This window comes from Sphingopyxis sp. A083 (assembly GCF_001468495.1).
Taxonomy (GTDB): Bacteria; Pseudomonadota; Alphaproteobacteria; order Sphingomonadales; family Sphingomonadaceae; genus Sphingopyxis; species Sphingopyxis terrae.
Genome location: NZ_LNSK01000004.1, coordinates 1 through 109,699, shown reverse-complemented (window position 1 = coordinate 109,699; position 109,699 = coordinate 1). Strand labels below are relative to the sequence as shown.

At 66.3% G+C, this 109,699-nt stretch carries 114 protein-coding genes and 1 pseudogene (1 of these 115 cut by a window edge); 53 read left to right on the top strand and 62 right to left on the bottom strand.

The annotated features are described in order from the left end of the window. The 10 genes from flgF to ATE59_RS09550 all read left to right on the top strand — a co-directional run. Positions 1 to 33, top strand: partial view of a flagellar basal-body rod protein FlgF gene (flgF, locus tag ATE59_RS09595; protein WP_058812241.1) — the 3' portion only. Its footprint begins 711 nt before the window's first position; the window shows 33 of its 744 coding nt (coding positions 712–744); its start codon lies beyond the left edge, outside the window; it ends in the stop codon at positions 31 to 33. A 12-nt stretch (positions 34 to 45) separates the two neighbouring features. Next, a complete protein-coding gene (gene flgG / locus ATE59_RS09590; RefSeq protein WP_003041483.1) occupies positions 46 to 834 on the top strand; it encodes a flagellar basal-body rod protein FlgG in 789 nt (262 codons plus the stop codon). Further along, a complete protein-coding gene (locus tag ATE59_RS09585; protein ID WP_058812240.1) occupies positions 815 to 1,498 on the top strand; it encodes a flagellar basal body L-ring protein FlgH in 684 nt (227 codons plus the stop codon). Before flgG ends, ATE59_RS09585 begins: the two co-directional genes overlap by 20 nt. A gap of 23 nt (positions 1,499 to 1,521) precedes the next feature. After that, positions 1,522 to 2,634 carry a flagellar basal body P-ring protein FlgI gene (locus ATE59_RS09580; protein WP_003041478.1) on the top strand — a complete coding sequence of 371 codons (1,113 nt, stop codon included), beginning with the start codon at positions 1,522 to 1,524 and terminating at the stop codon, positions 2,632 to 2,634. Next, positions 2,631 to 2,933, top strand: a complete 303-nt coding sequence (locus ATE59_RS09575) for a rod-binding protein (RefSeq protein WP_003041475.1) — start codon at positions 2,631 to 2,633, stop codon at positions 2,931 to 2,933. Before ATE59_RS09580 ends, ATE59_RS09575 begins: the two co-directional genes overlap by 4 nt. Further along, positions 2,930 to 4,258, top strand: a complete 1,329-nt coding sequence (gene flgK, locus ATE59_RS09570) for a flagellar hook-associated protein FlgK (RefSeq protein ID WP_058812239.1) — start codon at positions 2,930 to 2,932, stop codon at positions 4,256 to 4,258. The genes ATE59_RS09575 and flgK overlap by 4 nt, the downstream gene beginning before the upstream one ends. A gap of 39 nt (positions 4,259 to 4,297) precedes the next feature. After that, complete coding sequence (locus tag ATE59_RS09565) at positions 4,298 to 5,128, top strand: flagellin N-terminal helical domain-containing protein (RefSeq protein WP_058812238.1); 831 nt, start codon at positions 4,298 to 4,300, stop codon at positions 5,126 to 5,128. 93 nt (positions 5,129 to 5,221) lie between these two features. After that, on the top strand, positions 5,222 to 6,085 hold the full coding sequence (gene motA, locus ATE59_RS09560) for a flagellar motor stator protein MotA (protein ID WP_003041465.1): 864 nt from the start codon (positions 5,222 to 5,224) through the stop codon (positions 6,083 to 6,085). After that, a complete protein-coding gene (locus ATE59_RS09555; RefSeq protein WP_003041462.1) occupies positions 6,085 to 6,945 on the top strand; it encodes a flagellar motor protein MotB in 861 nt (286 codons plus the stop codon). Before motA ends, ATE59_RS09555 begins: the two co-directional genes overlap by 1 nt. 179 nt (positions 6,946 to 7,124) lie before the next feature. Beyond that, positions 7,125 to 8,195 carry a sigma-54 interaction domain-containing protein gene (locus tag ATE59_RS09550; protein WP_120694154.1) on the top strand — a complete coding sequence of 357 codons (1,071 nt, stop codon included), beginning with the start codon at positions 7,125 to 7,127 and terminating at the stop codon, positions 8,193 to 8,195. A 152-nt stretch (positions 8,196 to 8,347) separates the two neighbouring features. Here ATE59_RS09550 and ATE59_RS09545 read toward each other — a convergent pair whose 3' ends face one another. From ATE59_RS09545 to fliE, 17 genes are read right to left on the bottom strand one after another with little or no spacing between them, the layout of a single operon-like run. After that, positions 8,348 to 8,737 carry a flagellar export chaperone FliS gene (locus tag ATE59_RS09545; protein ID WP_058812237.1) on the bottom strand — a complete coding sequence of 130 codons (390 nt, stop codon included), beginning with the start codon at positions 8,735 to 8,737 and terminating at the stop codon, positions 8,348 to 8,350. 11 nt (positions 8,738 to 8,748) lie between these two features. Further along, positions 8,749 to 10,131, bottom strand: coding sequence for a flagellar filament capping protein FliD (gene fliD / locus ATE59_RS09540; protein ID WP_058812236.1), 1,383 nt, complete (start codon positions 10,129 to 10,131; stop codon positions 8,749 to 8,751). Positions 10,132 to 10,187: 56 nt separating this feature from the next. Further along, the gene (flhB, locus tag ATE59_RS09535; protein ID WP_058812235.1) at positions 10,188 to 11,327 is read right to left on the bottom strand and encodes a flagellar type III secretion system protein FlhB; all 1,140 of its coding nucleotides are present in this window, start codon (positions 11,325 to 11,327) and stop codon (positions 10,188 to 10,190) included. A 2-nt stretch (positions 11,328 to 11,329) separates the two neighbouring features. Beyond that, positions 11,330 to 12,109, bottom strand: coding sequence for a flagellar biosynthetic protein FliR (gene fliR, locus ATE59_RS09530; protein ID WP_003041447.1), 780 nt, complete (start codon positions 12,107 to 12,109; stop codon positions 11,330 to 11,332). Between the two features lie 7 nt (positions 12,110 to 12,116). Then, a complete protein-coding gene (locus tag ATE59_RS09525) occupies positions 12,117 to 12,386 on the bottom strand; it encodes a flagellar biosynthetic protein FliQ (RefSeq protein ID WP_058812234.1) in 270 nt (89 codons plus the stop codon). A gap of 4 nt (positions 12,387 to 12,390) precedes the next feature. Continuing rightward, entirely contained in the window at positions 12,391 to 13,176 is a 786-nt protein-coding gene (fliP, locus tag ATE59_RS09520) for a flagellar type III secretion system pore protein FliP (RefSeq protein WP_058812233.1), read from the bottom strand. After that, the gene (locus ATE59_RS09515) at positions 13,166 to 13,444 is read right to left on the bottom strand and encodes a flagellar biosynthetic protein FliO (protein ID WP_003041439.1); all 279 of its coding nucleotides are present in this window, start codon (positions 13,442 to 13,444) and stop codon (positions 13,166 to 13,168) included. The genes fliP and ATE59_RS09515 overlap by 11 nt, the downstream gene beginning before the upstream one ends. Beyond that, positions 13,444 to 13,782 carry a flagellar motor switch protein FliN gene (gene fliN / locus ATE59_RS09510; RefSeq protein ID WP_003041437.1) on the bottom strand — a complete coding sequence of 113 codons (339 nt, stop codon included), beginning with the start codon at positions 13,780 to 13,782 and terminating at the stop codon, positions 13,444 to 13,446. The genes ATE59_RS09515 and fliN overlap by 1 nt, the downstream gene beginning before the upstream one ends. Continuing rightward, complete coding sequence (locus ATE59_RS09505; protein WP_003041435.1) at positions 13,775 to 14,704, bottom strand: flagellar motor switch protein FliM; 930 nt, start codon at positions 14,702 to 14,704, stop codon at positions 13,775 to 13,777. Before ATE59_RS09505 ends, fliN begins: the two co-directional genes overlap by 8 nt. After that, on the bottom strand, positions 14,701 to 15,318 hold the full coding sequence (locus ATE59_RS09500) for a flagellar basal body-associated FliL family protein (RefSeq protein WP_003041433.1): 618 nt from the start codon (positions 15,316 to 15,318) through the stop codon (positions 14,701 to 14,703). Before ATE59_RS09500 ends, ATE59_RS09505 begins: the two co-directional genes overlap by 4 nt. A 20-nt stretch (positions 15,319 to 15,338) precedes the next feature. Next, complete coding sequence (locus ATE59_RS09495; protein WP_058812232.1) at positions 15,339 to 16,745, bottom strand: flagellar hook-length control protein FliK; 1,407 nt, start codon at positions 16,743 to 16,745, stop codon at positions 15,339 to 15,341. Beyond that, positions 16,742 to 17,185, bottom strand: a complete 444-nt coding sequence (locus tag ATE59_RS09490) for a hypothetical protein (protein ID WP_058812231.1) — start codon at positions 17,183 to 17,185, stop codon at positions 16,742 to 16,744. Before ATE59_RS09490 ends, ATE59_RS09495 begins: the two co-directional genes overlap by 4 nt. Continuing rightward, positions 17,182 to 18,513 carry a FliI/YscN family ATPase gene (locus tag ATE59_RS09485; protein WP_058812230.1) on the bottom strand — a complete coding sequence of 444 codons (1,332 nt, stop codon included), beginning with the start codon at positions 18,511 to 18,513 and terminating at the stop codon, positions 17,182 to 17,184. The genes ATE59_RS09490 and ATE59_RS09485 overlap by 4 nt, the downstream gene beginning before the upstream one ends. Further along, positions 18,510 to 19,106 (bottom strand): FliH/SctL family protein, encoded by a 597-nt coding sequence (locus tag ATE59_RS09480; RefSeq protein WP_058812229.1) that lies wholly within the window; start codon positions 19,104 to 19,106, stop codon positions 18,510 to 18,512. The genes ATE59_RS09485 and ATE59_RS09480 overlap by 4 nt, the downstream gene beginning before the upstream one ends. Next, positions 19,099 to 20,145, bottom strand: a complete 1,047-nt coding sequence (locus ATE59_RS09475) for a flagellar motor switch protein FliG (RefSeq protein ID WP_058812228.1) — start codon at positions 20,143 to 20,145, stop codon at positions 19,099 to 19,101. Before ATE59_RS09475 ends, ATE59_RS09480 begins: the two co-directional genes overlap by 8 nt. Continuing rightward, on the bottom strand, positions 20,138 to 21,790 hold the full coding sequence (fliF, locus tag ATE59_RS09470) for a flagellar basal-body MS-ring/collar protein FliF (RefSeq protein ID WP_058812227.1): 1,653 nt from the start codon (positions 21,788 to 21,790) through the stop codon (positions 20,138 to 20,140). The genes ATE59_RS09475 and fliF overlap by 8 nt, the downstream gene beginning before the upstream one ends. Positions 21,791 to 21,793: 3 nt before the next feature. Then, positions 21,794 to 22,135 (bottom strand): flagellar hook-basal body complex protein FliE, encoded by a 342-nt coding sequence (gene fliE / locus ATE59_RS09465; RefSeq protein ID WP_003041419.1) that lies wholly within the window; start codon positions 22,133 to 22,135, stop codon positions 21,794 to 21,796. Positions 22,136 to 22,381: 246 nt separating this feature from the next. Here fliE and ATE59_RS09460 point away from each other — a divergent pair, with 246 nt between their 5' ends. Beyond that, positions 22,382 to 23,200, top strand: coding sequence for a flagellin N-terminal helical domain-containing protein (locus ATE59_RS09460; RefSeq protein WP_058812375.1), 819 nt, complete (start codon positions 22,382 to 22,384; stop codon positions 23,198 to 23,200). Between the two features lie 120 nt (positions 23,201 to 23,320). On the opposite strand, the gene ATE59_RS09455 is transcribed toward ATE59_RS09460, so the two are convergent. The 7 genes from ATE59_RS09455 to ATE59_RS09425 form a co-directional block, all read right to left on the bottom strand. Beyond that, positions 23,321 to 26,602, bottom strand: a complete 3,282-nt coding sequence (locus tag ATE59_RS09455; protein ID WP_058812226.1) for an error-prone DNA polymerase — start codon at positions 26,600 to 26,602, stop codon at positions 23,321 to 23,323. Beyond that, entirely contained in the window at positions 26,599 to 28,143 is a 1,545-nt protein-coding gene (locus ATE59_RS09450) for a Y-family DNA polymerase (RefSeq protein WP_058812225.1), read from the bottom strand. Before ATE59_RS09450 ends, ATE59_RS09455 begins: the two co-directional genes overlap by 4 nt. Continuing rightward, entirely contained in the window at positions 28,052 to 28,837 is a 786-nt protein-coding gene (locus ATE59_RS09445) for an ImuA family protein (RefSeq protein WP_058812224.1), read from the bottom strand. The genes ATE59_RS09450 and ATE59_RS09445 overlap by 92 nt, the downstream gene beginning before the upstream one ends. Positions 28,838 to 28,916: 79 nt before the next feature. Beyond that, positions 28,917 to 30,326: an efflux transporter outer membrane subunit gene (locus ATE59_RS09440; protein WP_058812223.1), complete on the bottom strand. Its 1,410-nt coding sequence runs from the start codon at positions 30,324 to 30,326 to the stop codon at positions 28,917 to 28,919. After that, positions 30,323 to 33,517, bottom strand: a complete 3,195-nt coding sequence (locus ATE59_RS09435; RefSeq protein ID WP_058812222.1) for an efflux RND transporter permease subunit — start codon at positions 33,515 to 33,517, stop codon at positions 30,323 to 30,325. The genes ATE59_RS09440 and ATE59_RS09435 overlap by 4 nt, the downstream gene beginning before the upstream one ends. Positions 33,518 to 33,523: 6 nt before the next feature. Then, positions 33,524 to 34,714, bottom strand: a complete 1,191-nt coding sequence (locus ATE59_RS09430; protein WP_058812221.1) for an efflux RND transporter periplasmic adaptor subunit — start codon at positions 34,712 to 34,714, stop codon at positions 33,524 to 33,526. A gap of 104 nt (positions 34,715 to 34,818) precedes the next feature. After that, positions 34,819 to 35,721, bottom strand: coding sequence for a LysR family transcriptional regulator (locus ATE59_RS09425; protein ID WP_058812374.1), 903 nt, complete (start codon positions 35,719 to 35,721; stop codon positions 34,819 to 34,821). A 101-nt stretch (positions 35,722 to 35,822) separates the two neighbouring features. Between ATE59_RS09425 and ATE59_RS09420 the strand changes: the two genes are divergently transcribed. The 9 genes from ATE59_RS09420 (at position 35,823) to mmsB (ending at position 43,332) form a co-directional block, all read left to right on the top strand. After that, positions 35,823 to 37,319, top strand: coding sequence for a CoA-acylating methylmalonate-semialdehyde dehydrogenase (locus tag ATE59_RS09420; protein WP_058812220.1), 1,497 nt, complete (start codon positions 35,823 to 35,825; stop codon positions 37,317 to 37,319). 87 nt (positions 37,320 to 37,406) lie between these two features. After that, positions 37,407 to 37,973, top strand: a complete 567-nt coding sequence (locus tag ATE59_RS09415) for a hypothetical protein (RefSeq protein ID WP_231737232.1) — start codon at positions 37,407 to 37,409, stop codon at positions 37,971 to 37,973. A 21-nt stretch (positions 37,974 to 37,994) separates the two neighbouring features. After that, positions 37,995 to 38,306: an I78 family peptidase inhibitor gene (locus ATE59_RS09410; RefSeq protein WP_082657374.1), complete on the top strand. Its 312-nt coding sequence runs from the start codon at positions 37,995 to 37,997 to the stop codon at positions 38,304 to 38,306. Continuing rightward, complete coding sequence (locus ATE59_RS09405; protein WP_003041387.1) at positions 38,299 to 38,703, top strand: RidA family protein; 405 nt, start codon at positions 38,299 to 38,301, stop codon at positions 38,701 to 38,703. The genes ATE59_RS09410 and ATE59_RS09405 overlap by 8 nt, the downstream gene beginning before the upstream one ends. 42 nt (positions 38,704 to 38,745) lie before the next feature. Then, entirely contained in the window at positions 38,746 to 39,054 is a 309-nt protein-coding gene (locus ATE59_RS09400; RefSeq protein WP_058812219.1) for a GIY-YIG nuclease family protein, read from the top strand. Between the two features lie 47 nt (positions 39,055 to 39,101). Continuing rightward, on the top strand, positions 39,102 to 40,247 hold the full coding sequence (locus tag ATE59_RS09395; protein ID WP_058812218.1) for an acyl-CoA dehydrogenase family protein: 1,146 nt from the start codon (positions 39,102 to 39,104) through the stop codon (positions 40,245 to 40,247). Between the two features lie 130 nt (positions 40,248 to 40,377). Further along, positions 40,378 to 41,424 (top strand): enoyl-CoA hydratase/isomerase family protein, encoded by a 1,047-nt coding sequence (locus tag ATE59_RS09390; RefSeq protein WP_058812217.1) that lies wholly within the window; start codon positions 40,378 to 40,380, stop codon positions 41,422 to 41,424. Positions 41,425 to 41,521: 97 nt separating this feature from the next. Beyond that, positions 41,522 to 42,304 (top strand): enoyl-CoA hydratase-related protein, encoded by a 783-nt coding sequence (locus tag ATE59_RS09385; RefSeq protein ID WP_058812216.1) that lies wholly within the window; start codon positions 41,522 to 41,524, stop codon positions 42,302 to 42,304. A gap of 152 nt (positions 42,305 to 42,456) precedes the next feature. Next, positions 42,457 to 43,332, top strand: a complete 876-nt coding sequence (gene mmsB / locus ATE59_RS09380; RefSeq protein ID WP_058812215.1) for a 3-hydroxyisobutyrate dehydrogenase — start codon at positions 42,457 to 42,459, stop codon at positions 43,330 to 43,332. A gap of 251 nt (positions 43,333 to 43,583) precedes the next feature. Here mmsB and ATE59_RS09375 read toward each other — a convergent pair whose 3' ends face one another. The 11 genes from ATE59_RS09375 to ATE59_RS09325 all read right to left on the bottom strand — a co-directional run bounded on the left by ATE59_RS09375 (position 43,584) and on the right by ATE59_RS09325 (position 56,343). Continuing rightward, positions 43,584 to 43,820, bottom strand: coding sequence for a hypothetical protein (locus ATE59_RS09375; RefSeq protein ID WP_058812214.1), 237 nt, complete (start codon positions 43,818 to 43,820; stop codon positions 43,584 to 43,586). A gap of 141 nt (positions 43,821 to 43,961) precedes the next feature. Next, complete coding sequence (locus ATE59_RS09370) at positions 43,962 to 45,995, bottom strand: 3-hydroxyacyl-CoA dehydrogenase NAD-binding domain-containing protein (RefSeq protein WP_058812213.1); 2,034 nt, start codon at positions 45,993 to 45,995, stop codon at positions 43,962 to 43,964. 155 nt (positions 45,996 to 46,150) lie between these two features. Continuing rightward, on the bottom strand, positions 46,151 to 47,353 hold the full coding sequence (locus ATE59_RS09365; RefSeq protein ID WP_058812212.1) for a serine hydrolase domain-containing protein: 1,203 nt from the start codon (positions 47,351 to 47,353) through the stop codon (positions 46,151 to 46,153). Positions 47,354 to 47,365: 12 nt separating this feature from the next. Then, on the bottom strand, positions 47,366 to 48,169 hold the full coding sequence (locus ATE59_RS09360) for an SDR family NAD(P)-dependent oxidoreductase (RefSeq protein WP_058812211.1): 804 nt from the start codon (positions 48,167 to 48,169) through the stop codon (positions 47,366 to 47,368). Continuing rightward, on the bottom strand, positions 48,169 to 48,945 hold the full coding sequence (locus ATE59_RS09355) for an SDR family NAD(P)-dependent oxidoreductase (protein ID WP_058812210.1): 777 nt from the start codon (positions 48,943 to 48,945) through the stop codon (positions 48,169 to 48,171). Before ATE59_RS09355 ends, ATE59_RS09360 begins: the two co-directional genes overlap by 1 nt. Continuing rightward, positions 48,942 to 50,015, bottom strand: coding sequence for a phosphotransferase family protein (locus tag ATE59_RS09350; protein ID WP_058812209.1), 1,074 nt, complete (start codon positions 50,013 to 50,015; stop codon positions 48,942 to 48,944). Before ATE59_RS09350 ends, ATE59_RS09355 begins: the two co-directional genes overlap by 4 nt. Continuing rightward, positions 50,012 to 51,103, bottom strand: coding sequence for a Zn-dependent alcohol dehydrogenase (locus tag ATE59_RS09345; RefSeq protein ID WP_058812208.1), 1,092 nt, complete (start codon positions 51,101 to 51,103; stop codon positions 50,012 to 50,014). Before ATE59_RS09345 ends, ATE59_RS09350 begins: the two co-directional genes overlap by 4 nt. Before the next feature lie 92 nt (positions 51,104 to 51,195). Beyond that, positions 51,196 to 52,488, bottom strand: coding sequence for an acyl-CoA dehydrogenase family protein (locus ATE59_RS09340; RefSeq protein WP_058812207.1), 1,293 nt, complete (start codon positions 52,486 to 52,488; stop codon positions 51,196 to 51,198). A gap of 113 nt (positions 52,489 to 52,601) precedes the next feature. Further along, positions 52,602 to 54,053, bottom strand: coding sequence for an MFS transporter (locus ATE59_RS09335; RefSeq protein WP_058812206.1), 1,452 nt, complete (start codon positions 54,051 to 54,053; stop codon positions 52,602 to 52,604). Further along, on the bottom strand, positions 54,050 to 55,489 hold the full coding sequence (locus tag ATE59_RS09330; RefSeq protein WP_058812205.1) for an MFS transporter: 1,440 nt from the start codon (positions 55,487 to 55,489) through the stop codon (positions 54,050 to 54,052). The genes ATE59_RS09335 and ATE59_RS09330 overlap by 4 nt, the downstream gene beginning before the upstream one ends. Beyond that, entirely contained in the window at positions 55,486 to 56,343 is an 858-nt protein-coding gene (locus ATE59_RS09325) for an SDR family NAD(P)-dependent oxidoreductase (RefSeq protein ID WP_058812204.1), read from the bottom strand. Before ATE59_RS09325 ends, ATE59_RS09330 begins: the two co-directional genes overlap by 4 nt. A 172-nt stretch (positions 56,344 to 56,515) precedes the next feature. Between ATE59_RS09325 and ATE59_RS09320 the strand changes: the two genes are divergently transcribed. The 4 genes from ATE59_RS09320 (at position 56,516) to ATE59_RS09305 (ending at position 60,550) form a co-directional block, all read left to right on the top strand. After that, positions 56,516 to 57,697 (top strand): acyl-CoA dehydrogenase family protein, encoded by a 1,182-nt coding sequence (locus tag ATE59_RS09320; RefSeq protein ID WP_003041330.1) that lies wholly within the window; start codon positions 56,516 to 56,518, stop codon positions 57,695 to 57,697. Between the two features lie 140 nt (positions 57,698 to 57,837). Further along, positions 57,838 to 58,956 (top strand): acyl-CoA dehydrogenase family protein, encoded by a 1,119-nt coding sequence (locus tag ATE59_RS09315; RefSeq protein ID WP_003041327.1) that lies wholly within the window; start codon positions 57,838 to 57,840, stop codon positions 58,954 to 58,956. Between the two features lie 135 nt (positions 58,957 to 59,091). Beyond that, positions 59,092 to 59,895 carry an SDR family oxidoreductase gene (locus tag ATE59_RS09310; RefSeq protein ID WP_058812203.1) on the top strand — a complete coding sequence of 268 codons (804 nt, stop codon included), beginning with the start codon at positions 59,092 to 59,094 and terminating at the stop codon, positions 59,893 to 59,895. Between the two features lie 139 nt (positions 59,896 to 60,034). Further along, complete coding sequence (locus tag ATE59_RS09305) at positions 60,035 to 60,550, top strand: hypothetical protein (protein ID WP_058812202.1); 516 nt, start codon at positions 60,035 to 60,037, stop codon at positions 60,548 to 60,550. Positions 60,551 to 60,616: 66 nt separating this feature from the next. On the opposite strand, the gene ppc is transcribed toward ATE59_RS09305, so the two are convergent. The 3 genes from ppc to ATE59_RS09290 form a co-directional block, all read right to left on the bottom strand. Further along, positions 60,617 to 63,286, bottom strand: coding sequence for a phosphoenolpyruvate carboxylase (ppc, locus tag ATE59_RS09300; RefSeq protein ID WP_058812201.1), 2,670 nt, complete (start codon positions 63,284 to 63,286; stop codon positions 60,617 to 60,619). Between the two features lie 83 nt (positions 63,287 to 63,369). Then, complete coding sequence (locus tag ATE59_RS09295) at positions 63,370 to 63,792, bottom strand: YbaY family lipoprotein (RefSeq protein ID WP_082657372.1); 423 nt, start codon at positions 63,790 to 63,792, stop codon at positions 63,370 to 63,372. 64 nt (positions 63,793 to 63,856) lie between these two features. Next, entirely contained in the window at positions 63,857 to 64,423 is a 567-nt protein-coding gene (locus ATE59_RS09290; protein ID WP_003041310.1) for an HNH endonuclease, read from the bottom strand. Positions 64,424 to 64,593: 170 nt separating this feature from the next. Between ATE59_RS09290 and gluQRS the strand changes: the two genes are divergently transcribed. From gluQRS to ATE59_RS09250, 8 genes are all read left to right on the top strand, one after another. Beyond that, positions 64,594 to 65,454 (top strand): tRNA glutamyl-Q(34) synthetase GluQRS, encoded by an 861-nt coding sequence (gene gluQRS / locus ATE59_RS09285; protein ID WP_058812200.1) that lies wholly within the window; start codon positions 64,594 to 64,596, stop codon positions 65,452 to 65,454. A 9-nt stretch (positions 65,455 to 65,463) separates the two neighbouring features. Then, the gene (locus ATE59_RS09280) at positions 65,464 to 65,688 is read left to right on the top strand and encodes an HIG1 domain-containing protein (protein ID WP_003041307.1); all 225 of its coding nucleotides are present in this window, start codon (positions 65,464 to 65,466) and stop codon (positions 65,686 to 65,688) included. A gap of 31 nt (positions 65,689 to 65,719) precedes the next feature. Beyond that, positions 65,720 to 66,301, top strand: coding sequence for a cob(I)yrinic acid a,c-diamide adenosyltransferase (locus ATE59_RS09275; protein ID WP_058812199.1), 582 nt, complete (start codon positions 65,720 to 65,722; stop codon positions 66,299 to 66,301). A 106-nt stretch (positions 66,302 to 66,407) separates the two neighbouring features. Beyond that, entirely contained in the window at positions 66,408 to 67,730 is a 1,323-nt protein-coding gene (egtB, locus tag ATE59_RS09270; protein WP_058812198.1) for an ergothioneine biosynthesis protein EgtB, read from the top strand. A 2-nt stretch (positions 67,731 to 67,732) separates the two neighbouring features. Beyond that, complete coding sequence (gene egtD, locus ATE59_RS09265; protein ID WP_058812197.1) at positions 67,733 to 68,719, top strand: L-histidine N(alpha)-methyltransferase; 987 nt, start codon at positions 67,733 to 67,735, stop codon at positions 68,717 to 68,719. An 82-nt stretch (positions 68,720 to 68,801) separates the two neighbouring features. Next, positions 68,802 to 69,668, top strand: coding sequence for a 3-hydroxyacyl-CoA dehydrogenase NAD-binding domain-containing protein (locus ATE59_RS09260; protein ID WP_058812196.1), 867 nt, complete (start codon positions 68,802 to 68,804; stop codon positions 69,666 to 69,668). An 80-nt stretch (positions 69,669 to 69,748) separates the two neighbouring features. Beyond that, the gene (locus ATE59_RS09255; protein ID WP_058812195.1) at positions 69,749 to 70,240 is read left to right on the top strand and encodes a hypothetical protein; all 492 of its coding nucleotides are present in this window, start codon (positions 69,749 to 69,751) and stop codon (positions 70,238 to 70,240) included. A gap of 39 nt (positions 70,241 to 70,279) precedes the next feature. Beyond that, positions 70,280 to 71,422 (top strand): epoxide hydrolase family protein, encoded by a 1,143-nt coding sequence (locus ATE59_RS09250; RefSeq protein ID WP_058812194.1) that lies wholly within the window; start codon positions 70,280 to 70,282, stop codon positions 71,420 to 71,422. Positions 71,423 to 71,441: 19 nt separating this feature from the next. Here the strand turns inward: ATE59_RS09250 and ATE59_RS09245 are convergent, their stop codons facing one another. The 3 genes from ATE59_RS09245 to ATE59_RS09235 form a co-directional block, all read right to left on the bottom strand. After that, positions 71,442 to 71,762, bottom strand: a complete 321-nt coding sequence (locus ATE59_RS09245; protein WP_197409155.1) for an MliC family protein — start codon at positions 71,760 to 71,762, stop codon at positions 71,442 to 71,444. A gap of 11 nt (positions 71,763 to 71,773) precedes the next feature. After that, on the bottom strand, positions 71,774 to 72,385 hold the full coding sequence (locus ATE59_RS09240) for a beta/gamma crystallin-related protein (RefSeq protein WP_058812192.1): 612 nt from the start codon (positions 72,383 to 72,385) through the stop codon (positions 71,774 to 71,776). A gap of 130 nt (positions 72,386 to 72,515) precedes the next feature. Continuing rightward, a complete protein-coding gene (locus tag ATE59_RS09235; RefSeq protein ID WP_058812191.1) occupies positions 72,516 to 73,862 on the bottom strand; it encodes a NupC/NupG family nucleoside CNT transporter in 1,347 nt (448 codons plus the stop codon). Positions 73,863 to 74,019: 157 nt separating this feature from the next. Here ATE59_RS09235 and ATE59_RS09230 point away from each other — a divergent pair, with 157 nt between their 5' ends. From ATE59_RS09230 to ATE59_RS09200, 7 genes are read left to right on the top strand one after another with little or no spacing between them, the layout of a single operon-like run. Continuing rightward, positions 74,020 to 75,984: an alpha/beta hydrolase family protein gene (locus tag ATE59_RS09230; protein WP_082657371.1), complete on the top strand. Its 1,965-nt coding sequence runs from the start codon at positions 74,020 to 74,022 to the stop codon at positions 75,982 to 75,984. Positions 75,985 to 76,027: 43 nt separating this feature from the next. Then, positions 76,028 to 76,705 (top strand): queuosine precursor transporter, encoded by a 678-nt coding sequence (locus ATE59_RS09225; protein WP_003041276.1) that lies wholly within the window; start codon positions 76,028 to 76,030, stop codon positions 76,703 to 76,705. Next, complete coding sequence (gene argB / locus ATE59_RS09220) at positions 76,702 to 77,610, top strand: acetylglutamate kinase (protein WP_174531827.1); 909 nt, start codon at positions 76,702 to 76,704, stop codon at positions 77,608 to 77,610. The genes ATE59_RS09225 and argB overlap by 4 nt, the downstream gene beginning before the upstream one ends. Before the next feature lie 45 nt (positions 77,611 to 77,655). Further along, positions 77,656 to 77,955, top strand: coding sequence for a YggT family protein (locus ATE59_RS09215; protein WP_003041270.1), 300 nt, complete (start codon positions 77,656 to 77,658; stop codon positions 77,953 to 77,955). Next, on the top strand, positions 77,955 to 78,860 hold the full coding sequence (gene folD, locus ATE59_RS09210; protein WP_058812189.1) for a bifunctional methylenetetrahydrofolate dehydrogenase/methenyltetrahydrofolate cyclohydrolase FolD: 906 nt from the start codon (positions 77,955 to 77,957) through the stop codon (positions 78,858 to 78,860). The genes ATE59_RS09215 and folD overlap by 1 nt, the downstream gene beginning before the upstream one ends. Next, positions 78,860 to 79,534: a hypothetical protein gene (locus tag ATE59_RS09205; RefSeq protein WP_058812188.1), complete on the top strand. Its 675-nt coding sequence runs from the start codon at positions 78,860 to 78,862 to the stop codon at positions 79,532 to 79,534. Before folD ends, ATE59_RS09205 begins: the two co-directional genes overlap by 1 nt. After that, a complete protein-coding gene (locus tag ATE59_RS09200; protein ID WP_003041264.1) occupies positions 79,531 to 80,160 on the top strand; it encodes a MarC family protein in 630 nt (209 codons plus the stop codon). Before ATE59_RS09205 ends, ATE59_RS09200 begins: the two co-directional genes overlap by 4 nt. A gap of 58 nt (positions 80,161 to 80,218) precedes the next feature. Here the strand turns inward: ATE59_RS09200 and ATE59_RS09195 are convergent, their stop codons facing one another. Next, positions 80,219 to 80,908, bottom strand: a complete 690-nt coding sequence (locus ATE59_RS09195; RefSeq protein ID WP_058812187.1) for an OmpA family protein — start codon at positions 80,906 to 80,908, stop codon at positions 80,219 to 80,221. Positions 80,909 to 81,120: 212 nt separating this feature from the next. Between ATE59_RS09195 and ATE59_RS09190 the strand changes: the two genes are divergently transcribed. After that, on the top strand, positions 81,121 to 82,446 hold the full coding sequence (locus tag ATE59_RS09190) for a hemolysin family protein (RefSeq protein ID WP_058812186.1): 1,326 nt from the start codon (positions 81,121 to 81,123) through the stop codon (positions 82,444 to 82,446). Positions 82,447 to 82,494: 48 nt separating this feature from the next. On the opposite strand, the gene ATE59_RS17805 is transcribed toward ATE59_RS09190, so the two are convergent. From ATE59_RS17805 to ATE59_RS09175, 4 genes are all read right to left on the bottom strand, one after another. Then, entirely contained in the window at positions 82,495 to 82,644 is a 150-nt protein-coding gene (locus tag ATE59_RS17805) for a hypothetical protein (protein ID WP_156000971.1), read from the bottom strand. 103 nt (positions 82,645 to 82,747) lie between these two features. Then, positions 82,748 to 83,326, bottom strand: a complete 579-nt coding sequence (locus ATE59_RS09185; RefSeq protein WP_058812185.1) for an LptA/OstA family protein — start codon at positions 83,324 to 83,326, stop codon at positions 82,748 to 82,750. Continuing rightward, positions 83,323 to 83,961, bottom strand: coding sequence for a hypothetical protein (locus ATE59_RS09180; protein WP_003041252.1), 639 nt, complete (start codon positions 83,959 to 83,961; stop codon positions 83,323 to 83,325). The genes ATE59_RS09185 and ATE59_RS09180 overlap by 4 nt, the downstream gene beginning before the upstream one ends. A 15-nt stretch (positions 83,962 to 83,976) precedes the next feature. Continuing rightward, positions 83,977 to 84,594, bottom strand: coding sequence for a ribonuclease D (locus tag ATE59_RS09175; RefSeq protein ID WP_058812184.1), 618 nt, complete (start codon positions 84,592 to 84,594; stop codon positions 83,977 to 83,979). Between the two features lie 260 nt (positions 84,595 to 84,854). Here ATE59_RS09175 and ATE59_RS18330 point away from each other — a divergent pair, with 260 nt between their 5' ends. Then, entirely contained in the window at positions 84,855 to 85,661 is an 807-nt protein-coding gene (locus ATE59_RS18330; RefSeq protein WP_058812183.1) for a cold-shock protein, read from the top strand. Between the two features lie 75 nt (positions 85,662 to 85,736). On the opposite strand, the gene ATE59_RS09165 is transcribed toward ATE59_RS18330, so the two are convergent. The 3 genes from ATE59_RS09165 to ATE59_RS09155 form a co-directional block, all read right to left on the bottom strand. Continuing rightward, positions 85,737 to 86,189 carry a Dps family protein gene (locus tag ATE59_RS09165; protein ID WP_058812182.1) on the bottom strand — a complete coding sequence of 151 codons (453 nt, stop codon included), beginning with the start codon at positions 86,187 to 86,189 and terminating at the stop codon, positions 85,737 to 85,739. Between the two features lie 123 nt (positions 86,190 to 86,312). Beyond that, the gene (locus tag ATE59_RS09160; protein ID WP_058812181.1) at positions 86,313 to 86,876 is read right to left on the bottom strand and encodes a hypothetical protein; all 564 of its coding nucleotides are present in this window, start codon (positions 86,874 to 86,876) and stop codon (positions 86,313 to 86,315) included. 108 nt (positions 86,877 to 86,984) lie between these two features. Continuing rightward, the gene (locus ATE59_RS09155; RefSeq protein ID WP_058812370.1) at positions 86,985 to 87,380 is read right to left on the bottom strand and encodes a YkvA family protein; all 396 of its coding nucleotides are present in this window, start codon (positions 87,378 to 87,380) and stop codon (positions 86,985 to 86,987) included. Between the two features lie 24 nt (positions 87,381 to 87,404). Between ATE59_RS09155 and ATE59_RS09150 the strand changes: the two genes are divergently transcribed. Then, the gene (locus ATE59_RS09150; RefSeq protein WP_058812180.1) at positions 87,405 to 88,394 is read left to right on the top strand and encodes a dipeptide epimerase; all 990 of its coding nucleotides are present in this window, start codon (positions 87,405 to 87,407) and stop codon (positions 88,392 to 88,394) included. Between the two features lie 47 nt (positions 88,395 to 88,441). After that, the gene (locus ATE59_RS09145) at positions 88,442 to 88,924 is read left to right on the top strand and encodes a MarR family winged helix-turn-helix transcriptional regulator (protein WP_058812179.1); all 483 of its coding nucleotides are present in this window, start codon (positions 88,442 to 88,444) and stop codon (positions 88,922 to 88,924) included. On the opposite strand, the gene ATE59_RS09140 is transcribed toward ATE59_RS09145, so the two are convergent. Continuing rightward, positions 88,921 to 89,385, bottom strand: a complete 465-nt coding sequence (locus ATE59_RS09140; protein WP_003041229.1) for a pyridoxamine 5'-phosphate oxidase family protein — start codon at positions 89,383 to 89,385, stop codon at positions 88,921 to 88,923. The genes ATE59_RS09145 and ATE59_RS09140 overlap by 4 nt on opposite strands. Before the next feature lie 65 nt (positions 89,386 to 89,450). Further along, positions 89,451 to 89,846, bottom strand: a complete 396-nt coding sequence (locus ATE59_RS09135) for a VOC family protein (protein ID WP_058812369.1) — start codon at positions 89,844 to 89,846, stop codon at positions 89,451 to 89,453. A gap of 88 nt (positions 89,847 to 89,934) precedes the next feature. Between ATE59_RS09135 and soxR the strand changes: the two genes are divergently transcribed. After that, positions 89,935 to 90,405, top strand: a complete 471-nt coding sequence (gene soxR, locus ATE59_RS09130) for a redox-sensitive transcriptional activator SoxR (RefSeq protein ID WP_058812178.1) — start codon at positions 89,935 to 89,937, stop codon at positions 90,403 to 90,405. A 60-nt stretch (positions 90,406 to 90,465) separates the two neighbouring features. On the opposite strand, the gene ATE59_RS09125 is transcribed toward soxR, so the two are convergent. After that, positions 90,466 to 90,771: a hypothetical protein gene (locus ATE59_RS09125; protein WP_058812177.1), complete on the bottom strand. Its 306-nt coding sequence runs from the start codon at positions 90,769 to 90,771 to the stop codon at positions 90,466 to 90,468. 173 nt (positions 90,772 to 90,944) lie between these two features. Here ATE59_RS09125 and ATE59_RS09120 point away from each other — a divergent pair, with 173 nt between their 5' ends. Continuing rightward, positions 90,945 to 92,228: a methyl-accepting chemotaxis protein gene (locus ATE59_RS09120; RefSeq protein ID WP_058812176.1), complete on the top strand. Its 1,284-nt coding sequence runs from the start codon at positions 90,945 to 90,947 to the stop codon at positions 92,226 to 92,228. Positions 92,229 to 92,337: 109 nt separating this feature from the next. Beyond that, entirely contained in the window at positions 92,338 to 93,063 is a 726-nt protein-coding gene (aqpZ, locus tag ATE59_RS09115; RefSeq protein ID WP_058812175.1) for an aquaporin Z, read from the top strand. A 48-nt stretch (positions 93,064 to 93,111) separates the two neighbouring features. Here the strand turns inward: aqpZ and galU are convergent, their stop codons facing one another. The 6 genes from galU to ATE59_RS09085 all read right to left on the bottom strand — a co-directional run bounded on the left by galU (position 93,112) and on the right by ATE59_RS09085 (position 98,006). Beyond that, positions 93,112 to 93,975, bottom strand: a complete 864-nt coding sequence (galU, locus tag ATE59_RS09110) for a UTP--glucose-1-phosphate uridylyltransferase GalU (RefSeq protein WP_003041212.1) — start codon at positions 93,973 to 93,975, stop codon at positions 93,112 to 93,114. Between the two features lie 55 nt (positions 93,976 to 94,030). Beyond that, positions 94,031 to 94,540, bottom strand: a complete 510-nt coding sequence (locus tag ATE59_RS09105; protein ID WP_058812174.1) for an OmpA family protein — start codon at positions 94,538 to 94,540, stop codon at positions 94,031 to 94,033. 20 nt (positions 94,541 to 94,560) lie between these two features. After that, positions 94,561 to 95,769: a diguanylate cyclase domain-containing protein gene (locus tag ATE59_RS09100; protein ID WP_003041205.1), complete on the bottom strand. Its 1,209-nt coding sequence runs from the start codon at positions 95,767 to 95,769 to the stop codon at positions 94,561 to 94,563. Continuing rightward, positions 95,766 to 96,308: a YfiR family protein gene (locus tag ATE59_RS09095; protein WP_231737231.1), complete on the bottom strand. Its 543-nt coding sequence runs from the start codon at positions 96,306 to 96,308 to the stop codon at positions 95,766 to 95,768. Before ATE59_RS09095 ends, ATE59_RS09100 begins: the two co-directional genes overlap by 4 nt. 140 nt (positions 96,309 to 96,448) lie before the next feature. Next, complete coding sequence (msrA, locus tag ATE59_RS09090) at positions 96,449 to 96,982, bottom strand: peptide-methionine (S)-S-oxide reductase MsrA (protein WP_058812172.1); 534 nt, start codon at positions 96,980 to 96,982, stop codon at positions 96,449 to 96,451. Between the two features lie 52 nt (positions 96,983 to 97,034). Further along, positions 97,035 to 98,006: a M48 family metallopeptidase gene (locus ATE59_RS09085; protein WP_058812171.1), complete on the bottom strand. Its 972-nt coding sequence runs from the start codon at positions 98,004 to 98,006 to the stop codon at positions 97,035 to 97,037. A gap of 98 nt (positions 98,007 to 98,104) precedes the next feature. Between ATE59_RS09085 and ATE59_RS09080 the strand changes: the two genes are divergently transcribed. The 6 genes from ATE59_RS09080 (at position 98,105) to ATE59_RS09055 (ending at position 105,470) form a co-directional block, all read left to right on the top strand. After that, positions 98,105 to 99,148, top strand: a complete 1,044-nt coding sequence (locus ATE59_RS09080; RefSeq protein WP_058812170.1) for a COX15/CtaA family protein — start codon at positions 98,105 to 98,107, stop codon at positions 99,146 to 99,148. Continuing rightward, positions 99,145 to 99,924 (top strand): hypothetical protein, encoded by a 780-nt coding sequence (locus ATE59_RS09075; RefSeq protein ID WP_058812169.1) that lies wholly within the window; start codon positions 99,145 to 99,147, stop codon positions 99,922 to 99,924. Before ATE59_RS09080 ends, ATE59_RS09075 begins: the two co-directional genes overlap by 4 nt. A 178-nt stretch (positions 99,925 to 100,102) precedes the next feature. Beyond that, positions 100,103 to 100,582 carry a 50S ribosomal protein L13 gene (rplM, locus tag ATE59_RS09070; RefSeq protein WP_003041188.1) on the top strand — a complete coding sequence of 160 codons (480 nt, stop codon included), beginning with the start codon at positions 100,103 to 100,105 and terminating at the stop codon, positions 100,580 to 100,582. Continuing rightward, positions 100,582 to 101,079, top strand: a complete 498-nt coding sequence (gene rpsI, locus ATE59_RS09065) for a 30S ribosomal protein S9 (protein WP_058812168.1) — start codon at positions 100,582 to 100,584, stop codon at positions 101,077 to 101,079. The genes rplM and rpsI overlap by 1 nt, the downstream gene beginning before the upstream one ends. Before the next feature lie 207 nt (positions 101,080 to 101,286). Beyond that, the gene (locus tag ATE59_RS09060) at positions 101,287 to 104,772 is read left to right on the top strand and encodes an autotransporter family protein (protein ID WP_231737230.1); all 3,486 of its coding nucleotides are present in this window, start codon (positions 101,287 to 101,289) and stop codon (positions 104,770 to 104,772) included. A gap of 137 nt (positions 104,773 to 104,909) precedes the next feature. Then, positions 104,910 to 105,470: a type 1 glutamine amidotransferase domain-containing protein gene (locus ATE59_RS09055; protein WP_058812167.1), complete on the top strand. Its 561-nt coding sequence runs from the start codon at positions 104,910 to 104,912 to the stop codon at positions 105,468 to 105,470. On the opposite strand, the gene ATE59_RS09050 is transcribed toward ATE59_RS09055, so the two are convergent. From ATE59_RS09050 to ATE59_RS09035, 4 genes are all read right to left on the bottom strand, one after another. Next, the gene (locus ATE59_RS09050; RefSeq protein ID WP_058812166.1) at positions 105,467 to 106,510 is read right to left on the bottom strand and encodes a phosphotransferase family protein; all 1,044 of its coding nucleotides are present in this window, start codon (positions 106,508 to 106,510) and stop codon (positions 105,467 to 105,469) included. The two genes, ATE59_RS09055 and ATE59_RS09050, sit on opposite strands and share 4 nt — an antisense overlap. Next, complete coding sequence (locus tag ATE59_RS09045) at positions 106,507 to 107,598, bottom strand: hypothetical protein (RefSeq protein WP_231737229.1); 1,092 nt, start codon at positions 107,596 to 107,598, stop codon at positions 106,507 to 106,509. The genes ATE59_RS09050 and ATE59_RS09045 overlap by 4 nt, the downstream gene beginning before the upstream one ends. A 62-nt stretch (positions 107,599 to 107,660) precedes the next feature. Next, the gene (locus ATE59_RS09040; protein ID WP_058812165.1) at positions 107,661 to 108,506 is read right to left on the bottom strand and encodes a metallophosphoesterase family protein; all 846 of its coding nucleotides are present in this window, start codon (positions 108,504 to 108,506) and stop codon (positions 107,661 to 107,663) included. Continuing rightward, the gene (locus tag ATE59_RS09035; RefSeq protein ID WP_058812164.1) at positions 108,506 to 109,336 is read right to left on the bottom strand and encodes a diacylglycerol/lipid kinase family protein; all 831 of its coding nucleotides are present in this window, start codon (positions 109,334 to 109,336) and stop codon (positions 108,506 to 108,508) included. Before ATE59_RS09035 ends, ATE59_RS09040 begins: the two co-directional genes overlap by 1 nt. 136 nt (positions 109,337 to 109,472) lie before the next feature. On the opposite strand from ATE59_RS09035, the pseudogene ATE59_RS09030 reads away from it, so the two are divergent. Then, a pseudogene (locus ATE59_RS09030) lies at positions 109,473 to 109,699 on the top strand (alpha/beta hydrolase); the annotation flags it as partial.

Sequence of the window (109,699 nt, the reverse complement as noted above, 5' to 3'; positions counted from 1 at the left end):
GCGACCGCGAACCTGATGCAGCTCCCCCGTTAAGGAGAATAGACAATGAGCTTCGGTGCCTTGCACGTCGCGCGGACCGGTCTGGATGCCCAAGGCTTCCGGATGCAGGTGATCGCGAACAACCTCGCCAACGTGAACACCACGGGCTTCAAGCGCGACCGCGCCAATTTCGAAACGCTGGGCTATCAGATGATGACCCAGCCGGGTGCGCCCTCGTCGTCGGAAAACCGCTACGCGACCGGCCTCAACCTCGGCACCGGCGTCGAACTGGGTGGCACCGCGCGCATCGATACGCAGGGTTCGCTCAACGCCACGGGCAATGCGCTCGACATGGCGATCGAAGGCGCCGGCTTCTTTCAGGTGCTGCTGCCCGACGGCCGCACCGGATATACCCGCGCCGGCAATTTCACCATGTCGGCCGACGGCACGATCGTCACGCCCGACGGCAAGCCGCTGCAGCCGAATATCCAGGTTCCCGAAGGCGCGACCGGCGTGTCGGTAGGCGCCGACGGCACCGTTTCGGCGACCGTTCCCGGCCAGGCCGAGGCGACCGAGCTCGGCCGCATCGAAATCGCACGCTTCGTCAATCCGTCGGGTCTGCAGGCGATCGGCGACAATATGCTCGTCGAAACCGCCGCTTCGGGCGCACCGCAGGTCGGCGCCGCAGGCGAGGAAGGCCGCGGCATCCTGCGGTCGGGCATGCTCGAAGGATCGAACGTCAATGTCGTCGAGGAACTGGTCGACATGATCGAGACGCAGCGCGCCTACGAAGTCAATTCGAAGATGATCCAGGCCACCGACGAGATGATGAAAAATGCCACGCAAACGCTCTAAGGCCCTGCTCCTCGCATCGGCGCTGCTGCTGCCCTTCGGCATGCTGGCACCGGGCGCCGCGCTGGCGAAGGACAAGGTTGCACCCGACGCCTTTGCCGTCGCGATGCCGGTCGATCCCGCGCCGCCGCCGACGCCTAACGGTGCCATCTTCCAGGGCGGCTATACCCCGCTCACCTCGGGCGGCCGCGCCGGCCGGGTTGGCGACATCGTCACGATCCAGCTCGTCGAACGAACTGCGGCGACCAAGAGCAACAGCGCGACGACGCAGCGCGGCGGCAGCATCGGCCTGACCCCGCCATCGACCGGTCCGCTGTCCCTCTTTTCGCCCAGCGACATCGGCGCGGGCGGCGACCAGCAGTTCAAGGGCAAGGGCGATGCCGCCCAGTCCAACGCGCTGTCGGGCGAGATCAGCGTCACCGTCGCCGAGGTCTATCCCAACGGGATGATGCTGGTGCGCGGCGAAAAGCTGCTGACGCTCAACCGCGGCGACGAGCGCGTCCAGATCTCGGGCCTCGTGCGGCCGATCGACATCGGCCCCGACAACCGAGTCCTGTCGACCCGCGTCGCCAACGCGACGATCCGCTACGTCGGCAAGGGCGAGATCGCCCGCGCCAGCAAGCAGGGCTGGCTGCAGCGTTTCTTCTCGATCATCAGCCCCTTCTGAACGCCTTTTCAAAGGATAGTGCCGTGACCAAGCGTCCCACCCTTCTCGCCCTCTTCCTCCTGCTGATCGCGGGCTTCGGCTTCGCGGCGCCGGCGTCGGCCGAGCGGATCAAGGACATGGGCCAGTTCCAGGGCCTGCGCGCCAACCAGCTTACCGGCTATGGCATCGTTGTGGGCCTCGCCGGAACGGGCGACGACAGCCTCGATTATTCGACGCTGGGAATGAAGGGCGCGATGTCGCGCTTTGGCATGACGCTTCCTGCCGGGGTTAACCCGGCGCTTAAAAATGCGGCTGCGGTGATGGTCACCGCCGAACTTCCGCCCTTTTCCAAGCCTGGCCAGCGGCTCGACATCACCGTGTCGGCGATCGGCAAGGCCAAGAGTCTGCGCGGCGGCACGCTGGTGCTCGCGCCGCTCTATGGCGCGGACGGACAGATTTACGCGATGGCGCAGGGTAACCTCGTCATCGGCGGTCTGGGGGTCGACGCCGCCGACGGTTCCAAGCTGACGGTCAATGTGCCGTCGAGCGGACGGATCGCCGGCGGCGCGACAGTCGAGCGCGCGGTCGATACGGGATTTGCCTATGGCGACCAGCTGACCTTCAACCTCCACCAGTTCGATGCGACTAACGCCCAGCGCGTAACCGATGCGATCAACCGTGCGGTCGGGCCGGGTGCGGCGACGATGCTCGACGGTGCGAGCATCTCGATTCGCGCCGGCGGCAGCGGCGACGATCGCATGCGCCTGATGTCCCGAATCGAGAATCTCGAGGTTATCCGCGCCGAACCACCCGCCAAAGTCATTGTTAATGCGCGCACCGGAACGGTCGTTATCAACGGCGCGGTCCGGGTCGGCACCGCGGCGGTGACGCAGGGCAAGCTCTCCGTCTCGGTCAAGGAATCGCCCACGGTGGTGCAGCCCGCACCGTTCAGCCGCGGGGAAACGACGGTCGAACAGTCGAGCGAGATCGGCGTCGACCAGGAATATCGTCCGGTGATGATGGTGAAGCCCACCGCATCGCTTTCCGAGCTCGTCGATGCGATCAATCGCATGGGCGTTCCTCCCGGCGACCTTGTCGCCATCCTCGAGGCGCTGAGCCAGGCCGGCGCGCTCACTGCGGAACTGGTGATCATATGACGACACCTCTTTCTTCGATCGGCGCCCCCGCCGCCAGCGCCGCCCCCGCCGGGGCCGGCAGCGGCGACGGCGGACTGCGCAAGGCGGCCGAATCCTTCGAGGCGGTCATCCTGCGTCAGCTCCTCTCGTCGATGCGGCAGGCCAAGCTGGGCGACGACATCTTCGGATCGAGCGCGACCGACAATTTCCGCGAAATGGCCGACGCCAAGACCGCGGACAGCATCGCCTCGATGCGCCAGTTCGGTATCGCCGACATGGTCGAGGCGCAGTTCCGCGCCCGGGTCGGAGGCGCGCAGTGAGCGACCTTCTCAACATCGGCGCCAGCGGCCTGCGCGCCTATTCGCGCGCGCTGTCGACGATCGGCGACAATATCGCCAACGCGCAGACGCCCGGCTATGCGCGGCGTACGCTCGAACTGGTCGAGAATCAGGCGGCGAGCAACATGCCGCTCTATCGCAGCTCGATCAAACCGGGCGGCGTGGCGATCCAGGGCGTGACGCGTTCGGTCGACCAGTGGCTCATTCAGGATTCGCGCATTTCGTCGGGCGACGCCGAGCGCTCGGCGACCAAACTCGACTGGATGAACAAGGTCGAGGCGGCGCTGAGCGACGATTCGAACGGGATTGCGACCGGGCTGGGCAAGCTGTTCAACACCGCCGACCTGCTCACCGCCGATCCGTCGAACCCGACGCTGCGGGCGCAATTCCTGCAGTCGGTCGACGATGTCGCGTCGGGCTTCCGCACCGCGGCGGGCCAGCTTTCGAGCATGGCCGACGGGATTTCGAGCGCCGCGGCGGGCGAAGTCGATAGCTTCAACACCAATTTGAACGCCCTCGAACAGATCAACATCGGGCTGCGCAAGGCGCGCCCGGGATCGACAAACGAGGCATCGCTGCTCGACGAGCGCGACCGTTTGCTCGACGAGCTTTCGACGCAGGCCGGCGTCACCGCGAGCTTCGACAGCCATGGCGCGGTGACGCTGACCGCAACGGCGACCGGCGATACGCTGGTCGGCGGCGGCGTCGTGACACCGATTTCGGTCAGCGCTGCGGCCGACGGCCGGCTGTCCTACAGTATCGGCGGATCGCCGTTCACGACCGCGACGGGCTCGCTCGCCGGACTGGCCGAGGCGGCCAATCATGTCGCTGACCAGCGCGCGGGGCTCGACACCATGTCGGCGCAGTTCGCGAACCAGGTCAATGCCGCACACCAGGCGGGCGTCGATGCCAATGGCAATCCGGGCCAGCCGCTGTTCGCTGGCGTCGGCAGCGCTGCGACACTGGCCGCGGCGCCGTTGACGACCGCACAGGTCGCGGCGGCCGATGCGACGAGCAGCAACGGCAATATGCTTGCGATCGGCGGGATGCGCGGGTCGAATGACCCCGAAAGCGCCTGGGCGGCGCATATGGCGACGCAGGCGCAGGCGACCGCATCGGCGCGCGCGCAGGACGCCGCCGCGACGACCCGCCGCGACGCCGCCTCGGCGGCACGCAGCGCGGTCAGCGAAATCGATCTCGACCGCGAGGCGGCCGATCTGCTGCGTTTCCAGCAAGCCTATTCGGCGGCGGCGCGCACGATCCAGGTCGCGCGCGACACGATGCAGGCACTGCTGAACGCGGTGTAGGCGAAGGATTTGGGGCCATGAGCCACAAGGGGCAGAACGATGATTAACGCCACCGGCAACCGTATGACGCGCGAGATCGCGCGCCAGTCAAAGCTCGCCGAACAGATCGAAAAGCTGCAGATCCAGGTCTCGACCGGCAAACGGCTCCAGCGCATGTCCGACGATGTCGTGGCGTCGAAGCGGATCGCGACGATCGGCAAGACCCAGGCGGCGATGGACACCTGGGCGACCAACATCAACACCGGCAAGGCGCTCGCCGCGCAGGCCGACGGTGTTCTGCAATCGACGAGCGATCTGCTCACCCGCGCTCGGGAACTCACGCTCAATGCGGCGAGCGACACCGCGAGTCCGGCCGATCGCGCGACGATCGCCGCGGAATTGAGCGCGATTGCCGACCAGATCGACGGGCTGGCCGCGACGCGCGATGCGAACGGCGAACCGCTTTTCGCAACCGGCAATGCGCGCGCAATGCGGTTCGATTCGGACACGGTATTCGCCCCGGTGCCATCTGCGGCCGATGCCCTGGCCGTCAGCGGGACGAGCTTGTCGACTTTCGTCCGCGATGCCGCGGCCGCGGTGGCGGCAGGCGACAAGACGGCGATGGGCGGGTCGATGACCGCTCTCGACACCGCAATCAACCACACCGCTGACCAGAACGCCGCCATAGGCCTCGCTGCCGGCCGTCTCGAGCGGATCGGTGACAGCCTTGCCGCGCGCGGCGTGACGCTGGCCGACGAACGCTCGTCGGTCGAGGATACCGATCTTTCGGTTGCGATCGCGCAGCTCAACGCTGCCGATCTGACGCTCGGCGCCGCGCAGGCGGCCTTTGCCAAGATCAACCGGCAGAGTTTGTTCGATCTTTTGAGCTGAGCGGCCTCAAGTTTCCGGCGCCGCTGCCGTTAAGCATAAAAGACGTCCCTGTTTAGGCGGACCCCGGGCGGGTCCGGATGGAGTTGAGCGCGCATGTTTCCCGTAATCGGCATCGTCGTACTGATCCTGCTGGTGTTCGGGGGTTTTGCGCTGACGGGCGGCAATCTTGGCCCCGTCATGCACGCGCTGCCGCACGAAATGCTCATCATCGGCGGCGCCGCGGTCGGATCGCTGATCATCGGCAATTCGGGCGCCGACCTGAAGGCGCTCGCCGGCGGGCTCGGCAAGGTGTTCAAGGGGCCGCAGTACAAGAAGCAGGATTATCTCGACGTCATCCTGCTCGTGTCCTCGCTGATGAAGATGATGCGCACCGAAGGACCGGTCGCGGTCGAACCGCATATCGAAGACCCCAAAAGCTCGCCCATCTTCCAGCAATATCCCAGGCTGCTCAAGGACAGCACGCTCGTCCACCTGATCTGCGATACGTTGCGCCTGGTCGTTGTGTCGTCGGGAACGCTCGATCCGCACGCGGTCGAGGACGTGATGGACAATGCGGTGAAGAACCACCACCATCACGCGATGAAGCCGGCCGACGGCTTGCAGAATCTCGCCGACGCGCTGCCCGCGCTCGGCATCGTCGCGGCGGTGCTTGGCGTGGTGAAGACGATGGGCTCGATCGACAAGCCGCCGGAAATTCTGGGCGGCATGATCGGCTCGGCGCTTGTCGGCACCTTCCTCGGCGTTTTGCTCGCCTATGGGCTCGTCGGCCCGTTCGCGACGCGCGCGAAAAGCGTGATCGAAAGCGACGGCGCCATCTATCACACGGTGAAGCAGCTCATCATCGCATCGCTCCACGGCCACCCGCAGCCGCTCGTCATCGAAGCGGCGCGTTCGGGGGTCGAACATTCGAACCAGCCGAGCTTCGCCGAGGTCTTTGACGGAATGCGGGGCCGCTGATGGCCGCGCGTCCCAACACGCCGCCGCGGCCGATCATCGTCAAAAAGGTGATCGAGGGGGGCCATGGCGGCCATCATGGCGGTGCGTGGAAGGTCGCCTATGCCGACTTCGTGACCGCGATGATGGCCTTCTTCCTGCTCATGTGGCTGCTGGGCGCCACCACCGAAAAGCAGCGCAAGGCGCTTGCCGACTATTTCGCGCCGACGATCGTCCAGACCAAGCAGGAAAGCGCCGGGTCCAACGGCATGTTCGGCGGCGATTCGATCGTTTCGGCCGACAATTATCCGCATCGCGCCGGGCAGACGGGGACGCGGTCGATCACGATCCCGCGCGATGTCGTGGGCGGCCCCAAAGAGGCGTCGGGCCGCGAACAGGAAACCAAGAAGTTCCAGCAGGTCGCGAAATCGCTCGCCGAGCGCGTCCAGCGCAAGGGCGATCTGCGCCGCCTTGCGCGCAACCTGCGCTTTACCCAGACCGTCGACGGCATGCGCATCGACGTGGTCGATGATGCCGATTTCTCGATGTTCACCATGGGAACGAGCCAGCTCACCCCCGAAGGCGTGCGGCTGTTCCAGGAAGTGGCCGAGGCGATCGGGGGCGTTCCGAACCAGCTGATGATCCGCGGTCACACCGATGCGGCACCCTGGTCGGCAGGCGCGGGCACCAACAACTGGCGGCTGTCGGTCGACCGGGCGGAGGTGGTGCGCAACTATCTCCAGTTCCGCGGGATCGATTCAAACCGCTTCTCGCGTATCGAAGGGGTCGCCGATCGCGAACCCTATGTCCCGTCGAATCGCTTCGACCCGCGCAACCGGCGCATCTCGATCACGCTCGGCTGGGGCAGCGCGGCCAAATATTAGTGCCAGATTGGCAGTAAGATAAACCCTTAACCGCGCAATTGAGCCGCCATTGCTGCCAAATTGGCAATAACCCTTTGTTTTCAATGGGTTGTAATAGCTTGGATAATCTTTCGTTTACCATTTTCCTCAATCTCTCGGCTCATCGGAAAGGCGCCATGGGGGGCGCCATGGAGACGAAAATGACTGAGGTGGGGCAGAACAAGGGCAACAACGCAGCGCTCGAAGCGCTGATCATCGGCAACAGCCCGGCGGTCAGCCAGCTGCGCGAGATGATCCGCCGGGTGGCGCGATCGAACGCCTCGGTCATGCTGTGCGGTCCATCGGGATCGGGCAAGGAACTGGTTGCCCGGGCCATCCACGACGAAGGCGTCCGCGCCGGCAAGGCTTTCGCCGCGATCAACTGCGGCGCCATCCCCAGCGAACTTATCGAATCCGAACTCTTCGGCCACGAAAAGGGCTCGTTCACCGGCGCCACGGCGCGCCGTATCGGCCATTTCGAAGTCGCCAGCGGCGGCACGCTCTTCCTCGACGAAATCGGCGACATGCGCTTCGACATGCAGGTCAAGCTGCTCCGCGTGCTCGAGGAACGCACCATCGTTCGCGTCGGCAGCAGCGAGGTCCGCCCGGTCGATGTTCGCGTCATTTCGGCCACGCACCAGGATCTGGGCGCGGCGATCGCCGAGGGCAAATTCCGCGAAGATCTTTTCTTCCGCCTGGGCGTCGTCGTCCTGCAGGTGCCGAGCCTGGCGAGCCGCGTCGAGGATATTCCCGCGCTGATCCGCCATTTCCAGCGCAAGATGCCGGCCGACGCCAAGTGCCGCTATGACGACGCTGCGATCGCGATGCTGATGCAGCATCGCTGGCCGGGCAATGTCCGCGAACTGCGTAACTTCGTCGAGCGCGCCAGCGTCCTGTTCGGCGGCGAAACGCTCGGCTGCGACGATGTCGCGATGCTTTTGAACCCCACCGCAGCGCTGGCACCGCGGCCAATCCTCCCCACGGGTACGGTCGCGGTACCAGCCGGCGGGCTGGACATCCCGGCGGCCGCAGGCGCGCAGGCGAAAAAGCCCGCGCCGGGTCAGCCGATCGACCTCAAGCGCGAGATCGAGACAATCGAACTCGAACAGATCCACGTCGCGCTCGACCTTGCCGACGGCATCATTTCGGAGGCTGCCCGCCTCCTGTCGCTCAAGCGCACGACGCTGATCGAAAAGATGCGCAAATATGGAGTTCAGCAGCAGGCCGCCTGAAAACTACCCCACCAGTTTCGGCGCCGCTGAATTCGGCACCGGTCGCACCCCACCCCCGTCGTCGCTTGTCCCCACTTATAGCGACGGCGCGGGCCGCGGCCGGTGCCGAACCCTTTTTTCCCGATCGATAATGAAGAGACGACGCGGGCGCGTCAGCGAAGCTGGCGCCAAGCCTCGGCGATCGTACGGATGCCGTCGAGCACCTCGGCAAAGCCGTCTTCGTGATTGGCGGCGATCGCCTCATCGAGCTTGCGGCGCATGCTGCGATAGACGCGCGACAGCGCCGCGGCGACATCGCCGCCCGCGCTATGATCGAGATTGGCGTCGAGTCCGATCAGGATCGCGCGCGCGCGGTGCGCGGGGTCGGTGGCGGAGACGCGCTGTCCCTGCCGCGCCATTGACCCGAGCACGCCGACCGCCGTCTCCAGCTCGTCATAGAGCATGGCGACGAGCTCGACCGGGTCGGCGCCCTCGGCGCGGCTTTCCTGCTGCAGCCGGCGGTAGGTGCCGGTGGCGCGGACGATCGAGGCGGTGGCAGGCACGGCGAAAACCCTTAGTTATTGCTGTTCTGGTTGTTCCACATCTGGATCTGCTGTTCCAGATAGGCCTGGGTCGCCTTGAAGGCTGCCAGCTTGGCGTCGAGCGTGCTGTATTTTTTCTCCAGCCGCGCGCGATAGGCATCTTCGCGCTCGTTGACCTTGTCGAGCTGGTCGGCAAGATCCTTGCTCTTGGCATCGAGCGTCCTGGTGACGCGATCGATCACGCCGCCTGTCCCCACGGCCTTGTCGCGCAGAGCGTCAAGCACACCGGCGATGCCCGGATCGCTGACGTCGGTATGCGCGCCGTCGCGCGGAGGATTGAACAATGCTTCGACCGCGCCGGCGTCGGTCGTCAGGGCAGTTTCCAGCCGGGTTTGATCGACGGCAAGCAGGCCGTCCTTGTTCGTGTAGATGCCGATGTCGGCGAGCGTCGTATAGGTGCCGCTGCTGGTCAGTGTTTGCGACATCATGCCGCGCAGCTGGCCCTCGAGCTCGCGCAGGCCGCGCGTATCACCCGACATCGCGGCGGCGTCGGTGATGCTCTTCTTGAGCTGGTTATAGACGTCGACGAAATCCTTCACCGTCTGCCGGATCATGTCGAGCGGGCGACTTGCCCCCACATCCACCTCCTGGCCTGGCGATGCCTTTTTAAGCGTAAGTGACATGCCGGGAATCACGTCGTCGACGATATTGGAACTGCGGCTATAGGCCACGCCGTCGATTGTGAATTGGGCATCGGTCGCCGATTGGCCGAGCGTCATGCCGCCGCCTGCACCATAGCCGAACGCCGCGAGCGCCGGATCGGCGCCCGCGTCGGCAGTCAGCGTGAAGCTGTTCGCCGCCCCCGTCGCGCCCTTGAGCACGATCCGGCTGCCGCCAGTGTCGGACACGATCGAGGCCAATACGCCGCTGCCGCTGGCGTTGATGGCCTTCGCCAGCCCTTCGAGGCTGTTGTTCGTGCTGTCGATTGTAATCACATGGTCGGTGCCGCCGACGCTGAGCGTCATCGTGCCCGTCCCGATCGCCGCCGTCTTGTCGGCGACCACCGCCGAATAGGCGGTCTGCGCCCGGGCAAGCTGGTCGACGACCACCGTTGCCGAGAAGCTGTCGGCATTGATACCGGCGCGCGTCGTTGCCGAAATCACGCTTTCGTCCGAAACCGTCGGCGTACTACGCAAGGTGCCGTCGGACACCATCTGCGCCAGCGAATCGGCAAAGCCTTCAAGGTTCGATCGCGCCTGGGAAACGGCGCTGATCCGCGCCTGATTCTGCTGCGCCAGCGTCGAGAGCCGCGTAACCTTGGGCTCGCGCGAGGCAGCCGCAAGATCATCGACAAGCTTGGGAATGTCGATCCCCGACCCGGCGCCGAGCGAACTGGCAATGGAAGTGAGAGCCATGGCAAATATCCTTCGCTCTTCTTAACGGCCGCGCGCGCGCGACATTAAGCGCGAAATCAGCCCTGCCGGCGCCCGTCGGGATCGAATTGGTGCGACACCGGAATCTCGACATCGGGCTGGCTGCGTCCCTCGGCGACCGCGCGTTCGAGCTGGAACACGAAGGCGAGGATCGTGGCGACGGCGACGAACAATTCTTCGGGAATCGTCCGCCCGGCGCGCACGGTGAAATAGATCGCACGGGCGAGTTGCGGATATTCCAGAATCGGAATGTCGGCGCCGCGGGCAAGCTCGCGGATCGCCAGCGCGACATCGCCGCGCCCGCGGGCGACGACCACCGGCGCTGCATCGACGCCGGGACGATAGCGCAGCGCGACCGAGAAATGCGTCGGGTTGGTGAGCACGACCGTCGCGTCGGTCACCGCCTTGCGCGCCGATCCGCTCAATATTTCATGCGCCCGCTGGCGCTGCGCCTGCTTGAGCTCGGGGGCGCCGTCCGACTGGCGCATCTCCTCTTTGACTTCCTGCTTGGTCATCATCAGCCGCCGGTTGCGCTGATACCATTGGGCGGGAACGTCGATCAGCGCGATCACCACCAGCCCGCCCGCCATCGCGAGCATCGAATGGCCGATGGCGCTGCCTGCGAGCCCGATCGCGGCATTGAGATCGGTCGACGCCATGGTCATGATCGCGGGCAGATTGACCGCGATCAGCCAATAGCCGATCGTTCCGAGCAGCAGCACCTTGGCGATCGACTTGACCAGTTCGATCAGCCCCTGCGGCCCGAAGATGCGCTTGAGGCCATTCAGCGGATTGATGCGGTTGCCCTTGAAATTGAGCGCCTTGCCGCGCCAGCCGAGCGAACCGAGCATCGCGGGCGCCGCGATCGCAGCGACGAAGGCGAGCGCGAACAGGCTGCCGAGCGGCAGCAGAATTTCGACTCCGTTGCGCATCACCGCTTCGCCCGGCGCAAAATGCGCGACGTCGTCGGCGCTGAGCGTCAGGCCGCGTTTCATGAGGTCGCCCGCCGACTGGACGAGCCAGCCGCCCGCGGCAAAAAGCCAGCCCGCACCCGCGAGCATCATCAGCGCGGTCGCGAGTTCGCGCGACATCAGCACATCGCCCTCGCGCGCGGCGTCGGCGCGCTTTTTCGGGGTTGGTTGTTCGGTTTTATGGTCCTTGTCCGACTGTTCGGCCATCGTCAGCCCCCCGCGAGCAGGCGCGCCATGTCGAGCGCATCGGAAAGGAAGCGGGCGATCGCCTCGGCCATCGCGGGGGTCGCGATGCCGAGCAGGATGACCCCGGCAAGCAGCGTCGCCGGCAGGCCGACCGCGAACAGGTTCATCGCCGGGGCCGAGCGCCCGATGACGCCCATCACCATCTGGACCATGATCAGCACGAAGCCGACGGGCAGGGCGATGGTCAGCCCCGCCGCGAACATCAGGCTGCCGAAGCGCAAGATGCCTTCGATCGCGCCATAGGAGGGAAAGGCGTTGCCCGGCGGCAGCGCGTTATAGCTTTGCACGATGATCTCGATGAGCAGCAGATGGCCGTTCGCCGCCAGGAACAGCGCGGTTGCGAGCATCGAGAGGAACTGACCGACCGCCGAGCTCATCTGCCCGCTCATCGGATCGACCATTGCCGCAAAGCCGAGACCCATGGCGTTGCTGATCGCCTCGCCCGCGAGCAGCGCGGCGGCGAGCCCCATCTGGAGCACGAAGCCGATCGCGAGCCCAATCACGACCTCGCCCGCGACGAGGAGCAGGCCGGTGAAGGACACGAGCCCTTCGGGCGGCAGATGGAGCCCCGATGCCGCGACCGCCGGAACGCCGACGGCGAGCGCGATGACGAGGCGGAGCTGCACCGGCACATTCGTCGCCCCAAATACCGGCGCGGCCAGAAAGGCAGCGCCGGGGCGGATCATCCCCAGCATCCAGAGCTGGAGCATCGCCTCGATATTCGGGATATCGGCCGGGTTCATCGCGGCCCTATCGGACCAGATTGGGTATCTGGGCGAACAGGTCGCGGGTGAAATCGGTAAGCAGGACCAGGATACTGCTGCCGAAGATCGCCAGACAGATGGCGGTGATGATGAGCTTTGGTACGAAGCTGAGCGTCTGTTCGTTGATCGAGGTCGCCGCCTGGACCATGCCGAGCAGCACGCCGATGACGAGCACCGGAATCAGGATCGGCGCCGAGGCGAGCGCGAGAATCCACAGCGCCTGCTGTGCGACACCGATGAAATAATCGGCCTCCATCGCCCTATGTCCCGAACGACGAGGCGAGCGACCCCATCGTCAAGGCCCAGCCGTCGACGAGGACGAAGAGCAGCAGTTTGAACGGCATCGATATGACTGTCGGCGACAGCATCATCATGCCGAGCGACATCAGCGCCGATGCGACGATCAGGTCGATGACGAGGAAGGGCAGAAAGATCAGGAAGCCGATCTGGAAGGCGGTCTTGAGTTCGCTGGTGACGAAGGCGGGCAGCAGGATCGAAAAGGGGACGTCCTTCGGGCTCGCATATTCGGGCGCCTTGGCGATCTTGGCGAACATCATCAGGTCGGTCTTGCGCGTCTGCTTCATCATGAAGCCGTGGAGCGCATCGCCCGACCGCACGACCGCCTCGCCGATGTCGATCTGTTCCTGACCATAAGGGGTGATCGCGACGCGGTTCACCTCGCTGAGCACAGGCTGCATCACGAACAGCGACAGGAAGAGGCTGAGCCCGACAAGAACCTGGTTGGGCGGCGTCTGTTGCAGGCCGAGTGCGTGGCGCAGGATCGACAGCACAATGATGATGCGCGTGAAGCTGGTCATCATCAGGAGCAGCGACGGCAGCACCGTCAGCAAGCTCATCAGCAGCAGGATCTGCAGTGACAGGCTGAGCGGGCGGCCGTCGCCGCCGATTTCGCCGACCGCGCGGGTCAGTCCGTCCGCCGCCTGCGCATGCGCCGCGGGCGCCGCGGCGACGAACAGCGCGATGCCGCCGGCAATCGCCGCGCGGCGCAGCCAGCGGCCGCGCGCCGGGGCGGCGTCAGTCGACATGAAAATCGCCCTGGCTGTTGTCGGCAAGGCGCGTGATGCCGTTGCGCGACACCGCGATCAAAATCTGTTGCCCGGCAAATTCGACGACCGCGAGCTTCGACCCCGGACCGAGGGGGAGCACGCCGACAAGGTCGACCGGCCGATCCTGTTTCGCGCCGCCGCCCAGCGGCACGCCCATCTGGACGCGCTTCCACAGCCACAGGCTGCCCCAGGCCATGCCGCCGACGATCGGCAGCAGGATCAGCAGGCGCAGGATATATTCGAGCATCAGGCCCTCCGGTCGAAGCCGGCGATGCCGCGGTCGGGCGCGACGACTTCGGCGACCTGGATACCGTAACGGCCCTCGACGCTGACGATCTCGCCCTTCGCGATCAGCGTGCCATTGGCATAGATGTCCAGCAGGTCGGTCGCCGCGCGGTCGAGTTCGATCACGCTGCCTTCGGTCATCGTCAGCAGCTCGGCGAGCGTCATCGACGTCGATCCGACCTCGACCGAGACACGCAGCGAAACGCCGGCGAGCAGGTCGAAATTGGGGGCGGCGGCAATCGTCTTGCCTTCGCGGCGGTCGCGCTGCGGCGCCGCGGGCGCGTCGCTGAGGTCAGTCATTGTCCGGTCCTTTTTCGATTTGATCGATCATGATGGCGGCGTTGCCATTGGCTTCGCCGATGCTGCCGAGCGCGAATTTGCGCCCAGCGACGGTCACCGGCACCTGGCGCGGCATGGTGATGGGAATGATGTCGCCAACTTCGAGCGACAGAAGTTTGACAAGGCTGATCTCGGGACGCGCGAGGACCGAACGCACGGGCAGGCGGACGTCCTTGAGTGCCTTGTTGAGCGCGTTCGACCAGACAGGATCGGTCTGCGGCAGGTCGCGCATTTCGGGCACCGGTTCAGCGCCCGCGATTCCGCGCAGCGCCGCCTGCGGATAAGCGCACATTACGGTCTTGCCATCGAAGGGCGCGCCGCGCAGCGTGAAGCGCTGGACGAGCAGTTCATCGTCGGCGCGCACCGCGGCGAGCTTCGCGCTTTCGGTGGTGACGAAATCGAGTTCGGGATCGATCGGGTGCTTGTCGCGCCACGCGGCGGCGAGCTGCAACCCCATGTCGCGGCCGAGGCGCGCGGCAAAGCGTTCTTCGGCGTCGGTCAGATCCTCGCGCTCGCCCGCGGGCTGGCCCTTGCCGCCGTAAAAGATGTCGACGAGCTGGAGGACAAGCGCGCGGCCGCCGGTGATCAGCACCGGCCCCTTGAGCGGCGGCGCGTGATAGCGCCAGAAAATCGCCGGTTCGACGACGGCGCACCAGTCGGCAAAGCGCATCGTTTCCGCGGGCGCGCGCTCGATCTGCACGAGCGGCGCGCCGAGCGCGCGCACCAGATCGCGCAGGCTGCGCGCGAACTGGTTGCTCACGGCGTCGAGCAGCGGAAAGGCATAGCTGCCCTCCGACCGGCGGAGCAGCAGCGACGCCTGCGCGTCGGCCTCCTGCCGCGCCGCGGCGTCTGCGGCCGCTACGGGTTTGGCGTTTAGCGTCACTGAATCACCAAGCTTGTGAAATAGACATTGTCGATGCCCCCGAACCCCTCCTTGTCGCGCAGTACTTGGTTAATCGCATTGGTCAACTGGCGTTGAAGCCGCTGTTTGCCCTGCGACGTCGAAAGCAGCGCCGGATCCTGTTCGGCAAGCGTCATCAGGACGGCCGACCGGATCGGCACCTCCTGCCGCTTGATGTTGGTGATCAGCTTGCCGTCATAATAGGTCGACAGGCTGATCCCGACCTGAAGAAAGCCCGATCCGTCGGCCAGATTGGTCGTGAAGGGCTGTTCGATCGGATAATAGGTGATCTCATATTTGCGGGGATCGACCTTGTAATGATCGTTGGGAACGGAGACGGTACCGACCTTCAGCGCCGGCGCACCGCCGCCTTCGCCGCCCTCGCCCGAGGCCGCTTCTTCCTTTTCGCTGCGTACGACCAGCTTGGGGTAATTGTCTTGCGGCGTCGCCTTATGCTCGCCGAGGCCGCCACCCAGATAGATGCCCGCGCCAGCACCGGCGCCGATCAGCGCGGTTCCGCCGACGCCGACCACCAGCAGCTTCTTCATCTTGCCGCCCTTCTTGGGCGCTGCTTCGGGGGCCTTGTCCTTGCTCATCTCGTCGGTTCCTTTCGATATCAGGCAAAGCGGCCGCGGCGGTTCGCGGCGCTGTCGTCATCGCGCGCGTCGGCGCGATCATTGGCGGTTTCGATCAAATGGCTCGCGTCGGGCGCAGCGCCGCGTCCCTGGTTCTGGCCCTGTCCCTGACCCTGGGCGAGCGACGGGCGCCCGGCCTGATCGGGGGTGCAGGTCACTTCGGCGCCGGCAACGCGGACGCCCTGCTGGCGGAGATCCTCGACCAGTCGCGGCTGTGCGGCGGCGACGATCGCGGCGGTGCTTTCATGCTGGGTGTCGAGCTTCATCGACACGCTGTCGCCGTCGAGTTTCATCGCGACGTCGAGCCGGCCGAGGTGGCGCGGCATCAGGCGGAAGCTGAGGTCGCTCTTGTCCGATTTGGTCGCGGCGATATCGGCGGCGAGCTGCGCGATCCAGCGATCATCGCTCGTCAAGTCGAGCGTGCGTTCGGCGAGCGGCGCCGCCTGCGCCGGGGCACCGATGCTTGTGGCGCCGGGCGCGGCGGGCTGATTGAACAGCACGGTCATGGAAGCGCCGCCTTCGGCACGGATCGGCTTGGCCGCGGGTTCGGCGGCGGGCGCCGGCGTAGCGGTGGCGCTCTCGGCCTTCGCAGGCGTTACGGCGGGTGCGGCGGGGGCGTCGCGGCCTTGCGGCGCGGCCGGGGCAAGTGCCGGCTTGGCAGCCTTCGCGGGCTTGTCGGCAACCGGCGCGGAGGCTTCGGGCGCCACCGCATTCGCGGCGGCAGGCAGCGGATTGACGGGCAGGGGCACGGCGGGAGGCGTCGTTCCCGCCGTCGCGGCAGCGTCGGCCGTCGGCGCGGCGTCGGTCGCTTCAGCATCGGCGCGGCCGGTGCCGGTCTTCGCCGGATCCGCGGCGGGCTTGGCGGGCTTGCCGGTCAGCGCGGCGAGCAGGCTGGCGGCATGTGCCGCGGCATCCTGCGTATCGGGTTGCGGGACGTCCGGGCCGGCACGCTTGGGCGCGGCCTTGGGCGACGTGTCGCCGGCCAGGATCGCGGGCGCCGCTTCGGTATCGGCGCCGGGTGCCGCCTTGGCATCGGTCGCGGGCTTTTTGCCGCCGACGATGGCGGCAAAATCGGGTGTCACGACCCGCGGTGTCTCGTCGGGGGTGGTGGTAGTCGGCACGGCATCCGCTGTCGGCGCCACCGCGCCCGCCGCTTCGGCCCCTGCGAGCGCGATCACGCTCGCGGTCGTCGCCGTCGCCGGAACATCGCTGGTCGGCGCAGCGCCAGCCGTGCCGGTCTTGCCGCTCGTCGCTGCACCGGGAAGCGTCGCGAGGAGCTGGCCGAAGCCGCCGTCCTCGCCCATGCCGTTGGCGGGCGTCTGACCGATATTGGCCAGAAAGGCCGCGAAGCCGGGCTGGCTCGCGCTCTGGGGCAGGCCGGGCATCATTCCGGGCCGCCTTCGACCAGGCGTAGGCTCATCGTGCGGCGGCGGTGCGGGCGGTTCGCGTCGGCGCGGCGTTCCATCTCGACTTCGGCCGACTTGCGGCTGCGTTCATAGAGGCGCACGGCCGATTCTTCCTTCATCAGCGCGCTTTGCGCGAGCACGCCCATTTCGTCGCGGCGGGCGCTGGCGTTGACCAGCGGCGTCGCAAGATTTTCCTTCGCCATGTCGAGCCGCATGCTGAGTTCGCCGACCGTATTGAGCGCGCGGCCCGCGACGACGCCCCGGGCGACCGCAAGGTCGGCGCGCAGCGCCTCGAGCCGGCGCGACAGCTCGACGAGGCTCGCAAGCTCGCCATTGGCGCGCGCCAGATTGGCCTCCGCCATCTGATGTTCGACGGTGCGCACGCGAATGATACGTTTGCGGCGTGCGGTGCGAGCGGTCATGCAGAATATCCTTCGATGAGTGACTGGCGTGCGGTCTGAAAGTCGACCTGGGCGCCGGCGGGCTGGGTAACGAATGCAAGCTGGTCGGCGCGCCGCGCGATCGCGGTGTCGAGCACCGGATCGGTGCCGGCGACATAGGCGCCCATCAGCATAAGGTCGCGATTCTCTTCATAGGCGGACCAGAGCTGGCGGAAGCGCGCGGCGGCGGCGGCGTGATCGGCATCGACCGAATCGGCCATGGTGCGCGACAGTGACCGGGCGATGTCGATCGCGGGATAGACGCCCTGTTCGGCAAGCTGGCGCGACAGGATGATATGACCGTCGACGATCGCGCGCGCCGAATCGACGACCGGATCCTCGATGTCGCCGCCATCGGCGAGTACGGTGTAGAGCGCGGTGATGGACCCGCCGGTGACGCGGTCGTTGCCGGCGCGTTCGACGAGCGAGGGGATGAGCGCGAAGGTCGAGGGCGGATAGCCCTTCATCGTCGGCGGTTCGCCCAGCGTCAGCCCGATCTCGCGCTGCGCGTGCGCGACGCGGGTCAGGCTGTCGATCAGCAGCAGCACCTTCTTGCCGTCTTGGCGAAAGGCTTCGGCGATCGCGGTCGCGCGCATCGCGGCGCGCAGACGGAGCAGCGGCGGATGGTCGGCGGGAACCGCGACGACCACCGATTTCTTGCGGACGGCGGGCGGCAGCTTGGTTTCGACAAAGTCGCTGACTTCGCGGCTGCGCTCGCCGATCAGGCCGACGACGATCACGTCGCACTCGGTGCCTGCGATCATCTGGCCCATCAGCACCGATTTGCCGACGCCCGACCCCGCGATGATCGCGACGCGCTGGCCTTCGCCGACGGTGAGCAGGCCGTTGATCGCGCGCACGCCCATGTTGAGCGGTTTGGTCACGCGGCCGCGGCGCAGCGGATTGACCTTGCGGCCGGCGAGCGGCCACTGGAACTGCGACTTGACTGGCGGGCGACCGTCGAGCGGATTGCCCTGCGCGTCGATGATGCGGCCGAGCAGCGCCTTGCCGACGGTCACCATGCTCGACGCGCCATGCGGTTCGACCGGCGCGCCGGTGACGAGCGGCATGTTGGTGTCGAAGGGCAGCACGAGACTGCGGTGTCCGCGAAAGCCCACGACCTCGCCGTTCACATATTCATTATTCGCCGACTTGATGCGGACATTGCTGCCGAGCGGCTGGGGAAAGCCCGATACTTCCAGCATGATGCCTTCGTGCGCGACGAGCGTGCCGATGCGGCGCGGCGATGCGTCGCTGAGGTCGACGGGGTCGAGCAACTGGCGTGCGGTCATGGCGAGGCGGCGGGTCATGCGGCGGCGCCCTGGCTGCCGAGCGCGGCACGCAGCTCGTCCAGGTAGACCGCGCGGCCATGCTCGATCCAGCCGGCCGAGGTTTCGACGCGGACGGTGCCGCGCGCCATCGACGGATCGCTTTCGATCGGCAGCGCGATCGGCGCGTCGATGAGCAGCACGGCGTCGGCGGGATTGACCCACAGGGTGCGCGCCTTGTCGGCTTCGGCGACCATCGCGGCGGCGGTTTCGGCCTGCGCGCGCAGCCAGTCAGCCTCGATCGGCGCCGCCTCGACGATCTGGCGGACGAGCCGCTCGACCGTTTCGGCGATCAGCTGCGCCAGTTCCTCGCTGGGTTCGTCCTGCAGCGCTTCGGCGGCGGCGACCATCGCGAGCAATTGCTGGCGCTCGACCGCAAAGGCGGCTTCGGCGAGGCGCTGGCCTTCGGCAAGCCCGCGCGAAAAGGGGTCGTCGGCGGGTTCGGCCGCCGCTTCGGCGACCGGCGTCAGCGGAGCACTGCGCGGCTGGCCGAACTGCAACGGGCGAAAGCCGCCGTCGCGCGCCATCGCATGGGCCAGCGCGGCAACGGTCGATTCGGACGCGAGATCAGACATAATCGTCGCCCCCGCCCGCGAGCATGATTTCGCCCGATGCCGCCATCTGGCGGACGATCTGCATGATCGACTTCTGCGCCTCGTCGACGTCGGTGCGCTTGACCATTGTCATTTCGGCCATTTCGTCGCGGATCGTTTCCGATGCGCGCTGCGACATCGTGGACAGGCACAGATCGACCATGTCGGCGTCGGTGCCCTTGAGCGCGACCGCAAGGATCGCCGCATCGACCGAGCGCAGCACGGTGCCGATGCTCTTCTTGTCGAGTTCGCGCAGATTTTCGAAGATGAACATCTCTTCCTCGATCGCCTGGGCGAGCAGCTTGTCCTGCTTCTTGAGCGCGCGGATCGTGCGTTCGGACAGCGACTTGGGCATTTTCTTCATGATCTTCGCGACGTCGCTCGGGCCGCCGATCGGCTGCTTGGCGACGCGCTGGCCGCCGACATTGGCAGAGGCGAGAACCGATTCCAGATCCTCGATCGCGGCGGCGGGGACGGTGGTAAGCTGCGCCGCGCGCAGCACCAGATCGGCCTGCAGGACTTCGTCCAGCGTTTCGATCGCGCGCGCCGCGACGTCGGGGATCAGCACCGACAGGATCAGCGCGCCGACCTGCGGATGTTCGCTGGCGAGCAACGCGCTGATCGCCTCGACATCCATCCACCGCAGCATTTCAAGCGACGCGGCGCTCGACTGCGGCGCGACCGCGGCCAGGATATTGTCGGCGCGGACATTGCCCACCGCCTGATTGATGACGGTGCGGATACGCGTTTCGGCGCCGATGGCGAGCGCGCTGACGTCGCGGCTGCGCACGACGAACTGGTCGAGCGCCTGTTCGATCTGCGTTTCGCTGGCGTTGGCGGCGTCGAACATGCCCTTGGCAAGCTGGCGCACCTCATCGGGATCCAGATGCTTGAGGATCGTGGCGGCGTCGCCTTCCTCGAGCAGCATCAGCAGGATCGCGGCGGCGGCCGATCCTTCGATGGCAGGGCGCAGGCCGACCGCGGGTGCGATCTCGCCGGCGACATCGATGTCGTCAGCCATGGGCGCCCTCCTGCATCAGCTGGCGCACGACAAGCGCGGCGCGCGCCGAATCCTGGCGGACGAAGGCGCGGACCAGATTGGCGCGCGCTTCATAGCTCGGCGCGGCCTCGATCATCTCGAGCGTGATTTCGCTGCCGCCGCGCGGCGCGTCGAGCGCGGCGCGGTTTTCGGTGGCGGTCAGCAGCGACTGTTCGATCTCGGCATCGCGTTCGGCGCGCGCGGCCGCGCGCTGTTTGGCCGACTTGATCATCGGACGGCCGATGAACAGAAAGGCGAGCAACGCGGCGAGCACGGCGCCGATCTGCTTGGCGAGCGGCATGAACCACGGCTGGTCGTAGAAGGCTGGGGGGACATCGTCGACCTTCGCAAAGGGACGCTGGCTGATCGCGACGACGTCGCCGCGCGTCTGGTCATATCCGACCGCGCCTTTCACCAGCCCCTCGATCTTGGCGAGGTCGGCTTGGGTCAGCGCCTTCTGGCCCTGGTTGAGCGCGACCGCGATCGACAGGCGCTTCAGGCGGCCCTGTGGCTGGTGCGTGACAGAGATTTCGCGGCCGACCTCATAGGCGCGGGCCGAATTTTCGTTGCTCTGCGTGTCGGTGGTCGGCGCGCCGGCGGGCGTCGGCGCGGGGGCATTGTTGGTCACGGTGGTCGCCTGCGGCGGCTGGTTCGACAGCGCGCCGGGGATGCCGACGGCGGGCGGTGTGCTCTGGCCGCTGACGACTCGGCTCACCTGTTCGGTGCGCAGCGCGCGGTCGTTCTCGGGGAAGCTTTCGCGCGTCGCCTGGCTTTCCGACATGTCGACGTCGGCGTGGACCTCGACCGAATAATTGCCCGAACCGAGCATCGGGCCGAGCAGCGTTTCGAGCGCGCGGCGGAAACGGTCCTCCATCTGCATCTGAAGCTGGAAGCTCTTCATGTCGCCGCTGCTGGCGCCGTCGGAGAGCAGCGCGCCGCGCTGGTCGATCACCTGGACCTCGTCGGCGTTCATGCCGGGAACCGAGGAGGCGACGAGGAAGCGGATGCCCTGAACCTGCGCATCGCTGAGGCTGCGGCCATTCTGCAGCGTCAACATCACCGACGCGGTGGCGGGCTTGTCGTCGCGGACGAACAGGCTGGGTTCGGCGGCGGCGATGTGGACGCGCGCGGTCTTGACCGCGTCGATCGTCTCGATCGTGCGGGAAAGATCGGCTTCGCGCGCCGAGCGCAGCGTTTCGCCTTCGATCGCGCGGCTCGACCCCATCGGGAGCGAGGCGATCAGGCTGTCGCCGCTCGGCTGCGCCTTGGGCAATCCCTGCCCGGCGAGCGCGATGCGCGCCTGATACAGCTTGTCGGCATCGACGGTCAGCGCGCCGGTCGTCGGATCGATGGTGTGGCCGATCCCCTGCGACTGGAGCGCGTCGGCGACGGCGGCCTTGTCGCTGTCGTCGAGCCCGGCGAAGAGCTGCGCCTGCGGCGCCGACTGGGTCATGAAATAGGCGAGCGCGGCAAGGCCGATCGCGGTCGTCGTGGCGATCGCGGGCAGGGCGCGCTGGACGGCGGGCTGGCGGACGAACTGCTGGACGGGCGCAAAGCGGCCACCCATCGCGGGGAGGGGCAGCCGGTTCGTATCGGCAACGGGGGCAAGGAGTTGAGCTTCGGCCATGGATTACACCGGCATGTTCATGATGTCGCGATAGGCGGACAGCAGCTTGTTGCGGACCTGCAACGTTGTTTCGAAGCCGAGCGAGGCCTTCTGGCGTTCGATCATCACGCTCACGATGTCGTGCGTGTCGCCGCGTTCATAGGCTTCGCTGAGGTCGCTCGCCTTCGCCTGCTGGGTATTCACTTGCTGCAGTGCGCTGGCGATCGCCGATCCGAAATCGGGTGCCGCACCGGCACCCGCGGCGCCGCCCGCAGCCGCGCCGCCGGCGGCGCGTTGCAGCGCCTGGTTCTGATTGAGAATCGAGCTGCGCATTTGCAGCAGTCGGCTCTGGTCAATCGTGCTCATAAGCTTTCATCCGTCCTGGTGCGCGGCGGTTCGCCGCACGCACAAAGAGTAATGCAAAGCCCGTGCCAAAAATTTTTTACGTTGGAAAACAGATGTTTGAATGAGATTGCCTGTTGCCCGCTGCGCCCGACGGCGTTTTTTTGACGCGCCGGCTTAATCCGCCGCCGCCGCCGCCGTTACAGCTTTCGTGACCGCTCGCTGAGCCCTCACACCACGGGAATGGCCAAGGGGCCGGAAAGGAACATTATGACTGTCATCAACACCAATGTGAGCGCGCTTCGCGCCCAGAACAGCTCGCGTGTTGCCAATCGCATGCAGTCGCAGGCTATGGAACGTCTGTCGAGCGGCAAGCGCATCAACAGCGCCAAGGACGACGCCGCCGGCCTCGCCGTTGCAACTCGCATGCAGGCTGCCTCGCGCGGCTTCACCCAGGCGATCCGCAATGCCAACGACGGCATTTCGCTGGCGCAGACCGCCGACAGCGCTGCTGGCAGCGTTTCGGACATCCTGGTTCGTATGCGCGACCTGGCGATGCAGGCTTCGACCGGTACTCTCAGCAATGCCGACCGCGGTCTGGTGCAGAAGGAAGTTACCGCGCTGATCTCGCAGATCGGCGACATCGTCGGCCAGACGACGTTCAACGGCAACAAGCTGCTCGACGGCAGCGTCACCGCAGGCTTCGATATCCAGACCGGTATCAACACCGGTGAAAAGGTGAACATCACGATCGGCAAGCTTGATGCGACGACGCTGGGCGTCGACACGCTTTCGGTGGCCACGGCGACCGGCGCGACCGGTGCACTGGCGACGCTCGACACCGCGATCACCACGGTCGCCGGCGAACGCGCCAACCTCGGTGCGCAGCAGAACCGTCTTGAAGCGGCTGTCGATAATTTGACGTCGCGTGTCACCAATCTGGACGAATCGCGCTCGCGCATCGAAGATGCCGACTTCTCGGCTGAATCGACGAAGCTGGCGGCCGCGCAGATCCTGTCGCAGGCTTCGACGGCGATGCTCGCCCAGGCGAACCAGAGCGCCCAGGGTGTGATGAACCTGCTGCGCTAAGCGCGGAACATCGCAAACATCTCAGGCTATATTTGGTTGGTCCCTTTAATAGCCTGATCGGATGCCCCGGCTCCCCACAGCCGGGGCATCTTTTTGCGTGCGGGGCGGAGGCTCCCCGCTTCAATGAAAATCGCGTGACTTGGGCAGGATGCGGACATTGCGCGGATGACTGTGCCGCGCGCCCGGCGTGCGGCCGCGCGGCATTTGCGGGTGCTTGACCTCGTCGGCCCGGCACAAGTCGGGATCGAAACCGCGATCGCTGCCCAGTGCGTCGAGCATTGCGGTGCGATCGACGATGCGGGTCGCCATCAGGTGGATGACGCCCTCCTTGCTGCGCTGCACCTCGCCTTCGGCCAGCATCAGCCGCGACGCCATGACGGCGCGGCGATAGCGTTCGAAATGGCGCGCCCATAGCAGGATGTTCACGATCCCGCCCTCATCCTCGATGGTGATGAAGATCGCATTGCCCTTGCCCGGCCGCTGGCGGATCAGCACGACCCCCGCGGTGCGGACGATCGACCCGTTCTTCGCCGCCGCAACTTCGCCCGCGCTCAGCACGCCTTCGCGGGCGAAGGCGGGGCGCAGAAAGGCCATCGGATGGCCCTTCAGCGACAGGCGCGTCGTCTGATAATCGGTCAGCACCTGTTCGACCGGCGGGGTCGGCGGCAGGCGTACATCGTCTTCGGTGCCCAGTTCGTCGGCGCCGGCCGCACCGAACAGCGGCAGCACCCCCTGACGGACGCGCCGCGCATCCCATAGCGCGGGGCGCCGTTCGAGCCCCATCGACCGGCATGCGTCGGCATCGGCGAGCAGGCGCAGCGCGCGCGGCGGCAGGTTCGCGCGGCGTGCGAGTTCCTCGACCGATGCGAAGGGCGTGTTGCGCGCGTCGGCAATCTGCTTCGCCCATTCGGCGCGAAACCCCTCCACCTGCCGAAAGCCGAGCCGCAGGGCGAGGCTACCGTCGGCGCGGGGTTCGAGGCTGCTGTCCCAATCGCTGGAATTGACGTCGACCGCGCGCACCTCGACGCCATGCTCGCGCGCATCGCGGACAAGCTGCGCCGGCGCATAAAAGCCCATCGGCTGCGAATTGAGCAGGCCGCAGGTGAAAACGGCGGGGTGGTAATGCTTGATCCATGACGAGACATAGACAAGCCTCGCAAAGGACTGCGCATGGCTTTCGGGGAAGCCATAGCTGCCAAAGCCCTCGATCTGCTTGAAACAGCGTTCGGCGAAATCCTGCGTGTAGCCCCGCCGCACCATGCCGCCGATCATCTTGTCCCGGAAATTCTCGATCGTCCCGACGTTGCGAAAGGTCGCCATCGCGCGGCGCAGACCATTGGCCTCCTCGGGCGTGAAATCGGCGGCCACCATCGCCAGCTTCATCGCCTGTTCCTGGAATAGCGGCACGCCGAAGGTCTTGCCGAGCACGTCGTGCAGTTCGTCGGGTGGGTGCGGCGGGGCAGGCTTGGGGAATTCAACCGGCTCCTCGCCGCATCGCCGGCGCAGATAGGGGTGGACCATGTCGCCCTCGATCGGGCCCGGCCGGACGATCGCGACCTGCACGACAAGGTCATAGAATATCTTGGGTTTCAGGCGCGGCAGCATGTTGATCTGGGCGCGGCTCTCGACCTGAAACACCCCGATGCTGTCGCCGCGCTGGAGCATCTCATAGACGGCCTCGTCGCCGCAATCGATGTCGACCTCCAGCGTATGGTCGCCCAGCCCGTGCGCACGCATCAGGTCGAAGCATTTGCGAATGCAGGTCAGCATCCCGAGCGCGAGAACATCGACCTTCATCAGGCCGAGCGCATCGATGTCGTCCTTGTCCCATTCGATGAAGGTGCGGTCCTCCATCGCGGCATTGTGGATCGGCACCAGTTCGTCGAGCCGCCCCTGGGTCAGCACGAAGCCGCCGACATGCTGCGACAAGTGGCGCGGCGCCTTCAGCAATTCGCCGACGAAGCGGTGCAATCGCTCGATCTCGCCATTATGGGGGTCGAGCCCGGCTTCGGCCAGCCGTTCGACCGGCACCTCGTCGCCCCAGCTTCCCCAGCTCGTATCGGCGAGCCGCGCGGTCACATCCTCACTGAGGCCCAGCGCCTTGCCGACCTCGCGGATCGTGCTGCGCGGGCGATAGTGGATGACGGTTGCGGCGATCGCGGCGCGGTCGCGCGTGTAGCGGCGGTAGATATATTGGATCACTTCCTCGCGCCGCTCATGCTCGAAATCGACGTCGATGTCGGGCGGCTCATCGCGCTCGGCCGAGACGAAGCGGGAGAAGAGCAGGTCGTGCTGCATCGGATCGACCGAGGTGACGCCGAGCAGGAAGCAGACAATCGAATTGGCCGCCGATCCGCGCCCCTGACAGAGGATCGGGGGTTCTTGCGCGCGCGCGAAACGGACGAGATCGTGGACGGTGAGGAAATAATAGACGTAATTCCGCCGCCGGATCAGCCGCAGTTCGTTGCCGATCAGCTTGCGGACTTTCGCCGGCAAGGGCGTGCCATAGCGCGCCTCGGCCGCTGTCTTCACCAGATGGTGCAGATAGTTGAAGGGCTTCCATCCCGGCGGTACCGGCTCGTGCGGATATTCGTAGCGCAGTTCGTCGAGCGCGAAGCCGATACGGTCGAGCAGTCGCGCGCTTTGCTCGACCGCTTCCGGACAGGCCGCGAACAGCCGGCGCATCTCGGCCGGCGCTTTCAGATGGCGTTCGCCATTGGCGTGGAGACGCCGGCCCGCCTTGTGAAGTGTCGTGCCCTCGCGGATACAGGTGACGATGTCGTGGAGCGGGCGCTGCGCGGAGGTCGCGTAGAGCGCATCGCTGGTGGCAAGCAGCGGGATGTTCACCGCCGCCGCCAGACGGTGCAGTCGCGCCAGCCGCCGCGCGTCGGCGCCGCCCCGGGGCATGGTCGCGGCGAGCCAGGCCGATTTCGGACGTGCATGCTTGAGCTGGCGCAGCAGGGCCTCGTCGCCACCCGTCGCGATCAGCAACAGATCGTCGCAATGCGCGAGCAGATCTTCGAGGTGAAGGATGCAGTCGCCCTTCTGCGCGCGCAGATTGCCGGTCGATAACAGGCGCGTCAGTCGGCCCCAGCCATGGCGGCTCACCGGATAAGCGATAATGTCGGGAGTCTCGTCGGCGAACGCGAGCCGGGCGCCGACGACCAGCCGGAATCCCGCCACCGCCTCCGGCTGCTTGACCTGCAGCTCTTTCAGGAAGGCCCAGGCCCGCACCACGCCTGCGACGCTGTTGCGGTCGGCGATGCCGATGCCCGTCATGCCGAGTTCAAGCGCGCGCGCGACCATTTCGGCGGGGTGCGAGGCGCCGCGCAGGAAGCTGTAGTTGGTCGCAGCGACCAGTTCGGCGAAGCCGGGATCGGCGTCGGGGCAAGGCGCGCTCATGCAAAGACCCCGTGAATATACCAGCGCGGGTCGGGCTTTTCATCGTAGAGGCCGTGGCGGAACAGCCAGTAACGGCGGCCCTGCGCATCCTCGACGCGGTAATAGTCGCGCGTCAGCCCGGCATTGTCGCGGCGGCGCCACCATTCGGCGGCGATGCGTTCGGGGCCTTCGAAGCGGCGCACCGCATGGAGCGTGCGGCGCCAGCGGAAGCGCTGCGGCGGGCCGTCGGGGACTTCGGCGATCACTTCGATCGGCTGCGGCGGGTCGAACAGGTGAAAGGGGCGCAGTGGCGGTTCGCCCGGCTCGGTCGCGGTCCAGGGCGTCGGCGGCGGCGCCTCGACCGCGGGAAAGGCAAGCTGCGCCTGTTCGGGGATATGGGTATCGGCGCTGCGCAGCCGCCGAACGCGCCCGCGCCCCAGCCGGGTCGCCAGCCGGTCGGCGAGTTCGTCGACGGCGGCGGCGCCCCGCGCGGTGTTCGCCGCCCCGCCCTCGAGCCTGAGCTGGCCGGCACCCAGCGCCTCGATCCGCGGGACGGCGAGGCGGATCATGTCGAAACCGAAACCGGGGTCGATCGGGTCGCGCAGGCTGTCGATCCGTTCGGCGAACAGACGCATGACCAGATCGGCGTCGCGCGTCGGCTGGCCGGTTTCGATCGCGATGCTGCGCGCGAGCCCGTCGCTGCGAAAGAAGGTCGCGCGAAAATGGCGTCCGCCCTTGCCGCGTTCGCCAAGCGCGACGGCAGCCTCGGCGGCAAGCTCGGCGAGCACCGCAGCGGCATGGGCGCTGCTACCCAGCGGTTCGGCGAAACGGCGCTCGACGACGATCGGCGGAGGCCGGATGCGCGGGTCGAGCGGGCTTGGCGCATCGCCGAGCAGCCGGCGTAGTGCGTTCGCTGCCTCGGCCCCGAAACGCGCGGCGATTGCGGCCACCGGACGGCCCGAAAGATCGCCGATCGTCTTGAGCCCCGCGCGGACGAGCGCGGTCGTCGCCTCCGCCTCCAGCCCCAGCGCCGCGACGGGCAGGCGGCGCACCGCCGCGGCCTCGTCGGGGGCGGGGAGCGCCTGGTAGCGCGCGAGCGCGCGCGCCGCATCGGCGGTCCCGGCAAGCGCGCTGCGCAGGGTCATTCCCAGCCTGTCCATGCGCTCTTCGACATCGGCGACAAGCCCTGCTTCGCCGCCGAACAGATGCGCCGCGCCCGCGATGTCGAGGATCAGCCCGTCGGGGGCGTCGAGCGCGACGAGCGGCGTGTAGCGCGCGCAGCCCTGCGCCAGCCGGTCGAGCCAGGCGGCATCGGCGACGGGATCGTGCGGCACTACGGCAAGGTCGCCGACCTGCGCGCGGGCATCGGCGAGCGGCATGCCGGGGGCGAGCCCCAGCGCCGCGGCGTGCGGATCGACGCTCGCGAGACGGAGCGCCCCGCGCTGCTTTTCGGCAAAGACGATCGGAGCGTCAGGCGGCGGCGCGGCGCGGCACAGCCGTTCGGCCGGGAGCCACGGGAAGAAGAGCGCCAGATAGCGCCGCCCCCCGGAAGACTTGCTCATCGCGATTCCATTCCATCTGCCAGCGGGCGCCCGCGGGGCCGCCGCGCCAGCGTATCAGGTCGAGGGTGAAGCCCGGGGCGCCCGGCGCATCGGCCTCGAGCGCGGTCGAGGGCGCGGCGGCGACCGTCCAGCGCGTTTCCGCCACGCTGGGTGCGGGAAGGGTGTTGAGCCGCAGCATCAGCAGCACGGTCCCCGCATCGCGCGCACCGAGTGCCAGCCGCCGCCCCGCGGTCAGGTCGAGCGCGGGCCACGCTCCCCAGCTTTCGACGATAACCGCCGCCGATCCGCCGCACCGCACCGCGTCATTGGCGCAGGCGAGGAGCATTTTGGGGTCGGCGGTTTCGACGAGCAGCAGCCGGTCGGGGTCGCCGCCAAGCTCGGCGATGCCGGGCGCATAGATATGCCCTGCGCGCCGTGCGGCATCGGCGGTGCGCAGCCACAGCAGCGGCGCCGCGCCGGGCGTACGCAGCGCGAGCAACGCGGCAAAGGCGGCGGCGCTCGTCGCATCGAGCGCGTCGGCTGCGAAAAATTCATGCGTCTTGCCGATCGCCAGCCCGCCGCCGATCGCCGCATCGAAATCCGCATGGCCGCTCGCCAGCCAGCCGCCATCGCCCCCGCCGGACGGGGCGCCGCTATCGGCGAGCCGGGCGACGCGTTGGCGCAGCGCGGCGAGAGAGGAAGACGACTCGCGCATAATGTTCCTGATTTGTTCTATTAGCGCGCGAGCGGACGGGGTTGTCAAGCGGAGTCGGGATTCGCGTCTTGATTGCGCTCTAAGGCGCCGCGGACCCCGCGCTGCTGTCGCCGCCAAGCGCGCGGAACAGGGCGATGCGGGTCTGGACGAGCAGCAGGCCCGTCGCGATTTCGCTGCGCCGCGCGGCATAGAGGCTGCGCTGCGCGTCGAGGCTGGCGAGGAAACTGTCGACCCCGCCCTTGTAGCGCGCATCGCTGAGTCTCGCCGTGTCGGCCGCGGCTTCGGTGTTGGCGGCGGCGGCGCGGACGCGCTCGGCGATTGTGCCCTGCACCGCGAGCGCGTCGGCGACTTCGCGAAAGGCGGTCTGGATCGCGCCTTCATAGCTGGCAAGCGCGGCATCGCGCTGCGCCTCGCTCACTGCCACCCCGGCGCGGCGGCCACCGAAATCGAAGATCGAGGCGCTGGCATCGCCGCCCGCCGACCAGGTGAAGGAACCCTTGTCGAACAGGCTCGACAGCGCGTCGCTGGCAAAGCCCAGCAGGCCGGTCAGCGAAATCGTCGGAAACAGCCGTGCGCGTGCGACGCCGATATCGGCATTGGCGGCGCGCAGCAGATATTCGGCCTGGATCACGTCGGGCCGCCGCAACAGGATTTCCGACCGCATCCCGGCCGGGGGCGCCGCAACCGCGGGCGTCACCTCGGCCAAGCTGGCGGGGAACAGCGCCGGATCGACATCGCCGCCGACGAGCAGGCGGATCAGATTTTCGTCCTGCGCGATCGCAGTCTGCTGCTGCGCGATCGCGTCCTCGGCGGTCGCCAATATCTGTTCGGCTTGCCTGAGGTCGGTGCGGGGCGCGACGCCGCCGTCGAGCCGCGCCTTCGTCAGCCGGACATTTTCGCGCGCATTGGTCGCGGTTTCCTGCGCAATGGCGAGCAGGTCGCGGTCGGCGCCATAGGCGGCCCAAGCATTGGCAAGATCGGCAATCAGGCTCAGCCGCACGGTGCGCGACGCGGCCTCGGTCGCCAGCGCGCGGTCGCGGTCGGCGGCATTCGCGTTGGCGAGGCGCCCGAACAGGTCGAGTTCGAAGGCGGTGACCCCGCCTTGCAGCGCGAAACTGCTGCCCGCGCCGCCCGTGCCGCCGGTGCCGCCACGGTCGGCATAGTCGCCGCTCGCGCTGACGCCGATCGCCGGGAATTGCGCTGCCCGGCTGACCCGCACCTGCGCGCGCGCCGCCGCCAGATTGGCATAGGCGGTGCGCAGGTCGCGATTGTTCGCGAGCGCCTGTTCGACGAGCGACTGGAGCCGCGCGTCGGTGAACAGCTGTTTGTAGGACAGGATCGGCAGCGCTGCCTCGCTCTGGATCAGATAGGCGTCGCCGACCGGCCAGCCCTGCGGCACCGGGGGCGGCGGTAACGCCGTCTTCGGCGCAAGCGAACAGCCCGCGAGCATCAGCGGCGCTGCGATCATCAGGAAGGGCGCGCGTTTCATGCCGTCACCTCCGCGCCGCCGTCCTTTTTGCCGAAGCGCCGGCGCAGCGCGGCGAGCCCGTCGCGCACGCCGCGGCGCACGAGCACGAAGAAGAGCGGGATGAAGAAAATGGCGAGCAGCGCGGCAGTCAGCATGCCGCCGATCACCGACGTACCGATCGCAACGCGGCTGTTGGCCCCCGCACCGGTCGCGATGGCGAGTGGCAGGACGCCGAAGATGAAGGCAAAGCTGGTCATCAGGATCGGACGCAAGCGGATGCGCGCCGCCTCGACCGCTGCCTCGATAACGCGGCGGCCCTTGCGTTCCTCCTGTTCGGCGAACTCGATCATCAGGATCGCATTCTTCGCCGCCAGTCCCATCGTCGTCAGCAACCCGATCTGCAGATAGACGTCGTTTTCCAGCCCGCGCAGCGTCACCGCGAAAACCGCGCCGACCAGCCCGAGCGGAATGATCAGCAGCACCGCAAGCGGGATCGACCAGCTTTCGTAAAGCGCGGCAAGGCAGAGGAAGACGACGAGCAGCGACAGGCCATAGAGCAGGGGCGCCTGCCCCGACGACAGGCGTTCCTGATAGGAAGCCCCCGCCCAGGCGACGCTGGTGCCGGGAATTTCGGCCGCCATCCGCTCCATCTCGTCCATCGCCTCGCCCGAACTGACGCCGGCGGCCGCCTGCCCCGAAATTTCGAACGCCGGGACGCCCTGAAAGCGCGAGGTGCTGGCCGGGGTGGTCGACCAGCCGATGCTCGAAAAGGCCGAGAAGGGCGACATCTCGCCATCGGACGAGCGGACATACCATTGCCCGATGTCGTCGGGCTTGGCGCGATAGGGGGCGTCGCCCTGGACATAGACGCGCTTGACGCGGCCCTTGTCGATGAAGTCGTTGACGTAGCGGCCGCCCCAGGCGGTCGCCAGCGTGTTGTTCACATCGCCGTTGCTGAGCCCATAGGCGGTCAGCCGCTGCGTATCGATATCGACCTTCAGCGTCGCAACGTCGGGAAGGTCGCTGAGCCGCACCGAGGTCAGCTTGGGGTTGGCGTTGGCCATGTCGAGCAGCCGGTCGCGCGCCGCGACGAATTCGGCGCGGCTCATCCCGCTGCGGTTCTGGAACTCCATCGTAAAGCCCGACGAATCGCCAAGACCGCGCACCGCGCCGGGAACGAGGGCGAAGACCTGTGCGTCGCGCAGGCCCGACAGCGCCTTGCGCGTCCGGTCGGCGATCGCGTCGGCAGTGTTCTCCTTGCCGGGCCGGTCGTCCCAGTGGACGAGGTTCAAAAAGCCCTGGCCGGTATTCTGGCCGGTCGCACCGCCCCCGCCGCCGCCCGCGACGAGGAAGAGCGCGCCGACATTGGCCTTTTCCTGGCTCAGCAGATATTTTTCGACGCTGTCGCGCACGGCGAGCGTGCGTTCCTGCGTCGCGCCCGCGGGCAAGCGGAACTGCACCGAAACGCGTCCCTGATCCTCATTGGGCAGAAAGCCGGTCGGCAGGCGCACGAACATCAACACCAGCAGCACCAGAATGATGGCGTAGATGCCAAGGAACAGCCATTTGCGGTCGACGACGCGGGTCACGCTGCCGACATAGCCGCGAACCGTGCGGTCGAACCGCGTGTTGAAGCCGTCGCGGGCGCGGATCATCGCGGCGTGCAGGCGCGGGAAACGGTGCGGCCGATCCTCGTCCCCGCCATGGCTGCGCGGCTTGAGCAGGGTCGAGGTCAGCGCCGGGCTGAGGATCAGCGCGACGAGCACCGACAGCGCCATCGCCGACACGATGGTGATCGAGAACTGGCGATAGATGACGCCCGTCGATCCCCCGAAAAAGGCCATCGGCAGAAACACCGCCGACAGCACCATCGCGATCGCGATCAGTGCGACCTGCAATTCCTTCATCGACTGGATCGTCGCCTCGCGCGCCGACATGCCGGGATTCTCTTCCATCAGCCGCTCGACATTCTCGACCACCACGATCGCGTCGTCGACGAGCAGGCCGATCGCGAGCGTCAGGCCGAACAGGGTCAGCGTGTTGATCGTGAAACCGGCGATATAGAAGACGCCGAAGGTGCCAAGCAGCACGACCGGCACCGCGATCGCCGGGATCAGCACCGCGCGCCAGCTTTGCAGGAAGACGAACATCACCAGCACGACCAGCAGGATCGCCTCGAACAGCGATTTCTGCACTTCGCTCACCGACAGCTTGATGAAGGCGGTGGCGTCGTTGGCATAGGCATAGGTCAGGCCGTCGGGAAAATCCTGCGCCAGTTCGGCAACGCGCGTCTTGACCCGGTCGGCGGTTTCCAGCGCGTCGGAGCCGGGCGACAGCGAGATCGAGATGCCCGCACCCGGATGGCCGTTGATGCGCACGATGGTGCCGTAATTTTCGGCGCCGACCTCGACCCGCGCGACGTCTCTGATCCTTACAGTCGACCCGTCGGGCAGCGTCTTGAGCACGATATTCTCGAACTCGTCGGGCGTCTGCAACCGCGACTGCGCGGTTACGGTCGCATTCAGCATCTGCCCCTCGGGCGCCGGGGTGCCGCCGACTTCGCCCGCCGCGACCTCGCTGTTCTGTGCGGTGATCGCGGTGACGACGTCGCCGGGCATCAGCGACACCGCGGCGAGCCGCTGCGGGTTCAGCCAGATGCGCATCGCATGCGGCGAGCCATAGACATTGACGTCGCCGACGCCTTCGACGCGCGACAGCGGATCCTGCACGTTTGACGACAGATAGTCGGACACATCCTGGTTCGATCGCGTGTCGGTGGTGTCATAGACGCCGACAAGCAGCAGCGAATCCGAATTGGACTTGGTGACGCGCACGCCCTGGCTCTGAACCTGTTGCGGCAGGCGCGAGATGGCGGAGGCGATCTTGTTCTGCACCTGCACCTGCGCGATGTCGGGATCGGTGCCCTTGGCGAAGATGGCGGTAATCGTCGCCTGCCCGCGCGAACTCGACTGCGAGCTGAAATAGAGCAGGCCGTCGATGCCGGTGAGCTGTTGCTCCAGCACCTGCGTGACGCTGTTCTCGATCGTCTCGGCCGAGGCGCCGGGATAGCTGGCGCGGATATTGACCTGCGTCGGCGCGATATCGGGATATTGTTCGATCGGCAGCGAAAACAACGCGCCGAGCCCGCCGAGCATGACGACGATCGCCAGCACCCAGGCGAAGATCGGCCGATCGATGAAAATGCGCGACATGGGGCGTTATTGTCCTTTCGTCGCGGCGCTCTTGTCGGCGCTCTTCCCCGCGGGCGCCCCCACCCGCTGCGGACTGGTCGCGGGCACGGGCTTGATCGCCGATCCCTGCTTCAGATTGCCGACCCCCTGCGTGATGACCCGGTCGCCCGGCTTCAGTCCGCCGGTGACGACCCAGTTCGCGCCGACCGTGCGGTCCGCCTCGACCTTGCGCCGTTCGGCCTTGTTGTCCTTGCCGACCAGATAGACGAAGGCCGATCCGTCGAAATCGCGCTGCACCGCGGCCTGCGGCACCAGCATCGCCGCGGGGTTCACCGCCTGGTCGAACAGCGCGGTCACGAACATGCCCGGCATCAGCAGGCCCGAAGGGTTGGGGAAGCGCGCGCGCAGCGTCACCGTTCCCGTCGCTTCGTTCACCGTCACTTCGGAAAACTGGACGGTGCCGGGCAAGCCGTAATCGCTGCCGTCCTCCAGCTTCAGCCGGACGCTCGTGCTGCCTGCGGTCACGCCGCCGCTGGCGAGCGACTGGCGCAGGCGCGTCATGTCGGCCGCCGATTGCTGGATGTCGACATACATGGGATCGGTGCGCTGGATCACCGCGAGCGGCGTTGCCTGGCTGGCGCTGACCAGCGCGCCGGGAGTGACGAGCGAGCGGCCGATATGGCCGCCGATCGGCGCGGTGATCGTCGAATAGCGCAGGTTGATCCGCGCGGTTTCCAGCGATGCGGCGCTTTGCGCGACCGCGGCGCGCGCGACGCGCGCCTGCGCCAGTGCGTCGGTGTAATCCTGTTCGGCCACCGCCTGCATCTTGGCGAGCGGTTCGAAGCGCTTTGCTTTTTCTTCCGCCGCCTGCGCACTCGCGCGGGCGCTCGCCAGATTGGCCGCCGCCTGATCGACCGCCGCCTTGTAAAGGCTCGCGTCGATCTGGAACAGCGGCTGGCCGGCGCGCACCGTGCCGCCCTCGGTAAACAGGCGCTGGCGGACGATGCCGTTCACCTGCGGCCGGACTTCGCTCGTTTCGAAGGCGACGGTGCGGCCGCCGAGCGCGGTGGTGATCGGTACAGCCTCCTCGCGCACCACGACAAAGCCGACCTGCGCGGCACGGTTGCCGCCCTTGTCGTCCTTGCCCGAACAGGCGCCCAGCGAAAGCGTCATCGCGCACAGCGCTCCGGCAAGGAGCAGCGGCTTCTTGTGCAGCATAGTCTGTTGTCTCGTGTCGAAACCGCCGGGGGAGGCGGGGGGAAGGGCGCCTATTCAACCTATTGCGCCGCACCATGCAAGCCCCATGGCGGCTTTGCGACAAATTACGACAATTTTCCCGGCGCGGGGACGAACAGCGTGCGTGCGGCCTGCACTTCGGCGTCGAGCCAGTCGATGAAGGCGCGGATCCGCGGCTGCGGTGCGATGTCGCGGTGCAGCGCCAGCCAGAAGGCGCGCGCGATCGTCTGGTCGCCGCGGACGCGGACGAGCACGGGGTCGCCCGCGGCAAGGAAGCAGGGCAGGACGCCGACCCCGGCGCCGCCCGCGATCATCCGCCGCTGCGCGAGGATCGAAGAGGATCGGATGCCGGCGCGCAGCCCCGGTTCGATCTCGCCCAGATAGTCGAGTTCGGGGGCGTAGAGGATGTCGGGGACATAGCCGACGACGGGAATACCGGTACGCGACAGCGGCGCCGCTTCGACCGCCCGATGCCAGTCGCGGCGGTCGGCGGGGGCGTAGAGGCCGAGGCTATAGTCCGCGAGCTTGCGCGTGATCAGCGGACCCTTGCGGGGCCGCGCGAGCAGCACTGCCATATCGGCCTCGCGGCGCGAGGGGTTGAGGAAACCCGACGAAGCGACAAGGTCGATCTCGAGCTCGGGGTGCGCCGCGACGAAGGCGGCGAGGCGCGGCGCGATGAAGCTGCCCCCAAAACCTTCGGAGACGCTGATCCGCAATTGTCCCGACAGCGCCGCGCCGCCCTCGCCTGCCGAGTGGATGCGCGCGGCCGCTGCCGCCATCGCTTCGGCGTGCGGAACGAGCGCCCGGCCGGCCGCGGTCAGAACAAAACCCGTCGGCGCACGTTCGAACAGTGTCTGCTGCAAGGCGCTTTCCAATGCGCTGATGCGGCGGCTGACCGTCGTGGCGTCGACGTGGAGCGCCTGGCCGGCCCGCGCCAGCGTGCCATGACGCGCGACCATCAGGAAATATTGCAGGCTGTCCCAGTCCATATGCTGCAAATATGCAGGATAAAGCTGCAAGTCTATCCCTTGCAATCGCGCCGGTTTTGGTTTGTGGCTGCGACACGTCAGAAACGGGAGACTCGACCCTCATGCGACAGATCGATCATCACATCGTCGGCGGTGCCGGCGGCAATGCGGGACGGCTCGGCGACGTGCTCGATCCGAACAATGGCGGCGTTCAGGCGCAGGTGGCGCTTGGCGACAAGGCGCTTCTCGATCGCGCGGTCGCGGCGGCCAAGGCGGCGCAGCCGGCCTGGGCCGCGGTGAACCCCCAGCGCCGCGCGCGGGTGATGTTCGAATATAAGCGGCTGGTCGAGGCCAATATGGACGAGCTTGCCCAGATGCTCTCGGCCGAACATGGCAAGGTGATCGCCGATGCCAAGGGCGACATCCAGCGCGGGCTGGAGGTCGTCGAATTCTGTTGCGGCATCCCGCACGTGCTGAAGGGCGAATATACGCAGGGCGCCGGCCCCGGCATCGACGTCTATTCGATGCGCCAGCCGCTCGGCATCGGCGTCGGCATCACGCCGTTCAACTTTCCCGCGATGATCCCGCTGTGGATGGGCGCGGTCGCCACCGCGGTCGGCAACGCCTTCATCCTGAAGCCCAGCGAACGCGACCCGTCGGTTCCCGTCCGCCTGGCCGAACTGTTCCTCGAAGCCGGGATGCCCGAGGGCATTTTCCAGGTCGTCCACGGTGACAAGGAAATGGTCGACGCGATCCTCGATCATCCCGACATCGCCGCGGTCAGCTTCGTCGGCTCGTCGGACATCGCCCATTATGTCTATGAACGCGGCGTGCGCGCGGGCAAGCGGGTGCAGGCGATGGGCGGCGCGAAGAATCACGGTATCGTCATGCCCGACGCCGATCTCGACCAGGTGGTGAGCGACCTGACCGGCGCCGCCTTCGGCTCGGCGGGCGAACGCTGCATGGCGCTGCCCGTGGTCGTCCCGGTGGGCGAGGATACGGCGCAGCGGCTGCGCGACAAGCTGGTCCCCGCGATCGAGGCGCTGCGCGTCGGCGTATCGACCGATCCCGATGCGCATTACGGCCCCGTGGTGACGCAGGCGCACAAGGAAAAGGTCGAAGGCTGGATCGCGAAATGCGCCGAAGAGGGCGCCGAGCTGGTCGTCGACGGGCGCGGCTTCAGCCTGCAGGGGCATGAAAAGGGTTTCTTCGTCGGCCCGACGCTGTTCGACCATGTCACCCCCGAGATGGAAAGCTACAAGGAAGAAATCTTCGGCCCGGTGCTGCAGATCGTCCGCGCGCCCGATTTCGAAACCGCGCTAGAACTGCCGTCGAAGCATCAGTATGGCAACGGCGTCGCCATCTTCACGCGCAACGGCCACGCCGCGCGCGAATTTGCCGCGCGCGTCAATGTCGGCATGGTCGGCATCAACGTGCCGATTCCGGTGCCCGTCGCCTATCACACCTTCGGCGGCTGGAAGCGCTCGGCGTTCGGCGATACCAACCAGCACGGCATGGAGGGGGTCAAATTCTGGACCAAGGTCAAGACCGTGACCGCGCGCTGGCCCGATGGGTCGCCTGACGGCGGCAACGCCTTCGTCATCCCGACCATGGGCTGACGGCGCGCGGGCGATGAAACCGGTCCCCGTCATCGGGCATTTCCTGTGGGGGCGCCGGCCGGTCGCTGGCGCCGTGCAGGAGATCGAATGATGACGCGCTGGCTGTTTTCCGCTCCCTTGTTGCTGCTTGCCGGGTGCAGCGGCGGCAGCGATGACACTGATAACAACGCGCCCACCGCCGAGGAACGGGGGGCCGATACGCCGGCCGGGCCTTCGCAAAGCGCGCCCGCCCAGCCGGCGCCCGCCCCGGGCGGCGCCAGCGATGCCGACCTCACCTATGTTGCCGATCCGTCGGTGGCCCCGCCCAAGGCACCCGAAGCGGGAGTCGGTATCGGCGGGCAGGCGATTCCGGTTGCCATCCGCGGTCGCTGGGCGCTGAAGGCGGAGGATTGCGGCGCGCGTCCCGGCACCGACCTGACCGCGCTGGTGATCGACGCAAAGACGCTGCGCTTCTTCGAATCTGCGGGCGATCTGGCGCGGGTTCGCGATCGCGACGCGAACCGCATCGTCGCCGATTATAAATTCAGCGGCGAGGGACAGCAGTGGGACCGGCTGATGCTGCTCGGCCTCGCCGACGGTGGCAAGACGCTCGTCCGCCGCGATTATGGCGATGGTGCCGCGCCCGACGCGATGCGCTATACCCGCTGTGCCTGACTTGCGAAGAAAGGGAGATATATGATGGACATCCGTTTTCTGACCCTCGCTGCCGTCCTGCCGCTCGCCGCCTGCGCCGGCACCGGGGACGGTTCTCCCTCCGATGCCGGGCCGCCGCCGCCGGCCGCGATGACGTGCAGCGCCGATGCGGCGCAAAGCTATGTCGGCCAGACCGCGAGCCCCGATCTGGGCGGCGCCATCCTGAAAGCGACCGGCGCGCGCACGCTGCGCTGGGGGCCGCCGCGCAGCGCGATGACGATGGATTATCGGCAAGACCGGGTGAACGTCATGTACGACGACGCCTACAAGATCACGCAGGTTACGTGTGGCTGACGGCTGGCGGCGCAATCACGGCTCGGCGTCGCCCTTTGAGCCCGTGTACGGTTACAGCCGCGCGGTCCGGGTCGGCAATCGCATCGACGTTGCCGGCTGCGCGCCGATCGAGCCCGACGGTTCGTCGACCGTTGGCGACGCCGGAGTGCAAGCGGCGCGCTGCCTGACGATCATCGGCGAAGCGCTCGAAGCCCTGGGCGGCAGCTTCGCCGACGTTGTGCGCACCCGCATGTATATCACCGACGCCGCCGATGCCGATCGCGTCGGACAGGCGCATGGCGCCATATTCGGCGCGATCCGCCCCGCCGCGACGATGCTCGTCATTCCGGCGCTGATCCGCCCCGAATGGAAAGTCGAAATCGAGGCCGAGGCGATCCTCTCAGAATCGTCATGCTGACGAAGGTCAGCATCCATTCGGCGCTTCGTCGGGAGGTGCAAAATGCGAGAGCGGCATCCCTGCGTATATATCATGGCGAGTGGTCGTCACGGCACGATCTACATCGGCGTGACGTCCGATCTGATGGCGCGTGTCCATCAGCATCGCGAAGGTCTCACGGGCGGTTTCACCAGACGCTATGGCGTGAAGCGGCTCGTTTTCCACGAAACGCACGCGAGCATGGATGCGGCCATCACGCGCGAAAAGCAACTCAAGGCGTGGAAGCGTGAATGGAAGATTGCCTTGATCGAAAAGGAAAACCCCTTTTGGGAGGATTGGGCCGTGAGGCTCGGCTTCCGACCTTTACCATAGTTCGGAATGGATGCTGACTTTCGTCAGCATGACGACAGAGAAGAGATATGACCGACCAGTTCCAGCTTACCGACGACCAGCGCGCGATCCAGGACATGGCGCGCAAGTTCACCGCCGACGCCATCACGCCCTTTGCGGCCGAATGGGACGAAAAGGCGCATTTCCCGCGTGACGTGATCAAGCAGGCGGCCGAACTCGGCTTTGCGGCGATCTATGTCAGCGAGGAATCGGGCGGTATCGGCCTCGGCCGGCTCGAGGCGGCATTGATTATGGAAGCGATGTCCTACGGCTGCCCTGCGACGAGCGCCTTCATCTCGATCCACAATATGGCGAGCTGGATGATCGACAGCTTCGGCGGCGCTGCGGTGAAGGCGAAATTTCTTCCCGATCTCGTCACGATGGACCGCATGGCCAGCTATTGCCTCACCGAACCTGGTTCGGGGTCCGACGCCGCGGCGCTCAAGACCACCGCGACGCTCGACGGCGACCATTATGTCGTCAACGGCACCAAGCAGTTCATTTCGGGCGCCGGCGTCAACGACCTTTATGTGACGATGGTGCGCACCGGCCAGCCGGGACCGAAGGGCATCAGCTGCCTCGTCATCGAAAAGGACATGCCCGGGGTCAGCTTCGGCGCGAAGGAACGCAAGCTCGGCTGGAACGCCTCGCCGACTGCACAGGTGATCTTCGACAATGTGAAGGTGCCGGTCGAAAACCGCGTCGGCGCCGAGGGCGACGGCTTCCGTTTTGCGATGGCGGGGCTCGACGGCGGCCGCCTCAACATCGGCGCCTGCTCGCTGGGCGGCGCGCAGCGCTGCCTCGACGAGGCGATCGCCTATACCAAGGATCGCCAGCAGTTCGGACAGCCGATATCGGATTTCCAGAACACCCAGTTCATGCTCGCCGACATGGCGACCGACCTCGAAGCCGCGCGCGCGCTGCTTTACATGGCCGCCGCGAAAGTCACCGCCAACGCCCCCGACAAGTCGCGCTTCTCGGCGATGGCGAAGCGGCTCGCGACCGATAACGGCAGCAAGATCGTCAACGACGCGCTGCAATTGTTCGGCGGTTACGGCTATCTGAAGGATTATCCGATCGAGCGTTTCTGGCGCGACCTGCGCGTCCATTCGATCCTCGAAGGGACGAACCAGGTCATGCGAATGATCGTGGGAAGGGATTTGCTACGCCAATGATGAAGACGATGCTTCGAGACGCCGCTTCGACAGGCTCAGCGGCTCTTCAGCACAAACGGGTTTCCTTTGCCGCCGTTCGTCCTGAGGAGGGACTGAGCCTGGCGAAGGCCCGTCTCGAAGGACCTCTTGTATGACCGACGACATCCTCATCTCGATCGACGGCCGCGCCGGCCGCCTGTCGCTCAATCGTCCGAAGGCGATCCACGCGCTCAACCTGCCGATGTGCCGGGCGATGATCGACGCGCTGCTCGAATGGCGCGATGACGATGCCGTCGAGGCAGTGATCATCGACCATAGCGAAGGCCGCGGCTTTTGCGCCGGCGGCGACATTCGCATGCTCGCGGAAAGCGGCGCGAAGGACGGGGCGGAGGCGCGGCAGTTCTTCCACACCGAATATCGCCTCAACCATCTGCTCTTCGCCTATGCGAAGCCCGTCGTCGCCTTCATGGACGGCATCACCATGGGCGGCGGCGTCGGCATTTCGCAGCCGGCGAAATATCGCGTCGCGACCGAACATACGCGCTTCGCGATGCCCGAAACCGGGATCGGCCTGTTCCCCGACGTCGGCGGCGGCTGGTATCTGCCGCGGCTGGAAGGGCGCGTCGGCGCGTATCTCGCGCTCACCGGCGCGCGGCTCGACGGGGCCGAATGCCTCGCACTGGGCCTCGCCACCCACTATCTGCCCTCCGAAAAACTCGCCGAGGCGAAGGCGCGCATCGCGCAGCACCCCGATCGCATCGGCGGCATATTGGGCGAGCTGTCGGTCACCGCGCCGCCCGCCGCGATCATGCAGCATATCGACCGGATCAACCGCCTGTTCGCCAGCGACAGCTATGAAGAGATTCTTGCTGCGCTCGAAGCCGATGGCGGCGAATGGGCCGAAAAGGAACTGGCGACGCTCCACGGCAAATCGCCGCAAACCTGCAAGGTCGCGCTCCGCCAGCTCAAGGAAGGCGGTGAGATGCACGACTTCGCCGCGCAGATGACGCAGGAATATGCGATCGGCAGCCGGGTGGTGCAGATGCACGATTTCATCGAGGGCGTCCGCGCGCTGATTATCGACAAGGACAACAGCCCGAAATGGGACCCGCCGACCCCCGAAGCGGTCACCGACGACTGGATCGACGCGATCTTCGCGCCGCTGCCCGAGAATGAGACATGGACCCCGCTACCATAAACTCGTCACCCCGGACTTGATCCGGGGTCCATTCTGCCTTGGTGGGAGGAATGGATGCCGGATCAAGTCCGGCATGACGAAAATCCGGAGATACCGAATGACCTACGAAACCCTCCTCGTCGAACAGCGCGGCGCCGTCACGCTGGTGACGCTCAACCGCCCGCAGGCGCTGAATGCGCTGAACTCGGGTGTCCTCGACGATCTGATCGCGGCCTTTGCCGCGTTCGAGGCCGATGACAGCCAGCGCTGCGCCGTCCTCACCGGATCGGGCGACAAGGCGTTTGCCGCGGGTGCCGACATCAAGGAGATGGCCGACAAGCCCGCCGCCGATTTCTATCTCGAGGATTTCTTCTCGAAATGGACGAGCGACTTCGTGAAGAAGGTCAGGAAGCCCTGGATCGCCGCGGTCAACGGCTTTGCCTTGGGCGGTGGCTGCGAACTGGCGATGATGGCCGACTTCATCATCGCCAGCGAAAAGGCGAAATTCGGCCAGCCCGAAATCAAGCTCGGCGTCGCGCCCGGCATGGGCGGGTCGCAGCGTCTGACCCGCGCGGTCGGCAAGGCGAAGGCGATGGAAATGTGCCTGACCGGCCGGATGATGGACGCCGCCGAAGCCGAGCGTTCGGGCCTCGTCGCGCGGGTAGTCGCGCATGAAACGCTGGTCGACGAAGCGGTGAAGACCGCGACCACGATCGCAGGCATGCCGCCGATGGCCGCGATGGTGAACAAGGATATGGTCAATGCCGCGTTCGAAACGACGCTCGACCAGGGCCTTCTCTACGAACGCCGCCTGTTCCAGATCCTCGCCGCGACCGAGGACAAGGCCGAAGGCATGGCCGCCTTCATCGAAAAGCGCGAAGGCGTGTGGAAGGGGCGGTGATCGTCTCGAATGTAGTCCATTTTTTGAGTGAGAAGCTGTGTGCCCCCGCGAAGGCGGGGGCCCATCATCGGACGGCGCAATTTCAAACTGCCGGATGATGGATCCCCGCCTTCGCGGGGACACACAAGCCTTTGAGGTTTGTGGAGAGAGTTATGAAAATCGCCTTTATCGGACTCGGCAACATGGGCTGCGGGATGGCCGCGAACCTTGCGAAGGCGGGCCACGACGTCCGCGCCTTCGACCTCAGCGAAGAGGCGCTGACGCGGGCGGTGGAAGCCGGCTGCACCCGCGCCACATCGGCGGCCGACGCCGTAACCGGCGCCGAAGCGGTGGTGACGATGCTCCCCGCGGGCAAGCATGTAGCCTCGGTCTATGAAGCCGACGTCTTCCCGAACGCCGCACCGGGCACCTTGCTCATCGACTGCTCGACGATCGACGTCGCGACCGCGCGGGCGAATATCGAGGCCGCGACGGCGAAGGGCCTCGTCGCGGTCGATGCACCCGTTTCGGGCGGTATCGCCGCCGCCAACGCGGGCACGCTGACCTTCATGGTCGGCGGCACCGACGAAGGCTTCGCGCGCGCCGAACCGATCCTCGCGAAAATGGGCAAGGCGGTGATCCACGCCGGCGACGCGGGCGCGGGGCAGGGCGCGAAGATCTGCAACAATATGCTGCTCGGCGCCTCGATGATCGCGACCTGCGAAACGCTTGCGCTCGCGCAGAAGCTCGGGCTCGATCCGCAGAAATTCTTCGACATCGCCAGCGTGTCGTCGGGGCAATGCTGGTCGCTCACCAGCTATGCGCCGCTCCCGGGCGTCGGGCCGACGACGCCCGCCGACAATGATTACAAGGGCGGGTTCGCCGCAGCCCTGATGCTCAAGGACCTCCGCCTCGCGATGGAAGCGGCGGCGAGCGTCGAGGCTGAGGTCCCGATGGGATCGAAGGCTCGAGAACTCTATGAAGCGTTCGTCGCCGCCGACGACGGCGGACATGATTTTTCCGCGATCATCAAGACATTGCAGGATTGAGCGGCAACGCCGCCCGTGACGGTTTTGGGGTCGATTCCGGTCATACGACCCAGATCGACGGCGAACGACGACTTTGGGGAGGGGAGCGGACGTTGTCTAATCACTCTCGTCATCCCGGCGAAGGCCGGGATCTCGCCGGTGCGTTACCACGATAGGATGAGATCCCGGCCTTTGCCGGGATGACGATGGAAGAAAGGTCGCCCGACGACCGCTACCGGTCGTAACCGGACCCACCGCGGCCCGGCACCATTTCAATAAAAATCCGCCGTCTCGCCGCCATCGAGCCTTTTGGTGCGATGCACCTGCGTGGGCGCTTTGCTGTCTCCGGCGCGCAATTCCAGCCGGCCGTTTACCCGCCGCACCTCGGCCGGAGCCAATATGCGCGCGCGGGCGATGCCCACGGCGCTTGCCTGCGGCGGCGGGGCTTGCGCCGCCGTCGGTGCGCCCGCGGCGACGAGCAGGGCGAGGGCGAAGGACATGGCGTTCATGCTCTGCCCTAACGGCCGATGCCGCCATGATCTTAACCCCGAATCGCTGCTGTTTTTGCGACCGGTCGCCGGGATTTTGACAAAAGAAGGGCCGCCTGACCCAAGCGGGGACAGGCGGCCCTTTCTTCGTTTCGTGCTGGCTTAGAAGCCCGCTTTCGCCGCAGCCTTCTCGGCGAGCAGCGGCGCGACGGTGAAGCCGTGCTTTTCCAGCGCCGCGGCGATCTTGTCGGTGCCTTCAAGGCCCGCCCAGAACATCGGACCGCCGCGATAGACCGGCCAGCCATAGCCATAGATCCACACCACATCGATGTCGCTCGCGCGCTGCGCCTTGCCTTCGGCGAGGATCAGGGCGCCTTCGTTGACCATCGGATAGAGCGTGCGTTCGACGATTTCCTGATCGCTGATCTCGCGCTTCTGGATGCCCGCCTTTTGGCGGAACTCCTCGATGATCTCGGCAACGCGCGGGCTTTCCGATGGATTGCGCTTGTCGTCATAGTCATAGAAGCCCGCCTGCTTCTTCTGGCCCCAGCGGCCTTCGGCGCACAGCGCGTCGCGGATGCTTTCGATGCGGTTCGGGTCGCGGTGCCAGCCGATGTCGACGCCGGCAAGATCGCTCATCTGGAACGGTCCCATCGGCATGCCGAAATCGACATGCACCTTGTCGACCTGCGCCGGGGTCGCGCCTTCGAGCAACAGCTTCTGTGCCTCGATCTGGCGCGGTGCGAGCATGCGGTTGCCGATGAAGCCGTGGCAGACGCCGGCGACGACGGCGACCTTGCCGATCTTCTTGCCGATCGCCATCGCGGTCGCCAGCACGTCGGGCGCGGTCTTGTCGCCGCGCACCACTTCGAGCAGCTTCATCACATTGGCGGGCGAGAAGAAGTGCATGCCGAGCACGTCGCCGGGGCGGCTCGTCGACGCTGCAATCTCGTTGACGTCGAGGTAGCTGGTGTTCGACGCCAGAATGGCGCCGGGCTTTGCGATCTTGTCGAGCTTGCCGAAGATGTCCTTCTTGACGTCCATATTCTCGTAGACCGCCTCGATGATGAGATCGCAGTCGGCGAGCGCGTCGAGTTCGAGAGCGGGGGTGATGAGCCCCATCATCTGATCGACCTGTTCGGGCTTGAAGCGGCCCTTCGCGGCGCTGGCGTCATAATTCTTGCGCACCACGCCCAGACCGCGGTCGAGCGCTTCCTGCTGCATCTCGACGATGGTGCAGGGAAAGCCCTTTTGCAGGAAATTCATCATGATGCCGCCGCCCATCGTGCCGGCGCCGATGATACCGACCTTCTTGATGTCGCGCAGCTGCGTGTCCTTGGGCAGGCCGTCGATCTTCGCCGCCTGGCGTTCGGCGAAAAAGATGTGGCGCTGCGCCGCCGACTGGCTGCCCATCATCAGCTTCATGAATTCCTGGCGTTCGAAGGCGAGCCCTTCGTCGAAGGGCAGGCGCGTCGCCGCCTCGACGCAGGCGAGGTTCGCATAAGGCGCCTCGAACCCGCGCCAGCGCTTCGCGTTCGCGGTCTTCAGCTTTTCGATGACGCCGGCGTCGCCGAACACGGCGCGCTCGCGCGTCGGGCGCGGGCCGTCGGCGATCTTGGCGCGGGCAAAGGCGATCGCGTCGGCGGCAAGGCTGTCCTCACCCGCCAGTTCGTCGACAAGGCCCATCTCCTTCGCGCGTGGCGCGGGGACGGGGTCGCCGAGCGAGGTCATCGTCGCGGCGGCTTCGACCCCGACGACGCGCGGCAGGCGCTGCGTGCCGCCCGCGCCGGGCAGCAGGCCCAGTTTCACCTCGGGCACGCCGAGTTTCGCCGACGGGACCGCGACGCGATAATGACAGACGAGCGCGGTTTCGAGGCCGCCGCCGAGCGCCGTGCCGTGGATGGCAGCGACGACCGGCTTGGTCGCGGCTTCGATCATGTTGAGCACGGCGTTGAAATCGGGACCGCGCGGCGGCTTGCCGAATTCGCTGATGTCGGCGCCGGCGATGAAGGTTGCGCCATCGCAGCGCAGCACGATTGCCTTGACGCTGTCATCGGCGAGCGCGGCTTCGAAATTATCCTTCAGCCCCTGACGGACATGCCACGACAGGGCGTTGACCGGGGGGTTGTTGACGATGACGACGGCGATCTCGCCATCCTTCTGCATCGTGACGGAAACGGGGGTTTCATCGGACATGGGAAAGCTCCTCTCAATCTAAAGCCTGTCAGAAAAGCCTTGTGCCCCTGCGAAGGCAGGGGTCCATCACCGGACGGCACGATTTGGCACCGGCAGGAGATGGGTCCCCGCCTACGCGGGGACACAGGCTTTTTTATTCGAACATATACATCATTTCAGTCGTCGATCGCGGCGTGGACGAGCGTCTTGACCTCGCGGCGCACGGGATAGGTGGACGAGGGCATGAGCTGGGTCATGAACACCATGCAGATTTCTTCGACCGGATCGACGAAGAAGCCGGTCGAAAACATGCCGCCCCAATAAAAATCGCCCACCGAGCCGGGGATGCCCGCCGCCGCCGGGTCGAGCGTGACCGCGAAGCCGAGCCCGAAGCCGACCCCGGCATTTTCGTCCTCGGAAAAGATGCCGACGCTATGCTGCGTCAGGTCGCCGCCGCCGACGAGGTGGTTCGCGGTCATCAGGGCGAGCGTCTTGCGGCTGATGATCCGCGTGCCCTCCAACTTGCCGCCGCCGAGCAGCATCAGACAGAAACGGTGATAGTCGGCCAGCGTCGAGACGAGTCCGCCGCCGCCCGAATGAAAGCTGCGGTCCTTTGCCCAGCGGCTGCGGTCGCCGCTGTCGAAGCCCTTCATCTTGTCCTTCGGGTCGAAGGCGTAGCAGTCGGTCAGCCGATGCTGTTTGTCCGCAGGCACCTTGAACCCGGTATCGACCATGCCGAGGGGGCCGAAGATGCGTTCTTGCAGCACCTGGGCAAAGGGCTTGCCCTCGATTCGCTCGATCACCGCGCCGAGGACGTCGGTCGCCATCGAATAATTCCAGTGCGCGCCGGGATCGAACTGCAGCGGGATTTTCGCGAGCCCCGCGATGAAGCTGTCCATCGTATAATCGGCGTCGAAATCGTCGATCTTGGTCTTGCGATAGGCGGCGTCGACCGGCGTGCGCTCCTGAAAGCTGTAGGTTAGGCCGGCGGTATGGCGCAGCAGATCGACCATCAGGATCGGGCGCACCGGCGGCCGGGTCAGGAAGGGCACATTGCCGCCGCCCGCGACGAAGACGCCGGTGTCCTTGAACTCGGGGCAGAACTTTACCAGCGGATCGGACAGCGCGACCTTGCCCTCCTCGACCAGCATCATGAAGGCGGTGCTGGTGATCGGCTTGGTCATGCTGGCGATGCGGAAGATCGCATCCTCTTTCAGCGCCTCGCCCGGACGCGCTTCGCCGATGCACGACAGATGCGCGATCTCGCCGCGCCGGGACACCAGCGTCGCCGCATGCGGCAGGCGGCCGGCGCCGACATATTTGGCGTCGAGAAAGGCGGGAATGCGGTCCAGCCGCGCGGTATCGAATCCGTGACCCATGGGGCGTCGTCCTTAGTGCGATGTCTGGCCGAGAAGCTGGCGCGTCACCGGGTGCGAGCTGGTGAGGCCCCCGTCAACCGCAATCGCCTGTCCGTTGACGTAGCTTGCCTGGTCGCTGAGCAGGAAGAGCGCGACATTGGCGAGCTCCTCGGGCTGGCCGGCGCGCTTCAGCGGGTTGAGCTGGCCAATCTTGTGGGTGACGCCCTTCTCCTTTGCATAGTCGAAGGTCGGTTTGGTCATCCCGGTTTCGGTGAGGCCGGGGCAGATCGCGTTGACGCGCACATTGGCCGAAGTCATCTGCTGCGCTGCCGTCTTGGCGAGGTTGATGACCCCCGCCTTCGACGCCGAATAGGCGGCCGGGCCGGCGCCCGAATTGATCCCCGCGACGCTCGCGGTCAGCAGGATCGCGCCGCCGCGGCCCTGATCGACCATCGCCTTGCCCGCATGTTTCACCATCAGCGCCGGGCCGATCAGGTTGACGCGCAGCGTTTCGGCCCAGGCATCGGGCGAGATGTCGAAGATGCCGCCCATGTCGCCGATGATCCCGGCGTTGGCGAAGGCGATGTCGATCCCGCCGTAATTTTCCTGTGCGGTCGCGACCAGCCGTGCAACATCAGCCTCGACCCCGGCATCGATTTCCAGCGCGACGACAGTGCCGCCCGCGTCCTTTACCGCCTGCGCCGTGTCATGCACCGCCGCGCTCTTGTCGCCGATGACGAGTTTCGCGCCTTCGGCGGCGAAGCGCAGCGCGCTTGCCCGGCCGATGCCGCTGCCTGCGCCGGTAATGATCGCGATCTTGCCGTCCAATGCGCCCATCATGCGCCTCCCGATATCGTGGCTCCGCCATCGCAGACGATGGTCTGGCCGGTTGTGAATGCCCCCGCCTTGCTGGCAAGAAAGACCGCCGCGCCGGCGATCTCGTGCGGTTCGCCGATGCGCTTCAGCGTCGAAGCCGCGGTGGAACGCCGAAGATTCTCTTCATTTTCCCACAGCGCGCGCGCCATGTCGGTGCGGATCAGGCCGGGCGCGATGCAATTGACGCGGACACCCCTGGGGCCGAACTCGACCGAGAAATTGCGCGCCACCTGCATGTCCGCCGCCTTGGAAATCCCGTAGGCCCCGATGATCGGCGAGCCCTTGAGCCCGCCGATCGAACTGATGATCGTGATCGATCCTTCGCCGCGTTCCAGCATTTCGGGGGCGACCATCGAAATCAGCCAGTGGTTGGACAGGATATTATTGTCCATGATCTTGCGGAACTGGTCGTCGCTGATGCCGAGGCCGGGACCATAATAGGGGTTCGACGCCGCGTTGCAGATGAGCGCGGTGATCTTGCCGAAGGCGGCGCGCGTCGCGTCGACGAGATGCTGCAGATCCTCCTTCGACGAGATGTTCGCGGCAACCGAAATCGCGGTGCCGTCGCCATGTCTCGCGTTGATCTCGGCCGCCGCCGCGTCACAAGCATCCTGCTTGCGGCTCGAGATGACGACCTTGGCGCCCTGTTCGGCCATCGCTTCGGCGGTCGCCTTGCCGATGCCGCGCGACGATCCGGTGATCAGCGCGACCTGCCCGGTCATGTCGAACAGGCTCATGCGCCGGCCTGCTGCGCGAAGTGCCACGCCTTTTGCGCCAGCGGCAGGACGCGTTCGGACATCGCCTTGGCATGGGCGGACGATGCGGTGCCGTCGATGACGCGCTTCTTGATCCCCTGCATGATGCCGGCGAGGCGAAAGAAATTATAGGCGAAATACCAGTTCATGTCGGGAACGCTGTCGCGCCCGGTCGCGGCGCAATAGCGATCGACCACCTCGTCGAGTTCGGGAATGCCCAGCGCCGCGCGATCAAGGTCCATCACCCCCGAACGGCCGCCGTTTTCGGTCACCCAAGCCATTGCGACATAGGTGAAATCGGCGAGCGGATCGCCAAGCGTCGACAACTCCCAGTCGAGCACCGCCAGCACCTGGGGCCGGTCCTTGGCCCAGATCATATTGTCGATCCGATAGTCGCCGTGGACGACGCTGGTGCGCGTCTGTTCGGGCAAGGTCGCGGGCAGCCATTCGATCAGCCGCTCCATCTCGTCCATCGTCTCGGTCTCGGAGAGGCGATATTGCTTGGTCCAGCGATCGACCTGGCGGCCGAAATAATTGCCCGGCTTGCCGAAGTCCGAAAGCCCGGCGGCTTCGACATCGACGCTGTGCAGCGCCGCGAGCGCGTCGATCATCGCGAAATAGGTCGCGCGGCGGTTTTCGGGGGTCGACCCCGGCATCGATCCGTCCCAGATGGTGTGGCCGTCGACCATCCCCATCACATAGAACCAGCTGCCGACCACGCTGTCATCAGTACACAGCCCATATTGGCGCGCGACCGGATAGCCCATCTTATGGAGGCCAGCCTGCACCTTATATTCCCGGTCGACGGCGTGCGCCGACGGGAGCAGCGGGCCAAAGGGTTTGCGCCGCAGCACATAATTGCCCGACGGCGCCGAAATCTTGTAGGTCGGGTTCGACTGGCCGCCGGCAAATTTGCTCTGCGTCAGCGGGCCTTGGAACCCTTCGACATTGGCCTCCATCCAGGCGGTCAGCTTCGCTTCGTCGAGGACGTCGGCGCCCTCGGGCGCGACGGTGCCGCTGAACGCCTTTTGCGCGTCGATCGCGCCGCTCATTGGTCGAACACGATCACCGACCGCGCGGCATCGCCCTTTCGCATCTTGTCGAAGCCTTCGTTGACGCGGTCGAGCGGGATCGTCTCGGCAACGATGCTGTCGAGGTCGAGCAGGCCGCGCAGGTAGAAATCGACGAGCCGCGGAATGTCGACCGGGAAGCGGTTGCCGCCCATGATCGCGCCCTGCAGCTTCTTGCCCGAAAGCAGGTCCATTGCGCCCAGCCCGACCTTTTCGGACAGCGGCATCATGCCCAGGATCGTCGCGGTGCCGCCGCGGCGCAGCGACGCGACCGCGAGGCTGGCGGAGGCAGGACGCCCGACCGCTTCGACCGCATGGTCGACGCCGCCCTTGGTCATTTCGACGATCTGTTTGGCGGCATCGTCGGCGAGCGCGTCGACGACATCGGTCGCGCCCAGCTTCATCGCCAGTTCGCGCTTTTCGGGAACCGGGTCGGCGGCGATGATGCGTCCGGCGCCTGCGATCTTGGCGGCGTTGATCGTCGCGAGCCCGACGCCGCCGCAGCCGACGACCGCGACCGTTTCGCCCGGCGTCACCTTGCAGGCGTTGAAGATGGTGCCCGCGCCGGTCGTCACCGCGCAGCCGATCACCGCCGCGCGGTCGAGCGGCATTTCGGGATCGATCGCGACGCACGCATGTTCGTGGACCAGCATCACCTCCGAAAAGGCGCTGAGGTTGAGCATCTGGTTCACCGGCGATCCGTCGGGGCGTGTGATGCGCGGTGCCGATCCGGCCGGTCGGCGCGTCTCGCCGCCTAGGCACAGAGACATGCGACCGGTAACGCAATATTCGCAATGGCCGCAAAAGGCGCTGAGGCAGGTGACGACCGCGTCGCCCGGCTTCACCGTGCGGACTTCGCTGCCCACCGCCTCGACGATCCCGGCGGCTTCATGGCCGGGGATGGCGGGCAGGGGGTGCGGATAGGCGCCGTCGATGAAGTGCAGGTCCGAATGGCAAAGCCCGCAGGCGGCGGTGCGGATGCGCACCTCGTGCGGGCCGGGCTTGTCGACGACGACCTCCTCGATGACGAGGGGCTTGCCGGGTTCGATCAGGACGGCGGCTTTGGTCAATGTATCTTCTCCGTTCGGTTCGAGCGACGTCGAGAACCGGTTGTGGCCGTTCGTGTCTCGACTTCGCGCGACACGAACGGACGTGGGACGGTTTAACGCGTAACGCCAATGTCGCCCGACGAGAAACGATCGTCCTGCGCGGCGGGCGAATGTTTTGCCAGCTCGATGCGCGCGATGGCGCGGGCGTGGACTTCGTCGGGACCGTCGGCGATGCGCAGCGTGCGCTGGCCGGCATACATTTTGGCGAGGCCGAAATCTTCGCTGACGCCGCCGCCGCCATGCGCCTGGATCGCATCGTCGATGATCTGCAGCGCCATGTTCGGCGCCTGCACCTTGATCATCGCGATCTCGGCCGCGGCCGACTTGTTGCCGACCTTGTCCATCATGTCGGCGGCCTTCAGGCACAGAAGGCGCGTCATTTCGATGTCGATGCGCGCCCGCGCGATGCGCTGTTCCCAGATGCTGTGCTCGGCCACGGTCTTGCCGAAGGCGACGCGCGACTGGAGCCGCTTGCACATCCGTTCGAGCGCTTCTTCGGCGACGCCGATCGTGCGCATGCAATGGTGGATACGCCCGGGCCCGAGGCGGCCCTGCGCAATCTCGAAGCCGCGGCCTTCGCCGAGCAGCATCGCATCCTCGGCCTTGACGCGAACGTCCTTGAGCTCGATTTCCATATGACCGTGCGGCGCATCGTCATAGCCGAAGACGGGGAGGTGGCGCAGGATGTTGATGCCCGGCGCGTCCATCGGGACCGCCAGCATCGACTGCTGCGCGTGGCGCTTGGCGCCGAAGTCGGTCTTGCCCATGACGATCGCGACCTTGCAGCGCGGATCGCCCGCGCCCGACGACCACCATTTGACGCCGTTGATGACATAGTCGTCGCCGTCGCGTTCGATCCGCGTTTCGATGTTCGTCGCATCGGACGAGGCGACCGCGGGTTCGGTCATCAGGAAGGCCGACCGAATCTCGCCATTCATCAGTGGGGCGAGCCACTTGTCCTTCTGCGCGCGGGTGCCATAGCGGTGGAAGACTTCCATATTGCCCGTGTCGGGCGCCGAGCAGTTGAACACCTCGCTCGCAAAGCCGACGCGGCCCATTTCCTCGGCGCACAGCGCATATTCGAGGTTGGTGAGCCCCGGGCCTTCGAATTCGAACGTCTCGTCGACATGGTGGTGCGCACTGCTGCGCGGCGGCATGAACAGGTTCCAGATGCCAGCGGCCTTCGCCTCGGCCTTCAGATCCTCGACCACCTGGATGACTTTCCAGCGGTCGCCGCTCGCATCCTGCTGTTTGTAGGTCGCAACGGCGGGGCGGATCTTGCGGTCGATGAACTCGCGCACCCGGTCGCGCCAGTGCACCTGCCGGTCGGTGAAGTCGAAATCCATCGCTGCATCCTTTCCCTTTACGTTCACGTAAGCCTTTGGACCGATTCGCCCCCCTTTGCCAAGACCCGCGGCGCAGAAAATTGCCCCGGCATCGCTGCCCGCGCAATCTTCCGTTACGGCCGCGGCCCTTGGCTATCGGCCGCTGCGCCGCCCGTCGAGGCGAGGGCGGCGAGCCGTGCCTCGTGGCTGGCCCGGTCGATCGGATACCGCCGCAGGCCAATGGTCGCCATGACCGAAATCAAAATCATCAATCCGGCGAAAATCCACGCCATTGCCGCGGCAGTGCTGGCTGGCCAGTCCTCGGGCCGCACTTGATCACTCAACCCTGCAAAGGCGACAAGCTGGCCGACGAGAAAGATGCCGAGCGCCTGCCCGAATTTCTGGACCATCAGATAGCCGGCGAAGAAGACACCCTCGATCCGCGTGCCATGATCGACCTCATGCGCTTCGACGATTTCCGCAACCATCGACGAGGTGGAAATGGTTGCCACCACCAACCCGAACAGCGACAGGGTCTGCAACGACAGCAGAAGCATCATGGAAGACCATCCGCCGAGATCGGGCCACCAACCCAGATTGCGCGCGGCATAGGGCAGGAAAGCGATCGCGCCACTCGCGAGCGCGGCACCGATCGCGCTGTCGCGCTTGCCAAAGCGGCGGTGCGCATGGCCGACCGCCGCGAAAGCGCCGAAGACCGCGACGGCGAGCCCGACAGGATAGAAACGCAGCTGTGCGTCGCTGAGTTGCCAGACATAGAGCATCATATAATTGGTCGACGCGATCGTCGTCGCATAGGCGCCCGTGACGAACAGCGCGCCGGACGCCAGCGCAAGAAACGCCGGGTTGCGAAAGGCAAGCAGGATGTCGGCGAGCATCGAATGGCCGTGCGGCCTGCGCGGCGGAGGCGGCAGCGACAGGATGCGGCGTTGCTGACCGAACGCCGACGCCAGCGTCGTCAGCAAGATCATGGCGGCGCCGAACAGACCGTAGGCGGTGTAGCCGGATGTCTCGAGCAAGCCGCTGCGCGCGGGATCGTCGGAGACCAGAAAGACATTATAGGCAAGCGCGACGGCAAGCAGGCCGCCCAGCCAGCCGAACAGAAAGCGATAGCGCATCAACGCGGTGCGCTCGTCATAATCGCGCGTCAGTTCGGCGACGAGCGAGATCGACGGAATTTCGCACGCCGACACCAATATGCGCACGGCCACGACATTGAGGAACAGGCCCAACGTCGAATGTTTTGCGATATCGGGCGACACCCACAGCAGCGTCCACACGATCGCCATCGGCAGAGCGGCGCCGTAAAGCCAGGGCAGCCTCCGCCCAAGCCGGGTTCGCGTCGCATCCGACAGCCGGCCGATCATCGGATCGACGATGGCATCGACAACCATCGCGCCGATCAACACGAGCGACACGACGCGCGGATCGAAACCGAGCACCTGGTTGTAATAGATCATGAAGAAGGTGGTGAGCCCCGACTCCTTGATTCCGAGTGTTACGGCACCCACGCCATGCGCCACCTTGATGCGCGTCGGCAGCGCGCCGGGGAGAATATTGGCGCTCATTGCAGCGCGATCGTTTCGGATGCGGACAGTGCGGCGACGCGGGCTTCATGGTCGGCGCGGTTGATCGGGAAGCGCGCGAAGATCCACGTCGACAGGATCGTCGCGACGATCACGATCAAGCTGTAGCTGACGACCAGCCGGTCGACCACTTGCGGTGCAACCTCGCCGGGAACGGCTTTCGCCGGCAGGCCCGACAGGCTGATCAGCAGGCCGGTGAGGCCGATCCCTACGGCGGTGGCGCATTTCTGGACGAACATCCAGCCTGCGGCGAACACCCCCTCGGTCCGGCGCCCGGTCTCGACCTGCGACGCTTCGACGACGTCGGCGAGCATCGACTGTGCGGAGATCATCACCATCACCGCGTTGACGTTGGAAACGAGGATGAAGCCCATCAGCAGATTGCTCGAAAAGGCGGAGCCGGTTCCCGGCCAATGGCCCGAAAGGAACAGGCCGAACGGCGCCACCCAGAACGTCGTGCTGATGATCCCGCAGACCACCGCGACGCGCTTCTTGCCGAACCGGTGGTGGAGTGGCTGGACGAACACGAAGGACAGCAGGACGCTGACCATCAGCAGCCACGGCAATGCCGCGAAGGCGCCATCGGAAAAGCGCCAGACATAAAGATAGAGGAAGTTCGAGATGGTGAAGGTCATCTGCGTGCTCGAAATCGCGATCAACGAGGCGCCGAGCAGGATCAGCGCCGCCGGGTGGCGCAGAGATTCCCAAATCTCGGCAAAGGCGCGCCGGGGCGTTCCGGGTTCGGGCTTCGTCGCGGGCAGATGCGCTATGCGCCGATGCTGGCCGAGCGCGGAGATGAAGACCGTCACCGCCATGATGATCGCCCCGCACAGGCCGTAGAGCCAGTAGCCCGCAGGATTGAGCTGCCCGAACTTGTGCGTCGCGTCGGGCCGCAGGAAAACGGTGTTGGCGAGGAAGAAGACGAGCAGCCCGCCGCCCCAAGCGAAGAGGAAGCGGAAGCGGACCAGCGCGGTGCGCTCGTCATAATCGCTTGTCAGTTCGGCGACGAGCGATTGCGACGGCACTTCGCAGCACGATACCAGCGTGCGCACCAGTACCGCGACGACCACCAGATAGGCAAAGATGTGCGTATGATCGTCGGGCGGCGACCACAGCAGCATCCAGGCGAGCCCGAGCGGCAGCGGCGCGAGATAGAGCCACGGATGGCGGCGGCCCCAGCGCGTATAGGTGCGGTCCGAAAAATAGCCGATCAGCGGATCGACGAAGGCATCGGCGAGCAGCGCGAACATCAGCGCCAGCGAAACAAGGCTCGCATCGAGCCCGACCACCTGGCTGTAGAAGATCAGCAGGAAGGTCGAAAAGCCGTTGTCCTTGACCCCATAGGCGACGCTGCCGAGGCCGTGGAATAATTTGAGCCCGAGCGGCAGGCGCGCCTGCGCCGGGGTCTCGGCGGTCACGCCGCGGCTCCGGCCTTGGCCGCATCCTCCATGGCTATCAGGGCGTCGAACAGGCCGGGCGCTTCGGGATCCCAGGCGTGGCGCTGGCCGATCGTCAGACCGCCATCGACCAGCATATGGGTGCCGGTCATGAAGCTCGCCTCTTCGCTCGCCAGATAGGCGACGGCATTGGCGATATCATCGGGCTGGCCGCCGCGCGCGACCGGCTGCGCATGCGCGCTCATTTCGGCAATCACCGCCTTGGCCGCATCCTTGCTTTCGTCGGGCACGTCGAGCGAGGTGGTGAAGATATTGGTGTTGATGAAGCCGGGGCAGATCGCGTTCACGCGGATGCCATATTGGGCAAGATCGGTCGCCGCGACCTTGGTCAGATGCAGCACGCCCGCCTTGGCGACGGCATAGGCGGTCGGCGAATAGCCGGCGCCGAGTGCCGCGACGCTCGCAGTGTTGACGATCGCGGCGCCTTTGCGGCCCTTCATATGGGGCGCGGCATAGCGGATGCCCATCGCGACCGATTTGAGGACGAGGTTCATCGTCCAGTCCCATCCGTCGGGCGTGATTTCGTCGATCGGGGCGCGGTCGCCGCCTGCGGCGGCATTGTTGAACACGATGTCGATGCCGCCGCCGCGCTTCGCGGCTTCGTCCATCAGCGCTTCGATGTCCGACGCGACGGTGACGTCGCACCGGATGAATTCGATCCGGCCGTTCGACGCCGCGGCAAGCGCCTGACCGCCCGCCTCGTCGATGTCGGCGGCGAAAACATGGGCGCCTTCGCCCGCGAGTTTCAGAACGGCCGCCTTGCCGATACCCGATGCTCCGCCGGTGACGACGGCGACCTTGCCTGCGAATCGCATTTCCTGCTCTCCCGTTTTCTTTTGCCACTTAGCTTAGGCGCGTGGGAGGGCGCGTCAACGGCCCGCAATCGGACGCTACGGCGCCGTAACGGCAGCGCGGCGCAGCCAAGTTGACGCTTGCGTAAACCGGGCGACTCCCCTTAGTTTGCGCGCCAGAAGAGGAGCCCGAAAGATGAGCGATCAGGACGCTTTTCGCGCCGAAGTGCGCGCCTGGCTGGAAGCCAATTGTCCCCCCGAAATGCGCGAACCCGTCCGCGACGAGGGCGATGTGTGCTGGGGCGGCCGCAAATGGGTTTTCAAGAATGACGCCCAGAAACAATGGCTCGAAGCCTGCGCCGCAAAGGGCTACACCGTTCCCGATTGGCCGAAGGAATATGGCGGCGCCGGGCTGACCCCCGAACAGACCAAGATCCTGAAACAGGAAATGAAGCGCATCAACGCGCGCTCGCCGCTCGACAGCTTCGGCATCTGGATGCTCGGCCCCGCGCTGCTCAAATTCGGGACCGAAGAGCAGAAGGTCCATTATCTGAACCAGATCGCGCGCGGTGAAATCCGCTGGTGCCAGGGCTATTCGGAACCCGGCTCGGGCAGCGACCTCGTCTCGCTCCAGACCTTCGGCGAGGACAAGGGCGATCACTGGGTCGTCAACGGATCGAAGATCTGGACCAGCTATGCCGACAAGGCCGACTGGATCTTCTGCCTCGTCCGCACCGACAAGGCGAACAAATATCAGGGCATCACCTTCATGCTCTTCGACATGGAGAGCAAGGGCGTCACGACCAAGCCGATCCTGCTGATTTCGGGCAATTCGCCCTTCTGCGAAACCTTCTTCGACGATGTCGAAGTGCCCAAGACGCAGTTCGTCGGCGAGATCAACCGCGGCTGGGATGTCGCAAAATATCTCCTCGGCCACGAACGCGAGATGATCTCGGGCGGCGGTGCCGGCGGCGACATGGTCAGCATCGGCGGCGCCTTTGCCAAGGCGATCGGCAAGAACGACCATGGCGAACTCGACGATCCGATCCTGCGCGCCGAAATGGCGGCGTTCGACGTCGATGTCTTTGCCTATCGCGCGATGGGCGAACGCTTCATGGACATGTGGAAGACCGGCCGCGCGCACCCCGCCTCGTCGAACATGATGAAATATGTCGGGACCGAGCTCAACAAGCGCCGCCACGAACTCGTCATGTCGGGCGGTGGCAGCGAAGCGCTCGAATGGGACAGCCCCGAAACGAAGGGCGGCGCCCGCCCGCGCGCGTGGCTGCGCACCAAGGCCAATTCGATCGAAGGCGGCACGAGCGAAGTGATGCTCAACGTCATCGCCAAGCGTATCCTCGATTTGCCGGGGGCGTAACACCTCTCCCCTCCCGCTCGCGGGAGGGGCAGCGAGGCTTGCGAACTTGTTCGCTAGCCGCAGCGGGGTGGGCAGATACGACGTCGCTGGCCCACCCCTAACCCCTCCCGCAAGCGGGAGGGGAATTGGAGAGAAAAGACATGCCGCTCTATCACAATGACGATCAGGCGATGCTCAAGGACAGCGTCGCGCCCTTCGTGGCCGAACAGGCCCCCGTCTCGCACCTCCGCAAGCTTCGCGACGAGGCCGACGCCACCGGCTTCTCGCGCGACCTGTGGGCGCAGTTCACCGAAATGGGCCTGCCCGGCATGCTGGTTCCGGAGGCGCATGGCGGGCTCGGCATGGGACATATGGAAGCGGGCATCGTGCTCGAGGAAATCGGCCGCAACCTGACGCCGTCGCCCTTCCTCGCGACCAGCGTCGGCGCGGTCGCCGCGCTGGCGAAGGCGGGCGGCACGCAGGCCGGCCGCTGGCTCCCCGCCATCGCCAGCGGCGAGGCGATCGTCGCACTCGCGATCGACGAGGGCGCCAAGCACCGCCCCGACCGCATCGCGACGACGGCGACGCGCGCGGGCAACGGCTTCCGCCTCGACGGCAAGAAAAGCTTCGTCCTCCACGGCCATGTCGCCGACATGAGCATCGTCGCGGCGAAAACCGACGGCGGCATCACCCTGTTCGCGGTGCCGAAGGATGCAAAGGGGCTGACCGCCGATCCGCGCCGCCTCGTCGACTCCAGTCTTGCAAGCCATGTCACCCTCGACGGCGTCGAGGTCGATGCCGACGCAGTGATCGGCGAAGTCGATGCCGGCGGCGACATCCTCGACGCGCTGCTGGCCGCCACCCGCACCGGCGCTGCCGCCGAAATGGTCGGCGTCGGGCAGGGCGCGATGGACATGACCGTCAATTACCTCAAGGAACGCAAGCAGTTCGGCAAGCTAATCGGCGAGTTTCAGGCGCTCCAGCACCGCGCCGCGCATCTCTATGGCGAGATGGAAGTCGCGCGCGCCACGGTGATGAAGGCGCAGCAACTCCTCGACGAAGGCAGCGAAGGCGCAAAGCTGATGGTCTCGGTCGCCAAGGCCAAGGCCGGCCGCGCCGCCAACCTCGCGGTGCGCGAAGGCGTTCAGATGCACGGCGGCATCGGCATGACCGACGAATATGACATCGGCCTCTACATGAAACGCGACCGCGCGCTCGCCGAATTCATGGGCGATGTGCATTACCATATCGACCAGGTTGCCCGGATGAACGGCTACTAGAACCAGGAATTCTCAACCCCCGTTCGCCCTGAGCTTGTCGAAGGGCCGTCCTTTCTTTCGGACGTAGCGGGTAAATACGGTCCTTCCCCCGGACTTTGATCCGGGGTCAGGACGAACGGAACAAAGGATAGTCTTATGAACCTCAATGATATGTTCGGCCTCGACGGCCGCATCGCGCTCGTCACCGGCGGTTCGCGCGGCATCGGCAAGATGATCGTCGAGGGCTATCTCGCCGCCGGCTGCGCGCGCGTCTATATCTCGGCGCGCAAGACGGCGCAGATCGAGGAGGCCGTCGCCGATTTCGAAACGCGCTATCCGGGCAAGGTCATCGGTCTACCCGTCGATCTTTCGACCGTCGAAGGCTGCCGCGCGCTCGCCAAGGAACTCGAAGCACGCGAGGAAAAGCTCGACATCCTCGTCAACAATGCGGGCGCCGCCTGGGGCGAACCCTTCGAGAATTTCCCCGAAGCCGGCTGGGACAAGGTGATGGACATCAACGTCAAGTCGCCCTTCTTCCTGACCCAGGCGTTGCACAATCTGCTGAAGGCGGCGGGCACGCCCGCACAGCCGGCAAAGGTCATCAACATCGGGTCGATCGACGGCATGCGCCTCAACCCGTGGGAAACCTATAGCTATCACGCGTCGAAGGCGGCGATCCTCTATCTGACCAAGCGGATGGCGGCGCGGCTGGTGCAGGACAATATCCTCGTCACCGCAATCGCACCCGGCGCCTTCCAGTCGGACATGAATAAGGCGGCGCGCGACCATGGCGACGCAGTTGCCAAGAGCATCCCGACCAAGCGCATCGGCGTACCCGAGGATATGGCTGGCGCAGCGATCTTTCTCGCATCGAAGGCGGGCGATTATGTCGTCGGCGAAACGATCGCGGTCGACGGCGGTCTCGTCCACGGCGACCTCAAGACCAGCATCGACGCTTAGGTCGCTTCTCGCTGGCCACCCCGGACTTGATCCGGGGGTATCCCTGTCGAACCGTAAACTGGTCATGGCGAGCCGACAGGAAATTGACTCGTCGCGCGCGCAGGTGTATTATTCAAATAATGCACCAAGGAGACAGTCCATGCGTTTCGCCTTCCTGATTCCCCCGATGCTGTTGCTCGGCGCCTGCGGGCACGCCGAAGACAAGAGCGATAAGGCCGAGGTCACGGTGAATGCCGATGGCGACGGCGGCAATGTCCGGATCACCGCCGGCAAGGATGGCGGCAAGGTCAGCATCGACGGCGATCACGGCTCGATGAGCTTCAAGCTCCCCGATTTCGCCAATATCGACGTCGACAGCGATTTCGACATCGACGGGGTGAAGCTCTATCCGGGCAGCAAGATCGCAAGCATCGATGTCAATGCGAGCGACAAGGGCGGCGCCGACAAGGCGACGGTGCGCCTCGGCTTCACCTCGCCCGCCGCGCCCGCCAAGGCGGCCGACTGGATGGCCGGCGAATTTGCGAAGAAGAATATCCAGGTCCAGCGCGCCGGCGACACGCTGCGCGGGACCGACAAGGACGGCGCTGATTTCACGATCAGTTTCGAACCCGCGGGCGACGCGAGCAAGGGCGAGGTGCGGATCGTCAAGAATTGACCCCTCGTCATGGCGAGGCGCGAAGCGATGGCTTCGCCTTGCTCCTCGCCATGACGGTGTTCGGGTCTACCCGCTGTTGCGCAGCGCGGTTGCGATCGCGTTGATCGTCAACTGGATGCCCTCGGCGATGCGGGGGTCGGTTTCGCCCGCGCGGTGGCGCTTCATCAATTCGATCTGCAGCAGGTTGAGCGGCTCGATATAGGGCAGGCGCAGGCGGATCGATGCCTCGAGCGCCGGATTATTCTCAAGCAGCCGCGACTGGCCGGTGATCGTCAAAAGCCCGTCGTGGGCGCGGTGCCAGCCATCGCGGATGCGCGAAAAGATCGCCGCATGCCCGTCGACATGCCCCGCCAGTTCGGCATAGCGCGCGGCGATGCCGATGTCCGATTTCGCCAGCACCATTTCCATATTGCCCAGCAGCGCGCCGAAGAAGGGCCAGCTTTGCGCCATATCGGCGAGCAGCGCCTGGTCCGCGAACGCCGCAAAGGCTTCACCGGTGCCGTACCAGCCGGGCAGCATGGTGCGCGCCTGCGCCCAGCTGAACACCCAGGGAATCGCGCGCAGATCCTCGATCGCGGTCGATTTGGTGCGGCTCGACGGCCGCGATCCGATCTTCAGCGTCGCGATCTCGGCGATCGGCGTCATCGCGCGGAAGAAGTCCTTGAAGGCGGGCGTGTCGTAAACGAGGCCGCGATAGGCGGCGAAGGCGTCGTTCGACAGCGCGGTCATTGCGCCCGCAAAGCGCCCGGCGTCGTCCGCGCTCATCGCCTCGGGCTCGAGGCTGGCGAGCAGGCTTGCCGATACCATCGCCTCCAGATTGGTCGCGGCGCTGTCGGCGGTGCCATATTTGGCCGCGATTACTTCGCCCTGTTCGGTGATGCGGATGCGGCCCTGCACCGTCCCCGCGGGCTGCGCGCGAATCGCGGCGAAAGCGCTGCCGCCGCCGCGCCCGACCGCACCGCCGCGACCGTGGAACAGCTGCATCGCGGTATCGGCGGCCTCGAACACCGGGGTCAACGCTTCCGATGCCTGATAGAGCCCCCAGGTCGAGGTCAGATAGCCGCCATCCTTGTTCGAATCCGAATAGCCGATCATCACTTCCTGATGTCCGCGCGCGACGACATGCGGCGCAATCTCGGGCAGCGCGAAATAGGCGGCCATGATCCCCGGCGCCTCGTCGAGGTCGGCGATGGTTTCGAACAGCGGCACGACCATCAGATTGTCCTGCGCCTCGGCCGACCATAGTCCGGCTTCACGGGCGAGGACATGGACCTCGAGCAGGTCGGACAGGCTTTCGGCCTTGCTGATGATCCACTGGACGATCGCCTCGGCGCCCAGCTTGGCGCGGATCGCGGCGGCGGCGTGGACGATCGCGAGTTCGCCGGCGGTTTCCTCGCTCCATTTGTGCCACGGCGCGGCGAGCGGGCGGTTGGTCGCCAGTTCGCGGCGCAGCAGGTCGACGCGCGCCTCTTCGCCCAGGCCGAGATAATCGCCTTCGACCCCCGCGACCGCGAGCAGCTCGGCGAGCACGCGTTCATGCACCGCGCTGTTCTGCCGCATATCGAGCGTCGCGAGGTGGAAGCCGAAGACCTCGACCGCGCGGATCAGCCGCCCGAGCGCGCCGATGCCGCCAAGCTGGCCCTCGCCGCTCGCCGACAGACCCGCCGCGATGGTGACGAGGTCGCGGCGGAAATCGGCGGGGGCGGCATAGGCTTCGCCGGCCAGCGCCGACGGCCGCGGCGGCGCGCGCCCGACGATGCCGGCATAGGTTGCGCACAGCCGGGCATAAATGCCCGACAGGGCGCGGCGATAGGGCTCGTCGCTTCGGCTCGGCGCGGCATCGCCGCTCGCCGCGGCCAGCGCCTCGACCGCTTCGGGGACCGTCGCGAGCGACGATGACACCGACAGTTCGGCACCTAGCGCATGCACCGCGTCAATATAATGGCCCAGCACCGCGGCGGCGTTGCGGCTCGTCGCCATATGCAGCGTCTCGGCGGTGACGAAGGGATTGCCGTCACGGTCGCCGCCGATCCAGCTCCCGACCCGTAGGAAACTTGCCGGGCGCGCGCCCAGCTCCTGTTCCCAGCGCGCATAAAGCTTGGGGATCACGGGCACGAACACGTCGCGCAAATAGGTCAGCGCATTGTCGATCTCGTCGGCGACGAACAATTTTTCGGTGCGCAGCGGCCGCGTCTGCCACAGCAGCACGATCTGGCGGCGGATTGCCTCCTCGACGACATCGCCCTCGGCGGTTTCCTCGACGCCGGCATCGCGCAGCCGCATCAGCTCGGCGATGCGGTTCTTGTGGTCGAGCATCGACTTGCGGCGCACCTCGGTCGGGTGCGCGGTGAGCACCGGCGCGACCAGCGCCGCGTCGAGCAGCGCCGCGACCGCATCGCCATCGATGCCGTCCTGCTTCAGCCGCGCCAGCGCTGCCGCCACCGTCGCCTCGGGCTCGGCGGCGACGCCCTGCCGGTCTTCGGCCAGATTGGCGAGCATCGAAAACAGCATGAAACCGCGCACGAAAGCGATGGTATCGTCAAGGCTCAGCGCCTCCAGCCCCGGATCGATCGTCTCGGCGCCCGCGATGCCGCGATGCCGGTCGACGCTCGACGACCGGATATATTCGGTCTGCCGGAACAGCTTTTCGCCGCCATAGGCGCGAATGACGTCGCCGAGGATCCGCCCGAGATAGCGAATGTCGGGATTCTGCGAGATCTGGATCGGTGGGCCCATGGGCCAAGAGTGCTGCACCTGCGAAGGTGCAGCGTCAAGGGCAGCAGGGACGCATAGCTATGCGCGCGGCACGAAACGCGTGGTCAGGGCGTCTTCACCATCACCAGCGTCCCCAGGTCGATCCGCGGCGCACCGTCGAAGGTCACGCTGTTGCGCGTGTCGGTGATGAACATCAGCTTGCCCGAGGTATCGGTGATCCGCGCCGCCACGGCATAGCTGTGGCGCGGGTCGAGCCGGCGCTGATCGACGGTCAGCGAAAAGCCGAAGGGCACCTGCCGGCCGTCGGCGGTGAAGCTCTGGCGTGCGATCACCGACGCGGGCGCATCCATCAGGCTGACGTCGGCCAGCGTCACCTCGACCTGCGCCGTCGGCGGCAGCGCCATGCGCTCGCGATAGGTGATCGCGCCGGTCACCGACACGGGCTGCTCGGCCGGCGCGAAGCTTGCGCAGGCGGCGAGCGGGAGGGCGGCGAGGCCGATGGCGAGCGAGGCGATGGCGCGGTTCATGGCGATACTCCTGTTGACCAAATATCTGGCGACCGCCTGGCACCCTCCGGCTGAACCGGGCCTGTCAGCCCTCCAGTTCGACGTCCCAGTAAAGCCAGTCGATCCAGCTTTCGTGCAGATAGCCCGGCGGAAAGGCGCGGCCATTGTCCTGAAGCTGCCAGCTCGTCGGGCGCCACGGCTTCTGGTGCAGCGGCATATGCGCCTGCGCCGGCGTCCGCCCGCCCTTGCGCAGATTGCACGGCGCACAGGCGGTGGTGACATTTTCCCAGCTCGTCCGCCCGCCCAGCCGCCGCGGCACGACATGGTCGAAGGTCAGGTCCTTGCCCGAGCCGCAATATTGGCAGGCGAAGCGATCGCGCAGGAACAGGTTGAAGCGCGTGAAGGCGGGATATTGCGACGGTTTCACATATTGCCGCAGCGCGATGACGCTGGGGATCGGCATCGTCCGCGTCGGCGAATGGATTTCGCGCTCGTAATTCTCGACGATCGTGACGCGGTCGAGGAATACCGCCTTGACCGCGGTCTGCCACGGCCACAGGCTCAGCGGGTAATAACTCAGCGGCGTATAATCTGCATTGAGGACGAGAGCCGGACAATTATCGGGATGCCGGGCAAGATCGGGATGGAACATGGCTTGGTAACGCTGCCCCCTATGCTGCTCGGGATGGCGCGCCACTGCCTTCCTCGCGTGACACCATCATTACATGACGCATCAGAATCTGGCGTCAAGGGGGGATGTGTCGCAATATATGGAATGGATGGATTGAGAGCCCCACAGCATATGGATTCGGCCGCCACGCCATGCTGACCCGCTTCGCCCCCAGCCCGACCGGCGAACTGCACCTTGGCCACGCGTTCAGCGCGATCCTGGCGCATGATGCCGCGCGCGCCGCGGGCGGGGCGTTCCACCTCCGCATCGACGACATCGACGGCAGCCGCTCGCGCGAGGCGTTTGTCGGCGCTGCGCTCGCCGATCTCGAGTGGCTGGGCCTGACTTTCGACGGCGCGCCGGTTCGCCAGTCGCAGCATCTGGGCGATTACGCCGCCGCGCTTGCCGGTCTTCGTGCCCGCGGGCTCGTCTACCCCTGCTTCTGCACCCGCGCCGATATTGCCGCCAGCCTCGCGGCGCCGCACGGCGCACCGGCGGACGGCGCGCCGCTCTATCCCGGCACCTGCCGCCACCTCGGCGCGGCCGAGCGCGAACAGCGATTGGCGCAGGAGGCGCATTGCTGGCGGCTCGACATGGCAAGCGCGGTCGCGATTGCGGGGCCGCTCGTCTGGGAGGAGGACGCGCAGGGGCCGCGCGCCGCCGATCCCGCCGCGCATGGCGACGTCGTCCTCGCGCGCAAGGATGCCCCTGCCAGCTATCATCTCGCGAGCACGATCGACGATGCCGCGATGGGGGTGACGTTGGTGGTTCGCGGCGCCGATCTGATCGCCTCGACCGACGTCCACCGGCTGCTTCAGGCGCTGCTCGGTTTTGCGACGCCGGTCTACCGCCACCATGCGCTTGTCTGCGGCGCCGACGGCAAGCGGCTCGCCAAGCGCGACGGCGCGGCGGCGCTTGCCGCGCTGCGCGCTGCGGGCGCGGACTGGCGCGCGCTGGCCGACGATTTGCGCGCCGGGCGGCTTCCGGCTGGATATTCGCTGCAAATGCCCTAAATAGAAGACATGCAGGTGCTTCTCATCCTTGCGGTCGTTGCGTCGGCCGGCCTCGTCCTCTTCGCGCTCGCGCGCGGGCTCTTCTATTTCGCGCAGGGTCACCGCGCCGCGATGGAGGGCAATGAGCATGAAAATCAGCTCATGCAGAACCGGATGATGATGGCGCGCGTGAAGTGGCAGGCGGTGACGATCATCCTGATCGTGCTGATCGGCCTTCTCGCCGCGGGTAGCTGATCGCGGCGCGTCCGCCCGCAGCCCCTCGCTTATGGTCAAGCTCAACAAAATCTATACGCGCACCGGCGATGACGGCACGACGGGCCTCGTCGACGGGTCGCGCATCGCCAAGTCCGACGCGCTGATGGAAGCGATCGGCGACGTCGACGAGGCGAACAGCGCCCTCGGCATAGCGGTCGCGGCGTTGCCCGCGGGCGGCGAGGCGGCGGCGATGTTCGCGCGCATCCAGAACGAATTGTTCGACCTTGGCGCCGATCTCGCGACGCCCGCCGATCCGCAGCATGGCTTCGGCCCGCACGAAATGGCGCTGCGCATCGTCGCGAGCCAGATCGCGCGGCTGGAGGCGGAGATCGACGCGATGAACGACAGGCTCGCGCCGCTGTCCAGCTTCATCCTGCCCGGTGGCACCGAAGCCGCGGCGCGCCTCCACCTCGCGCGCGCGATCGCGCGCCGCGCCGAACGGGCGGCGGTCGCGGCGTCGGCGACGCGGCCGCTCAACCCGCTGGCGCTTGCCTATCTCAACCGCCTGTCCGACCATCTGTTCGTCGCGACGCGCCACCTCAACGCCGCGGCGGGCGGTGACATCCTGTGGAAGCCCGGCGCGACGCGCTAGGACCGATCGCCATATTGTTCTTCTTTTGTTCTAGACAATTCTCCGTCCTGTAACCATATTGGGGCAGGCGACGAAACCGAATCGCTCTTCGGGGGATTGTCAAACCATGGCCAGCCGAACCGATGCTTCGCCCACGACCGCTTCTTTGGCGGACGACCTGACCCGGCGCTTCACTGCGACGCGGCAGCTCTCGCTCGACCTTGTCGCGCGCCTGTCCGACGCCGACGCCAGCGTGCAGTCGATGCCCGACGCATCGCCCGCCAAATGGCATCTCGCCCATACGAGCTGGTTTTTCGAAACCTTCGTCCTGCGCGATCATTGCCCCGGCTATTCGCTATTCGATGACCGTTTCGCCTATCTGTTCAACAGCTATTATGAGGCAGAGGGGCCGCGCCACGCGCGCCCGCGCCGCGGCCTGCTGACGCGGCCGTCGCTCGATGCGGTGCGCGATTGGCGCGGACATGTCGATGCGGCGATCGTGAAGGCGCTCCCAACACTGTCGCCCGCCGCGCGCGCGCTCGTCGAGCTTGGCATCCATCATGAACAGCAGCATCAGGAACTGCTGCTCACCGACATCAAGCATCTGTTCGCGCAGAACCCGCTCGGCCCCGCCGTCTGGGACGCTTCCGACAGTGCAATCGCGAATGAAGTTGCGCAGTTTTCCGCCGATTCTTCGGCATCGTCCGCCGCGGCGGGGCCGCTGCGCTGGATCGCGGGAACGGAAGGAATCGTTGCCGTGGGGCATGAGGGCGAGGATTTCGCATTCGACTGTGAACTTCCGCGCTTTTCGGCGCTTCTTGCGCCGCATGCGCTCGCCAATCGGCCGGTAACGAACGGCGAGTGGCGCGACTTCATCGCCGACGACGGCTATCGCACCCCGTCGCTGTGGCTCAGCGACGGCTGGGCATGGGTCCAGGCCGAAGGCGTCGACGCCCCCGCCTATTGGGAGGGCGATCGCCAGTTCACCCTTGCCGGATGGCAGGCGATCGATCCCGCCGCTCCCGTGACGCACATCAGTTTTTTCGAAGCCGACGCCTTCGCCAGCTGGGCCGGGGCGCGGCTACCGACCGAATTTGAATGGGAAGCGGCGGCGGCGGGATGTGATCCGCGCGCGGGGCAGCAGCTCGATGCCGCCGGCCCGGTGCATCCGGTGGCGGCGGACGGCGCCGCATCGGACGGTGCTGCGCTTGCGGGGATGTTCGGCGGCGTCTGGGAATGGACCGGCAGCGCCTATCGCCCCTATCCCGGTTTTCGCGCCGCGCCGGGCGCGGTCGGCGAGTATAACGGCAAGTTCATGAGCGGCCAGTTCGTGCTGCGCGGTGGCAGCTGTGCGACCCCGCGCGGCCATGTTCGCGCCTCCTACCGCAATTTCTTCTACCCCCACCAGCGCTGGCAGTTCACCGGCCTGCGCCTTGCCAAGGATTTGTGATCATGGGCGTTGTTCGCCAATTGCGGCAGGTCGATGCCGATGACAGCGGCGTCGATATCGCCTTTCGCGCCGACGTTCATGCGGGATTGTCGCAGGCGCAAAAGGCGATTCCGGCGCGCTGGTTCTACGACGCGACCGGATCGGCGTTGTTCGAGGATATTACCGGGCTGCCCGAATATTATCCGACGCGCAGCGAGGTGGCGCTGCTCACGCGCCATGCGGGCGAACTGGCGGCGGCGATCGGGCCGGGCCGCGCGGTGGTCGAACTGGGATCGGGCAGCTCGACGAAGACGCCGCTGCTGCTCGATGCCATTGCCCCCGGCGCCTATGTGCCGGTGGATATTTCGGGCGATTTCCTGCGCGATAGCGCGGCCGCCCTGTCGGCGCGCTTTCCCGATCTCCCGGTCTATCCGGTCGAGGCTGACTTCACCCAGCCGGTGGCGCTCCCGCGCGAGATTTGTGGTCTCGCCAAACTCGGCTTCTTTCCGGGCTCGACGATCGGCAACATGGTGGCGCGCAGCGCGGTCGATCTGCTCCGCCATTGGCGCGGCGCGCTCGGCGACGGCGCGCTGATGCTGATCGGGGTCGACCGGATCAAGGATATCGGCACCCTCGAACGCGCTTATGACGATTCGGCGGGTGTCACCGCGGCGTTCAACCTCAACCTGCTCGAACGGATCAACCGCGAACTGGGCGGCACGATCCCGGTTGCCAATTTCGACCATCGCGCCTGCTGGGACGATGTTCATGCGCGTATCGAAATGCATCTGGTGGCGGCGTGCGACCTCGAATTCATGGTCGATGGCCGTCCTTATACGATGGCGAAGGGCGAAACGATCCACAGCGAGAACAGCCATAAATATGGGCCGCGCGACGCCAGCCTGCTCCTCCGCGCCGGAGGCTGGACGCCGATCGCGGCGTGGGACGATGTCGATCCCGCTTTCGCGCTGATCCTCGCCGAAGCGACCGAGGTGCGCGCCGCGCCCTGACGCGCGCGCGCGACTCTCGGCCTTGACGACGCTTGCCCAGTCCCTAGGGGCAGAGCTGCGATTTCCAGCGAAAGGGCATATCATGATCGTCGGCGTTATCGGGGCAGGGCAAATGGGCGCGGGGATCGCGCAGGTTTCGGCAGGCGCCGGCCACGAGGTGCTGCTGTCGGACATCGACATCGCCCGCGCCGAAGCCGGCAAGGCCGGGATCGCCAAGGCGCTCGGGCGGCTGGTCGCCAAGGACAAGATGACGCAGGGCGATGCCGACGCGCTGCTCGGCCGGATCACCCCCGTCGCCGACCACGCCGCCTTCGCCCCGGCTGCGCTGGTGATCGAGGCCGCGACCGAGCGCGAGGAGATCAAGCGCGCGATCTTCGCCAGCGTCGGCGCGCATCTTTCGGACAGCGCCATCCTCGCTTCGAACACCAGCTCGATTCCGATCACCCGACTGGCGCAGGCGGCCCCCGATCCGGCGCGCTTCATCGGCGTCCATTTCTTCAATCCGGTGCCGGTCATGGGCCTGATCGAACTGATCCGCGGCCTTGCGACCAGCGACACGACGCTTGCCAGCGTCGAAGCCTTCGGCCGCGGACTCGGCAAGGAAATCGTCCATGCCAACGACGCGCCGGGCTTCATCGTCAACCGCGTGCTGATGCCCCTGATCAACGAAGCGGTGTTCGCGCTTGGCGAAGGGGTGGCGACGATGCAGGACATCGACACCGGATGCCGGCTCGGCCTCAATCACCCGATGGGGCCGATCACGCTCGCCGATTTCATCGGGCTCGATACCTGCCTTGAAATTATTCGCGTGCTGCACAGCGGCACCGGCGATCCCAAATTCCGTCCGGCGCCGCTGCTCGTCCAATATGTCGAGGCGGGCTGGGTCGGCAAAAAGTCGGGGCGCGGCTTTTACGACTGGACCGGCGAGGCGCCGGTTCCGACGCGCTGACCCGGCGGGAGCCGAATCGGTCCTCGTTCGTTATCCCGCTGGCGCCGGTGCGGGCGCCTGCGGACAACAGGAGGACAGGGATGATGCGGAGAACATGGCTACCGCTGGCGATCATCGCCGCGCTATCGGTCAATGGTGCGGTGCAGGCGCAGGAAGGCGCGCCCGAGGATTCGACGCTGAAATCGACCGCGAACAGCGTGACCGAGCCCTTCGACGGCAAGGAAGTGCCCGACAAGCTGAAGGCGATACAGGACGACCCCTATTCGCTCGCGGGTTTGCGCAAATGTTCGGCGATCATCCGCGAGGTCAGCGAACTGAACGACGTGCTCGGCCCCGACGTCAACGAACCTGCCGACAAGAGTGCGGCGAAAAAGCGCGAGGAAACCGTCGGCCGCGTCGCGGGCACCGTCGCCGGATCGATCATTCCTTTTCGCGGCCTGATCGGCGAGGTGACGGGTGCCAACGCCGAACGTCGGCGCTATGCAGAGGCGGTCTATGCCGGCACGGTGCGTCGGGGTTTTCTGAAGGGCGTCGGGTTGCAGCGCGGTTGCAAGGCGCCGGCCCGGCCCTGACGCAAAGCCGAAGCTCCAATCGGGTGGGGGAGGGACTGAATGAAGGTCGAAAATATCCGCGCGTTCCGCGCCGAGGTTCCGCAGGCAGCGATCGATGATCTGAAAGACCGGCTGGCGCGCACGCGCTGGCCCGAAAAGGAGACCGTTGACGATTGGGACCAGGGCGTCCCTCTCGCCTATGCGCAGGAACTCGCGGCCTATTGGCGCGACGATTATGACTGGCGCACGGTCGAGGCGCGGCTCAACGCGCTGCCCAATTTTCTGGCCACCGTCGATGGCCTCGACATCCATTTCCTTCATATCCGTTCGGACAATCCGGCGGCGCGGCCGCTGGTGCTGACGCACGGCTGGCCGGGGTCGGTGCTCGAATTTCTCGACGTGATCGAGCCGTTGTCGGCCGACTATCATCTCGTGATCCCGTCGCTGCCGGGTTACGGCTTTTCGGGCAAGCCCGCGGCCGCGAAATGGAGCGTCGAACATATCGCCGCGGGCTGGGACGCGCTGATGCGCGCGCTCGGCTATGATCGCTATTTCGCGCAGGGCGGCGACTGGGGCAGCGCGGTTACCTGCGCCATCGGGATGAACCATGGCGACCATTGCGCAGGCATCCATGTCAACATGATCGTCGGCCAGCCCGACCTGGCGCTGATGGCCGATCTGACCGACGCCGAAAAGCTCTATCTCGCGCGTTTCGGCTGGTATCAGGCAAAGGATAATGGCTATTCGACGCAGCAGGCGACGCGGCCACAGACCATCGGCTATGCGCTTGCCGATTCGCCCGTCGGGCAGATGTGCTGGATCGTCGAAAAATTCCACGGCTGGACCGATTGCGGGCATCAGCCGGGCGGCCAGTCGGTCGGCGGCCATCCCGAACGCGCGCTGTCGAAGGATGCGATGCTCGACACCGTCAGCCTCTATTGGTTCACCGCCAGCGCCGCGTCGTCGGCGCGGCTCTATTGGCACAGTTTCCGCAGCTTCGCGGCGGGGGAGATCGAGGTGCCGACCGGCGGCAGCCTGTTCCCCAACGAGATCATGCGCCTGTCGCGCCGCTGGGCCGAAAAGCGCTATCGCAACATCGTCTATTGGAACGAGGTCGATCGCGGCGGCCATTTCGCGGCGTGGGAGCAGCCCGAGCTTTTCGCGCGCGAAGTCCGCGCGGCGCTGGCGCAAATGACGCTGTGATGCGTCGCTTTCGCCCCGCCTACATCGGCCGATAGACGGGGCGGCAGCTTTCGGGCGCGATGCGCGCGGCGGTGTTCCACGTCACCTCGTTGCCGTTGCGATACAGCCGCGCGCCGCTCTTGTTTTCATAGGCCTGCCCCATGTTGGTGGGCGCGGCCTTGAGCACCATGCTGCGGCGGCCATCGACACGGACGATCGCACCGTTCGCGACATAATCGACCTGCAACCGCGTGCCGCGATTGCATTCGTAAAGCGTGCCGGTGTTTTGTGGGTAGGAGGCACAGCCCGCGACGACAAGGATGGCGGCGCCCGTGGCCGTCAGCTTTGCGATTCCGATCATCTCCATTCCCCTCAATAGCCCGAACGGACGCACAGCACGTCGGCCAGATAAATGCGGCCCGAAACCGTCTCCATATGTTCGCGGGCCGATCCGTTCCAGCCGATTGAGCGGCACCATGTGTCGGCGGTCCGCGCCGCGCAGGCGGCGGTTGCCGATCCGCTCTGGCACGCGAGAACGCGATAATTTCCGGTGGCGGGCTGAGTGTGGAATTCGGCGAAATTGCCGCGCGCCGTCTGATCATTGGCGACCGGGCCGGGATTCCAGCCGCCGCCCGATCCGACGGGGCGGATCGACTGGATCTTGATGCCGCGCAGGATATTACCCAACATCGGCGTGTCGCGTTCGACCGTCCGGCAATTGCCGCGATAGCGCGTCTTCTCGCACAGCTCCCAGCGACCGCTGGTCACGCGGATCGAATTGACCGGCCACGACAGGCCCAGATCGGGCTTCGCTTCGCCAATGAACACCGCCGGCCCCTTGTAGGCGGCGTCGCGATAGATGGTCGCCTCGGGCGGACGCATCATCCTGTCTTCGGGCGATTGCGCCTGCGACGCGGCAAGGAAGCCCCCGCCGAGCGATGCGGCGGCAGCGGCGAAGAGCGACCAGCGATGGATGGATTTCATCAACAACCTCCCTGTTTGGCAAACGCGACCCGGGATTCGTTTTTCCGGGGCCGAAACTACGCCACAACAGGGGGACTTGCAAATTATCCCGCCATGGTCGCGCCTTGCGCGGCGCGACCATGGCGCGGGGTCAGGGCGCCTTCGTCGCGGCGGTATCGGCGGCAGCCGGCGGCGCAACGGGAAGCGGCGCCGCCGCAACCGGCGCGGCGGCCGGGGGCGGCGGTGTGGCGATCGGCGCGGTGAAACTGAGCATCAGACCGGCGAGCGCCGCCGACATCAGGTTCGACAGGCTGCCCGCAAGCAGCGCCTTCAGTCCCAGCCGGGCGATCATCGGCCGCTGATTGGGGGCGAGGCCGCCGGTCACCGCCATCTGGATCGCGATCGAGCTGAAATTGGCAAAGCCGCACAGCGCAAAGGTCGCGATCGCGACCGACACCATCGACATCTCCCCCTGGATTTTGCCGAGGTCGATGAAGGCGACGAATTCGTTGAGCACGACCTTGGTACCGAACAGGCCGCCCACCGCGGCGCTTTCGTCCCACGGCACGCCCATCAGCCACATCACCGGGCGGAAGATTGCTCCGATGACCGCCTGGAACGACAGATCGGGATAGCCGAACCAGCCGCCGATCCCGGCGAGCAGCCCGTTGGCGAGCGCGACGAGCGCGACGAAGGCCAGCACCATCGCGCCGACCGCGACCGCCAGCTTGACGCCGGTCTGCGCGCCCTGCGCCGCTGCCATGATGATGTTCGCCGGCTTTTCCTCGTCATGGCTTGCCTCTGGCATGATGACGGGTTCGATACCCAGATCCTTAGGGTCGTCGGGCATCATGATCTTGGCCATCAGGATGCCGCCCGGCGCCGACATGAAGCTGGCGGCGAGCAGATAGGGCAGCAGCTGTTCGCCGATCATGCTGGCATAGGCGCCGAGGATGGTCCCCGCTACCCCGGCCATGCCGACCGTCATCACCGTGAAGAGCTGCGACGGGGTAAGACCGGCGAGATAGGGACGGATGACGAGCGGGCTCTCGCTCTGGCCGACGAAGATATTCGCCGCGGCGCCCAGGCTTTCGACCTTGGTGATTCCCGTAATCTTCTGGATCGCCCCGCCGACCCATTTGATCACGAACTGCATGATGCCGAGATAATAGAGGATCGAGATGAGCGAGGCGAAGAAGATGATCACCGGCAGCGCGGCGATCGCAAAGCTGTGGCCGCCCATTTCGGGTCCGGCGAGCGGGCCGAAAATGAAGTCGGTTCCCGCCTTGGCATAACCCAGAAGATTGGCGACGCCGGTCGACATCGCCTGAATGATCGCGCGGCCCCACGGCGTACCGATCACCAGCAGCGCGAACCCGGCCTGCAACAGAAAGGCCGGCACGACGACGCGCAGGCGAATCCAGCGACGGTTCGATGAAAACAGCACGGCAATCGCAAGCAATGCAACGATGCCGAGCAGGCCGATAAGATGTCCCATAAGTGTTTTGCGTCCCCCGCAAGTTTATTGCGCCTGTCTAGCGGGCTTTGCGGATCGGGCAAGGGGGGCGGCGGAGCATTGCAGTCATCCATAACGGCAGCGATCCCGCTTGGCGGCTCCGTGACGGCTTGATAGGCAGCGCTGAAACAGGGGGAATATGATGCGGACTGGCGTTGCGGGACATGTAATTTTGGCGATATGCGCGCTGGTGCAGGCGGCCGTACCTGCGGCGGCGCAGGCGCCCGCCACGACCGCATCGACCCCCGGTCCGCCATTGCCCACGGCCGCCTTTGCGCAGCCTCCCTTTGCGGAAAATACCGAATTATCGCCCGACGGAACGCATATGGCGGGCCTGTTCGCGGTCCGTGGGGAACAGCGGATCGGCATCCTTCCCGTGCTGGGCGATCAGAGCAAATCGGTCATCATTGCCGTTCCCGACCAGACCGAAATCGATTGGCTGACCTGGGTCAACGACGATCATCTCCTCGTCGGCCTGCGGGCGTTGATGGCGGCGGAGGCCGACAATTGGTACGTTACCCGCATCATCGCCATCGACCGGACCTCGGGCAAGATCACGCGGCTGTTATGGGATCTCAAGGGCCAGAATGCGTCCGACGTCGTCTGGCTGCCCAAGGACGGCAGCAGCGAAATTCTGGTCGCGGGTCAGGACTCGATATATGACAACGCCGATTTCTGGCCCGCCGTATACCGCATCGATGTGAAGACGGGGCGCAAGAAGACCGAATTGCGGTCGCGCACCGGGGTTATGGAATGGGGCGCCGACCATCTCGGCCGGGTGCGCTACGGCATCGGCTATCGCGACGATACGACCCGGGCCACGCTGCTCTATCGTGGCGCCGGAGAAGGGGCTTTCCGGTCGATCGAGCGCGCTTCGCTACGCGATGACGAGCGGCTGACGGTGCCGATCCTCTTCGTCGACGGCACCGACAACGGGTTGGTTTACAAGGACCGGGACGATGGCAAGACCGCGATTGCCGAGGTCAATCTTGCCACCGGTGCCGAAGTCCGCACGGTCGTTGCACCCGACGCGGGCGACATATCGGGCGCCATTCGCGCGCCCGACGGATCGAAGCTACTCGGCGTTCACGTCGCCGACGATCTGAAGCCGGTGCGCTGGCTCGACCCGGCGATGGCAGCGCATCAGGATACGCTGGACGCGACGGCCCGCGCGGCGCGTGTCCGGATCGACAGCTATAGTCGCGACCTGACGAAAATGCTGGTGCGGATCAGCACCCCCGACAATCCGGGGCTGCTCTATTATTATGATTCGACGACCGGCGATTTGTCGCGTCTTGCGGCAATGAACGAACAGATCGGGGCGAAGCGCCTCTCGCGCGCCAAGCTCGTCCGGTACAAGGCGCGCGACGGGCTGGAGATCGAGGGCGTGCTGACGATGCCGCGCGGCCGAGCGGCAACCAACCTGCCGTTCATCGTGCTGCCGCACGGCGGGCCCTGGGGGCATGACGAGCTGACCTACGATTATTGGGCGCAGTTCCTCGCCGAACGGGGCTATGCGGTATTGCAGCCCAATTTCCGCGGCTCGACCGGCTATGGCGCCGATTTCGAAAAGGCGGGCGAGGGGCAACTCGGCTTTGCGATGCAGGATGACGTGACCGACGGCGTGCGCTGGGCGGTCACCGAAAAGATCGCCGACCCTAAGCGCGTGTGCATCGTCGGCGCCTCTTATGGCGGCTATGCGGCGATGTGGGGGATCGCCAAGGATCCCGACCAGTATCGCTGCGCGATCTCGATCGCCGGGGTCGCCAATCTGCGGCGCGAGGTCAATGATTTCGGCGGCACGCTGCGCGCCAATCTGTACCGGACGCAGTGGAAGCGCATGACCCCCGACTTCGCGGCGGTGTCGCCGATCAACGCCATCGACCGGATCAAGACGCCGCTGCTGCTGATCCACGGCAAGAAGGATGTGACGGTCGATCACAGCCAGTCGGCGCGCATGTATGCGGCAATGACCAAGGCTGGGAAGACGGTGGACTTCGTCTCGCTGCCGCTCGCCGATCATTATTTCACGCGCAAGGCCGACCGGCTGCTGTTGCTGCAATCGATCGAATCCTTCCTCGCCAAGTATAATCCCGCCGATTGACCGCCATCTTTCCACGCGGCGCAAAAGCGACTATCGGGCGCCGATGACCGAACCCACTTCGACCGCGCTGCCGCGCACGATCACCCCTTCGCTTTTCCTGTTCACGATCATCTATGGCGGCATGGTCGTGCTCGCCGGCGTGCTCGGGAACAAGCAGGTCGCGCTGGGCGCCGGTCTTGCGGTCGAGGCCGGGATTTTTCCGTTCCTGATCCTCGTCGCGCTGTCGAGCACAGTGTCCGAACTGCACGGACAGGCGACTGCGAACCGGCTGGTGCTGTGGGGTTTCGTGCCGCTGATCCTGTCGATCATGCTGACCTCGCTCGTCTATTTCGTCCCCGCCGCGCCCGAGATGGACCCGGCCCGGCTGGCATCGTTCGAGATGATATTGGGACAAACGCCGCGCCTGATGGCGGCGGGTATCGTCGCCTATGGCACGTCGCAGTTCCTGAACGTGACCATCTTTTCCAAACTGCGCGGCCGTGAAGGTGCGGGGACGGGGTCGACCTGGCTCGCGATCCGCGGCGCAGTCGCCAGCGCGCTCAGCCAGATCGTTGACACGCTGCTGTTCGTCACCATCGCCTTTTACGGCGTTTTTCCGATCGCCAATCTGATGGCGGGACAGATGCTGGCGAAGGTCGCGCTGTCGATCGTCGTCATTCCGGCGGTGATCACCGGCCTCGTCGCGCTCGGCCGCAGCCTCGACGCGAAGACCGCGGAATGATGACGATGACCGACCCCACGACCATGCCCGATCTGCTGACCAAGGCCGAAACGCTCGTCGAGGCGTTGCCCTATCTGCAGCGCTATGCGGGCGAAACCTTCGTCATCAAATATGGCGGCCACGCGATGGGTGATCCCGAGGCGCAGCGCGACTTTGCCGAGGATGTGGTGCTGCTGAAGGCGGTGGGGATCAATCCTGTCGTCGTCCATGGCGGCGGGCCGCAGATCGGCGCGATGCTCAAGCAGCTCGGCATCGAATCGCAGTTCGTCGGCGGGCTGCGCGTCACCGACGCCGCGACCGCGGAGGTCGCCGAAATGGTCCTGGCGGGCAAGATCAACAAGGAAATCGTCGGATGGCTCGCCGGGCTTGGCGGCCGCGCGATCGGCCTGTCGGGCAAGGACGCCAATCTGGTGCTGGCCGAAAAGGTCCACCGCACCGAGCCCGATCCCAATTCGGGGATCGAACGCCACGTCGACCTGGGCTTCGTCGGCGAACCCGTCGCGGTCGACCCGACGATCCTGCAACGGCTGGCGGCCGACAATTTCATCCCGATCGTCGCCCCCGTCGCGCTCGGCGCCGATGGCGCGACCTATAATATCAACGCCGACACCATGGCCGGGGCGATCGCCGGCGCGCTTGGCGCGCGGCGATTCTTCCTGCTGACCGACGTGGCCGGAGTGCTCGACAAGTCGGGCGCTCTGCTGACCGACCTCGACCGCCCGGCGATCGACGCGTTGAAGGCCGACGGGACGATCACCGGCGGCATGATTCCGAAGGTCGAAACCTGCGTCGCGGCGGTCGATGCGGGGGTCGATGCCGCGGTTATCCTCGACGGCCGGGTTCCGCATGCGATGCTGCTCGAAATTTTCACCGCAAGGGGTGCAGGCACGCTCATTCACCGCTAAGAGGGCCTGCAAGACCCCCCTTTACGGAGACCCGCCTTGCTTCTCATGCTCATCCAGATCGTCGACATCATCCTGACGGTCCTGTGGTGGTTCATCATTGCGCAGGCGGTGATGTCGTGGCTGATCGCCTTCAACGTCATCAACACCCACAATGACTTCGTGGCGCAGCTGTGGATGATGCTCGACCGCATCACCGAGCCGCTCTACCGGCCATTCCGGCGCATCATGCCCGATTTCGGCGGGCTCGACCTGACGCCGATGCTCGTCCTTATCCTGATCATCATCATTCAGGGGCCGGTGCTGGGCTATCTCGCGCGCCTCGCCTATTCGAGCGGAATGGCCTGATGTCCGTCGCGACCGAAGCGCGCATCATCGACGGCAAGGCGTTCGCCGCCGGGCTGCGCGCACGCATTGCCGGCGCCGTCCCGGCGTTCGAAGCCGCGACCGGCCGCGTGCCGGGGCTGGCGGTCGTGCTCGTCGGCGACGATCCGGCGAGCGCCGTCTATGTCGGCTCCAAGGGCAAGGCGACGGTCGCCGTCGGCATGGCGAGTTTCGAACATCGCCTGCCCGCGACCGCGAACCAGGAAGAGGTCGAGGCGCTGCTCGCATCGCTCAACGACGATCCTGCGGTCGACGGCATCCTGCTCCAGCTTCCGCTGCCCGGCCATCTCGACGAGCAGCGCGCGGTAGCGACGATCGATCCCGAAAAGGACGTCGACGGGCTGACCCCGGTCAGTGCCGGACGGCTCGCGCTCGGCATCCCGGGCATGGTGCCTTGCACCCCCTATGGCTGTCTGTTGCTGTTGCAGGATGTGCTCGGCGATCTTGGCGGCAAGGATGCGGTGGTGATCGGCCGCTCGATTCTGGTCGGCAAGCCGATGGCGGCGCTGCTGCTTGGCGCCAATTGCACCGTGACCATGGCGCACAGCCGCACCCGCGATCTGCCCGATCTGGTCCGCCGCGCCGATATCGTCGTGGCGGCGGTCGGCCGGCCCGAAATGGTCAAGGGCGACTGGATCAAGCCCGGCGCGGTGGTCATCGACGTCGGTATCAATCGCCTGCCGCCCGAACCGGGCGCGGCCAAGGGGCGGCTCGTCGGTGACGTCTATTATGCCGGTGCTGCGGCGGTGGCGGGCGCGATCACCCCGGTGCCCGGCGGCGTCGGCCCGATGACGATTGCCTGCCTGCTGCGCAACACGCTGGTCGCCGCGCACCGCCGCGCCGGCCTCGCCGATCCGGAGGGTTTCTGATGCGCCGACTGCTCCTTGTCGGGCTTGTGCTGACGACGCTCGCCGGTTGCGCGCCGCAGGGGCCCGATGCGCGCAAGCGCCCGCTAGCGGCGAATCCGAGCGGCTTTATCGCGGCGGAAATCGCCTTCGCGCGGCTGGCGCAGGAAAAGGGGCAATGGACGGCCTTTCGCGAAACCGCGGCGCCCGAAGCGGTGATGTTCGTGCCGCAGCGGGTCAACGCCCGCGACTGGCTGAAGACGCAAAAGGATCCGGCCGAGGCGGTGCGCTGGCAACCGCACAAGGTGTTCGTAAGCTGCGACGGCAACAGCGGCGTGACGACGGGCGCATGGCAGAAGGGGCCGGCGCAGGGATTTTTCACTACCGTGTGGTCGCGCGATCCGATGAAGGGCGACATGCGCTGGCTGCTCGATTCGGGCGATGCGCTTGCGACCCCGCGCGCGGCGCCCGACTTCATCGAATCGAAACAGGCGACCTGCACCGGCAAGCCGGGCGCCACGGTGACCGCCGCCGCGGAAGGCGACGATATGATGGTCGGCATGTCGCGCGACCAGACGCTCAACTGGACATCGATCGTACGCCCCGACGGATCGCGCAGCATCACCGTGCAACTGTGGGACGGGCACGAAATGGCGACCGTTATCGATGACCGCATCGCGGCGCCGAAACAGCCATGATCGACCTTTTCATCTCGGCCTTCGTGACGCTTTTCGTCGTCATCGATCCGCCCGGCTGCGCGCCCATCTACGCCAGCCTGACGACGGGGGCGAGCGCGGCGCAGCGGCGGTCGATGGCAATCCGCGCGACACTGATCGCCGGTTTCATCCTGATATTCTTCGCGATGTTCGGCGAGGCGCTGCTCAGTTTCTTGCACATCGATCTCGACAGTTTCCGCATTGCGGGCGGGGTCATGCTGTTCATCATCGCGATCGACATGGTGTTCGAAAAGCGTACCGAGCGCCGCGAACAGCGCGCCGAAAAGCTGATGGCGACGCCCGAGGTCGAAGATGTGTCGGTGTTCCCGATGGCGATGCCGATGCTCGCCGGGCCGGGATCGATCGCGTCGGTGATGCTGCTGGTGTCGCAGAACAGCGGGCTTGACCGCGCGCTGGTGATCTTCGGCGCGCTGCTGCTCGTGCTGCTGCTGACGCTTGCGGCGCTGCTGCTCGCCGGGCCGTTCATGCGCTTGATCGGCAACAAGGGCGAGGCCGTCATCACCCGCCTGCTCGGCGTGCTGCTCGCGGCGCTCGCGGCGCAGTTCGTCATCGACGGACTGAAAGCCAGCTTCTCGAGCCTCGCCTGACACGGAAAAGGGCGCCGCCTGCCGGCGACGCCCTTTCCATCGTCCACGGGAATGGACTTTATTGTGCGGCGGCCACGTCCGCCTGCGTCACCGGCGCGATGCGGATTTCGACGCGGCGGTTGCACTGATAGTCGGCCTGCGTGCGTTCGGGCGCGCATTTGAGCTGCGTTTCGCCATAGCCCATCGTCGCCATGCGCGCGCGGTTGACGCCGCGACCCGCCAGATAGTCGGCGACCGACGCCGCTCGCCGTTCGGACAGCCCCTGATTATAGGTTTCGCTGCCCTGCGAATCGGTGTGGCCGTATACGTCGATATAGGTGCTCGGATATTCCGACAGGGTAGAGGCGACGCTGTCGAGCGCGCCACGGAACTGCGACTTCACGACCGCGCTGTTGAGGTCGAATGTCACGTCGCCGGGCATGTTGAGCACGAGCTGGTCGCCCTGGCGTTCGACATCGATGCCGGTGCCTGCGGTGCGTTCGCGCAGCTTCTTTTCCTGCTGATCCATATAATAGCCGACGCCCGCGCCGGCGACGGCGCCGATGCCCGCGCCAAGGATCTTTTCGGTCCGGTCGTTGCGTCCGCCGACGAGATCGCCGAGCAGATAGCCGCCGAGCGCGCCGCCGATGCCGCCGATCGCGGCCTTGGAAATGCGCTGCTTGCCCGTTTCGGGGTCGGTGACGCAACCGGTCAGCGCGAGCGCGCCAAGGCTGGCGACGGCCGCGAGCTTGATCGTCCTCTTGTTCATTTCTGGCTCCCTTTTTTGGGCATCGCCGGTCCATGCGATGCCACGACCACAAGGATAACATATGATCGCGCTTTCCGTTCCGTCATTCATGCTGAACGCTGGCTGAGCGTGCCGATGTCGTCGCCATTGTGCAGCACCGCGGCTTTGGCCTATAGGACCGGCATGACCGAAGCTGACAGGGGCCGGGCGCGCCAGCGCCGTACGACCGCCCAATGACCCCTTTTCCCTGGTCGGATGTGGCGATCATCCTGATCCTTATCCTGCTCAACGGCGTTTTCGCCATGTCCGAACTCGCGATTGTTTCGGCGCGCGACCCGCGGCTTCAGGCCGCCGAGAAGCGCGGCAGCAGTGGGGCAAGGATCGCGCGCCAGCTTGCCTCCGACCCCGGCCGCTTCCTGTCGACGGTGCAAGTCGGTATCACGCTGATCGGCGTGCTGACGGGCGCCTATTCGGGGGCCAGCCTGGGCCAGCCCGTCGCCGAACGGTTGCAGGTATGGACCGGACTTGATGCCGACACCGCGCGCACGGTGGCGTTCGCCCTCGTCATCGCGCTTACGACTTATGCCTCGCTGATCGCGGGCGAGCTTGTCCCCAAACAATTTGCGCTGCGCGCACCCGAACGGATCGCGATCTTCGTCGCGCCGATGATGTTCTGGCTTGCGCGCATTGCGGCTCCGCTGGTCTGGCTGCTCAACAACAGTTCGGGTCTGGTGTTCCGCCTGCTCGGTCTCAAGCGCGAATCGGACGATCAGGTGACCGCCGAGGAACTGCATCTGATCGTCGCCGAGGCGTCGAAATCGGGCGTGATCGAGGAGAGCGAGCGCGCGATCATCTCGGGCGTCGTGCGGCTTGCCGACCGGCCGGTGCGCGAAGTGATGACGCCGCGCAAGGATGTCGACTGGATCGACATCACGCTCGACGCGAAGGGCGTGCGCGACAAGCTGCTCGAAACCCCGCACAGCCGTCTGCCGGTCGCGCGCGGGTCGGTCGACGATATCGTCGGTGTCGTCCAGGCGCGCGACATCGCGGCGGCGCTGTTCCGTGGCGACCCGATCGACCTTGAGCGGCTGATGCGCCGCGCCGCGGTCATCCACGACCAGATCGATGCGATGGACGCGCTTGCGGCGTTGCGCCTTGCCGAAGTGCCGATGCTGCTCGTTCACGACGAATATGGCCATTTCGATGGACTGGTGACGCCCGCCGACTTGATGTCGGCGATCGCGGGCGAGTTCGCGTCCGATCAGGATATCGGCAGCGAACCCTTCGTCGTCGAGCGCGAGGATGGCAGCCTGCTGATCGCCGGGTCGATGCCCGCCGACCAGATGGCCGAGCGGCTTGGGATCGAACTCGACGACGACCGCGACTATGCGACCGCCGCGGGCCACGCGCTTGCTATCCTCAAGCATTTGCCCGAGGAAGGGGAGGCGTTCACCGACCGCGGCTGGAGGTTCGAGATCGTCGATATGGATGGCCGCAAGATCGACAAGCTGCTGGTCAGCGAAGTGCGCAAGCCCAAGGTCGAAGCCGAGGGCGATTGATCGGGGCTCGCGGTCGCAACGGCCGGGGCTGAAATGGCAACTGGCCGTTTATCGGGGTCGCGTCGGTCCGACATGATGCATCACCGCTTCCGCGAGTTTTCGCTCCTCGCGGGTCGGACGGACCGGCTCGGTTTCGGGCGTCGCGTGGCGCCGTCCGAACATCGGGCGGCGGACGGGGAGCAGGGGGGCATAACGCATCGGAACACGCCTTGATCGCGCGGCCGCCCCCCGGCACCGCAATGGGTCTGGTCCCCATGACCATCCTTGCGCGCGCGGCTTGCGCGACGCTTAACGGACAGCGTTACTGGTTTCTTTGCGGTACGCTGAAGGTGCCCTTGACGCGGCCGCCCGAACCGTCGGTGATCGGATTGCCGTCGGGGCCGCGGGCAGCACCGCGACCGTCAACCGTCGCGCGGCCGCTGTTGAGATCGATCACAAGCCGCCCGCCCGACAGGCGGTTCGCGCCCTGCGTCAACTGGACATTGCCGACCATCGTGATCAGCCGCCGGTCGAGATCGTAGATCGCGACATTGCCCTTCGCCGTTTCATTGCCCTTGGTCACGGTGACGCCGCCCGTCGCGTCGAGCCGGTTCACGTCGGTGTTGCCGGCGCGGGTATAGGCGACGGTCATGCGCGGTGCGACCACCGTCAGTCCCGCCTGCGTCACGCGCACGCCGCCCGCCAGTACGACGCGGTCGGCGCGGTCCTGCACTTCGATGCTGCCCGCGTCGAAATCGACGGGGGCGTTGCTGTTGTGATTTGCGAGCGCCTGCGCGTAAGCCGCGCCGCCGCCATGCCCGCCCGCCAGAATCGCCAGGCTGGTCAGCACGAAGCTGGCGCCGGCCAGCGTCAGGCTCTTCACGGTCCAAAGCCCCTTCATTTGAGCGCTCCCTGGTTGATCCGAAGATGGGCGTTCCCCGACAGGCGGACGATCCGCTGGTCGAGGTCGGCGGTCAGTTCGTTGGCGGAAAAATTGCCGATGTTCAACGCGCCATTGACGCCGCCGGTACCGACGAGGCTGCGATTCTTGAGGTCGATGGCGACGTTGTTCGCGTCGATGCGATAGCCGTCGGCGCCCTTGACCTGCACCAGTCCCGGCACGGTCACCTTTTCGCTGTCCATGTCATATTGGCCGTTCGCGGCGGCGATCGTCGCCGGGCCGTCGGCCAGTTTGATTGCCCCGGACAGTCCGTTCATCCGCACGATCGGTTCGGCCGAGCTTTTCTGCACAGCGCTATCCGCGATGAGCGCAAAGGGTTGGCCCTTGGTATCCTGGCCGCGATATTCGGCGCGCACGACCTTCATCCGTTCCTTCGCCACTTCGACCTTGTCCTTGGCGAGCAGGAAGCTGACCTCGCTGCGCTGCGTAAAGGGCGAAAAGACGAGCACGGCCGCGACAACGCCGATAACGAGCGGCAGGCCGTAGCGCAGAATGCGCACCACGCGGTCGTGACGCGACCCGCTGGCCGCCCACAGGCGGCGCATCGTGCGGTCGATTTCGGCGCGTTCGGACACCCGCAGCGGCTCCCGTCAGCTATGCGCAAAAATGTCGACCTCGGGCCATCCGGCAAGGTCGAGCGCCGCGCGCGTCGGCAGGAAGTCGAAACAGGCCTGTGCGAGTTCGGTGCGCCCCTCACGCGCGAGGCGGGCGTCGAGCACCTCCTTCATCGCATGCAGGAAGCGCACGTCGCTCGCGGCATAGTCGCGCTGCGCCTCGCTCAGCTCGGCGGCGCCCCAGTCGCTCGACTGCTGCTGCTTCGACACATCCTGTCCCAGCAGTTCGCGGACCAGTTCCTTGAGGCCGTGGCGGTCGGTGTAGGTACGCACCAGTTTCGACGCGATTTTGGTGCAATAGACGGGGGCGGTGACGACGCCGAGCGCCTGTTGCATCGCGGCGATATCGAACCGCGCGAAATGGAACAGCTTCAGCCGGTCCGGGTCGATCAGGATCGCCTTGAGCACCGGCGCGTCATAGCGGCTGCCGGGGCCGAATCGAACCAGATGCTCGTCGCCCTTGCCGTCGCTGATCTGGACGAGGCACAGCCGGTCGCGCAGCGGGTTGAGGCCCATGGTTTCGGTGTCGATCGCGACGGGGCCGGGGCCGATCGCGCCTTCGGGCAGGTCTTCTTCGTGGAAATATACGGTCATCGGCTTGCCTTAGGCGAAGCGGAGGCGCCGCTCAATGACTGGTTTTCGCGCCGCCGCCCGCCAGCGCCAGCGCTGTAGCAAAGCTTGGAAATCCGCCGATCGCGGCTTTGAATTTTCTGTTCGCAGATGCCGTTCATATAGGTTATATATTGCGCCGTTAGCGGCACGGGGCGAGTCTGTGCCCATGGTGAACTGCGTCCCCGTCCGGCGCAAGGAGCCGGTTCAATCGGGTGTGGACGACCGAAAGCGACTACTAAGCAATGAGTTTCAACAAGGATCGCCGTGGCCATCGCGGACGCGGCAAGCGCGACGACTTCGGCAATTTTGACAGTTTCGAACCGGCACCTTACAGCGGCGACAGCTATGGCGGCGGACGCGGCGGCTTTGGCGGCGGCGGCGACCGCGGCGGTTTCGGTGATCGCGGCGGCTTCGGTGGCGGCGATCGTGGCGGTGGTTTCGGCGGTGGCGATCGCGGCGGCTTCGGCGGCGGTGGTCGTGGCGGCTTCGGTGGCGGCGGCGGTGGCGCTCGCGGTGGCATGCCGGCGCAGGTCGTCGGCGAAGGCCAGGGTCAGGTCAAATTCTTCAACCCGTCGAAGGGCTTTGGCTTCATCGCCCGCGACGATGGCGGTGAAGACGTGTTCGTGCACATCAGCGCGGTCGAACAGGCGGGGCTGCAGGGCCTGGCCTCGGGCCAGCCGCTCGGCTTCACGCTCGTCGAACGCAACGGCAAGGTGTCGGCCATCGATCTCAAGATCGAAGGCGAACCGATGCCCGTCGAGGAATTTGCCCCGCGTCCGCGCGAGGATCGTCCCGCCGCTGGCGGTGCACGCGGCCGACGTCAGCTGACCGGCGAACGCACGTCGGGCACGGTGAAATTCTTCAACACGACCAAGGGTTTCGGCTTCATTGCGCGCGATGACGGACAGGCAGATGCCTTTGTCCACATCAGCGCGGTGCAGCGCGCCGGCATGGCAGGCCTCGAAGAAGGCGACCGCGTCGCTTTCGATATCGAGGTCGATGATCGCGGCAAATTCGCCGCGGTGAATCTCCAGCCGACGCAGGACTGATTCGGCGTCCACCGGATGAACGAAGGGCGGCCCTGCAAAGGGCCGCCCTTTTTCGTTGCCCGTTTCCGCGGATCGTCAGCCTAGGGTGGCGTTCAGAAACCAGATCCGCTGCTGGGTTTCGTCGGCCCAGCCGTCGACCAGGCCGCTCGTCGCAATGTCGCCATCGGCTTCGGCTGCCGCCTTGGCGTCCTTGAGCTGCGCGAGCAGCGTCTCGTTGTCGGCGGCAAGGTTGCGCACCATCGTTTCGGCGTCGACGCTCGCCGCGTCGTCATCCTTAATCGACTGGCGGCGGCTGATGTCGCCGATCGAGCGGAGCGTCGCGGCGCCATTCTTGCGCACGCGCTCGGCGATCAGGTCGGTCGTCGCGAGAATCTGGGCCGCCTGTTCGTCGAACAGCAGATGCAGACTGCGAAAGCTGGGGCCCTTGACGTGCCAATGATAATTTTTGGTCTTCAGATAGAGTGCGAAACTGTCGGCGAGCAGCGCGTTCAGCGCATCCGCAACGGCAGGCTGATTCTTGTTGGACATGGGAAAGCCTCCTTTTTCTGCTTCCCGGCCGATATAGGGCCGCGGCGGCAAAGCTTCCCATGAAGCCTGTTCGATGCTGTGATCGATAAAATCGATTACCGGGCGCTGTAATCGGAATATCCGTCAAAGACCGAAGGCGCGCATCGCGGCATTGAGGCCCCATAGCGCGAGGATCGCGGCGCTCATCAGCCGCGCGATCCGGGCCGCGGCCTGATCGGCCAGCGTGGCGCCAAAGGCGAGGAAGGGGACCAGCGACAGCGTCCAGCCGATCAGCCCCCCCGCGGCCGCCCACAGCCCCGCCCCACTCGTCGCCGCCAGCGCGCCGATCAGGAAATGGCTGCGGTCGCCGAGTTGGGCCAGAAACAGGCGTGCCGCGAGCGATGGCAGCGGGGCTTCCTCCAGACTCTGGGCCGCCGGGCCGAGGCGCCCATGCCAGACGAGCGCGACCGCTGCACCGAGCAACGCGAAGGCGAGCAGCAACGCCACGATCCCCTGACCGATCAGCCGGTTTGCCGCCGTGCCTGCGGCCGCCGCGATGGCCGCATTGGCGATAAAGGCGGCAAAGGCGATCATGACGACGGCGCGGCGATCCCGGCGCGCCGCCAGCACCTGCGAAAGCAAACGTCCTGTGCGGCCATCGGCGTTGGCAAGCAAGACCGCGACGAGGGCAAGCATGATGGCATCCATGACGACCAGCCTACTCCAGCTTTGGCGGCGAAGAAATGGGGAGGGGGAGGCATCGCATCGCGGGGAGGCCGTTTCCGCCGGCCGCGTCCCGATTCCACATCCCGCCCGTCAATGCCAAGGCGACGTCCGCACCGCCCAATAGACGAGGTAAAGCAGCCCCGCCCACAACAGGAGGATGAAGGCCATGCCCGCGCGGCTCGAAGGGCGCTCGCTCGCTAGCTCCGCCGCTGCATGCAATTCGCGCCACAGCGGATCGGGGATCATCTGCCGGACCAGCCACAGACCCGCCGGGACGATCAGAAGATCGTCGAGCCAGCCGAGGACGGGGACGAAATCTGGGATCAGATCGATCGGCGACAACGCATAGGCGGCAACCGCGACCGCCAGCAGCCTGGCGATCAGCGGCGTCCGCTGATCGCGCGCGGCGAGCCAGGCGGCGTGCGCCTCGACGGCGAGTCGGTGGCCCAGATCGCCAATGCGTTCGGAAAGGGATTTGCCCGTCATCGCGCCGCACATTAGTCTTCCTGCATGGCTATCCAACTGAAAAGCGCACGCGTCGAGCGTTGGCCCGTCGCGGGCGAATTCGTCATCAGCCGCGGTGCAAGCGACCATGTCGATGTCGTTGTCGCCGAAGTCGAGGAGGACGGCGTCGTTGGGCGCGGCGAGGGAACGCCGATCTATTATCAGGGCGAGGACGCAGCCGGCTGCCGCGACGCCCTGTTGCGCGTCATGCCGCATCTCGCGGGGCTGGACGCAGGGGCAGCGCGGGCGGCGGTGCAGGAATTGATGGGGGCGGGTGCGGCGCGCAACGCGATCGACTGCGCGCTGTGGGATCTCGAAGCGCGCCAGCGCGGGGAGCCGCTGTGGCAGCTTGCCGGATGCGAAGCGCCGGCGCCGCGCGTCACCGCCTTCACCCTTTCGCTCGGCGGACCCGGCACGATGGCGGCGCGAACCGAGGAAGCGGTGATGGCGGGCTATCGCCTGCTCAAGATCAAGCTGGCCGGCGACGCCGAAGATCGCGCGCGCGTCGCCGCGGTGCGGGGGGCGGCGCCCGACGCCCGCCTGATCGTCGATGCGAACGAGAGTTGGGGCGCGCTCGACTTGCTCGCCGAAGCCGAGGCGCTCGCCGATCTTGGGGTCGAAATGATCGAGCAACCGGTGCCGGTGGGGACCGACGTGCTTCTCGACGGCATTTTTGCTCCGCTGCCGTTCATCGCCGATGAAAGCTGCCATGTCGCGGCTGATGCGCCGCGCATCGGGGCATTTTACGATGGCGTGAACATCAAGCTCGACAAGGCGGGCGGGCTGACCGAGGCGCTCAAGCTGGCCGATGCCGCCGACGCGGCGGGCCTGAGCATCATGGTCGGCTGCATGCTGTCGACCAGCCTGGCGATTGCCCCGGCGTTCCTGCTCGCGCAGCGGGCGCGGTGGGTCGATCTTGACGGCCCCGCCTTGCTGGCGCGCGATCGGGCCGAGGGTTTTGATTTCGCAAATGGCGAAATTGGTCCGAATTTATGATAGTAAATTATATTGACTAAATAGCCGGAGCGAGGAATATTCGGCGAATGAGCAAATCGGACACTGCCCGCCACCGCGAAATCGCCATGCCCGCGCTGCTGCGTCATGCGCGCACTATCTATGGCGGGGCGATGCGGGGGGCGCTGGATCGCGCCGGATTTGACGACATTCCTGCCAATGGCCTCTATGTGATCGGCGGCCTCGCGCTGGGGGCGGAGGAGGTGCCGCTGGGGACTCTGATCCGCGATTTGCGCATATCGAAGCAGGCGGCGGGGCAACTTGTCGATACGCTCGTCATGCGCGGCTATCTGGAGCGGCAGGTCGATCCCACCGACCGGCGCCGGCTGGTCGTGCGTCTGACCGAGCGGGGCGCGGAGGCAGCGAAGATCCAGGGCAAGGCGCGCGACGCCGTTGATGCGAAACTTGCGGCGCGGGCGAGCGCCGAGGACATCGCCGCAGCGCGGCGTGTCCTCTATGCGCTGGTAGAGATGGGGGTCGAGGCCCGCGAGCGCGAGCCGGCTTCGTCCTAGAGCGCCACCTCGGCATGGCTGCCGAGTTCGCCTTCCTTTACCGTCGATCCGGTCATCAGGCGGAACAGCCCCTTGATCCCCGCCTCTGCGGTCCAGATTTCCGCATCGTCGAGATCGAAGCGCAGCATCAACAGATCGGGATCATCCTTGCCGCCTTCGTACCAGGCTTCGACCGGCTTCGACCAATATTTGTCGATCGTCGCACGGTCGGTCACCGGGGTCAGCGTGCCGGAGACGCATGCGAACAGGTCATGCCCCTTGGCGACATATTGCGCCATCGCGCGCCCGCCGGCGGCGAGACGGCCGCTCTTGGCGTGGAAAAAATGGAAATAGCCGTCATTGTCCTTGTCGAGCTGCGCCGTCATCGGGATCGCGTGGGCATGACCGGCGTCAAGTGCGACCATCAGATAGGGATTGTCGGCGAGTTCCTTCCAGAAACGCTGTTTGATATCTTTGCTCATCGGGGAGGCTCCTTTCTGCTGGTGATGTCAGGCCAACGCGCGGAGCCGCCCCGATGTTGCGCGCTTCAGCGCGCGGGCCGCGCGGCATAGCTCACCACCTCATATTCGATGCCGTCGGGGTCGAAGAAATAGAAGCGGCGACCGGGTTCATAATCGCCGTGATTGAAGGGGCGCAAACCGGCATCGACCACTTTCGCCTCGATCGCATCGAGATCGTCGACCTGGATGCCGACATGGTTGAGCGGTTCGCCTTTCGCGAAATGCGCGTTCGCATGCAGGCCGTCGGGGCCGGTGTAGAGCGCGACATAAGCCTCGTCCGATCCGACGTGGATCGACATGCCGCCGTCGCGCGCCGGCCCCCGCCAGCGTTCGTGCCAGCCGAAGATTCGCGCCATCAGCGCGGCGCTGCGTTCGGGGTCGCTGACGGTCAGATTCACATGTTCGATAAAGGGATGCGTCACGGGCTGAAACTCCTGATTCGGGTTGACGCACACCGATATGAAAGCTCAACCAAGCTTTAGATCAAGCATATTGTGCAAAGGGGCTTTCGTGCACCGCACCGACCTTCTGCCCATCGGCGAGCTTGCCGCACGAACCGGCGTCGCAGTGTCGGCGATCCGTTTCTACGAAGCGAAGGGGCTGATCGCGTCGCTGCGCACCGCGGGCGGGCAAAGGCGCTTTCTGCGTGCGGACACTCGGCGCCTGTCGTTCATCCTCATCGCGCAGCAGATGGGGCTCAGCCTCGACGAGATCGCGGCGGAACTCGTACGCCTCCCTTCGGAGCGTACCCCCAATGCCGCCGATTGGCGCCGGATCAGCACCGGCCTGCGCGCGCGGATCGATGGGCAGATCGCGGCGCTCGAACGGACGCGCGATCTGCTCGACGGTTGTATCGGTTGCGGTTGCCTGAGCCTCAAGAAGTGCGGGCTCTATAACGCGCGCGACAAGGCGGCACAGCGCGGCGCCGGGCCGCGCTATCTGCTCGGCGACCGATCGGGCGACATTGCCGAAGCGCGATAGTGCGCATGGCGGCGGCGAATATTCGGTTGCCGCAACGGACGCGGCCGGATCGCGCCGGGCCTACATCGGTTCGGCCATCACCGCTTCGATTTCATGGTTCAGCACTTCGGCGCGGCGGCATTGCTCATGGTCGCCGCGCTCGCATTTGTCGGCCGCCTTGTCGCGCTGGCGCGAAAGCTTGCCCAGCCTCTCCTCGCGTTCGCGCATCGCCCGGCCGCGGTTGCGGTCGGCCTCGTCCTGGCTGGTGGTTGACCAGTCGACGACCTGTCCCGCGGCCTTCACCGGCGCGGTGACGACCGATTTCACGGTGCTTACACAGCCCGCCAGCAGGGGCAGCGCCAGCATCGCCCCGAACCATATCCGCATCGTCCTTCTCCTTGGCATCCGGCGTTGCACATTGCCGCAGCGATGGCCAGCGGCTTGCGGCCAAAGGTGCAGCCTTTCGGCGCTTCTGTCATATCACTGAAACAAATGGTTAAATTCACATTTACTCTCTTGGCCTAGGTCGCCCTGCATCGCTTTGCAGTCAAGAGAGACAGATGACGCTCCCCGATCCGCTATTGGCCCCCGCGACCGGACATTCGATGGCGATCGCGCACGATGCGCATCTGTCGGCGGTGATCGACATTTTCCGGGCGCAGCCGCAGTTGCGCGTCCTGACGATCGTCGATGCGGCGGGGCAGCCGGTTGGAATCGTCCGCGAACAGCGGGTGCGCGAATTGCTCTTTTGCCCCTATTGGTTTTCGCTGATGCAAAACCCGTCGATCGGGGGATCGATCGCCTCGCTCATCGATCCGTGCCAGATCGCCGATGTCGGCGAGAGCACCGCCGCGCTGCTGCGGATCGCGGCGCAATCGGCGGCGCAAGAGCTGGTGCTCGTCGATCGCGGCCGCTTCGTCGAAACGCTCGACGCAGCGCAATTGTCAAAGCTGGCGATGTTGCGCGAGATCGAGGTGGCACAGGAGCGCAGCGCGCGCGCGGCGACGGTCGAAGCAAGCGGGCGCCGCTTCGAACAGGATATCAGCGCGCTAACCGCGACGCTCGCCGAGATGGCGCGCGAGGCGGAGGCGGTGGCGCAGGGGCTGGGGATGCGCGCCGACGAGACGGGGCGCGACGCGGTGTCGGTCGCGGGCGCAACCGCCCAGACGCTCGCGGGGCTGCAGGAGCTTGGCGATCGGGGGCGCGGGCTCGCCGCCAGCATGGCGCGCATCGTCGCCGACGGCACCCGGGCGCGCGACGTCCGGCGTGACGCCCATGCGCGCGTCCGGTCGGCGAGCGGGCGGGCGACCGCGCTGCGCGAGGCGAGTCAGTCGATCGAGCATATGTTGCGCCTCATCATCGACATGGCGAGCCGCACCAACATGCTGGCGCTCAACGCCGGGATCGAGGCGGCGCGCGCGGGGGAGGCGGGGCGCGGCTTCGCCGTCGTCGCCCAGGAAGTGAAGAATCTCGCGGCGCAAACCCGCGCCGCGGCAAGCGACATTTCGCCCTTCATCAACCATATTCGCGAAATTGTCGGGCAGGTGGCCGAAGGCTTTGCCGAGGTCGAGCGCGCGATTGAGGCGAACAACGCCTTTTCGGATGCCGTCGATACGGCGGTCGACGGCCAGAGCGCGACGACCCTGCTGATCGCAAGCTATGTCGAGCAGGCGGTTGCTGCGGGGAAGGAGATCGACACGCGCGTCCATCAGATCGGCCGCGGCGCCGCGGCGGTCGGACAGGAGGCGGTGGCGCTCGGCGAATTGTCGTCGGGGCTGACGCGTGCGGCGCGATCGCTGCATCAGCGCGCGAGCCAGTTCGTCGAGACCGTCGCTTCGGCCTGAATCCCGCCGCGGGACATATGGTTTACAAAGACTTGCCGGGGGGCGCTGCTGTGATAGGTTGCTCCCGCGCCCGCGGCGCTTCCGGCCCCGGGCGGGAGGGAGGGTCCATATGACCAATATGCAAAAGGGTATGGCCGAGTTTATCGGCACATTCTGGCTTGTCTTCGGTGGTTGCGGCAGCGCGGTTCTGGCGGCGGCCTTTCCCGATGTCGGCATCGGATTGCTCGGTGTCGCGCTCGCCTTCGGCCTGACGGTCGTCACCATGGCCTATGCCATCGGCCATATCTCGGGCTGTCATCTGAACCCCGCGGTCACGGTCGGCCTGTGGGCCGGCGGCCGCTTCCAGTCGCGCGACATTCCGCTCTATGTCGTCGCGCAGGTGCTGGGCGCGATCGTTGCCGCTTTTCTTCTCTATTATATCGCAAGCGGAAATCCCGATTTCGATCTTGCGACCAAGGGCCTCGCCGCCAACGGTTTCGGCGACGGCTCGCCCGGCCATTATGACATCTGGTCGGCGCTGATTATCGAGGTCGTGCTGACCGCGGGTTTCCTGTGGGTCATCATGGGATCGACCGACGGCCGCGCGCCCGCGGGCTTCGCGCCGCTTGCCATCGGCCTGGCGCTCACGCTCATCCACCTCATCTCGATCCCGGTGACCAACACCTCGGTCAATCCGGCGCGCAGCACCGGCCCCGCGCTCGTCGTCGGCGGGCTGGCCTTTAAACAGCTCTGGCTTTTTTGGGTTGCGCCTATCGCCGGTGGGATCATCGGCGGCTGGCTCTACAAGACGCTGGGCGCCGATCGCTTTCCCAAGCCCGACATCGAGGGCGAATGACGGACGGACCGGCGGGGCGCGTCCCCGCCGGTTTCCGCCCTGCGCTTCCTATTTGAGCAGATCGAGCGCGAAGGCGCGCACATCGGCGGCCATGTCGGGGCGTTCGAGCGCGATCGCCAGATTGGCCTGGATATAGCCAGCCTTTGATCCGCAGTCGTAGCGGGCGCCGTCGAAGGTGACCGCGTGAAAGGGCTGCCGCCCGATCATCGTCGCCATGGCGTCGGTGAGCTGGATTTCGCCGCCTGCGCCCTTTTCCTGGCTTTCAAGCACGCGCATGACGTCGGGCTGAAGGATATAGCGGCCCGAGATGATAAGGTTCGACGGGGCGTCGTCGATCGCGGGCTTTTCGACAAGGCCGCGCACCTCGGTCAGGGCGCCCTCGGCGCGGCCCGGCGCGATCACGCCATAGCTCGACACCTGTTCGTGCGGCACTTCGAGCACCGAGATCAGATTGCCGCCGACCTTGTGATAGGCATCGACCATCTGCTTCATGCAGCCGGGGCTGCCGTGCATGAATTCGTCGGGCAGGAAGATCGCGAAGGGTTCGTCGCCGACGATGTCGCGCGCGCACCAGATCGCATGGCCCAGCCCCATCGGCTCCTGCTGGCGGACATAGGCGCAATTGCCGGGACCGAGCCGCGTGGGTTCCAGGACCGACAGATCCTTGCCGCGTTCGGACATCGTGCGTTCGAGTTCGAAGGCGATGTCGAAATGATCCTCGATTGCGCTCTTGCCGCGGCCGGTGACGAAGATCATCTGTTCGATCCCCGCCTCGCGTGCCTCGTCGACCGCATATTGGATCAACGGCCGGTCGACGACGGGCAGCATTTCCTTGGGGATCGCCTTGGTCGCGGGCAGGAAGCGGGTGCCGAGGCCGGCGACAGGAAAGACGGCTTTGCGGATCGGTTTCATGGCCGGGCTCTTAGCGGGGATCGCGCGGTGTGGAAAGGCACGGACCGATGGCGGTTCAGGGCGTCACGATGATGACGACGCGGCGATTGTCCTGCCGGCCTTCGGACGTGTCGTTCGGCGACAGCGGCATGGTTTCGCCGCGTCCGATAATCTGGCCGGGGGCGAATTGCATTCCGCCCGCGATCAGCGGCGCGGCAACGGCCTGGGCCCGGGCTTCGGAGAGCTTCTGGTTATAGTCGGGAGCGCCCGTCGAATCGGTGTGACCTTCGACACGCGCGCTGGGGATGCCGACCGCGATCAGGCGCCGGGCAAGCGTGCCGAGGCGTTCGGTCTGTTCGGGCTGGATCGCGCTTTCGTTGGTCGCGAACAGCAGGCGATCGGCCATCGTGAGCTGCCAGCTGTCGTCGGTGGCCGCGGGGGCGGGGATGAAGCCTTCTTCCTTCAGCACCGCGATCTGTGCGGCATTGAAGCCCTTTGGCGCCGGCATGCTCTGGCACGCTGCGAGCAATGCGGCGACGGCCAGCGCGAACAGGGTGCGAAGGTGGCGGGGGGCGGCATGGGTCATTGCAGGTCTCCGGGGGGTCGTCATTTCGAAAGCTTGCCGAGCTTGTCGGCATACATGGCGGCGTCGGCCGCGGTCAGCAGCGCGGTGGGATCGGTGCCGTCGGCAGGATGCACGGCAACCCCGATGCTGACCGACAGGCGGTAGCTGTCGCCGCCGGGCAGCGTGATCGGATCGGCGATGGCCGCGCGAAGGCGCTCGGCGAGCGAGTCGGGTTGTGCGTCATGTCCGGCCGGATCGACGATCATCACGAATTCGTCGCCGCCGATGCGCGCGGCGAAATCGCCCGGGTGAAGCAGCGCCTTGATCCGCTGCGACAGCGCCACAAGCACCGCGTCGCCGGCGGCGTGACCAAAGCCGTCATTCACCGCCTTGAAATTATCGGCATCGATGAACAGCAGCGCAAAGCGGGCGGCACCCGCAGCCAGCCGCGCCGCCAGCGCTTCGTCGAACGCCGCGCGGTTAGGCAGCGCGGTGAGCGGATCGTGGGAGGCGCGGTGGGCGAGCAGCGCCTTTTCGCTTTCCATATGCCCCTGCCAGCCCTGCAGCTCGTCGAGCAGCGCGTTGATGTCGCCGCCGAGCCGGTCGAGTTCGGCAATGCCGAGCCCCTGTACCCTTTTGTCGAAACGGCGGTGCAGCCGGACGTCGTGCGCGACGGTTGCAATCTCGCCGAGCGGCTTGACCAGCTCATATTCGAAGCGCCGGGCGAGGATGACCGTGCCGATCGCGGTAATGAGCAGGCAGGCGAGGCCGGCGAGCAGGCCAAGCCGTACATAATGGGTCAGCGTCGAACTGTCGCCCCACACCTCGATCGTCCCGATCACCGACCCGTTGCGCTGGACGGTCGTCGCAAAGGGCCGCGGAAAGAAAAAGCCCGTGAGCATCGGCATCGCATCGCCGTGCGGCGACACCCATTCGGTGAGCAGCCGTCCCTTGTCGTCGAGCACGCGCAAGCGCGCGATGCCGGGTATCCTGGTGAGCGGCTGCAGCCCCTCGCGCGCAGCCTGCGGATCGTTGAAGACGAGCGCGGGTTCGACGCCGTAGGCCGCGACCTGCGCCGCCAGTTCCATATTGCGGTCGGCATAGCCGCGCAGCGTCGTGATCCCGGCGAGCAGGATCGTGATCCCCGACAGCGCGACCGCGAGTAGCGTGACCCCGAAGTGAAAGCGCGACAGCAGCTTTTGCAGGGTCGTGCGCGCGCCGCTGCGTTCGGGGGCGGGGGACGGCGTCATCGCGGTCCTCCGTCGCTGCCGATCTTGAGCACGCGCGGATCGACGCGCACCGTGCCGCGGCCGATCGAATCGAGATTGACCGAAAAGCTGAGCCGCTGGCCCTGCGCGTTCAGGCAGAACATCGCGCCGAGGTTGCAGTTGCTGTCATCGTCGGTGACCGTGAGCACCGCCTTTCCGCGCACCCAGCCGATCAGGCGTTGCCGGTCCGCCACGGGCATCTGCCCGAGATAGAGCATGTGACAGCCCGCGCCGCCGATTGCCGCTGCGGCGCTGACGCGCCGGACGCTCACCGATCCGCGGCCGGGCAGGTCGGGCGCCGGACGTTCGGTCAGGCGCGGGGTGCCGATGACGCACATGGTGCGCGGGGCGCCCGGCGCCTCGTTCGGCCATGTCGCATAGGTCACGATGCCGCCGAGCATGCGGTTGACCGCCAGCGCCATGCCACCCGGACTGTCGTCCACGACAGTTTGCGCCGCCGCCTGCATGGCGAGCTGCGGCGCCGTCATCGACGAGCCGATCAGGAACAATGGTATCAGCACGCTGTAGCGGTCCCCACCTCGGAAGGGGGTGATCCTGCCCCCGCGAGGCGGCGTCCGCTAGAGAAAAGCGCCGCTAAGTCAAGGAAAAGTGACGCCATGCGGCCATATTGCAACAGTCGGCCGCCCGTCCTTCGATGGCTTCAGGCCTCGCGCAGCCGCTCCGAAAACCCCTTGCGCAGCTTCGCGAGCTTGGGTGGGATCACGGCCATGCAATAGGGATTGCGCTGGCCTTCGCCGTCCCAATAGTCCTGATGATAATCCTCGGCGGGATACCAGGTCGACGCCGGTTCGATGCGGGTCACGATCGGCGCGGGCCAGTCGGGCTGTGCGCGCGCGATTGCGGCCTCGGCGGCGGCCGCCTGCGTTTCGTCGAGCGGAAAGATGGCGCTGCGATACTGGGTGCCGATGTCGTTGCCCTGGCGATTGAGCTGCGTCGGATCGTGCGTCGCGAAGAACACGTCGAGCAGATCAGCGTAGGAAATGGCCGCCGGATCATATCCGATGCGGATCGCCTCGGCATGCCCCGTATCGCCGCTGCACACCTGCTTGTAGGTCGGATTGGCGACCGACCCGCCGATATAGCCGCTTTCGACGCTTTCGACGCCCGCCAGCGATTTGAATACCGCTTCGGTGCACCAGAAGCAGCCTCCGGCGAAAATGGCGGTCTCTGTCATCGCGTCGATCCTTTGATGGGGTGGAAGACGCCCAGATAGGATCGACCGCCCTCTATTCCAAGGGCGGCGGCGCGCCGATGAGCGGCGGCGCGAGCGGCTGGCCCGCTGCGCGCTGCGCCTCGATCGCCCGAACCTCCCTTTCGATCGAGGCGGCGCGGTCCTGCCATCGGGGGTGGGTTCCCGCCTGAAGCAGCGGACGGCCGGCACGTTGGCCGAAAGCGGTCCAGAAGCGGACTGCGGCGCGCGGGTCATAGCCGGCATTCGCCATCAGCCAGGGCGACAGGCGATCGGCTTCGATCTCGGTCTGTTTGAAGAGCCGGGCATTGCGCCCGAACTGCTGCAACAGTCCGCGATCGACCCCCGCGGCATCGAGCCGGGCGCGGTGCCCGAGAATATTATGCGCCAGTTCGTGCGCGATGGCCGCCGCAAGCTCGGCGTCGTCCTTTGCGAATTGCGCCAGCCCTGCGGAAATGACGACGAGCCGGCCGTCGGCGGCCCCGTCGGGGCGGTCGCGGGCATCGACGCGGAAGTCGGTCGCGCAGCCGACCACCGGTGCGATCCGCACCGGAGCCTTGCCAGTGTCGAGCATGGCCGGCCGGTCGCTCGGCAGGCCTGCAAACAGCCTTTCGAGCGCGGCGATGCGGGCATAGGCGTCGCTGCCCTCGCCCTGCGGCGGCAGGGAACCGGCCAGGCCTTGCACCAGGCTCCCCGCATGGAGCCCGGCGGCGGCGGCGGGCGAGCCCGCGGCGACCGCGGCAAGGAACGGCCTGTCGGTGCTCGCGGCGCCATAAGCAGCCTCGGCCGCCGGGCGCTGCGCGTCGGAATAGAGCCGCGGATCGCCCCACAGCCAGCCGAACTGCGGCTGGACCCGCGCGCACCATGGCGCATTGCCCGTCGTCAGGCGGTAGCCGATGGTCGCGACGCGCGCCTCGAGCGCGGCGAGCGCCGGATATGGAGAGGGCTCGGCCATCGCGGCGGCGGGGGCAGCGCTGGCAAGCAGAAGGGCGGCGGACAGGCGCAGCATGCCGCCGACTTATCAGTGGCTTTCTGTCGGAGCCATGAATTTCGCGGGGTGTCGGCGCCTCTTGCCTATCGCCCGGCAAGCGCCGATAGGGCGGGGCGATGTTGAACGCTTCGTCATCGGCCCGGCCGCTCCATCCCCGCCCCGCCGCGCTCGCGCGCTGGCTGTGGGCCGTCGCCATCCTCGTCATCATGGTCGTCGCCGTCGGCGGCATCACCCGGCTGACCGAATCGGGGCTGTCGATCACCGAATGGAAGCCCGTATCGGGCGTGCTGCCGCCGCTGACCGAGGCCGGATGGCAGGCCGAGTTCGAAAAATACAAGCAGATCCCCGAATATAAGGAGATCAACCTCGGCATGTCACTCGCGGCCTTCAAGGGCATTTTCTTCTGGGAGTGGCTGCACCGGATCCTTGGCCGTATGGTCGGCATGGCTTTGCTGGTGCCGCTTGCCTGGTATGCGTGGCGCCGCGCGATTCCGGCGCGCTATGGCTGGCGGCTGTTCGCGCTCGCCGCACTTGTCGGCCTGCAGGGCGCGATCGGTTGGTGGATGGTCGCGTCGGGACTCGAATATCGCACCGATGTCAGCCATTTCCGACTGGCGACGCACCTTCTGACCGCGCTGTTCCTGCTTGCGGGGCTCGTGTGGACGGCACGCGACCTTGCGCTGCTGGCGCGCGATCCCGGTGCGCGCCCGGCGCGCCTGACGGGCGCGGCGATTGCAGTCATCGCGATTCTGATCGTCCAGCTCCTGCTCGGCGCGTGGGTTGCCGGGCTCAATGCGGGCTATGTCGCGAGCACCTGGCCGCTGATGAATGATCATTTCGTTCCCGAAGGCATCGACTGGTCGGGTGGCACTTGGCTCGCCGTCTCCAACGATCCCTTCCTCATCCATTTCCTCCATCGCTGGTGGTCGTGGGTCGCCGCGGGCGCGTTGCTGTTGCTGGCGCGCTCGCTCGCCCGGCAAGGGGCTCGGCGCGAGGCCGGTTTGCTGCTACTGGTCGTCGCGGCGCAGATGACGCTCGGCATTCTGACGGTCGTGACCGGCGTATCGATGTGGATTGCGGTGTTGCACCAGGTGACGGGCGCCATTCTCGTCGCGACGACTGCCGCCGCGCTGCACCGCCTCGGTCGCGCAGCGGCATGATCGCTCTCGGTGCCCTGTTGCTGCTTGCGGCGCAGGCGCCGGAGCCTCCGGTTCCTTCGGAAACGCAGCAGGTTGCCGTGCTGGCCTTCGCACCGCCGCTCGATCGTCCGCTCACCTATCGCGTCGCAACGCGGCGGTTGAGCCGCGACGGCGGCTTCACCAGCTTTGCGCTCGTTTATGATTTGCGGTGGCAGCGCGTCGGGCGCGGTTATCAGTTGCTGGCGCGGATCGACCGCGTCGAGTCGGATGCGCATCCCGAAGTCGCGCGCGCGCTGCGGCTGATGATCGACCCGCTGATCGGCGAGACGCTGACCTATTTCGTCCCCGCCGACGGCAGCTCGGTCGATATGGTCGACCCCGACGGGCTGTGGCGCCGCGTCGTCGACCGGGCGCAGGCGCTTGCGGAGTCGTCGGACCGGCCCGAGGCGAAGCAGGCCGCGCAGATCATCGCCACCTTGCCGTCAGCCGAGCGCGACAAGCTGGCGAGTGCCGACATCCGCGCCCTCGTCGTGCCCGCGAACGGCGCGATCCCGAACGGCGCCGACGGTCCGATCATGACCGTCACCGTCGCCGGCCGGCGCACCATATCGGCGAGCGAGCCGCCCGCCGCCGGCGCGGCGCAGCCGATCGAGGTCGATACGCGCTGGACGATCGATCTGGCGACCGGGCTGCTCGCCGAGGAGCGCCGCCAGAGCTTCCTGGCGACCGGAAACGCCGCCGATCGCAAGCTGGTCGAGGAGCGGATCCGGGCGCTCGAACTGAGCGATCCCGGATGATGGTATCATAATACCCGTCAGCAAAGCCGCTCTCAGCTTGACTTTCGGTCTGTCTATCGCCATTGGCCCGCGTCGAAGCGCCGCTTGAGTCCCCCTCGGGTCGGGCGGTGCGGTTTGTTTTCGGGGTGGCGGGCCGTCCGGCCGGTCACTCCCGTCCATCTCTGTCAAGGAGCGTGCCATGAAGGCGCTGACCAAGACGACCCAGTCGGCGAATGCCGGTACGGTCGAAAAGAAATGGGTGCTGATCGACGCCGACGGCCTGGTCGTTGGCCGTGTCGCGTCGATCATCGCCAATATCCTGCGCGGCAAGCACAAGCCGAGCTTTACCCCGCACGTCGATTGCGGTGACAATGTCATCGTCATCAACGCCGAAAAGGTGAAGTTCACCGGCAAGAAGCTGTCCGACAAGGTCTATTACAAGCACACCGGCTATGCCGGCGGCATCAAGGAAGTCACCGCCCAGAAGGTTCTGGAAGGTCGCTTCCCCGAGCGCGTGCTCGAAAAGGCCATCGAACGCATGATCCCGCGCGGCCCGCTCGGCCGCCAGCAGATGCGCAACCTGCGCATCTTCGCCGGCAGCGAACATCCGCACGAAGGGCAGAGCCCCGAAGTGATCGACGTCGCGTCGATGAACCGCAAGAACAAGGTGGGTGCATAATGGCTGAAGAACAGACCATGACCGATCTCAAGGATCTCGCCGGCGCCGTCGAAGGCACCGTCGCTCCGGCAACCCCGACCGCTCCGCTTCGCGAAAAGCAGGTCGACAAGCAGGGCCGCGCCTATGCGACCGGTCGCCGCAAGGACGCCGTCGCCCGCGTGTGGGTCAAGCCCGGCACGGGCAAGATCACCGTCAACGGCCGCGACCAGGAAGTCTATTTCGCGCGCCCGACGCTGCGCCTCGTCATCAACCAGCCCTTCGGCCTGACCGAACGCGCCGGCCAGTATGACGTCGTCGCGACCGTCAAGGGCGGCGGCCTGTCGGGCCAGGCAGGCGCCGTTCTGCACGGCATCGCGCAGGCGCTGACCCGCTTCGAACCGGCGCTTCGCGGCACGGTCAAGGCGGCCGGCTTCCTGACCCGCGACAGCCGCGCGGTCGAGCGCAAGAAGTACGGCAAGGCGAAGGCCCGCCGCAGCTTCCAGTTCTCGAAGCGCTAAGTTTCTTCCGCCGACGGGCGGAGAAAAGGAGGGCGGTCCGGCGACGGGCCGCCCTTTTTGCGTGGTCCACGCCTGTGCCCCGGGACCGCCTCCGAAATGGCTAAATATCTGTAAACGAACATTGTCATATTCGTGACAGCGGTTATTCTGTCCCCACGTCAGTCGATCCCGACCCGGACCGGATGACACTGAATCAGGGGGTAGAAAATGCAATCTTATCCGATCTCGCGGCGTGCACGCCGCGGTGTTCTTCTCGCGTCCGTGTGCGCTGCCGGGATTTTTCAGGCGGCACCTGCTTCGGCGCAGGTCGAAGCGAGCGCGGCTCCGGTGGCAGGTGCCGGCTTTCTCGACGCCGTGGCGCCCGAACCGCAAGACGACGGTCTGAACATCACCCAGGCGGGCGCCTATACCGTCAAGGTGTCGCCCGAACCCGAAATTCTGATCGCCAACCCCGGAACGACGGTGAGTGCGCGCGATCCGAACAATGTGACGGGAATCGGCCAGATGATCATCGATCAGGGCGGTGGCTTCGTCGGCTTGTGCACCGGCACCCTGATCAATCCGCGCACGGTGATTTTTGCGGCGCACTGCGTCAATGAGGCGCCCGGTGCCGACTATGGCGCGGCGACGGGCGGGATTCCGATCGGGTTCGGCTTCGAGAACAACCTGCGTGCCAACGCGCCGGGGGAGACAGATGAATTGATCCGTTGGCTGTTCGGCGGTGCCGACGGCACGGGGCAGTATGAAACGAACACCGCGCAATCCTTCTATAACGTCAACCATGTCGCCTATAATCCCTACTCGCTCGAGCCGGATGCGCAGAGCTTCCTCTATGGCGACGTCGCGCTCGCCACGCTCGACACCCCGGCGGCCGATGTTCCCACCTGGGCGCTGCTCTTCTCGCCGCTGCCCGCAACCGACGTCACGGCGGACGGGACCGGCTATAATGTCGGCATCTACGGGTATGGCAGCGTCGGAACGGGCGAAACCGGCCAGACGGGCGGTTCCGATTTCCGTCGCCGCGCCGCCGAAAACATCCTCGGCGCGCTGACCGACCTCGAAACCTTCGAGGGTTTTCTGTTCGGCGGAGCCCCCAATGGGCTGACCCAGAATCTCTATTTCCTCGACTTCGACGATCCGCGCCGCGGCTTTTCGGGCGCAAGCGTGTTCGATTTCAACGCGTTCCGCGACAATGCGCGCACCGCAGAGGACGGCACGCCGACCGAAGGCATCACCGCTCCCGGCGATTCAGGCGGGCCGCTGATTTTGCAGAATTTTTCGAAGCAGTTGGTGATTGGCGTGTTGTCGGGCGGCTATTCGCGCTTCTTCAACGGCCAAGCGCCCTATAGCTATGGCGCCGTCAGCTTTTATCAGCCGCTTTACCTCTATTGGGACTGGATCGCGGAGAACAATCCCTATCACTATGTCGGGACGAAGGCCGGAAACGGACAGTGGACCGATGCCAATCATTGGGTCTCGACGCTCGATCCCGCCTATATGATCCTGTCCGGCGGTCAGCCCGTCAACGGGATTCCGACGACGCCGGGCGAACAGATTTTCGGGACCGACGGGGACTTCGGGCAAATCTGCTATCAGACGACGGGCCTTAACGACTGTTACGACACGGCGACGGGCGTCGAAACGGTGACGGGCGATCCGATCGGGACGGCTGGCAATAACGCCGGTCAGGGGCAGGTCACGGCCGCCGGGGGGTTCATCGACGGAATTGCACCCGAAGCGCAGGCCGATGGGACAGGGACGGTTCTGCCGTCCGCCACGCTGACCAACGGACTGCCGGGCGCGACGGGTTTCGTGCCCGACAATTCGGACCCCGACCATCTGGCGGGCACCGCGGCGCGTTATTTCGACGTGACGCTGGCAGCGGCGGGAACGACCACGCTTTCGGGCGCCGATATCACCATCGATCGTCTGACCATCGGGGCCGCCGACGCGGGACTGGTGATCGCAAGCGGCGCCTCGCTCACCACGCTGATGAACACGACGCAATTTGCCGGGCTCAATCAGGTCGACGGAACGTTGACCACGATCGGCGACTATAGCTTGATGGGCGGCGGCCTGCTGGGCTCGGGGCGGATCAACGCGCCCTATCTGACCAGCGTCACCGGCCAGATCGCGCCCGGGACGACCACGACCGTCGGGACGCTGACCGTCGGTGGCAATCTGGTGCTTGCATCGGGCAGCCAGCTGTTCGTCAATCTGGGCGACGGCACGTCGGATCTGCTGTCGGTGGTTGCGAACGGCACGTCGCTCGGCACGGCCGACCTTGGCGGCACGGTGATTTTCTCGCCGGCCAGCGGCTATTCGGTCAAGGCGGGCGATGAATATGTCTTCCTGACCGCGGAAGGTGGAATTACAGGGACATTCGACAATGTCGCCAATATTTCCGCAATCCTGACGCCCACGCTGACTTACGGTCCCGCGTCGGTCACGGTGGCGATCGACGCCGGTCTCTACGAAGATGTAGTCAGCGGCGCGTCGCCCGTTCAGCAGGCCTATGCGCAACTGCTCGACGATTCGCGCGGTGCGGCAGGTCTTTCGGGACTTTACGGCCCGCTCGACATGCAAAGCGCAGCAACGATCCAGGCGACGCTCGACAGCTGGGCGCCGCGGACGGAAACGCTGCGCGGTTCGCTTGCGACCGTCGCCGTCGACAATATGGCGCGCTTTACCCGCGACCGGCTCCAGCGGCTCGATGAAGCCAGCATGGGTGGAACGCTGGCCTATATCGGCCGGCCCATGCAGCTTGCTGCGCTCAACATGACGGCGGCGGGTGCCGACGGCGCTGCGGTGCGCAGCGATTCGGCGCCGATGGCGGTCGAACAGGGCAAGCTGCCCGACGACATGAGCGGCTTCCTTGCCGGCGGCTATCTGGACGGCGACAGCCGTGCGATGGCTACGGCGGTTCCGGCGGCCGGCCGCGATCAATTCGACGGCTTCTACCTTGCGGGCGGCGTTGAAAAGGCGGTCGGCGACGGCAGTCTGGTCGGCTTCTCGCTCAGCTACACCGACGTCAAGGGTAACACCGCGGTCGTCGGCCAGTCGGCGAAGGGCACGCTGGTCCAGGGTACGCTCTATGGCAAGACACGCTTCGCGGGCGGTGTCGAGCTTGCCGCGCAGGCCAGCGCCGGTGCCTTCGGATCGAAGACCACACGCATCGCCGATCTGGTCGGCACGCCTTATACGCTGACCGGCGAAGACAGTTCGCTTGTCGTGTCGGGCGAGGTCAGCCTGGCAAAGATGTTCGATGCCGGTTCGATGGAAGTCGGTCCGCGCGCGGCACTGCGCGCCACGCATATCGGCTTCTCCAAATATAAGGAAACGGGCGGTGTTCCGGCGCTCGTCTATGATCGCGACAGCGTGGACAGCGTGCAGGCGCGCGCCGGGCTCGCCCTGTCGGGTAAGGCCGGCAGCAGGATTCAGCCTTATCTGAACGCCGATTATGTGCATGAATTCAAGGATGCGCCGGCGGCTTTCGGAGCGAATTTCGTCGGCGGGCTCGGCCCCAATGCGATCTTCGGTTTGGCGGGTACTGACAAGGATTGGGCCGAAGTCGGCGCCGGCCTGACGCTGTCGACCGGCAATGTCGATCTCTCGATCGGCGCCGACACGACGATCGGTCGCAAGGACGTGTCGAACCAGAGCTATCGCGGTTCGGTGACTTTCCACTTCTGACGCGCACCGCGTCGGCGATGCAGAGGGGGCGGTCCGGCGACGGGCCGCCCTTTTTGCGTGGTGCTTTCTAAGCGCCGACTGCAACATCGGGCGATGGCGGCGCGTTGGCTTGGCAACAGCATCGAAGGAGAAAGCCCATGCCGAACGCCGCATCGCTCACCGGTCGCCAGATATTGATCATGGCGACCGATGGTTTCGAACAGTCCGAACTCGAAGTGCCGTTGAAACAGCTTGAGGACGCAGGCGCCGACGTAAGCATCGCGTCGCTGCGGACGGACGACATTCGTGGCTGGGATGGCAGCGACTGGGGCGACAAGGTCGCGGTCGATCGTCTTATCACGGACGTCGATGTCGAAGATTATGACGCGCTGGTGCTGCCGGGCGGGCAGATCAATCCCGATCTGCTGCGCGTAGAGGACGCGGCGATCGACCTGATCCGCGCCTTCGCCAAAGCGGGTAAGCCGGTCGCCGCCATCTGCCATGCGCCGTGGCTTCTGATCGAGGCCGGATTGGCCGAGGGCCGGCGGATGACCGGTTACAAGTCGATCCGTACCGACATCGATAACGCTGGCGCAAAGCTGCTCGACGAGGCGGTGGTCGTTGATCGCGGGATCATCACGAGCCGCTGCCCCGACGACCTCGACGCCTTTTGTGCTGCGATCGTCGAGGCGGTGGTCGACAGCCGCGTCGCCACCTAGAGAAGGTCGAGGCTGCCGAGCGCGATCGCCTGCCGCGCGGGGCGCTCGGCCATCACCGCGAACATTTCGTCGCCGCGTTCGGTGCGCTCGACATTCATCGATGCGAACACCGCCATGAAATATCCGCTCAGCGCGCCGACGCGATAATCGTCCCACAATTCCGCTTCGTCGGGTTCGACGCCGCGCGCGCGCAACGCGGCAATCCAGGCGTCGAAGGCGGCGCGATCGGCGGCCGCGCGTTCGGCGGGATCGGCGATGCTCGTTCCCACCAGATAGGCGATGTCGGTCGCGCCGCTGCCACGGCCCAATGTCTGCCAGTCGACCAGCCAGCAACGCGCTCCGTCGGGGGCGAAGAGGATATTGTCGATGCGCAGGTCGCCGTGAACGATCGTGCGCGCGGCCGGCGTGCGCGTCAGATAGGCGTCGAGACGATCGACGATCCCGGCGCCGAGATCGAGCGCGTCGCGGTCGAGCCGACCCGCGTAGCGCTCGCGAAACCCCTCATAGAGTCCGGGAAACAGCGCGCGGACGAGTTGGCTTGTGTCGCGGTTCAGCCATGGCAGCGCGTCCGCGCGGGCGTCGTTCCATAACAGCGCGTGCAGCCCCGCCGCGGCGTCGATGCACGGCGCGAGCCCGGCAAGACCGAGGCCGGCGAGCTGGTCGCCCTGCCGTGCCGGCGCGAGGTCGGAGAGGAGCAGGATGAAGTCGACGTCATTGTCCGCAATATCGGCATGGTAGCAGTGCGGCGCCGCGACGCCGCTGCCCGCTGCCAGTTCGCGATACCAGCTCACCTCCTTGACATAGGTGGCGGTGAGCGCCGCGATATTGCGGCTTGCCTCGTCATGGCTCGGGCATTTTGCGACGATCGTTGGGGGCAGCCCGGTGCCGTCCGCCCAATCGAGCGTAAGGCGAAAGCTGTCGCACATCTGCCCGGTGCCGATGGCGGCAGCGCTAAAGCCTTTGAGCGCGCCCTTGGGCTGACCCAGCTTGTCGGCGATCCAGTCGGCCGTCATCGCCTCCGGCGCGGTCGGAAAGCTCATGCAGCGGGATCCATCAGGCCGGTCAATCCGGTCGGGCTGTGCGGTCCGACGAACAATTGTTCGAGCACCCCGACGCCGTGGTGGGTCCGTCCGCCATCGATCAGTTCCGCAGTCACGAAAGCCTGGATGTGCATCGCCAGCGGATTGCCCCAGCCGCGCTCGGCCTCGGTCAGCCGGTCATGCGCGACGGCAAGCTCGGCGCCATGATCGAGCCCGTGGCCCCAGACGGGATGCGTGTAGCCGAGCCCGCTCATCGCGAACACCGGACCCGCCGGGGTCAGGGCCAGCGCGCGGCCGCCGCCGAGATCGGCGGTCATTCGTGCGATGCGGCGCGTCCCTCTCTGCCAGTCGATGGCAAAGCCGGGCGCATCGAAATGGCGTTCGGTCCCGTCGTCGCCGCTGATCACGCCGCGCCGGTTCCATGGCGCGCCGACACCATCGTCGTTGCTGTGGAAGAAGAGCGATGCGGCGTCGAAATTGCAGGGCGTCCAGAGCCAGAAGAACTGGTTGAAATTGCCCTCGGGCGGCGGCTGCGGTTCGGCGGCACCGACCGGCCGCACCCCCCAGCTCCGGTCGCGGGTACCCGTCCACCCCGCGCCAAGATCGGTGCGCGCGCCGTCAACCGAAAGCCATCCCGACCAGCGGCCGTTCTGCGTCATCCGCGTATAGTCCATGAACAGGCGCGTGCCGTTGCGGCGGATGAAGCGCGGCTCCTCGATCGGAAAATGCCGCCCGGTGAACGTCAGTTCGGCGGCCAGCGGTCCATCGCCGGCGGCGATCCGCAGCGTCACTTTTTGCAGCGGATCGTCGATCGCGATGGCGATGGGGCCGACCGACAGGTCGAGCCGTTCGCCGCCCGAACGACGGCTGGCGCGCAGATTATGCTGCACCCCCTCGGCGATCACGCAAAAGCTGGCATCGACGATGCCGAGCTGGGGGTAAAACCCCATCGCGGCGGCGAAAAAGACGCTGCCGTCCGCGCTGTAGCCGTTGAAGAAATAGCGGTCGTAGAAGTTGCGGTCGGTCCCGGCGAACGCAATCGGCTCGCTGGTCTGGTGCAACGGATAATCGTCGCCTTTTGTCAGCATGATCCTCATCCCGTTTTTATGTGCAACCTAACGGGACGCGGCACTGCGTCAATCCCGATGCGTCAATGGACGGGCGGATCGGTTGGCGGCACCGCGCCGACGGGGGCGATGGGCTCGCCGGGTTCGCGGGGCGGCCGTGCGTCGGGCGGTATCGCGTCGATCAGCATGTCGGGAGTCGGCACCCGCGCCAGATTGCGGACGCGGACCGAAATCTCCCCGCCGCGGATACGCAATTCGTTGAAGCTCGGCGGCGTCGACCGGATCCGGCGCGACAGGGTGCCGGCGCCGATCATGCGGATCGGGCCTGCGGGGGTGTCGGCAATCAGATCGAAGGCGTCATGGACATGCCCGGTCAGTACGGCGGCGACGCCGCGATCGGCAAGGGCGGCAAGTGCCGCCGCGCCGCCGCGGGTCAGCGCGCGCCCCTTGGTCCCCGCTTCGACGAGCGGGTGGTGCGCCGTCACCAGCACCTGCGTCCCGCGCGGCAGGGCGTCGATCGCCGCGAGTGTGCGGGCAAGCGCCTTGCGCGTCACCCAGCCTTTCGACCAGTCGAGCCGCCATTGCGCCCGCGCCGTGGTCTTCAGCGGAACGACGGCCAGATTGCGAAAGTCGAGCTCGCGTTCGACCAGCGCCTCGATCCGCCGAATCCGGCGATAAGGGTGCAGGAACCGCGCGACGGGGTTGAAATAAGGCAGGTCGTGGTTGCCGACTTCGACCGTCACAGGCAGGTCGAGCGCCATGATCCAATCGCACGCGGCGGCGAATTCGCGGCTCCGCGCCCGCATCGTCAGATCGCCGGTTATCAACACCGCGTCGGGCTGTTCGCGGCGAACGCATTCGCGGAACCAGGCGAGCGCTTCGCGATCTTCGAGCCCGAAGTGCAGGTCGCTGATGTGGAACAGGCGCATCAGGCGGTCGCGATGAAGTCGAGCGCGCTCTGCCCGATCGAGAAGCGGGCGGGCGAGGGGATTTCGGCCAGTTCGCCGTCATATTCGAGCGCGATGATGCGATCGCTTTCGAGAATGATTGTTTCCGCGGTCGCGACGCGCTCGTGCGGACCATCGCGAAAATCGCCGCCGAGCCATGCGAGCCCGTGACGCAGCACATCGCCCGTGGCGTCCGCCACTATGCCGTCGGCGGTAATGCCTTCCCGGGTCGGGGTCAGGATGATCGCCGGGTAGGCGGCGTCCGATCCCGCGACCTGCACCCCGGGGGCGTTGAGCATTTCCTCGAGCGCATCGGGCGCTTCGCGGCTCGCTTCGATCAGCCCCTGGCTGCGCATCGTTTCGCGGACCTCGGCCCAGCGTGTCGCCGGCCCCGCGACGACTGTGATGAACGCTTCGCGCGCCGCCGACCGGATGGTCGGGACCGGGGCGCGCCGCCCGCCGCTCACCAGCGCGCGCTCCAGAATGGCGGGGGCCGGATGGTCGCCATGCAAATGTTTCGACAGGAGGTTCAGCGTGCCACCGGGCAGCGGCAACAGCGGGCCGTGCCAGCCTTCGCAACCGGTCGCTGCGGCGTTGATCGTCCCGTCGCCGGTCCACACGATCAGCAGATCGATGGCGCTTGCGCGCAGCGCGGCGGCGTCGGGCAGATCGTCCTTCGGCAGGATGAAGCTTTCCGCAACGGACGCGCCAGCGGCTGCGCACGCGTCGATCAATTGGCGATGGATGCTCTCGTCATAGCTGCCGCTCCGGTCGTTGCAGATCAGGGCGGGGCGCGAAAAGGGGCTGGTCATGCCCGCCCAACGCACGACGCGCGAAAAGGTAACGCGCACGGCGCTTGTTCGCGCTCGCCGACGGCTGTAGGGCGCGGAGACGGGCCGGGTCGCGGGGTGAGGCATGGCGGATCGGACGGTCAGGGAACAGCGGCGGTTGATCAAATTCCTTCTTCTCATCGGCTTGCTCGTGCTGCTGTTCGGCGGCGGAGCCAGGGCGATCGTTGCGGGCGGCGCCAAGTCGCTCGACCTTGCCGACAAGCTGCTCGGCAGCGGCAGGGGCGCGCGCCTGCTCCTTGCGGACCAGCCCTATGGCCGCGGCGTGCGGCAATCGCTCGATATCTGGGTGCCCGAACAGGCGCAGGCGGGCGACCGGCTGCCGGT

What these genes read in the sequence shown, in the direction of transcription:
- ATE59_RS09420 (WP_058812220.1), top strand. Translation starts at nt 35,823, where the DNA reads ATGCGACAGATCGATCATCACATCGTCGGCGGTGCCGGCGGCAATGCG.
- ATE59_RS09215 (WP_003041270.1), top strand. Translation starts at nt 77,656, where the DNA reads ATGCTCATCCAGATCGTCGACATCATCCTGACGGTCCTGTGGTGGTTC.
- motA (WP_003041465.1), top strand. Translation starts at nt 5,222, where the DNA reads ATGTTTCCCGTAATCGGCATCGTCGTACTGATCCTGCTGGTGTTCGGG.
- ATE59_RS09255 (WP_058812195.1), top strand. Translation starts at nt 69,749, where the DNA reads ATGATGCGGAGAACATGGCTACCGCTGGCGATCATCGCCGCGCTATCG.
- ATE59_RS09235 (WP_058812191.1), bottom strand. Translation starts at nt 73,862, where the DNA reads ATGGGACATCTTATCGGCCTGCTCGGCATCGTTGCATTGCTTGCGATT.
- ATE59_RS09375 (WP_058812214.1), bottom strand. Translation starts at nt 43,820, where the DNA reads ATGAACGCCATGTCCTTCGCCCTCGCCCTGCTCGTCGCCGCGGGCGCA.
- ATE59_RS09455 (WP_058812226.1), bottom strand. Translation starts at nt 26,602, where the DNA reads ATGAGCGCGCCTTGCCCCGACGCCGATCCCGGCTTCGCCGAACTGGTC.
- ATE59_RS09320 (WP_003041330.1), top strand. Translation starts at nt 56,516, where the DNA reads ATGAGCGATCAGGACGCTTTTCGCGCCGAAGTGCGCGCCTGGCTGGAA.
- ATE59_RS09365 (WP_058812212.1), bottom strand. Translation starts at nt 47,353, where the DNA reads ATGGGTCACGGATTCGATACCGCGCGGCTGGACCGCATTCCCGCCTTT.
- ATE59_RS09225 (WP_003041276.1), top strand. Translation starts at nt 76,028, where the DNA reads ATGACCGAACCCACTTCGACCGCGCTGCCGCGCACGATCACCCCTTCG.
- flgG (WP_003041483.1), top strand. Translation starts at nt 46, where the DNA reads ATGAGCTTCGGTGCCTTGCACGTCGCGCGGACCGGTCTGGATGCCCAA.
- ATE59_RS09515 (WP_003041439.1), bottom strand. Translation starts at nt 13,444, where the DNA reads ATGCTCGAATATATCCTGCGCCTGCTGATCCTGCTGCCGATCGTCGGC.
- ATE59_RS09575 (WP_003041475.1), top strand. Translation starts at nt 2,631, where the DNA reads ATGACGACACCTCTTTCTTCGATCGGCGCCCCCGCCGCCAGCGCCGCC.
- ATE59_RS09355 (WP_058812210.1), bottom strand. Translation starts at nt 48,945, where the DNA reads ATGAGCCTGTTCGACATGACCGGGCAGGTCGCGCTGATCACCGGATCG.
- folD (WP_058812189.1), top strand. Translation starts at nt 77,955, where the DNA reads ATGTCCGTCGCGACCGAAGCGCGCATCATCGACGGCAAGGCGTTCGCC.
- ppc (WP_058812201.1), bottom strand. Translation starts at nt 63,286, where the DNA reads ATGGGCCCACCGATCCAGATCTCGCAGAATCCCGACATTCGCTATCTC.
- galU (WP_003041212.1), bottom strand. Translation starts at nt 93,975, where the DNA reads ATGAAACCGATCCGCAAAGCCGTCTTTCCTGTCGCCGGCCTCGGCACC.
- rpsI (WP_058812168.1), top strand. Translation starts at nt 100,582, where the DNA reads ATGGCTGAAGAACAGACCATGACCGATCTCAAGGATCTCGCCGGCGCC.
- ATE59_RS09040 (WP_058812165.1), bottom strand. Translation starts at nt 108,506, where the DNA reads ATGCGCCTGTTCCACATCAGCGACCTGCACTTCGGGCTCGAAGATCGC.
- ATE59_RS09145 (WP_058812179.1), top strand. Translation starts at nt 88,442, where the DNA reads ATGAGCAAATCGGACACTGCCCGCCACCGCGAAATCGCCATGCCCGCG.
- ATE59_RS09335 (WP_058812206.1), bottom strand. Translation starts at nt 54,053, where the DNA reads ATGAGCGCCAATATTCTCCCCGGCGCGCTGCCGACGCGCATCAAGGTG.
- ATE59_RS09295 (WP_082657372.1), bottom strand. Translation starts at nt 63,792, where the DNA reads ATGAACCGCGCCATCGCCTCGCTCGCCATCGGCCTCGCCGCCCTCCCG.
- ATE59_RS09305 (WP_058812202.1), top strand. Translation starts at nt 60,035, where the DNA reads ATGCGTTTCGCCTTCCTGATTCCCCCGATGCTGTTGCTCGGCGCCTGC.
- ATE59_RS09490 (WP_058812231.1), bottom strand. Translation starts at nt 17,185, where the DNA reads ATGACCGCTCGCACCGCACGCCGCAAACGTATCATTCGCGTGCGCACC.
- ATE59_RS09340 (WP_058812207.1), bottom strand. Translation starts at nt 52,488, where the DNA reads ATGGATTTCGACTTCACCGACCGGCAGGTGCACTGGCGCGACCGGGTG.
- ATE59_RS09495 (WP_058812232.1), bottom strand. Translation starts at nt 16,745, where the DNA reads ATGATGCCCGGCCTGCCCCAGAGCGCGAGCCAGCCCGGCTTCGCGGCC.
- ATE59_RS09120 (WP_058812176.1), top strand. Translation starts at nt 90,945, where the DNA reads ATGACGCTCCCCGATCCGCTATTGGCCCCCGCGACCGGACATTCGATG.
- fliP (WP_058812233.1), bottom strand. Translation starts at nt 13,176, where the DNA reads ATGTCGACTGACGCCGCCCCGGCGCGCGGCCGCTGGCTGCGCCGCGCG.
- ATE59_RS09230 (WP_082657371.1), top strand. Translation starts at nt 74,020, where the DNA reads ATGATGCGGACTGGCGTTGCGGGACATGTAATTTTGGCGATATGCGCG.
- ATE59_RS09315 (WP_003041327.1), top strand. Translation starts at nt 57,838, where the DNA reads ATGCCGCTCTATCACAATGACGATCAGGCGATGCTCAAGGACAGCGTC.
- ATE59_RS09175 (WP_058812184.1), bottom strand. Translation starts at nt 84,594, where the DNA reads ATGACCGTATATTTCCACGAAGAAGACCTGCCCGAAGGCGCGATCGGC.
- fliR (WP_003041447.1), bottom strand. Translation starts at nt 12,109, where the DNA reads ATGAACCCGGCCGATATCCCGAATATCGAGGCGATGCTCCAGCTCTGG.
- ATE59_RS09585 (WP_058812240.1), top strand. Translation starts at nt 815, where the DNA reads ATGCCACGCAAACGCTCTAAGGCCCTGCTCCTCGCATCGGCGCTGCTG.
- egtB (WP_058812198.1), top strand. Translation starts at nt 66,408, where the DNA reads ATGGCCAGCCGAACCGATGCTTCGCCCACGACCGCTTCTTTGGCGGAC.
- ATE59_RS09155 (WP_058812370.1), bottom strand. Translation starts at nt 87,380, where the DNA reads ATGACGGGCAAATCCCTTTCCGAACGCATTGGCGATCTGGGCCACCGA.
- ATE59_RS09360 (WP_058812211.1), bottom strand. Translation starts at nt 48,169, where the DNA reads ATGGGCGCATTGGACGGCAAGATCGCGATCATTACCGGCGCAGGCAGC.
- ATE59_RS09245 (WP_197409155.1), bottom strand. Translation starts at nt 71,762, where the DNA reads ATGATCGGAATCGCAAAGCTGACGGCCACGGGCGCCGCCATCCTTGTC.
- ATE59_RS09105 (WP_058812174.1), bottom strand. Translation starts at nt 94,540, where the DNA reads ATGACCCATGCCGCCCCCCGCCACCTTCGCACCCTGTTCGCGCTGGCC.
- ATE59_RS09430 (WP_058812221.1), bottom strand. Translation starts at nt 34,714, where the DNA reads ATGCTGCACAAGAAGCCGCTGCTCCTTGCCGGAGCGCTGTGCGCGATG.
- mmsB (WP_058812215.1), top strand. Translation starts at nt 42,457, where the DNA reads ATGAAAATCGCCTTTATCGGACTCGGCAACATGGGCTGCGGGATGGCC.
- ATE59_RS09480 (WP_058812229.1), bottom strand. Translation starts at nt 19,106, where the DNA reads ATGTCTGATCTCGCGTCCGAATCGACCGTTGCCGCGCTGGCCCATGCG.
- ATE59_RS09450 (WP_058812225.1), bottom strand. Translation starts at nt 28,143, where the DNA reads ATGAGCAAGTCTTCCGGGGGGCGGCGCTATCTGGCGCTCTTCTTCCCG.
- ATE59_RS09250 (WP_058812194.1), top strand. Translation starts at nt 70,280, where the DNA reads ATGAAGGTCGAAAATATCCGCGCGTTCCGCGCCGAGGTTCCGCAGGCA.
- ATE59_RS09440 (WP_058812223.1), bottom strand. Translation starts at nt 30,326, where the DNA reads ATGAAACGCGCGCCCTTCCTGATGATCGCAGCGCCGCTGATGCTCGCG.
- ATE59_RS09080 (WP_058812170.1), top strand. Translation starts at nt 98,105, where the DNA reads ATGTTGAACGCTTCGTCATCGGCCCGGCCGCTCCATCCCCGCCCCGCC.
- ATE59_RS09240 (WP_058812192.1), bottom strand. Translation starts at nt 72,385, where the DNA reads ATGAAATCCATCCATCGCTGGTCGCTCTTCGCCGCTGCCGCCGCATCG.
- ATE59_RS09425 (WP_058812374.1), bottom strand. Translation starts at nt 35,721, where the DNA reads ATGGACTGGGACAGCCTGCAATATTTCCTGATGGTCGCGCGTCATGGC.
- ATE59_RS09475 (WP_058812228.1), bottom strand. Translation starts at nt 20,145, where the DNA reads ATGGCTGACGACATCGATGTCGCCGGCGAGATCGCACCCGCGGTCGGC.
- fliE (WP_003041419.1), bottom strand. Translation starts at nt 22,135, where the DNA reads ATGAGCACGATTGACCAGAGCCGACTGCTGCAAATGCGCAGCTCGATT.
- ATE59_RS09045 (WP_231737229.1), bottom strand. Translation starts at nt 107,598, where the DNA reads ATGCTGACAAAAGGCGACGATTATCCGTTGCACCAGACCAGCGAGCCG.
- egtD (WP_058812197.1), top strand. Translation starts at nt 67,733, where the DNA reads ATGGGCGTTGTTCGCCAATTGCGGCAGGTCGATGCCGATGACAGCGGC.
- ATE59_RS09370 (WP_058812213.1), bottom strand. Translation starts at nt 45,995, where the DNA reads ATGTCCGATGAAACCCCCGTTTCCGTCACGATGCAGAAGGATGGCGAG.
- ATE59_RS18330 (WP_058812183.1), top strand. Translation starts at nt 84,855, where the DNA reads ATGAGTTTCAACAAGGATCGCCGTGGCCATCGCGGACGCGGCAAGCGC.
- ATE59_RS09435 (WP_058812222.1), bottom strand. Translation starts at nt 33,517, where the DNA reads ATGTCGCGCATTTTCATCGATCGGCCGATCTTCGCCTGGGTGCTGGCG.
- ATE59_RS09160 (WP_058812181.1), bottom strand. Translation starts at nt 86,876, where the DNA reads ATGGATGCCATCATGCTTGCCCTCGTCGCGGTCTTGCTTGCCAACGCC.
- argB (WP_174531827.1), top strand. Translation starts at nt 76,702, where the DNA reads ATGATGACGATGACCGACCCCACGACCATGCCCGATCTGCTGACCAAG.
- ATE59_RS09035 (WP_058812164.1), bottom strand. Translation starts at nt 109,336, where the DNA reads ATGACCAGCCCCTTTTCGCGCCCCGCCCTGATCTGCAACGACCGGAGC.
- ATE59_RS09280 (WP_003041307.1), top strand. Translation starts at nt 65,464, where the DNA reads ATGCAGGTGCTTCTCATCCTTGCGGTCGTTGCGTCGGCCGGCCTCGTC.
- ATE59_RS09500 (WP_003041433.1), bottom strand. Translation starts at nt 15,318, where the DNA reads ATGAGCAAGGACAAGGCCCCCGAAGCAGCGCCCAAGAAGGGCGGCAAG.
- ATE59_RS09485 (WP_058812230.1), bottom strand. Translation starts at nt 18,513, where the DNA reads ATGACCCGCCGCCTCGCCATGACCGCACGCCAGTTGCTCGACCCCGTC.
- ATE59_RS09055 (WP_058812167.1), top strand. Translation starts at nt 104,910, where the DNA reads ATGCCGAACGCCGCATCGCTCACCGGTCGCCAGATATTGATCATGGCG.
- ATE59_RS09310 (WP_058812203.1), top strand. Translation starts at nt 59,092, where the DNA reads ATGAACCTCAATGATATGTTCGGCCTCGACGGCCGCATCGCGCTCGTC.
- ATE59_RS09060 (WP_231737230.1), top strand. Translation starts at nt 101,287, where the DNA reads ATGCAATCTTATCCGATCTCGCGGCGTGCACGCCGCGGTGTTCTTCTC.
- fliF (WP_058812227.1), bottom strand. Translation starts at nt 21,790, where the DNA reads ATGGCCGAAGCTCAACTCCTTGCCCCCGTTGCCGATACGAACCGGCTG.
- ATE59_RS09525 (WP_058812234.1), bottom strand. Translation starts at nt 12,386, where the DNA reads ATGGAGGCCGATTATTTCATCGGTGTCGCACAGCAGGCGCTGTGGATT.
- ATE59_RS09415 (WP_231737232.1), top strand. Translation starts at nt 37,407, where the DNA reads ATGATGACGCGCTGGCTGTTTTCCGCTCCCTTGTTGCTGCTTGCCGGG.
- ATE59_RS09195 (WP_058812187.1), bottom strand. Translation starts at nt 80,908, where the DNA reads ATGAACAAGAGGACGATCAAGCTCGCGGCCGTCGCCAGCCTTGGCGCG.
- ATE59_RS09260 (WP_058812196.1), top strand. Translation starts at nt 68,802, where the DNA reads ATGATCGTCGGCGTTATCGGGGCAGGGCAAATGGGCGCGGGGATCGCG.
- ATE59_RS09395 (WP_058812218.1), top strand. Translation starts at nt 39,102, where the DNA reads ATGACCGACCAGTTCCAGCTTACCGACGACCAGCGCGCGATCCAGGAC.
- ATE59_RS09390 (WP_058812217.1), top strand. Translation starts at nt 40,378, where the DNA reads ATGACCGACGACATCCTCATCTCGATCGACGGCCGCGCCGGCCGCCTG.
- ATE59_RS09325 (WP_058812204.1), bottom strand. Translation starts at nt 56,343, where the DNA reads ATGCGATTCGCAGGCAAGGTCGCCGTCGTCACCGGCGGAGCATCGGGT.
- ATE59_RS09140 (WP_003041229.1), bottom strand. Translation starts at nt 89,385, where the DNA reads ATGAGCAAAGATATCAAACAGCGTTTCTGGAAGGAACTCGCCGACAAT.
- ATE59_RS09350 (WP_058812209.1), bottom strand. Translation starts at nt 50,015, where the DNA reads ATGAGCGGCGCGATCGACGCGCAAAAGGCGTTCAGCGGCACCGTCGCG.
- ATE59_RS09085 (WP_058812171.1), bottom strand. Translation starts at nt 98,006, where the DNA reads ATGCTGCGCCTGTCCGCCGCCCTTCTGCTTGCCAGCGCTGCCCCCGCC.
- ATE59_RS09565 (WP_058812238.1), top strand. Translation starts at nt 4,298, where the DNA reads ATGATTAACGCCACCGGCAACCGTATGACGCGCGAGATCGCGCGCCAG.
- ATE59_RS09555 (WP_003041462.1), top strand. Translation starts at nt 6,085, where the DNA reads ATGGCCGCGCGTCCCAACACGCCGCCGCGGCCGATCATCGTCAAAAAG.
- ATE59_RS09460 (WP_058812375.1), top strand. Translation starts at nt 22,382, where the DNA reads ATGACTGTCATCAACACCAATGTGAGCGCGCTTCGCGCCCAGAACAGC.
- ATE59_RS09050 (WP_058812166.1), bottom strand. Translation starts at nt 106,510, where the DNA reads ATGAGCTTTCCGACCGCGCCGGAGGCGATGACGGCCGACTGGATCGCC.
- aqpZ (WP_058812175.1), top strand. Translation starts at nt 92,338, where the DNA reads ATGACCAATATGCAAAAGGGTATGGCCGAGTTTATCGGCACATTCTGG.
- ATE59_RS09445 (WP_058812224.1), bottom strand. Translation starts at nt 28,837, where the DNA reads ATGCGCGAGTCGTCTTCCTCTCTCGCCGCGCTGCGCCAACGCGTCGCC.
- flhB (WP_058812235.1), bottom strand. Translation starts at nt 11,327, where the DNA reads ATGGCCGAACAGTCGGACAAGGACCATAAAACCGAACAACCAACCCCG.
- gluQRS (WP_058812200.1), top strand. Translation starts at nt 64,594, where the DNA reads ATGCTGACCCGCTTCGCCCCCAGCCCGACCGGCGAACTGCACCTTGGC.
- rplM (WP_003041188.1), top strand. Translation starts at nt 100,103, where the DNA reads ATGAAGGCGCTGACCAAGACGACCCAGTCGGCGAATGCCGGTACGGTC.
- ATE59_RS09275 (WP_058812199.1), top strand. Translation starts at nt 65,720, where the DNA reads ATGGTCAAGCTCAACAAAATCTATACGCGCACCGGCGATGACGGCACG.
- ATE59_RS17805 (WP_156000971.1), bottom strand. Translation starts at nt 82,644, where the DNA reads ATGCGTTATGCCCCCCTGCTCCCCGTCCGCCGCCCGATGTTCGGACGG.
- ATE59_RS09550 (WP_120694154.1), top strand. Translation starts at nt 7,125, where the DNA reads ATGACTGAGGTGGGGCAGAACAAGGGCAACAACGCAGCGCTCGAAGCG.
- ATE59_RS09190 (WP_058812186.1), top strand. Translation starts at nt 81,121, where the DNA reads ATGACCCCTTTTCCCTGGTCGGATGTGGCGATCATCCTGATCCTTATC.
- ATE59_RS09125 (WP_058812177.1), bottom strand. Translation starts at nt 90,771, where the DNA reads ATGCGGATATGGTTCGGGGCGATGCTGGCGCTGCCCCTGCTGGCGGGC.
- ATE59_RS09150 (WP_058812180.1), top strand. Translation starts at nt 87,405, where the DNA reads ATGGCTATCCAACTGAAAAGCGCACGCGTCGAGCGTTGGCCCGTCGCG.
- ATE59_RS09385 (WP_058812216.1), top strand. Translation starts at nt 41,522, where the DNA reads ATGACCTACGAAACCCTCCTCGTCGAACAGCGCGGCGCCGTCACGCTG.
- fliN (WP_003041437.1), bottom strand. Translation starts at nt 13,782, where the DNA reads ATGACTGACCTCAGCGACGCGCCCGCGGCGCCGCAGCGCGACCGCCGC.
- ATE59_RS09165 (WP_058812182.1), bottom strand. Translation starts at nt 86,189, where the DNA reads ATGTCCAACAAGAATCAGCCTGCCGTTGCGGATGCGCTGAACGCGCTG.
- ATE59_RS09075 (WP_058812169.1), top strand. Translation starts at nt 99,145, where the DNA reads ATGATCGCTCTCGGTGCCCTGTTGCTGCTTGCGGCGCAGGCGCCGGAG.
- ATE59_RS09400 (WP_058812219.1), top strand. Translation starts at nt 38,746, where the DNA reads ATGCGAGAGCGGCATCCCTGCGTATATATCATGGCGAGTGGTCGTCAC.
- ATE59_RS09205 (WP_058812188.1), top strand. Translation starts at nt 78,860, where the DNA reads ATGCGCCGACTGCTCCTTGTCGGGCTTGTGCTGACGACGCTCGCCGGT.
- msrA (WP_058812172.1), bottom strand. Translation starts at nt 96,982, where the DNA reads ATGACAGAGACCGCCATTTTCGCCGGAGGCTGCTTCTGGTGCACCGAA.
- ATE59_RS09290 (WP_003041310.1), bottom strand. Translation starts at nt 64,423, where the DNA reads ATGTTCCATCCCGATCTTGCCCGGCATCCCGATAATTGTCCGGCTCTC.
- ATE59_RS09200 (WP_003041264.1), top strand. Translation starts at nt 79,531, where the DNA reads ATGATCGACCTTTTCATCTCGGCCTTCGTGACGCTTTTCGTCGTCATC.
- ATE59_RS09100 (WP_003041205.1), bottom strand. Translation starts at nt 95,769, where the DNA reads ATGACGCCGTCCCCCGCCCCCGAACGCAGCGGCGCGCGCACGACCCTG.
- ATE59_RS09185 (WP_058812185.1), bottom strand. Translation starts at nt 83,326, where the DNA reads ATGAAGGGGCTTTGGACCGTGAAGAGCCTGACGCTGGCCGGCGCCAGC.
- ATE59_RS09410 (WP_082657374.1), top strand. Translation starts at nt 37,995, where the DNA reads ATGATGGACATCCGTTTTCTGACCCTCGCTGCCGTCCTGCCGCTCGCC.
- fliD (WP_058812236.1), bottom strand. Translation starts at nt 10,131, where the DNA reads ATGGCTCTCACTTCCATTGCCAGTTCGCTCGGCGCCGGGTCGGGGATC.